This window comes from Erysipelatoclostridium sp. MSK.7.34, from assembly GCF_019041935.1.
GTDB classification, from domain to species: Bacteria; Bacillota_I; Bacilli_A; order Erysipelotrichales; family Coprobacillaceae; genus Thomasclavelia; species Thomasclavelia ramosa.
In genome coordinates this window covers 57672-173014 of the sequence record NZ_JAHPYJ010000003.1, presented here as the reverse complement: position 1 = coordinate 173014, position 115343 = coordinate 57672, and the positions used below count along the sequence as shown (strand labels likewise).

104 protein-coding genes, 2 pseudogenes and 2 riboswitches (1 of these 108 only partly in view) are annotated in these 115343 nt (G+C 30.2%); of the genes and pseudogenes, 67 read left to right on the top strand and 39 right to left on the bottom strand.

Features of this window, described 5'->3' with window-relative positions; all coding sequences use genetic code 11:
- Positions 1 to 361: 361 nt before the first annotated feature.
- The 7 genes and pseudogenes from KTF99_RS03660 to KTF99_RS03630 form a co-directional block, all read right to left on the bottom strand.
- Positions 362 to 865, bottom strand: a complete 504-nt coding sequence (locus KTF99_RS03660; RefSeq protein ID WP_003535476.1) for a GNAT family N-acetyltransferase — start codon at positions 863 to 865, stop codon at positions 362 to 364.
- A 34-nt stretch (positions 866 to 899) separates the two neighbouring features.
- The gene (locus tag KTF99_RS03655) at positions 900 to 2048 is read right to left on the bottom strand and encodes an ABC transporter permease (protein ID WP_003535477.1); all 1149 of its coding nucleotides are present in this window, start codon (positions 2046 to 2048) and stop codon (positions 900 to 902) included.
- Positions 2035 to 3165 carry an ABC transporter permease gene (locus KTF99_RS03650; RefSeq protein ID WP_009009599.1) on the bottom strand — a complete coding sequence of 377 codons (1131 nt, stop codon included), beginning with the start codon at positions 3163 to 3165 and terminating at the stop codon, positions 2035 to 2037. The genes KTF99_RS03655 and KTF99_RS03650 overlap by 14 nt, the downstream gene beginning before the upstream one ends.
- Positions 3165 to 4103, bottom strand: a complete 939-nt coding sequence (locus tag KTF99_RS03645; RefSeq protein WP_008792533.1) for an ABC transporter ATP-binding protein — start codon at positions 4101 to 4103, stop codon at positions 3165 to 3167. The genes KTF99_RS03650 and KTF99_RS03645 overlap by 1 nt, the downstream gene beginning before the upstream one ends.
- Before the next feature lie 90 nt (positions 4104 to 4193).
- Entirely contained in the window at positions 4194 to 4613 is a 420-nt protein-coding gene (locus tag KTF99_RS03640; protein ID WP_003535482.1) for a DUF3021 family protein, read from the bottom strand.
- A gap of 8 nt (positions 4614 to 4621) precedes the next feature.
- Positions 4622 to 5053, bottom strand: coding sequence for a LytTR family DNA-binding domain-containing protein (locus KTF99_RS03635; protein WP_003535483.1), 432 nt, complete (start codon positions 5051 to 5053; stop codon positions 4622 to 4624).
- 50 nt (positions 5054 to 5103) lie between these two features.
- A pseudogene (locus KTF99_RS03630) lies at positions 5104 to 5685 on the bottom strand (DUF6198 family protein); the annotation flags it as partial.
- 209 nt (positions 5686 to 5894) lie between these two features.
- Here KTF99_RS03630 and KTF99_RS17000 point away from each other — a divergent pair.
- From KTF99_RS17000 to KTF99_RS03620, 3 genes are read left to right on the top strand one after another with little or no spacing between them, the layout of a single operon-like run.
- Complete coding sequence (locus KTF99_RS17000; RefSeq protein WP_003535485.1) at positions 5895 to 6017, top strand: LysR family transcriptional regulator; 123 nt, start codon at positions 5895 to 5897, stop codon at positions 6015 to 6017.
- Positions 5962 to 6105 (top strand): LysR family transcriptional regulator, encoded by a 144-nt coding sequence (locus KTF99_RS17610; protein WP_366269097.1) that lies wholly within the window; start codon positions 5962 to 5964, stop codon positions 6103 to 6105. Before KTF99_RS17000 ends, KTF99_RS17610 begins: the two co-directional genes overlap by 56 nt.
- The gene (locus tag KTF99_RS03620) at positions 6102 to 6740 is read left to right on the top strand and encodes a substrate-binding domain-containing protein (RefSeq protein WP_336244686.1); all 639 of its coding nucleotides are present in this window, start codon (positions 6102 to 6104) and stop codon (positions 6738 to 6740) included. The genes KTF99_RS17610 and KTF99_RS03620 overlap by 4 nt, the downstream gene beginning before the upstream one ends.
- Position 6741: 1 nt before the next feature.
- Here the strand turns inward: KTF99_RS03620 and KTF99_RS03615 are convergent, their stop codons facing one another.
- From KTF99_RS03615 to KTF99_RS03585, 7 genes are all read right to left on the bottom strand, one after another.
- Positions 6742 to 7569 (bottom strand): Cof-type HAD-IIB family hydrolase, encoded by an 828-nt coding sequence (locus KTF99_RS03615; RefSeq protein ID WP_008792536.1) that lies wholly within the window; start codon positions 7567 to 7569, stop codon positions 6742 to 6744.
- 16 nt (positions 7570 to 7585) lie between these two features.
- Positions 7586 to 8866 (bottom strand): serine--tRNA ligase, encoded by a 1281-nt coding sequence (gene serS / locus KTF99_RS03610; protein ID WP_003535496.1) that lies wholly within the window; start codon positions 8864 to 8866, stop codon positions 7586 to 7588.
- An 85-nt stretch (positions 8867 to 8951) separates the two neighbouring features.
- Positions 8952 to 11195, bottom strand: a complete 2244-nt coding sequence (locus tag KTF99_RS03605) for an ABC transporter permease (protein ID WP_217215455.1) — start codon at positions 11193 to 11195, stop codon at positions 8952 to 8954.
- Complete coding sequence (locus KTF99_RS03600) at positions 11196 to 11891, bottom strand: ABC transporter ATP-binding protein (RefSeq protein WP_009009591.1); 696 nt, start codon at positions 11889 to 11891, stop codon at positions 11196 to 11198.
- A gap of 65 nt (positions 11892 to 11956) precedes the next feature.
- On the bottom strand, positions 11957 to 12544 hold the full coding sequence (locus tag KTF99_RS03595) for a TetR/AcrR family transcriptional regulator (RefSeq protein WP_008792539.1): 588 nt from the start codon (positions 12542 to 12544) through the stop codon (positions 11957 to 11959).
- A 131-nt stretch (positions 12545 to 12675) separates the two neighbouring features.
- Positions 12676 to 15582 carry an EAL domain-containing protein gene (locus KTF99_RS03590; RefSeq protein ID WP_008792540.1) on the bottom strand — a complete coding sequence of 969 codons (2907 nt, stop codon included), beginning with the start codon at positions 15580 to 15582 and terminating at the stop codon, positions 12676 to 12678.
- Between the two features lie 97 nt (positions 15583 to 15679).
- On the bottom strand, positions 15680 to 17185 hold the full coding sequence (locus tag KTF99_RS03585) for a Na+/H+ antiporter NhaC family protein (RefSeq protein ID WP_008792541.1): 1506 nt from the start codon (positions 17183 to 17185) through the stop codon (positions 15680 to 15682).
- A 51-nt stretch (positions 17186 to 17236) separates the two neighbouring features.
- Positions 17237 to 17404: riboswitch (Lysine riboswitch) on the bottom strand.
- A gap of 136 nt (positions 17405 to 17540) precedes the next feature.
- Between KTF99_RS03585 and KTF99_RS03580 the strand changes: the two genes are divergently transcribed.
- The 3 genes and pseudogenes from KTF99_RS03580 (at position 17541) to KTF99_RS16995 (ending at position 18891) form a co-directional block, all read left to right on the top strand.
- Complete coding sequence (locus KTF99_RS03580; protein WP_217215453.1) at positions 17541 to 17885, top strand: class I SAM-dependent methyltransferase; 345 nt, start codon at positions 17541 to 17543, stop codon at positions 17883 to 17885.
- 24 nt (positions 17886 to 17909) lie between these two features.
- Positions 17910 to 18251, top strand: coding sequence for a hypothetical protein (locus KTF99_RS03575; RefSeq protein WP_195643677.1), 342 nt, complete (start codon positions 17910 to 17912; stop codon positions 18249 to 18251).
- A pseudogene (locus tag KTF99_RS16995) lies at positions 18248 to 18891 on the top strand (HAD family hydrolase). Before KTF99_RS03575 ends, KTF99_RS16995 begins: the two are co-directional and overlap by 4 nt.
- Before the next feature lie 25 nt (positions 18892 to 18916).
- Here the strand turns inward: KTF99_RS16995 and KTF99_RS03560 are convergent.
- The 7 genes from KTF99_RS03560 to dnaA all read right to left on the bottom strand — a co-directional run bounded on the left by KTF99_RS03560 (position 18917) and on the right by dnaA (position 28006).
- On the bottom strand, positions 18917 to 19426 hold the full coding sequence (locus tag KTF99_RS03560; protein ID WP_029482070.1) for a GNAT family N-acetyltransferase: 510 nt from the start codon (positions 19424 to 19426) through the stop codon (positions 18917 to 18919).
- Between the two features lie 53 nt (positions 19427 to 19479).
- On the bottom strand, positions 19480 to 21939 hold the full coding sequence (gene gyrA / locus KTF99_RS03555) for a DNA gyrase subunit A (RefSeq protein WP_003535517.1): 2460 nt from the start codon (positions 21937 to 21939) through the stop codon (positions 19480 to 19482).
- Between the two features lie 17 nt (positions 21940 to 21956).
- On the bottom strand, positions 21957 to 23882 hold the full coding sequence (gyrB, locus tag KTF99_RS03550) for a DNA topoisomerase (ATP-hydrolyzing) subunit B (protein WP_003535518.1): 1926 nt from the start codon (positions 23880 to 23882) through the stop codon (positions 21957 to 21959).
- On the bottom strand, positions 23882 to 24979 hold the full coding sequence (gene recF, locus KTF99_RS03545; RefSeq protein ID WP_003535519.1) for a DNA replication/repair protein RecF: 1098 nt from the start codon (positions 24977 to 24979) through the stop codon (positions 23882 to 23884). The genes gyrB and recF overlap by 1 nt, the downstream gene beginning before the upstream one ends.
- A complete protein-coding gene (yaaA, locus tag KTF99_RS03540) occupies positions 24979 to 25185 on the bottom strand; it encodes a S4 domain-containing protein YaaA (RefSeq protein WP_003535520.1) in 207 nt (68 codons plus the stop codon). Before yaaA ends, recF begins: the two co-directional genes overlap by 1 nt.
- 209 nt (positions 25186 to 25394) lie before the next feature.
- Complete coding sequence (dnaN, locus tag KTF99_RS03535) at positions 25395 to 26504, bottom strand: DNA polymerase III subunit beta (protein ID WP_003535521.1); 1110 nt, start codon at positions 26502 to 26504, stop codon at positions 25395 to 25397.
- Between the two features lie 155 nt (positions 26505 to 26659).
- Positions 26660 to 28006, bottom strand: a complete 1347-nt coding sequence (gene dnaA, locus KTF99_RS03530) for a chromosomal replication initiator protein DnaA (RefSeq protein WP_217215451.1) — start codon at positions 28004 to 28006, stop codon at positions 26660 to 26662.
- Between the two features lie 689 nt (positions 28007 to 28695).
- Here dnaA and rpmH point away from each other — a divergent pair.
- From rpmH to KTF99_RS03490, 8 genes are all read left to right on the top strand, one after another.
- On the top strand, positions 28696 to 28830 hold the full coding sequence (rpmH, locus tag KTF99_RS03525; protein ID WP_003535525.1) for a 50S ribosomal protein L34: 135 nt from the start codon (positions 28696 to 28698) through the stop codon (positions 28828 to 28830).
- A gap of 40 nt (positions 28831 to 28870) precedes the next feature.
- Positions 28871 to 29209, top strand: coding sequence for a ribonuclease P protein component (rnpA, locus tag KTF99_RS03520; protein WP_003535526.1), 339 nt, complete (start codon positions 28871 to 28873; stop codon positions 29207 to 29209).
- Positions 29210 to 30106: a YidC/Oxa1 family membrane protein insertase gene (locus KTF99_RS03515; RefSeq protein ID WP_003535528.1), complete on the top strand. Its 897-nt coding sequence runs from the start codon at positions 29210 to 29212 to the stop codon at positions 30104 to 30106.
- 8 nt (positions 30107 to 30114) lie between these two features.
- Positions 30115 to 30714 carry an RNA-binding cell elongation regulator Jag/EloR gene (jag, locus tag KTF99_RS03510; RefSeq protein ID WP_003535530.1) on the top strand — a complete coding sequence of 200 codons (600 nt, stop codon included), beginning with the start codon at positions 30115 to 30117 and terminating at the stop codon, positions 30712 to 30714.
- Positions 30715 to 30757: 43 nt separating this feature from the next.
- Positions 30758 to 31279, top strand: coding sequence for a GNAT family N-acetyltransferase (locus KTF99_RS03505; RefSeq protein ID WP_003535532.1), 522 nt, complete (start codon positions 30758 to 30760; stop codon positions 31277 to 31279).
- Between the two features lie 58 nt (positions 31280 to 31337).
- Entirely contained in the window at positions 31338 to 31643 is a 306-nt protein-coding gene (locus KTF99_RS03500; RefSeq protein ID WP_003535534.1) for a hypothetical protein, read from the top strand.
- Positions 31627 to 31989 carry a MerR family transcriptional regulator gene (locus KTF99_RS03495; protein WP_003535536.1) on the top strand — a complete coding sequence of 121 codons (363 nt, stop codon included), beginning with the start codon at positions 31627 to 31629 and terminating at the stop codon, positions 31987 to 31989. Before KTF99_RS03500 ends, KTF99_RS03495 begins: the two co-directional genes overlap by 17 nt.
- A 65-nt stretch (positions 31990 to 32054) precedes the next feature.
- Positions 32055 to 33245: an MFS transporter gene (locus KTF99_RS03490; protein ID WP_003535538.1), complete on the top strand. Its 1191-nt coding sequence runs from the start codon at positions 32055 to 32057 to the stop codon at positions 33243 to 33245.
- Between the two features lie 245 nt (positions 33246 to 33490).
- On the opposite strand, the gene rho is transcribed toward KTF99_RS03490, so the two are convergent.
- Positions 33491 to 34675 (bottom strand): transcription termination factor Rho, encoded by a 1185-nt coding sequence (rho, locus tag KTF99_RS03485; protein ID WP_003535540.1) that lies wholly within the window; start codon positions 34673 to 34675, stop codon positions 33491 to 33493.
- A 175-nt stretch (positions 34676 to 34850) separates the two neighbouring features.
- On the opposite strand from rho, the gene KTF99_RS03480 reads away from it, so the two are divergent.
- The 3 genes from KTF99_RS03480 to KTF99_RS03470 all read left to right on the top strand — a co-directional run bounded on the left by KTF99_RS03480 (position 34851) and on the right by KTF99_RS03470 (position 39037).
- Positions 34851 to 35774 (top strand): AEC family transporter, encoded by a 924-nt coding sequence (locus tag KTF99_RS03480; protein ID WP_029482081.1) that lies wholly within the window; start codon positions 34851 to 34853, stop codon positions 35772 to 35774.
- 390 nt (positions 35775 to 36164) lie between these two features.
- Entirely contained in the window at positions 36165 to 37490 is a 1326-nt protein-coding gene (locus tag KTF99_RS03475; RefSeq protein WP_003535543.1) for a 6-phospho-alpha-glucosidase, read from the top strand.
- A gap of 20 nt (positions 37491 to 37510) precedes the next feature.
- Positions 37511 to 39037, top strand: a complete 1527-nt coding sequence (locus KTF99_RS03470) for a PTS transporter subunit EIIC (protein ID WP_029482084.1) — start codon at positions 37511 to 37513, stop codon at positions 39035 to 39037.
- A gap of 17 nt (positions 39038 to 39054) precedes the next feature.
- Here the strand turns inward: KTF99_RS03470 and KTF99_RS03465 are convergent, their stop codons facing one another.
- Both KTF99_RS03465 and KTF99_RS03460 read right to left on the bottom strand, forming a co-directional pair.
- On the bottom strand, positions 39055 to 39807 hold the full coding sequence (locus KTF99_RS03465; RefSeq protein ID WP_003535547.1) for a MurR/RpiR family transcriptional regulator: 753 nt from the start codon (positions 39805 to 39807) through the stop codon (positions 39055 to 39057).
- Positions 39807 to 40571: a MurR/RpiR family transcriptional regulator gene (locus KTF99_RS03460; protein WP_008792552.1), complete on the bottom strand. Its 765-nt coding sequence runs from the start codon at positions 40569 to 40571 to the stop codon at positions 39807 to 39809. Before KTF99_RS03460 ends, KTF99_RS03465 begins: the two co-directional genes overlap by 1 nt.
- 56 nt (positions 40572 to 40627) lie before the next feature.
- Between KTF99_RS03460 and KTF99_RS03455 the strand changes: the two genes are divergently transcribed.
- The 4 genes from KTF99_RS03455 (at position 40628) to tnpA (ending at position 44381) form a co-directional block, all read left to right on the top strand.
- Positions 40628 to 41107 carry a PTS sugar transporter subunit IIA gene (locus KTF99_RS03455; protein WP_003535551.1) on the top strand — a complete coding sequence of 160 codons (480 nt, stop codon included), beginning with the start codon at positions 40628 to 40630 and terminating at the stop codon, positions 41105 to 41107.
- 354 nt (positions 41108 to 41461) lie between these two features.
- Positions 41462 to 42160: a LytR/AlgR family response regulator transcription factor gene (locus KTF99_RS03450; protein ID WP_003535552.1), complete on the top strand. Its 699-nt coding sequence runs from the start codon at positions 41462 to 41464 to the stop codon at positions 42158 to 42160.
- Positions 42153 to 43451 (top strand): sensor histidine kinase, encoded by a 1299-nt coding sequence (locus KTF99_RS03445; RefSeq protein ID WP_029482117.1) that lies wholly within the window; start codon positions 42153 to 42155, stop codon positions 43449 to 43451. Before KTF99_RS03450 ends, KTF99_RS03445 begins: the two co-directional genes overlap by 8 nt.
- Before the next feature lie 417 nt (positions 43452 to 43868).
- Entirely contained in the window at positions 43869 to 44381 is a 513-nt protein-coding gene (tnpA, locus tag KTF99_RS03440; protein WP_029482119.1) for an IS200/IS605 family transposase, read from the top strand.
- 116 nt (positions 44382 to 44497) lie between these two features.
- Here the strand turns inward: tnpA and KTF99_RS03435 are convergent, their stop codons facing one another.
- Positions 44498 to 46414, bottom strand: coding sequence for a GGDEF domain-containing protein (locus KTF99_RS03435; RefSeq protein WP_029482121.1), 1917 nt, complete (start codon positions 46412 to 46414; stop codon positions 44498 to 44500).
- A gap of 82 nt (positions 46415 to 46496) precedes the next feature.
- Positions 46497 to 47489, bottom strand: a complete 993-nt coding sequence (locus KTF99_RS03430; RefSeq protein ID WP_009300415.1) for a Gfo/Idh/MocA family protein — start codon at positions 47487 to 47489, stop codon at positions 46497 to 46499.
- A gap of 99 nt (positions 47490 to 47588) precedes the next feature.
- On the opposite strand from KTF99_RS03430, the gene mnmE reads away from it, so the two are divergent.
- From mnmE to KTF99_RS03405, 5 genes are all read left to right on the top strand, one after another.
- On the top strand, positions 47589 to 48923 hold the full coding sequence (gene mnmE / locus KTF99_RS03425) for a tRNA uridine-5-carboxymethylaminomethyl(34) synthesis GTPase MnmE (RefSeq protein WP_003535561.1): 1335 nt from the start codon (positions 47589 to 47591) through the stop codon (positions 48921 to 48923).
- A gap of 1 nt (position 48924) precedes the next feature.
- Positions 48925 to 49152: a hypothetical protein gene (locus KTF99_RS03420; protein WP_003535562.1), complete on the top strand. Its 228-nt coding sequence runs from the start codon at positions 48925 to 48927 to the stop codon at positions 49150 to 49152.
- 8 nt (positions 49153 to 49160) lie between these two features.
- Positions 49161 to 50033 (top strand): mechanosensitive ion channel family protein, encoded by an 873-nt coding sequence (locus KTF99_RS03415; RefSeq protein ID WP_008792556.1) that lies wholly within the window; start codon positions 49161 to 49163, stop codon positions 50031 to 50033.
- Positions 49996 to 50637, top strand: coding sequence for an NUDIX hydrolase N-terminal domain-containing protein (locus KTF99_RS03410; protein ID WP_003535564.1), 642 nt, complete (start codon positions 49996 to 49998; stop codon positions 50635 to 50637). Before KTF99_RS03415 ends, KTF99_RS03410 begins: the two co-directional genes overlap by 38 nt.
- Positions 50638 to 50734: 97 nt before the next feature.
- On the top strand, positions 50735 to 51547 hold the full coding sequence (locus tag KTF99_RS03405; RefSeq protein WP_008792558.1) for a MurR/RpiR family transcriptional regulator: 813 nt from the start codon (positions 50735 to 50737) through the stop codon (positions 51545 to 51547).
- A gap of 11 nt (positions 51548 to 51558) precedes the next feature.
- On the opposite strand, the gene KTF99_RS03400 is transcribed toward KTF99_RS03405, so the two are convergent.
- The gene (locus KTF99_RS03400) at positions 51559 to 51870 is read right to left on the bottom strand and encodes a PTS sugar transporter subunit IIB (protein WP_003535566.1); all 312 of its coding nucleotides are present in this window, start codon (positions 51868 to 51870) and stop codon (positions 51559 to 51561) included.
- 26 nt (positions 51871 to 51896) lie between these two features.
- Positions 51897 to 53291 carry an ROK family protein gene (locus tag KTF99_RS03395; RefSeq protein WP_003535567.1) on the bottom strand — a complete coding sequence of 465 codons (1395 nt, stop codon included), beginning with the start codon at positions 53289 to 53291 and terminating at the stop codon, positions 51897 to 51899.
- Positions 53292 to 53514: 223 nt separating this feature from the next.
- On the opposite strand from KTF99_RS03395, the gene KTF99_RS03390 reads away from it, so the two are divergent.
- Complete coding sequence (locus KTF99_RS03390) at positions 53515 to 54822, top strand: MATE family efflux transporter (protein WP_003535568.1); 1308 nt, start codon at positions 53515 to 53517, stop codon at positions 54820 to 54822.
- Here KTF99_RS03390 and KTF99_RS03385 read toward each other — a convergent pair.
- Entirely contained in the window at positions 54809 to 56155 is a 1347-nt protein-coding gene (locus KTF99_RS03385) for a hemolysin family protein (protein WP_003535569.1), read from the bottom strand. The genes KTF99_RS03390 and KTF99_RS03385 overlap by 14 nt on opposite strands.
- A gap of 178 nt (positions 56156 to 56333) precedes the next feature.
- On the opposite strand from KTF99_RS03385, the gene KTF99_RS03380 reads away from it, so the two are divergent.
- The 16 genes from KTF99_RS03380 to KTF99_RS03305 all read left to right on the top strand — a co-directional run bounded on the left by KTF99_RS03380 (position 56334) and on the right by KTF99_RS03305 (position 75883).
- Complete coding sequence (locus KTF99_RS03380; RefSeq protein WP_029482123.1) at positions 56334 to 57140, top strand: helix-turn-helix domain-containing protein; 807 nt, start codon at positions 56334 to 56336, stop codon at positions 57138 to 57140.
- A 29-nt stretch (positions 57141 to 57169) separates the two neighbouring features.
- Entirely contained in the window at positions 57170 to 57433 is a 264-nt protein-coding gene (locus KTF99_RS03375) for a DUF3795 domain-containing protein (RefSeq protein WP_009008832.1), read from the top strand.
- Positions 57430 to 57897, top strand: coding sequence for a glyoxalase/bleomycin resistance/dioxygenase family protein (locus tag KTF99_RS03370; protein ID WP_217215449.1), 468 nt, complete (start codon positions 57430 to 57432; stop codon positions 57895 to 57897). The genes KTF99_RS03375 and KTF99_RS03370 overlap by 4 nt, the downstream gene beginning before the upstream one ends.
- Positions 57898 to 58008: 111 nt before the next feature.
- The gene (locus tag KTF99_RS03365) at positions 58009 to 58803 is read left to right on the top strand and encodes a helix-turn-helix domain-containing protein (protein WP_217215448.1); all 795 of its coding nucleotides are present in this window, start codon (positions 58009 to 58011) and stop codon (positions 58801 to 58803) included.
- 377 nt (positions 58804 to 59180) lie between these two features.
- Entirely contained in the window at positions 59181 to 62630 is a 3450-nt protein-coding gene (locus KTF99_RS03360; protein ID WP_009300411.1) for a choice-of-anchor I family protein, read from the top strand.
- Between the two features lie 338 nt (positions 62631 to 62968).
- A complete protein-coding gene (locus tag KTF99_RS03355) occupies positions 62969 to 63790 on the top strand; it encodes a transporter substrate-binding domain-containing protein (protein WP_009008834.1) in 822 nt (273 codons plus the stop codon).
- Between the two features lie 2 nt (positions 63791 to 63792).
- Positions 63793 to 64497 (top strand): amino acid ABC transporter permease, encoded by a 705-nt coding sequence (locus tag KTF99_RS03350; protein WP_029482125.1) that lies wholly within the window; start codon positions 63793 to 63795, stop codon positions 64495 to 64497.
- Positions 64498 to 64513: 16 nt separating this feature from the next.
- Positions 64514 to 65248 carry an amino acid ABC transporter ATP-binding protein gene (locus KTF99_RS03345; protein ID WP_003535586.1) on the top strand — a complete coding sequence of 245 codons (735 nt, stop codon included), beginning with the start codon at positions 64514 to 64516 and terminating at the stop codon, positions 65246 to 65248.
- Between the two features lie 208 nt (positions 65249 to 65456).
- Positions 65457 to 67190, top strand: a complete 1734-nt coding sequence (gene kdpA / locus KTF99_RS03340) for a potassium-transporting ATPase subunit KdpA (RefSeq protein ID WP_217215447.1) — start codon at positions 65457 to 65459, stop codon at positions 67188 to 67190.
- Positions 67191 to 67205: 15 nt separating this feature from the next.
- Entirely contained in the window at positions 67206 to 69278 is a 2073-nt protein-coding gene (kdpB, locus tag KTF99_RS03335) for a potassium-transporting ATPase subunit KdpB (protein ID WP_003535596.1), read from the top strand.
- A 13-nt stretch (positions 69279 to 69291) separates the two neighbouring features.
- Positions 69292 to 69897 (top strand): potassium-transporting ATPase subunit KdpC, encoded by a 606-nt coding sequence (gene kdpC / locus KTF99_RS03330; RefSeq protein ID WP_003535598.1) that lies wholly within the window; start codon positions 69292 to 69294, stop codon positions 69895 to 69897.
- A 108-nt stretch (positions 69898 to 70005) separates the two neighbouring features.
- Complete coding sequence (locus KTF99_RS03325; protein WP_003535600.1) at positions 70006 to 72696, top strand: sensor histidine kinase; 2691 nt, start codon at positions 70006 to 70008, stop codon at positions 72694 to 72696.
- Entirely contained in the window at positions 72689 to 73399 is a 711-nt protein-coding gene (locus KTF99_RS03320; RefSeq protein WP_003535601.1) for a response regulator, read from the top strand. The genes KTF99_RS03325 and KTF99_RS03320 overlap by 8 nt, the downstream gene beginning before the upstream one ends.
- Positions 73400 to 73443: 44 nt before the next feature.
- Positions 73444 to 74904 (top strand): ATP-binding protein, encoded by a 1461-nt coding sequence (locus tag KTF99_RS03315; RefSeq protein WP_008792566.1) that lies wholly within the window; start codon positions 73444 to 73446, stop codon positions 74902 to 74904.
- Positions 74897 to 75580 (top strand): response regulator, encoded by a 684-nt coding sequence (locus tag KTF99_RS03310; protein WP_003535603.1) that lies wholly within the window; start codon positions 74897 to 74899, stop codon positions 75578 to 75580. Before KTF99_RS03315 ends, KTF99_RS03310 begins: the two co-directional genes overlap by 8 nt.
- Before the next feature lie 96 nt (positions 75581 to 75676).
- Positions 75677 to 75883 (top strand): hypothetical protein, encoded by a 207-nt coding sequence (locus tag KTF99_RS03305; RefSeq protein WP_003535604.1) that lies wholly within the window; start codon positions 75677 to 75679, stop codon positions 75881 to 75883.
- 667 nt (positions 75884 to 76550) lie between these two features.
- Here KTF99_RS03305 and KTF99_RS03300 read toward each other — a convergent pair.
- The 6 genes from KTF99_RS03300 to KTF99_RS03275 form a co-directional block, all read right to left on the bottom strand.
- Entirely contained in the window at positions 76551 to 77936 is a 1386-nt protein-coding gene (locus tag KTF99_RS03300; RefSeq protein WP_029482130.1) for a hypothetical protein, read from the bottom strand.
- Positions 77917 to 79344 (bottom strand): hypothetical protein, encoded by a 1428-nt coding sequence (locus KTF99_RS03295; protein WP_217215446.1) that lies wholly within the window; start codon positions 79342 to 79344, stop codon positions 77917 to 77919. Before KTF99_RS03295 ends, KTF99_RS03300 begins: the two co-directional genes overlap by 20 nt.
- A 121-nt stretch (positions 79345 to 79465) precedes the next feature.
- Positions 79466 to 80689, bottom strand: a complete 1224-nt coding sequence (locus tag KTF99_RS03290; protein ID WP_008792571.1) for an MFS transporter — start codon at positions 80687 to 80689, stop codon at positions 79466 to 79468.
- Positions 80682 to 81464, bottom strand: a complete 783-nt coding sequence (locus tag KTF99_RS03285) for a zinc dependent phospholipase C family protein (protein WP_029482132.1) — start codon at positions 81462 to 81464, stop codon at positions 80682 to 80684. The genes KTF99_RS03290 and KTF99_RS03285 overlap by 8 nt, the downstream gene beginning before the upstream one ends.
- Positions 81465 to 81666: 202 nt before the next feature.
- Positions 81667 to 82452, bottom strand: a complete 786-nt coding sequence (locus KTF99_RS03280; RefSeq protein WP_217215445.1) for a zinc dependent phospholipase C family protein — start codon at positions 82450 to 82452, stop codon at positions 81667 to 81669.
- Positions 82452 to 82802: an arsenate reductase family protein gene (locus KTF99_RS03275; protein WP_003535627.1), complete on the bottom strand. Its 351-nt coding sequence runs from the start codon at positions 82800 to 82802 to the stop codon at positions 82452 to 82454. The genes KTF99_RS03280 and KTF99_RS03275 overlap by 1 nt, the downstream gene beginning before the upstream one ends.
- 167 nt (positions 82803 to 82969) lie before the next feature.
- Here KTF99_RS03275 and KTF99_RS03270 point away from each other — a divergent pair, with 167 nt between their 5' ends.
- From KTF99_RS03270 to KTF99_RS03225, 10 genes are all read left to right on the top strand, one after another.
- Positions 82970 to 84877: a BglG family transcription antiterminator gene (locus KTF99_RS03270; RefSeq protein WP_009300405.1), complete on the top strand. Its 1908-nt coding sequence runs from the start codon at positions 82970 to 82972 to the stop codon at positions 84875 to 84877.
- A gap of 10 nt (positions 84878 to 84887) precedes the next feature.
- Entirely contained in the window at positions 84888 to 85466 is a 579-nt protein-coding gene (locus KTF99_RS03265) for an RDD family protein (RefSeq protein WP_008792574.1), read from the top strand.
- 86 nt (positions 85467 to 85552) lie between these two features.
- On the top strand, positions 85553 to 85876 hold the full coding sequence (locus KTF99_RS03260; protein WP_008792575.1) for a PTS lactose/cellobiose transporter subunit IIA: 324 nt from the start codon (positions 85553 to 85555) through the stop codon (positions 85874 to 85876).
- A 24-nt stretch (positions 85877 to 85900) separates the two neighbouring features.
- A complete protein-coding gene (locus KTF99_RS03255) occupies positions 85901 to 86221 on the top strand; it encodes a PTS sugar transporter subunit IIB (RefSeq protein ID WP_003535631.1) in 321 nt (106 codons plus the stop codon).
- A gap of 16 nt (positions 86222 to 86237) precedes the next feature.
- Positions 86238 to 87605 carry a PTS sugar transporter subunit IIC gene (locus KTF99_RS03250; protein ID WP_009008841.1) on the top strand — a complete coding sequence of 456 codons (1368 nt, stop codon included), beginning with the start codon at positions 86238 to 86240 and terminating at the stop codon, positions 87603 to 87605.
- A gap of 11 nt (positions 87606 to 87616) precedes the next feature.
- Positions 87617 to 88138: a GrdB-related putative oxidoreductase gene (locus KTF99_RS03245; RefSeq protein ID WP_008792577.1), complete on the top strand. Its 522-nt coding sequence runs from the start codon at positions 87617 to 87619 to the stop codon at positions 88136 to 88138.
- Positions 88139 to 88196: 58 nt separating this feature from the next.
- Positions 88197 to 89153 (top strand): N(4)-(beta-N-acetylglucosaminyl)-L-asparaginase, encoded by a 957-nt coding sequence (locus KTF99_RS03240; protein ID WP_003535635.1) that lies wholly within the window; start codon positions 88197 to 88199, stop codon positions 89151 to 89153.
- A 1-nt stretch (position 89154) separates the two neighbouring features.
- Positions 89155 to 90255 (top strand): Sapep family Mn(2+)-dependent dipeptidase, encoded by a 1101-nt coding sequence (locus KTF99_RS03235; protein ID WP_008792578.1) that lies wholly within the window; start codon positions 89155 to 89157, stop codon positions 90253 to 90255.
- A 15-nt stretch (positions 90256 to 90270) separates the two neighbouring features.
- On the top strand, positions 90271 to 91005 hold the full coding sequence (locus KTF99_RS03230) for a copper homeostasis protein CutC (protein ID WP_029482135.1): 735 nt from the start codon (positions 90271 to 90273) through the stop codon (positions 91003 to 91005).
- Positions 91002 to 91862 (top strand): YitT family protein, encoded by an 861-nt coding sequence (locus tag KTF99_RS03225; protein ID WP_003535645.1) that lies wholly within the window; start codon positions 91002 to 91004, stop codon positions 91860 to 91862. The genes KTF99_RS03230 and KTF99_RS03225 overlap by 4 nt, the downstream gene beginning before the upstream one ends.
- 48 nt (positions 91863 to 91910) lie before the next feature.
- Here the strand turns inward: KTF99_RS03225 and KTF99_RS03220 are convergent, their stop codons facing one another.
- Together KTF99_RS03220 and KTF99_RS03215 are read right to left on the bottom strand one after the other, a co-directional pair.
- Complete coding sequence (locus KTF99_RS03220) at positions 91911 to 92879, bottom strand: HD domain-containing protein (protein WP_003535646.1); 969 nt, start codon at positions 92877 to 92879, stop codon at positions 91911 to 91913.
- A gap of 21 nt (positions 92880 to 92900) precedes the next feature.
- Positions 92901 to 93272: a hypothetical protein gene (locus tag KTF99_RS03215; RefSeq protein ID WP_003535647.1), complete on the bottom strand. Its 372-nt coding sequence runs from the start codon at positions 93270 to 93272 to the stop codon at positions 92901 to 92903.
- Between the two features lie 231 nt (positions 93273 to 93503).
- Between KTF99_RS03215 and KTF99_RS03210 the strand changes: the two genes are divergently transcribed.
- Entirely contained in the window at positions 93504 to 96038 is a 2535-nt protein-coding gene (locus KTF99_RS03210) for a bifunctional diguanylate cyclase/phosphodiesterase (RefSeq protein ID WP_029482141.1), read from the top strand.
- A gap of 29 nt (positions 96039 to 96067) precedes the next feature.
- On the opposite strand, the gene KTF99_RS03205 is transcribed toward KTF99_RS03210, so the two are convergent.
- Positions 96068 to 96841: a MurR/RpiR family transcriptional regulator gene (locus tag KTF99_RS03205; RefSeq protein ID WP_029482143.1), complete on the bottom strand. Its 774-nt coding sequence runs from the start codon at positions 96839 to 96841 to the stop codon at positions 96068 to 96070.
- A gap of 189 nt (positions 96842 to 97030) precedes the next feature.
- Between KTF99_RS03205 and KTF99_RS03200 the strand changes: the two genes are divergently transcribed.
- From KTF99_RS03200 to KTF99_RS03180, 5 genes are all read left to right on the top strand, one after another.
- Positions 97031 to 98440 carry a PTS sugar transporter subunit IIC gene (locus KTF99_RS03200; protein ID WP_008792586.1) on the top strand — a complete coding sequence of 470 codons (1410 nt, stop codon included), beginning with the start codon at positions 97031 to 97033 and terminating at the stop codon, positions 98438 to 98440.
- Positions 98421 to 99896, top strand: coding sequence for a sialate O-acetylesterase (locus KTF99_RS03195; protein ID WP_003535652.1), 1476 nt, complete (start codon positions 98421 to 98423; stop codon positions 99894 to 99896). The genes KTF99_RS03200 and KTF99_RS03195 overlap by 20 nt, the downstream gene beginning before the upstream one ends.
- A 306-nt stretch (positions 99897 to 100202) precedes the next feature.
- Positions 100203 to 101546 carry a magnesium transporter gene (mgtE, locus tag KTF99_RS03190; protein ID WP_009008846.1) on the top strand — a complete coding sequence of 448 codons (1344 nt, stop codon included), beginning with the start codon at positions 100203 to 100205 and terminating at the stop codon, positions 101544 to 101546.
- 11 nt (positions 101547 to 101557) lie between these two features.
- Positions 101558 to 103312 carry a hypothetical protein gene (locus tag KTF99_RS03185; protein ID WP_029482145.1) on the top strand — a complete coding sequence of 585 codons (1755 nt, stop codon included), beginning with the start codon at positions 101558 to 101560 and terminating at the stop codon, positions 103310 to 103312.
- Positions 103313 to 103314: 2 nt separating this feature from the next.
- On the top strand, positions 103315 to 103491 hold the full coding sequence (locus KTF99_RS03180; RefSeq protein ID WP_003535655.1) for a hypothetical protein: 177 nt from the start codon (positions 103315 to 103317) through the stop codon (positions 103489 to 103491).
- Positions 103492 to 103651: 160 nt separating this feature from the next.
- On the opposite strand, the gene KTF99_RS03175 is transcribed toward KTF99_RS03180, so the two are convergent.
- On the bottom strand, positions 103652 to 106522 hold the full coding sequence (locus KTF99_RS03175) for an MBL fold metallo-hydrolase (protein ID WP_003535656.1): 2871 nt from the start codon (positions 106520 to 106522) through the stop codon (positions 103652 to 103654).
- 374 nt (positions 106523 to 106896) lie between these two features.
- Here KTF99_RS03175 and KTF99_RS03170 point away from each other — a divergent pair, with 374 nt between their 5' ends.
- The 8 genes from KTF99_RS03170 to dapA form a co-directional block, all read left to right on the top strand.
- Complete coding sequence (locus KTF99_RS03170; RefSeq protein ID WP_008792589.1) at positions 106897 to 107556, top strand: response regulator transcription factor; 660 nt, start codon at positions 106897 to 106899, stop codon at positions 107554 to 107556.
- Complete coding sequence (locus tag KTF99_RS03165; RefSeq protein ID WP_009008850.1) at positions 107553 to 108563, top strand: sensor histidine kinase; 1011 nt, start codon at positions 107553 to 107555, stop codon at positions 108561 to 108563. Before KTF99_RS03170 ends, KTF99_RS03165 begins: the two co-directional genes overlap by 4 nt.
- A 67-nt stretch (positions 108564 to 108630) precedes the next feature.
- On the top strand, positions 108631 to 109398 hold the full coding sequence (locus KTF99_RS03160; protein ID WP_003535661.1) for an ABC transporter ATP-binding protein: 768 nt from the start codon (positions 108631 to 108633) through the stop codon (positions 109396 to 109398).
- On the top strand, positions 109388 to 111361 hold the full coding sequence (locus KTF99_RS03155; RefSeq protein ID WP_029482148.1) for an ABC transporter permease: 1974 nt from the start codon (positions 109388 to 109390) through the stop codon (positions 111359 to 111361). The genes KTF99_RS03160 and KTF99_RS03155 overlap by 11 nt, the downstream gene beginning before the upstream one ends.
- A 93-nt stretch (positions 111362 to 111454) precedes the next feature.
- On the top strand, positions 111455 to 112003 hold the full coding sequence (locus KTF99_RS03150) for a sugar O-acetyltransferase (protein WP_003535665.1): 549 nt from the start codon (positions 111455 to 111457) through the stop codon (positions 112001 to 112003).
- A gap of 226 nt (positions 112004 to 112229) precedes the next feature.
- Entirely contained in the window at positions 112230 to 113564 is a 1335-nt protein-coding gene (locus tag KTF99_RS03145) for a dicarboxylate/amino acid:cation symporter (protein ID WP_003535667.1), read from the top strand.
- Positions 113565 to 113810: 246 nt separating this feature from the next.
- Positions 113811 to 113984, top strand: a riboswitch (Lysine riboswitch).
- 60 nt (positions 113985 to 114044) lie between these two features.
- Complete coding sequence (locus KTF99_RS03140) at positions 114045 to 114515, top strand: ACT domain-containing protein (RefSeq protein ID WP_008792590.1); 471 nt, start codon at positions 114045 to 114047, stop codon at positions 114513 to 114515.
- Positions 114516 to 114524: 9 nt separating this feature from the next.
- Positions 114525 to 115343: the 5' portion of a 4-hydroxy-tetrahydrodipicolinate synthase gene (gene dapA / locus KTF99_RS03135; protein WP_022007927.1), read on the top strand. Its footprint extends 75 nt past the window's final position; only the first 819 of its 894 coding nucleotides appear in the window; it begins with the start codon at positions 114525 to 114527; its stop codon lies beyond the right edge, outside the window.

The window sequence follows — 115343 nt, the reverse complement described above, 5'->3', positions numbered from 1 at the left end:
TTTTATTTTAAATATAAATTCATTAAATAAGTATCATAATATTTTAAATACACATATATTTGTCATATGTTCTGATGATTTCAAAGTCTAATTTATTAGATAATCGTACCGCTTTATCATTGTTAATTACTTAATACCAATAATCCTTTAACACTGATAATACTTTCATTCCTTCAAGTGAATGATCACCAATTATTTTACTATCGTCTTCAACAAGTAATATTAATGAATTCAAATAATTTTTTCAATTTTATCTGTTTCATTAAAATCAAACTCAACAATTACAAAATTTACATGTTTACTCTCGCTATGACAATTAGAGTAAATAAAAAACAAATAGAGTTATTGCCCTATTTGTTTCTTATAAATATAAATTCATAAGATAAGCATCCACATAATGATCATCGATTTTCATAAAATTTTCATATGTTCCGATTACCTCAAAACCATACTTTTGATATAAAGCAATAGCATTTTCATTACTCGTAACAACTTCTAATTCGATAATTTCAATACTTGCTTCAGCAGCATATCCAATTATAATAGCGACTAACTTACTACCTATTCCTTGATGCCAATAACTTTTTAAAACACTTACACCCATTTGCGCTCGATGGCTTAATCGTGTCTTTTGATTACCACTTAGTGTGGCAATTCCAACAATTTCATCGCCATCTTTGGCAACTATCATTACGGAATTAGGATCTTCGTGAATTTCCTTGATTAACTGCATCTCCTGTACTTCATTCAAAATACATTCATTCAAACCAAAAGTTAAGTTATCACTTTGGCCAGCTACCACATTCAAATAATTAATTATTTTCAATGCATCACTAGGTACTGCCTCTAAATATTCAATTTCCATTCAATCACCTTCTTGTAAGATGATTATAGCATATTTACTTCTTTAAACGTATCTTTGTGACAATTTGTGTAGCAAGATATACCAATAAAGTAAAGCCGAAGATAATTAGCATATCAATTAAAATAGGTTTAATTGATCCAAAACTAAAATCAGTTAATTTAATAATTTCATTATTTGCTTTAATAAACCAATATGATGGTAAAAATTTTGCTAAACTTAAAACAAAAGGACTTAACATACTTTGTGGTACAAATGCTCCACAAATAAAACTCGAACCCATACCAAAGAGATTTCCTACACCACTTAAAATTTCTCGATTACTTGTAAATTTAGCAATCATAAAACTAAACGCTTGAATAAATATCATTAGAACTAGTGAATTAAGTACTAAAAATAATCCATTCATTGTCAACATCGCATCTTTATAAAGAATAAAACTGAATCCCACATATAATAGCCAGATAGCTAATCCAACTGTATAATTACCTAACATTAGCTGACGATTCATACTTTTATAACTAACTGGTGAAACTAAATTACGCCGTTTGATCTTTTCTTCATTGAAAGAAACCATGATCATTGTCACAATTACCATTGTTATTGTTATTAACATATAATTAGAGAAATTATAATAAGTTGCCGGCATTGTAAAATCAACCTCATTTTGTTTATCTAACATCCCCACTTCAACTTTTTTATTTAAATCTTCTTTAATTAACTTACTTAACTCAGTATCACTAATTCCTGCTTTTAAATATAAATTAGCTGTATTTAAATATTTATTCAAAAGATTCTTACTATAAATACTACTATATGCATCTGGCAATTCCATTGTTTCAATAGTTACATCTTTACCATTAATAAAATCAGTAGTGTAATTATCTGGAATGATCATAATATAATCAACTGTACGATAAAATAACGCATCACGTAAAGATTCATTATCATCTTCTAAACTAATTAATTCGCCATGATCTTTAATATAATCTTTAAAACCATTAATTAATTCCGTATTTTTATCCCGATTTATAATAGCGACTTTAACATCCATACTTTTATAGTCAGTAGAAGTAGAATTATAAGTTCCCGTAAAAATTGCTAACCCAAGGAAGATAGCAGTATATGCCAAAATCATAAGTGTATAAGTATTAGCAATTTTTAGATATTTTTTAAATACTGTCATATTGCTTCCTCCTTGTAAAGAATAGTGATCCTAAGATTAGAAGAACTCCGATTACAAATAAGCAGATCATATTAGTAGTATAACGACTTAAATTATCATAATAGTATAAAGCATATAACCCATCAGTAATTAAACTTACTGGATTAATATAAGTTAAAATAGGAAGATTTGTTTGCATCCAGTATTTAATATCAATGATCATCATTCCTGAAAAGAATGATAAAACTAGTGAAAAACTTGATAAAAATGATATTTTAGTATCTTCTTTTTTAAACTTAAGAACATTTCCAGCAAAATTTCCTAATCCTACTCCAGTAAAACATCCGATTGCAATCAAAAGAATAATATAACCCGTCTGTTCACCAAAACCAACACCTAATCCAAAGATCAGGTAAGCCATTAATACCATCATTATTGCAAATTGAATAATAAAGGCAGATAAGATTCCCGATAAAACCGTAACGAGTTTTGAAATCGGTGATATAGTAATTCGAGTTCCTTGTCTAGATAGATTTGCTTCAATTTGACTAGTTGTTCTAAGTCCACAGAAACTAGCATTTAAACAGTTCATCCCAATTAAAGTATAAAAATATACTACTGTTAAATCCGTGTTTCCACCAATATTCTGATTTTCAAAATTATTTTTAGATAAATTGACTGTATTTAAAATATTAGATTGTAATGCACTTGGATTTAATGTTGCTATATTTTCAACAGTGCTCATTGTACTGTTATACTCATTAACAATACTTTCCAAAATTGTTTCATCAATTCCTGTATTATTTACCACTAACTTTATTTCATTACTAACAACATAATAACCCGTAATTTTTTCATCTTTTAATAACTGCTGGGCTTTATCTAAACTTGTGATTTGTAAATCAATTAACTTATCATCACCTTTTTCCAATTCCTGCAATGTTTCTTTAAATTGTGAATTAGCCTGCTCTTCAACAAGTGCAACTTTAACTGTTTCAAATTCTTCACTTGCTGTTAAATTAGCAAATGCTAGGTTAAAGAAAGTCGCTAGAGCAAGTGGAAATACTAACGTCCAAAATATTACCATCTTGTTCCTAAGCAATGTTTTAAATTGATATTTAAAGAAATGATAGAACATTAATCTCTCAACTCTTTTCCTGTTAATTCTAAGAATACATCATTTAATGTCGGACGTTCACTAAATAAACTAGTATAATTAACATTGTTTTCTCGAACATAATCAATTAACTTACTTAAATTATCTTCTTTCGTATTATAAGATATATGAACAGTATTATTTTCAATCTCAATATTCATTACACGATCACTATTTTTAAGCTGCTCAATAAATGTTTGATTCATTGATTTTAATTCAATCGTAATTCTCTCCCCAAGAGTAATCATATTTTTTAATTCATCTTTAGTTCCAGATGCAATTACTCTCCCCTTATCAATAATAATAATTTGATTACATAGCTGCTCAACTTCTTCCATGTAATGGGTTGTATAAACTATTGTTGCTCCTAATTCATTTAATCGTTTAATTCCCTCTAAAATATTATTTCTACTTTGTGGATCAACTGCAACTGTTGGCTCATCTAAAAAAATTAATTTTGGCTTATGCGCTATTCCACATGCAATATTTAATCTTCGTAATAATCCCCCACTTAATTGCTTTGGTTTAAATTTAGTAAATTCGTTTAGACTAACAAGATTAATTGCATCTTGAACATAGTTGGCACGAATTTTTTTATCTTTAATATATAAACCACAAAAATAATCAATATTTTCAATAACGCTTAATTCATCAAATACAGCTACATCTTGAAAAACAACACCAATTTTACTTTTTATATCATAAGCAGTAGGACTCATCTCTTTATTAAAAATCTTGATTGAACCAGAATCATACTTTAATAATGATAAGATCGTATTGATAGTTGTCGATTTACCACTGCCATTAGGTCCTAATAACCCTAATATTTCCCCTTCATAAACATCTAAACTAAAGTCATCTAAAGCAATTAAATCACCATAACATTTAGTCAAATTCTTTATCTCAATAACTTTATTCATCTTTACTCCTCCTTACATCATCACTATACGTAAAACTTTTATTTCAAACCACCAATTTTAGATTGCAGCATGGTTTCTTTTAAGCAACTATTAGTTGCGATGGCGGTTTCTTTTTAATTTTTCATTTATTTTTTTAGCATCTTCATTATTTTTCATAAAAACGACTGCTTTTACAAAAAAATAAACAGTTACTGACATAAATGTAACACCTATAAAATTATCTAATTCAATAATACTGTTTGTATATCCACATAAATAATTAGCAGTACAGACTACAAAAGCTATTTCGATAATTGAAAGTAAATTGGTTAACCACTCCTGTAATTCTAAATAATGAGTTACATTTATCAATAAGTTTACGATTACACAAACGATAAAAATCATCACAACTAATTCATTAGACATATTTTGATGATTGAAATGAAATAATAATGTTTGCAATAAAATTACAAACGTATATGATACACAAGTCGTCAACATATAAAATTTAAACATTTTTAATTTATTCATCTTATCACCTACATTCCAAATTTTTCCTTAAAACTGCTTACATAATGACGTGTAATAATTAACCTTTCACGATTAATTAATAGCGCTTCATAACGCCCATTTAATAGAGCTCTTACATTATCTAATTTGTTTAAATTTAGCAATATTGATTTACTGATTCTTACAAACAATCGGGGATCTAATTGATCTTCTAATTCATATAATCTTAGGCTTGTTTCATAGACTTTATCTTCACAATAAATAAAAGCACGATCTTCATTTGCTTCTAAATAATAAATATCATCTATTTTAATTTGATAACTACGATTGTCTAATTTTCCAATAATAAAATGTTTATCTTCAAATAAAGAAATAATTCGCCTCACTTCATCATCAATTTTATTACAACGAATTACTACTTCTAATTCATTATCTTCCTCACATTCAATGAGCACCTTCATCGAATCCCTCCTTTATTAACACCTTATCATATAATATCTTTTTTACCTATCTAATTTTGGTAAGATGCACATAGATTAGCTAAGATGCAAAAAAAGAATGCTAAAACATTCTTTTGATATATCTGAATTTTTTCATCAAAAAGATATTGATAGCCCGAAATAAATCTACCAACCAGCAGAGCAGATAACACTGTTCCCATACCAATTCCATAAACTGGTATCTGTAAGACTAAACAAAGCAAGAGCATCATAATAATCATAGTAATATCAAATACATTTTTTACTAACGAAAATTTAAGATTATATACTTGCGATATAGTCTTAACCGTTGATTCAACGGGTGTTGCAATAAGATTACAGCTAACTGAAAAGTATACTCCAAGTGAAACAAAAATAATTGCAATCAGTAATAGTAGATAAGCAGATAATAAATTTGAACACCTAATTTTAATTAAAGAATCATAAAAATCGGTAATATATCCAAAGATTAATGAAAATGGAATTTCTAAAAAAATTGTAATAGTTAATTTTCTAACTAAACAAATCTGAACAATAATTAAAATCAAATATAAAATAATTGAAGCAGTTCCTAATGAAATATTGTTGACCTTACTAAAAGCATAAAAAAGACTAGTGAACGCAGCACCCCCAAATCAGTGCGGGTATTCAAAATTATTCCCAAAGCCAAAATATTGATTGATAGTATGTAGATGATTCAACGATTAACATTTTTATTCATTTATATTCCTCAATCACCAAGATAGTAATATATTAATCAATAACTTTCTAATATTAAAAAGATATTATATAATAATTAAAAGTTATTAAAGGGGAATATGAAATGAATCTTAATCAAATAAATTATTTTTTAGCAATTTGTAAGACAATGAATTTTACTAAAGCAGCACATAATCTATATATCGCAAACTGCAGTTACAAAACAGATACAATTATTAGAAACTGAATTAGGAACTAAATTATTTAATCGCGATAATAAACAAATAGAACTGACCGAAGCTGGTAGATTTTTTTTAATTGAAGCTAAAAAATAATTAATCAATTTAATCATTCAAAATTAAATATTGATTCTTTCTTAAAAGGACAACAAGGTACAATTAAAATTGGTTTTCTTAAAAATTTAGATCCTCAATTATTGGTTACTATATTTTCTGATTTTATAAACGAATTTCCTAATATAAAAATAGAATTAACAAGCTATGCAAATTATCAATTATATCATGCGCTTGAACAAAGGATGATAGATATAGTCCTAGGATTATCATTTCCTAAATATCCTGACTATCAAAAAATATTAATAAAAAAATATCCTTTAATAGTATTAATAAATAAAAATAACCCCTTAGCTAATCAAAAAACTGTTAGCCAAGAGGAGCTTCCAAATATTTTATTTGATGTTAGAAAATTATACTATCAAGATAATTATCCTGAATTTGAAGGGAATTTATTAAAGATTGCCTGTAATCAAGGTTGCGCAATTTTGCATGCCTTTACAAAAGATAATTGCTATAACGATTATCTTAAAGCTATTCCCTTAACACCATTAAGTGAAAAAAGTGTTTATCTAATCTATGATCAAGATAATTATAATCCACTGATCAGTAATTTTATTAATTATTTAAAAACTACTTCGATATTAAATCATAAAAACTATTTTTTATCTTACTGATTTATTTAGTGTTTATAACATGCTCCTTAAGCCAGTGAGCAACACCATCTTCATCATTACTTTTGATAACTGCTGTAGCTTGTTGTTTTAAAGAGGTTACTGCATTAGCCATTGCATAACATTGATCAGATATTGCAAACATTGGCAAATCGTTGATTGCATCACCAAAACTAACTATCCTGTCACAGTTTAAAAGTTCTTTCAACTTTAAAATAGCACTTGCTTTAGAGGCACTTTTAGGCATAATTTCTAGCCAGTATTCTTTACGATATATTTCTTGTTGAAAAGTAATATTATAATCTAAATCATCCTTTAAACTTTCATAAGCTGGTCGAAGATTATCATAATCTCCAATTATGGTAAAATAGAAAACTTCACCCTCATACAAAGATAAGTAATCTAATGTTAAATTAATTCGATAATCGGTTTTACGCTTACTAAGATAATATTTTACCCCTTCATGAAGGCTTTCATTTATTATCGTTACTCGTTCTTTTTCATTTACTAGTGCATATACCATAGGTTTTAATTGGTTTTTTTCCATTATTGCTTTTATATGCGCTACTTGTTTTGAATTAAAAATATTCTTATGAAGCAGTTTTCCAGTTTCGCCATTGACAATAAATGTACCATTATAGATTATCAAAGGAAGATTTTTGATTAATCCTCTTGTTACTGGTGAAGCGGAAACTAGAGAACGAGCAGTAGCATATGTAAAAATCATTCCCTCATTAATTAAGTTATTAATTGTTTTAATACTGTAATCACTAATTTTTCCTTGGCTATTCAATAGCGTTCCATCTAAATCACTTATATAAAGAGTTTTCATATAGATAAAAAGATAACTATTTAGTTATCTTTTCCTTACCTCCCATATATGGTTGTAGTGCTTTAGGAATATTTACACTGCCATCTTCATTTAAGTTATTTTCAAGGAAAGCAATCAACATTCTTGGTGGTGCAACTACTGTATTATTTAAAGTATGAGCAAAATATTTTCCATTTTCACCATTAATTCTAATATTTAATCTTCTTGCTTGAGCGTCAGTTAGATTTGAACATGAACCAACTTCAAAATATTTCTTTTGTCTTGGTGACCAAGCTTCAACATCAATACTTTTAGATTTCAAATCAGCTAGATCTCCAGAACAACATTCTAAAGTTCTTACTGGTATATCTAATGATCTAAATAAATCAACAGTATTATTCCATAGTTTTTCAAACCACATCTTACTGTCTTCAGGTTTACATACAACAATCATTTCTTGTTTTTCAAATTGGTGAATTCGATATACTCCACGCTCCTCTATTCCATGAGCCCCTTTTTCTTTTCTAAAACATGGTGAATATGAAGTATACGTATATGGTAATTTATCTTCTTCTAAAATGTTATCAATAAATTTACCAATCATTGAGTGTTCAGAAGTACCAATCAAATATAAATCTTCCCCTTCAATTTTATACATCATGCTATCCATTTCTTCAAAACTCATAACACCAGTAACTACATTACTACGAATCATATATGGCGGAATAACATATGTAAAGCCACGATCAATCATAAAATCACGAGCATATGATAAAATTGCAGAATGTAAACGAGCAATATCACCCATTAAATAATAAAAACCTTGTCCAGCAACTCTCCCAGCTGCATCCATATCAATACCATCAAAATTTTCCATTATTTCAGTATGATAAGGTATTTCAAAATCTGGTACGACTGGTTCCCCATATTTAGTAATTTCAACATTCTCACTATCATCTTTTCCTAATGGAACGGATTCATCGATAAAATTAGGAATTTTCATCATAATTGCTTTTAACTCACTACCATATTGAGTTTCTAAGTCTTCTAATTTAGCTAATTCATCTGCCATTGCACTTACTTGTTTCTTATTATTTTCAGCCGCATCTTTATTTCCTTCACGCATAAATTGACCAATTTCTTTAGATAATTTATTACGTTTACTTCTCAATTCACTAGCTTTAGTTAAAACTTCTCGATAATCTTTATCTAATTTGTAAGCCTCATCTACTAATCCAATCTTGTCATCTTGAAATTTCTTTTTCATGTTTTCTTTAACTAAGGTTGGATTTTCTCTTAATATCGCAATATCAATCATTTTAATTCTCCCTTGCTTATATATATTCTTTAAAATTATACAATAATTATGCACCTTATTCAATTATTATCAAGATGTTTCTCTTTTAATCATTTGCTTTTAGACTAGAAACCATGTCGATATGTTTTATCCTTAATGAAATAATTTTACTTATTACCCAGGAAATAACTAAAGTGCCTAAAATTGCATATAAGTAAGAAGGTAAAGCAATGAAATTAATTACATCCATTGTATCTTGAATCGTTGATATCATGTATTCAATCAATAAATATCCTACAGGCAAACCTAATAAAATTCCTATCATTGATAACCATATGTTTTGTTGAACCAAGATTTTTTGAATCTGAGTATCTTTAAATCCTAATACTTTTGATGTAGAAAATTCATAATAACGTTCTAAGTAAGACAGTACTCCTAAATTATATAAAATAACTCCACCTAAAATAATTGCACCTAAAACTAGAATAATAATAATTAGGATCATTGCCTCTAATAAAACATCAAAACTTTCTAATAAGTCCTGCTGATACTGAATCAAAAAAATATTTGTTAGATTGGTCAAGCAATCTTGATTTTTACTCCCAATGATTGCAGTGGGATAGTATTGATGACCAGTTTGCAAATATTCTTCTTTCATAATCGTAATTCCTTGGATATTCGGGGTTCTAATAATTAAAGATATTTTAGATTGATATTCTTGATGATCTAAATTTCCTTTCCACTTAATTATATCTCCTACCTTTAAATCAAGCTTATCGGCTGTTTTTTTTGATAATGCAATTCCTTCTTTTAAAGATTTAAAATTACTTAAATCTTGAGCAAGTTTGATATAATCATTATTTTCCAAGACTGTTAACGAAACATCTAAATTTTGTTCATCAATTACTATTTTAGCTGTACTCTCTAATAATGTCTGTCCTTTAGTCTGGTTTAAAAGATAATCAATTTGCTCTTCATTAAGATTATCATTTAAATTAAGTTTATATTTATAATTTTGTAATTTAGTATAATTCCAATCGGTCAAATTAGTCATTGTATCATATAGGCCACAAGCACTAAATAATAATGCAGTGCAGCCCAAAACTCCAAAAATAGTCATAAGACTCCGTAATTTATTTCGAATAATATCACGAATATTCCATTGAAATCGAAATGGTAGATTACTGCTCCATGCTAGTGAATAACTTGAATTACTAATTAAATTATTGCTATAAAGAATTGTTGCACCATTCATTTTTAAATATTTGAAACAGACAGAAAAACTAATTAACATGCATAATATAGTACAGCCAATTGGTAATAAATATCCTAAAACTATTGGTTGGCTAGTTAAAACCGGTAAAACATACATTTCTTCAAACATTGGATAAATCAAAGCTGGCATTATTATTAAACCAAGCCAGTAACCTAATATTGAACCAACTAAACAAATAAATGTTGAATGTGATAAATAATGGATCAGTAGTTTTCTTTTCTTAAAACCTAATGCTTTTAAAATTCCTAACTGCATTCGTTGACTTTGCAAAACCCGATGCATTGTTGTAATCGTAATTAAAACAGCAATAAATAAAAAAGCTAATGAAAAAACCAAACCTATCGAGCGATGCTGGGCAATCTCTCCAGTCAACATATTTACACTAGGATGATCTTTTTGGAGAATTAGCTTGTATTCATTACCAGCTAATAATTGATCAACTATTTTACTAATGTCTTTTTTTGAGGAAAGGACTAGTTGATTCGGATGGTATAAAGTGTTAGGAAAACTATTATTATTTACATATGCAAAACCATATTTTTGACGATTTGGTGTCAGTTGATCTCCTTTAGCCAAATAGATATTTTCAGGGGAATAAACTAAACCAATAATTTTCTTACTTAATTCAAAATTCTGATATTTTAAAGTTATTTGATCATTTAACCGATAACCATTTTTCTTAGCATACATTGCATCAAGCCAGATACCATCATCTTGATTATTAAATGATTTACCATTAACGACTTTAAGAGTTGAAATTTTATTACTATCAGTAATATAGAGATCAATATTACTATTATCAACCGCTTTATTGCTTGTAGAGACATACATTCTTTGTTCATAATCAGTCTGTTTTTTTAGTTCATTAAGAGTCGAATCACTAAATTCCTTTTGGTAAAGCCAAGCATCAGCTAAATTATTCTCTTTAATATAGTTATTTAAAGCTACTTCAAGTCCATGATATTCACTAGATATACCTGAAAAGATAAAAACACCTAAAAACATCATAATAAATATAGCTCCAAACTGAACCTTATTTTTCCATAAATCTCGAATCATTTTTTTAAACAACATTTACCATTCCACCTCCATCACATCAAGAGGATGAGAATTTGTTGTAATTGTATTGATTTGACCATTTTTTACTCGAATTACTTTGTCAGCGATAGCTTGCAAATTAGTATTGTGGGTAACAATGATAGTTGTTTTATGATATTCTTTACACATATCATGTAATAACTTCAATACTTTTGCTCCCGTATCACTATCTAAAGCTCCCGTCGGCTCATCACATAAAAGAATCTCTGGATTTTTGACCACTGCTCGAGCAATTGAAACTCGCTGTTGTTCTCCCCCAGATAACTGATGAGGAAATTTTTTCTTATGCACTAATAGTCCTACTTGATCTAAAACGTTATCAACTGGCATAATATCTTTTTTTAGTTCCTTCATCAAGGCTACATTTTCATAAACCGTCAGTGTTGGAATTAAATTATAAAATTGAAATATAAATCCTACTTGATGAGCTCGATAATCTGATAATTCATTTTCATTTTTATTCGAAATTACTTCATTATCAATAATTATTTTTCCTTCATCAAGACGATCAATTCCCCCTAAAATATTTAATAAAGTACTTTTCCCTGCCCCACTCGGTCCTAAGATAATGACAAATTCACCTTTATTAATAGTAAAAGAAACCTTATTTAAAGCATAAATTTTTTTATTTCCATTTTGATAAATCTTTGATACTTCTTCAAATTTAATCATATTTTCTCCTTTTTTGCATAATAAAAACATGTATTCAAAAGACAATGAATCATCACTGCAAGTTTTTATTTCTCTTCGTTAACAACAATGCCTGTACACAACATTTTGAAAACTTTTAAAAATTCTTGTTTTTGCATTTCAAGATTATCATGACTTACTAATACATGCTTAATACAATCAATAAACATATTTGTAATAATATCAATATACGGCGAATTGATATCTTCAATATTAAGATGCCATGCCATATGTTGCTTAAATTTTAAAAGAAACCAATCCCTTTTTTCTTTATATTCCGTCGTTTTTAATTCAAAAAGGATAATTAATCGTTCATCCATTATATATCGAAAATCACTTTCTTCAAAAAAATCTCCAAATTGATCAAGTGCTTCATCAACCTCTTCTAGTGAATGAACTTGAATTTCTTCATTTAGATGAACCTCAACTAACTTATTTAATGACTTAATTGATGGCTCTAATACAGCTCCTAATAATTCTTCTTTATTAGTAAAATAATTATATAAATTTCCCAAGGTGGTATGTGATTTACTAGCAATTATTCTCATTGAAGCCCCTTCGTAGCCATGATGCAAAAATTCCACTTTAGCAGCTTCAATAATATCATTCTTTAAATCTTCTTTTTTTATCTGCATCTTCTCACCCCACAACAACATCATACGTGATATTAATAGCTAAAACAATCATCAAAGCTCATTAAAAATCATTAGTTAACAACCGTTCATTATTAAAATAAGGGCCTAAATAATTTAGCCCTTATTTTTTCCTATTCTTTTTTATTAAAAAATTGATCAAAATTTTTAGCCATAATTATAGCCATATCTGAATTAGTATCCTTTACTCTTATCATAAGATCAAATAAATTATATTCACCCGTTTTAATTCGACAATGTAATTTATCATGGGCTGTTTTCTGTCCCGCTCTTATTGAAGTGAGCATATTTAAATATTTATTCTGATCTTCAGGTAAAATAAGCGCATCTTCTAATAATTTTTCAGGAACTATTTTTGCTCCTTTAGGTAAATCAATACTAAATTTATCATCCATATATAAACTATCCATCCGATTATTTCTAACATCAAAATTCCAAACATCAACAGCCAACACTGATAAAATAAAATTATAACGATCTTTTAATTTTTCCGCACGTTCTTGTTGTTCTTTAAGAGTATTAATATTAGTGATAATTCCATGATAAATGATTGTTCCATCTTCTTCTTGACGATAAAAGTTTGCATTGATATTATGCCAACTGACTTTACCATTTTTATAATATGAGCGATAATCAAAATTTACACAACTTTTTTGTTTAGATAATTCTATAAATTGTTTAGCTAAAACTTCTCGATCATCTTCATAAACTAAATCAAATCCTTTATTATGTTTCAGTATATCTGTTAACTCAGATTGTTCAAAATCAAATATTTTAGATAATCCATGACTAAGGAATTTAGTGGTAATATGATCATCTTTTATTTTAATAACGACAATATCCCCTGGGGTATTTTCAATAACAATATTTAAATTATCTTCCATCTCATTACAGTGTTGTTCTAGCATCATTTGTTGATGATCAACAGTGCTATCGATACAAAAAACATCAGCTACTAATTTTCCATTTTCTCTGTGAATATTAGAAAAATAGATCGTTAGCCAAATCTTTTGTGCAGTTTTGGAATTTACTTCAACTTCAAAATAATCGATTTTACCAGCTTTAATCTGTTCAATTACATGATTACATAAAAAATAAGCTTCTTTACTAACTATCTGACTTAAATCATTATTGATTGGCGGTTGATTAAAATCAGTACGAGTATACCCAATCGTTTTATAAAAACCATCTGATGCAAATAAAATTGTTCCTTTGCCATCAAGTGTCATTTTACCAATTCCACCGTTAATATTTTTTAATAAACTATTTATATTTTCTTGTAATTCATGTGATTTTAATTCATTCACTTTTTCATTTGTAACATCATAAAAACAACATAAATAATATGAACCCCACTCTGGACTATCAACTAATCCCCCATACATATTAATATACACGGTTTTACCATTTTTAGCTTTAATTTTAAACTCAACTAAATTTTTAGAAGAACGATCAGCTAATCCATTATGATAGAAAACATGTTTAAATTCTTCTTCGCTATAAAACAACTTTTTAGGCCATTCAATTCCTCCACTTAGCAATTCTTCTCGACTATAACCACTTAATTCAACCAAACTATCACTTACAAATAGTAGTTCTAATTCATAACTGAATCCAGCCACCCCACCAGGAATAAAATTAAAGATAGAATTAGTAATAGCTTTGATTTCACTTTGAGAAATATTGTCAACAGAAGTATATTTAAAATCATCTTTATTCCATGGTAAATTAAATTTACCGTCCGTTTCATCAATCATTTTTTCAAATTCTACTGTGCTGACTGGCTTTGAAAAATAATAACCTTGAACTACATTACATCCAAAACGTTTCATATATAAACATTGATCCAATGTTTCAACTCCTTCACAAATAATTGTTGTCTGTAACTTATTACAAATATCAACGATTGCAGGAATAATAATATTATTGCGATTATTATTTGACTCTCTTTTAGTTATATATGAACGATCCAATTTAACAATATCAAAATTTAGATCTTGCCAAATATTCATCCCTGAGTAACCTGTTCCATAATCATCAATCGAAACACGATAACCAAAACTTCGTAATTCATCAGCTACTTCTCTCACCTTGGTTAAATTCTTCAAAATAACCGTTTCTGTTAATTCAAATTCCAATAAATATGGAGGAATATTATATTTATTAACAATTTTATTAACCCTAGCAACAAAACCAGTTTCATAAACATGCATTCTTGACATATTCATTGATACAGGAATTAGTTTTTTGCCTTGATCAATTCTTTCTCGAAGATACCTGCATACTTGCTGACAAATAAGAAAATCTAAGTCAATTATTGTTTCGTTTTTCTCCATTATTTCAATAAATTGATCAGGATAAATAACTTTATTATCTTTAATAAGGCGGGCTAATGCTTCACTTCCAACAATTTTTCCCGTATTAATATTAACTTTAGGTTGAAGATAGAATGTAAATAATTTATTACGTAAAGCATTTTGAATCTCAATTTCTAATATTTTACGTTTATTAATAAATTTCTGCATATCTTCATTAAACCAAACTAGTTTACAATGATTATCTTTTTTAGCTTCTTTTCGTGCTATATTAGCTTGATCAATTGCTTTAATGATAGCTTTTTCTTCTAATTTAACTGGACACAATCCTGCTGCTACAGCAATCTTTGAATCCGGGTGATGTTCTTCTTGCGATGAAATAAAAGTTTCTAATTTTTGTTCATAATTCCTTGTTACAGATTCAATATCACAATTATCTTCAAATAAAGATAGTCTTAAAAAATGATCTGAAAAAACACGTCCACATAAAATTGTCCGTGGAGACATACTTAAAAATTTAGCAAATTCTAAAAGAAAACGATCCCCTTCAATAAAACCATAAAAGTCATTAACTAATTGAAAATTAGTTAAATCAGCGTACATAATTACATAATTTTTACTATTCTTATTACTTTCGATAATATCAGTCGCCTGTTTAACAAATTCAGTATAATCGTTTAAATAAAAATTATGACTTTCTTCCATTTTAACACCACCTTTCTGGTCACACTCTATTTTCATTATATCAAATATAACCGTTATTTAATATAATTATAAAATAAAGTATAAAGAAAAAGGACATTTAGTCCTTCTTTGCTTTAAAATTATAAAAATATTTGGTTATAAAAATAAATATGAATAAGGCAATTATTGCAATCACAAATGTCAATACAACATTTGTAGTAAAACCAGCAACTAAATATCCAACAACACAAGCTCCAGCAACTAGCATTGCGTAAGGTATCTGAGAAGTGACGTGATTAACATGATTACATTGAGCTCCGGCCGAAGCCATGATCGTCGTATCAGAAATTGGTGAAATATGATCGCCACAGACTGCCCCTGCTAAAATAGATGCAATCGCAATTACAAGCATTTGTGAACCTTCGGGGAAAATCGAAGTCGCGATAGGAATTAAAATTCCAAAAGTTCCCCATGAAGTCCCCGTTGCAAATGCTAGACCTGTTCCAACTAAAAATAAACAAACCGGTAAAATTGCTGTAGAGATACTAGCTCCCTGCATTAAATTATAAACAAAGACCCCAGCTTGTAATTTATCTGACACTAAATCCCCTAAAGTCCATGCTAAAGTAAGTATAATCATCGCTGGAACCATCGTTTTGAATCCCATTGGTATACATTTAGCAAAATCTTCATAACTAATAATCTTTCTAGGAAGATACAAAATAAAGATAAATACTAGTGTAAAAAATGATCCCAAGACCAGTCCTCTTGAAGCATCGCAGTTAGTAAAAGCCGTAATGAATGATACTCCTTCAAAGAAACCACCTGTGTATAACATTCCCACAATACAACTAATGATTAAGAAAAAAACTGGCAATAATAGATCATAAACCCGCCCTTGATCAGAAACTTCCATTTCTTCTCCTTCTTCATAATCATTTACACCATTATGCACATCACCATTTTGAGCAGCTATTTCATGATGTTTCATTGTTCCAATATGAAAATCTTTCTTAATAACATAAGTCACCATTACGATTGTTAATAAAGCATACAAGTTAAAGGGAATTGTTTGTAAGAATAAACTAAAACCATCACCACTTGTATAACCACTTACAGCAGCCGCCCAACTAGAAATTGGAGCAATAATACAGATTGGAGCCGCAGTACTATCAATAATATAAGCTAATTTTGCTCTTGAAACACTAAATTCATCTGTTACTTCACGCATTACACTTCCAACTGTTAAACAATTAAAATAATCATCTACAAAGATTAAAATTCCTAACAAGAAGGTTGAAAATAGTGAGCCTTGTCTTGATTTTATTTTTTCTTTTGCCCAAAGTCCATATGCTCTACTTCCACCCGCTTTAGTCATCAATGTAACTATAATTCCTAAAAATATTAAGAATATTAAAATACCGATATTCCATGTATCACTTAAACTTCCAATCATTGTATCAAACATAACATTAACAGTATCAATAATATGAAAGTTACTTAACAGTAAAGCCCCCGAAACAATTCCAAAAAATAATGATAAATAAACTTCTTTAGTTTTTAATGCAATTAAAATTGCAATGACCGGTGGCAATAACGCCCACCCTGTTTGTACAAAATCCATCTTTTCCTCCATAAAAAAATACTTTAATTGGCAACAATCAAAGTACTTATATACTAAGATAGCGCTCCACATGAATGTGACAGGAAATTATATCTTCTATAATCCCCCAGGTAAATAGTAATTGGTGTTACTATTTCCTTCGGCAAATCACCCTTTCGCAAATGCTGTCACCAAACATTACATTTTGCTACTATTGATCATTGCACCTCTACCAATTATTTAATTTTATCCTCCATGAGTTTATCAAAGCAATTCGTTCTTGTCAATAAAATTGTTCTAAAGTGAGAACATTTTATATTTATTTAACTATTGACAGGAACGTAACGTCACTTGCTAGAATGAAAAAGCAAGGGAGGTGTTATTTATCGAATACACATATAATCAATTTTGTCCCAATGCCAAGATACTAGATATTTGGTGTGGTGATGGAACTATTTGGTTAAATAAGCAAAATAAAATTTCTAATAATATTTCGATTACTTTAGCTGATATTTCTCTGAAAATGCTTGAAGAATGTCAAAACAATACTCAACATTTACCCCAAATTAAAACAATTGAAGAAGCTGATTGTTATTATTTACCATATCTTGATAAAAGTTTTGATGTCGTTATAGCAAATCATGTTTTCATGTATTCTGACGACTTACCAAAAACATTACAAGAAATCAATCGTATTTTAAAAGATGATGGAATTCTCTAATGTTCAACTATTGCTAAAGATATGATGAAAGAAAGAGATGTTATGTTAAAAGATTTTGATTCAAAAATCTCATTTAATCAAGAAATTTTATATCAACGCTTTGGTTATGAAAATGGTAAAACAAAATTAGAAAAATATTTTCAAGATATAAAATTATATGATCGAAAAGAGGTTTATGAAATAACTGACTTGGATCTTTATTATCAATTTATTTTAAGTGGTAAAGGTCTAAGTCTTAATCTTGAGCCACTATATAAAAAGAAAAAACAACTATATGAATATATGCAAAAATATTTAAATAAAAATAATCTTTTTTATTTGACTACCCATGCCGGAATGTTTGTTGCAAGAAAGAGGAAAAAATGAAGATAATTGGTAGTGATTTTGACGGTACAATTACTACAAATAAAGTAATTCTACCTGAAACTAGAAAACAAATTAAACAATTTAGAGATGCTGGTAACATCTTTATTATCGTAACCGAAAGAAGTCCTCAGAAATTCAAAGATGGTATTAAGAAATATGATATTGATTTCTTTGATTATGTCATTTGTGCTAATGGAGCTGTTACATTAGATCAACAACTAAAAGTAATAATAAAATAATAACGGCAAATACGATGTCCCAGAGTATTGTAATCAATAACCTAGAAGATTTAGAAAATATAAGAAATGAAATTATTTCGTTTGCCTTAGAATTTGATTCTATTGCCCAAAGAAAGCAGTATACATTTGACCAAATTGAAAATATTAATGTCTTTCATAATTCCCGCTATACTGATATTTTAGCTAAAGATATTTCTAAAGCATCTGAATTATTAAAACTTTTCTATCAATTAAAAGCTGAGCAACTTTATACAATTGGAGATGGTGAAAATGATATTTGTATGCTGCAATGTACTGATAACAGTTTTACTTTTAATCATGTTGAAACAGTTATTAAAAATAGTGCACAGTATCATTTTGATATAATAGAACAAATATTAGCTTTTATTAATCAAAAATAACTCTCACAATTAAGTGAGAGTTATTTTATATTCCAAATTCTTTTGCATATTTAACTTCGCCACTAATTTTACCAGCTCTAAATATCAGTTTTTTTGCCATAAAATTAATTGAAGGAATTCCCTTAGGCACTTTGATTCCAAACTGTTCAGCTGGTAAATATCCAAATCGTGAATAATAGTGCTCACTACCTAAAACTAAACAATATTCATATCCTAATTCTTTAGCAATTTGATGACCTTTGTTAATTAAAGCACTACCAATCCCTTGTTTTTGAAATGCTGGTAAAATAGCTAATGGTGCTAAAACTAATACTGTATCATTTCCAACTTTTGCTGTTGTAAACATAATATAACCAACGAGCTGATTATCAATTTTAGCAACTAATGATAATTTTTGAATATAATTATTACCAGTCCTTAAAGCTATAACTAAATCTTGTTCATTTCCATCACTATGTTCAGCTGTTGCAAAAGCGGCTTTTACTACAGTATATATTTCATTAAAATCTTGTTTTTCTTCTGGTCTTATAATCATTTTATTTTCCTTTTTCAAAGAATTAAAAGTATCGCTAAGCGATACTTTTAATTCTATTCTTCTTCAGATTTATCTTCTTCTGTTTCAGCAGCTTTTTCAACTACCTCTACTGAAGATACCTTGTTTTCTGCATTTACTTTAATTAAACGTACTCCTTGTGTAGCTCGACCGGCTGTTTTAACTTGTTCCATTGGTAAACGAATCATGATTCCATCGTCAGTAATGATTAATAAATCTTCATCGCCATTAACAGCACGCAATGCAACGATTTGACCATTTCGCTCTGTTGCATTAATAGTTTTAACCCCTTTACCGCCACGATTTGACAAACGATACTCTTCTAATGGCGACATCTTACCATAACCACGTTCTGTCACAACCATGATATATTTACCTTCTTTATCAGTTGTCATTCCGATAACTTCGCTACCATCAACATTGATTCCTTTAACCCCACTAGCACTTCGTCCCATTGGCCGAACATTAGTTTCTTCAAAACGAACTAATTTACCGTTAGAGGCGGCGATTAAGATTTGATCATTACCACCTGTTAATTTAACCGAAACTAATTGATCATCATCTCTTAAGCTTATCGCAATCTTTCCAGATTGACGAATTCGTTCAAATTCATTGATGTGAACTCGTTTTACTAAACCGCTAGCAGTTACAAAGAATAAATAATAATCATTATTTTCTTCAATTTGCTTACGATTAATACTAATCATCGATTTAACTTGTTCTTCTTTATCAAGATTTAATAAATTTACAACAGGTAAACCTTTAGCCGAACGTCCAAACTCTGGAATATTATATCCTTTTAAACGATATACTTTACCAAAATTTGTAAAGAATAATAGATCATCATGAGTCGACATATTAATTAACGAACTTACAATATCATCGCTATTAGTTGCCATTCCCTTGATTCCTCGTCCACCACGGTTTTGTGTTTTGTATGTATCTACTGGCATTCTCTTAACATATCCATTATTAGTTAAAGAAATAATAACGTCTTCTACTGGAATTAAATCTTCGTCTTCTAAATCAAATGTTCCTTGAATAATTTCCGTACGGCGTTTATCACCATATTTATCTTTAATTTCTTCTAATTCATCATGAATGATCGATAATAAACGTTCTCTATTTTCTAGGATATCTTTTAAATCAGCAATAATTTCTAATAATTTATTTAAATCATCTTCAATTTTTTGTCTTTCCAAACCAGCTAGACGTTGTAATTGCATTTCTCGAATTGCTTTAGCTTGTTTATCAGACATATTAAATTCTTCCATCAATCTAGTTTGAATGATTTCAGTAGTACGACTTGATCTAATTAAATCAATAATAGCATCAATTTGATCAAGAGCTCTTTTTAATCCTTCTAAAATATGAGCTCGGTCTTCAGCTTTAGTTAATCTGAATTTAGTACGTCGTTTAATTACTTCTTCTTGATGATCAAGGTATAAAGTAATCATTTCCTTTAGATTTAATGTTTTTGGTTCATTATTGACCAAGGCAATGCAGTTAGCCCCGAAGGTTGTCTGCAATGATGTTAATTTATATAATTGATTCAAAATTACTTCTGGTTGAATATCTCGACGTAATTCAATTACAACTCGGATACCATCGCGATTTGATTCATCACGTATTTCTGTAATTCCTTCAATTTTCTTTTCCCGAACTAACTGTGACATTTTTTCAATCATCCGAGCTTTATTGACCATATAAGGAATTTCAGTAACAACAATAACTTTTTTACTTCCTTTTTCTTCAATTTCCGTCTTTGCTCGCATGACAATTAGACCATTTCCTGTCTCATAGGCTTTTTTAATTGCTGTTTTACCTAAAATATAACCACCAGTTGGAAAATCAGGACCTTGAATATAATTTTCCATTAATTCCATGATTGTGATATCCGGATCTTTTGCAACTGCTAAAATTGCTTCAATCACTTCTACTAAGTTATGAGGTGGAATATTAGTAGCCATCCCAACTGCAATCCCCGTTGAACCATTAATTAGTAAGTTGGGAATACGAGCCGGTAAAACCGCCGGTTCCTGTTCTTCACCATCATAGTTTGGAATAAAATCAATTGTATCTTCCTTTAAATCACGAACCAGCTCACTAGATATTTTTGACATTCTTGCCTCAGTATAACGTTGTGCTGCTGCTCCATCACCATCGATTGAGCCAAAATTCCCATGACCATCAACTAACATATAACGATATGAGAAATCTTGAGCCATTCTAACTAAAGCTTCATATATTGAAGAGTCACCATGAGGATGATATTTCCCCATAACTTCTCCGACAATACGGGCAGATTTCTTATATGGTGTACCTGGAGTACATCCCAAATCACTCATCCCGTAAATAATTCTTCTTTGAACTGGTTTTAACCCATCTCGAACATCAGGTAAAGCTCTTGATACGATAACTGACATCGCATACTGCATAAAAGAGTTTTTCATTTCAGATGTTAGTTTTACTTTTCTAATTCCCCGTTCTTCCATTATTTATCTCCTTTATCTTAAATATCTAAATCAGTAACGTATTTAGCGTTTTCTTGAATAAATTCACGTCTTGGTTCAACTTTTTCACCCATTAACATATCAAAAATCATATCCGCTTCCATTGCTTCGTCTAAATCAATTTGATTTAAAATTCGTTTTTCAGGATCCATCGTTGTTTCCCAAAGTTGTTCTGCATTCATTTCTCCAAGACCTTTATAACGTTGAATACTATATTTAGCACCTTCACCAATCTTAGTTTTCAAATCATCTAGTTCTTCATCACTATAACAATAATATTCATCTTTACCATGTTTCAATAAATAAAGTGGTGGTTGAGCCGCATAAACAAACCCACCTTCAACTAACGGTCTTAAATAACGATACAAGAATGTTAACATTAAGATTCTGATGTGCCCACCATCAACATCGGCATCGGTCATAATTACAATTTTATGATATCTTAATTTATCTAGATTAAACTCTTCTCCGATTCCTGTACCAAACGCTGTAATCATAGAACGAATTTCAGCATTTCCAAGGATTTTTTCTAATCTCGATTTTTCAACATTTAAAATTTTTCCACGTAATGGTAGAATTGCCTGAATTCGACGATCACGTCCCATTTTGGCACTCCCCCCAGCGGAATCCCCTTCGACAATAAAGATTTCACATTCACTAGCATCTTTACTTGAACAGTCAGCTAATTTACCTGGCAAGTTTGAAACTTCAAGAACATTTTTTCTTCTTGTCATTTCTCGAGCTTTTTTAGCTGCCATTCTTGCTCTTGCTGCAACAATAGCTTTATCAACAATAATCTTAGCTGTATCAGGATTTTCTAATAAAAATTTATCTAATGATGCGCTAATAATATTGCTGGCAATTTTTCGAACTTCAGCGTTACCTAATTTTGTTTTAGTTTGTCCTTCATATTGGGGATCAGGATGTTTAACCGAAATAATCGCTGTTAAACCTTCACGAACATCGTCACCAGATAAAGCTTCTTCATCTTTCTTTAGCAGTCCTTTACTTTTAGCATAATTATTAATAACTCGTGTTAAAGCTAAACGGAAACCTTCTTCATGAGTTCCCCCTTCATGAGTATTGATATTATTACAGAAGGAATAAATATTTGATTGATAACCATCATTATATTGCATTCCTACTTCAATTGTAATTTCTTGCTGCATATCTTCAACATAGATTATTTCTTCATGAATCGGTGTTTTATTTTTATTAATATAGGCAACATATTCTTTAATTCCGCCCTCATAATAATATTCATGTTTTCGATCCACACCGTTACGTTGATCTTCTAACGATAAACGTAATCCCTTATTTAAAAATGCTAACTCTCTAATTCTTTGTCTGAGTGTATCATAATCATAAACAGTACCCTCTTTAAAAATTATTTTATCAGCCTTAAAAGTAACAATTGTTCCTGTTATATCAGAGTCACCAATAATCTTTAATTCACCTGCTGGTTTCCCACCATTTTCAAAACGCTGATAATATTCATGTCCATCACGATGAACATTTACTTCTAACCATTCTGAAAGCGCATTTACAACTGAGGCTCCAACCCCATGAAGTCCACCAGATACTTTGTATCCGCCACCACCAAATTTTCCACCAGCATGTAATACTGTAAAAATTGTTTCAACTGTTGAGATTCCAGTCTTAGCATGAGTACCGGTTGGCATTCCTCGACCGTCATCAATTACTTGAACAACATCATCATCCTTTAAAATTACGCGAATATGACTAGCATATCCAGCTAATGCCTCGTCAATCGAGTTATCAACAATTTCCCAAACTAAATGATGTAATCCCCTAATTGAAGTTGTCCCAATATACATTCCTGGTCTTTTACGAACCGCTTCAAGTCCTTCTAAGACTTGAATATCGGATTCATCATAACTATGTTCTACTTTTTCTTCTGACATTATGTAGCCTCCTTGCCACCCTTAATATAGATTTTTTTTGCCTTTTCAACAATTTGATGATTAATTCCATCAATTGAAGTTGTTGTAATAAAAGTTTGAATTTTCTGATTCAAAATATCTAATAACATATTTTTACGCGCTTCATCTAACTCAGATAAAACATCGTCTAATAGTAAAACAGGATATTCTCCTATTTCATCTTTAATCAATTCAATCAACGCAATCTTTAGACTTAATACAATCGTTCTTTGTTGCCCCTGTGAAGCAAATAAATCTGCAGCATTGCCATTCATAAAGATTTTCAAATCATCTTTATGAATTCCTAAATGACTTTGCATATATCGAATATCTCGCTGATGATTTTTTTTATATAATGCTAAAATATTTTCATACGTTAACTCTTGTTTAAGGAAACAACTGTATCGTAAGCTAATTTTCTCATTATCATTTTTAGCAATTAAATTATAAATAGAAGTTACTTTTTGATTTAAATTCTTAATAAAATCAATTCTTTTTTTAATCAACTCTACTTGCAATCGTGCCATCTGTTCGTCAAGTACTTCTAAATATTCATCACCATCACGATTCTTTTGATTTAAAATTTTTAAATACTTATTTCTCTCCTTAAGTAAATTATTGTATTTACTTAAATTAAAAACATAGATAGGTGAGATTTTTGATAATTCTAAATCAATAAAACGTCGGCGATTATTTGGACTGCCCTTAATTAAATAAAGATCATCAGGAACAAAAACTACGACATTTAAAAGACCAACATATTCACTAATTTTATAAATATCCTGGTCATCTATTTTCGCACGTTTAAAATCACTCCCAAGAATCATTTCTAAACTACGGAGCTTATTATTGGAAGTGACTTCACCTTTTACTTTCGCAAATTCGCAATCAAACATAATCATCTGCTTATTTATATGAGTTTTAAAAGATTTTCCTACTGACAATAAATAAATCGCTTCGATCAGATTAGTTTTACCTTGTCCATTACTGCCAATTAAAATATTGATATCACGATCAAACTCAATAAAAAAATGATTATAATTACGAAAATTGTCTAGACATAATGAATTAACTTTCATTAATCAATAACAAAAGACTCTCCATTAAATTCTATCTGGTCACCAGTTCGAAGTTTCTTGCCTCTTCTTGTTTCCACTTCACCATTAACCATCACTAATTCATCTTTAATAACCATCTTAGCTTCGATTCCACTAGAAACACATCCTGCATACTTTAAAAACTGTCCTAGGGTAATATATTCATCTCTTATTTGAATTTTTTTCATGACTATCCTCTTTTTTTATAAAATCTAGAGTTATTATAACATAAATTGTTGTTAAAATCAAAAAAATAAGCATTTTAACGCATTTTTTATAAAAATGAATAAAATCTTATTTTTTATTAAAATTCGCTCATATTTAAAATTTATCCACATATAAATAAAACAACTAGTAAAAAAATACTTTCACGAAAAAAAAAGCTACATAATGTAGCTTAGAAAGTTCTTACTGGTAAAACTAATTGAATTACATCATCTTTTTCAAAATCTTTAATAATAAAAGGTTTCATTTCTCCAGTAAATAAAATTTTAATTTTTGGTTCATTAAAAGCTCTAATTGCATCAGTTGCATATTTTGAACTAAATGAGATACTTATTGGTGTTCCTTTATAAAAAGATTTATCTAAAATTTCTTCTACAGAACCGATTTCTTGCATATATGATGATAGGACGACTTTTTCATCAGACATATCTAATTTAATAATATTATTTTGTTCATTTGTTAGTAATGAAACACGATCAATAGCATTTAATAGATAATGAGCATCTAAATCTAGTTCATAATCAAAAGCATCAGGAATTAAACGATTAGTATCTGGGAAAGTTCCATCAATTAATCGTGTTTGAATAATATTATTATCAAACACATAAAGGACTTTACGATCAGAAACATACATTTCAATCATTTCATCACGTTCAATAATTTTTGAAATTTCATCTAAAGATTTTTGAGGAATTGTAATATTGAAAGTAACGTCTTCATCTAAAGATACAATTTTCTTAGCTAGACGATAGCTATCCGTTGCTGTACATTCTAATTGACGATTTCCTGCTTTAAAGTTGATTCCTGTTAAAATTGGTTTGTGCTCTTTATCACTAGCAGCAAATTTGGTCTGTGAAATAATATCTTTTAAAGATAGTGCATTTAATAATACTTTTGTTCCAGTTTTTGATAAATCAATTCGTGGATAATCTAAAACATCAGTACCATTTAAGTCAAATTTAGAAGTTGCTCCCGAAATTCTAGTTAAAGCACCATCTAAAATCTCAATTTTAATTTCATCACTATCAATCTTACGAACAATATCTAAGATATAACGAGAATTTAAAACTACCCCACCAGTTTGATAAATCGTTAAATCTTCATCTTTTTCAATTTTAGTTTGAATTGTAATGTCAGAATCACTACCAGTTAGAATTAAACAATCGTCTTGTAAATCAAACTTAATTCCAGTCAATACTGGTAAGGGACTTCGAATTGAAACTGCTTTAGTTGCTTTAGCAAGAGCATTTAATAATTTAAGTCGTTTTATTTTAAAATTCATAAATTTCCTCCTTGTGACTAATTATATATAATTATTTAAAATAATGCTATTAATATTATTATAGTGTGAATATTGTGCATAAGCATTAAATAAGCTGATATAATCAGTGTTTTTTATGTGTATAACTATGTGTGCAATTTGTGGTAGTTTTGTGTCTAAACGATACCTAATTTGTCTTTTAACTTATTTATTGCTAATTTGTAGTCAGAATCTTTCTTGATTTTAGTTTCTACGCGAGCACATGCTTTCATTACTGTTGAATGATCTCGATTGCTAAAAGTAGCCCCAATTTCAGCAAAAGTAATATCTAATAATTCCCGCATTAAATACATACACATTTCTCTTGGGGTTGTTAATTTACGTGTCTTGTTTTTTGAAATTAGCTGACTGATTGTCAGATAATAGAATTCTGCAGTTGTTTTTAAAATACTTTCTTTAGTTAGGGAACTCTTTGGATTTTGAACAATTTTATCATCTTTAAAAGATTCTAATGCAAAAGCCATATCAATATTATTAGTATGATTCATAATGCTACAGAAGAAAAGACGTTTTAAAGCCCCTTCAAGACTACGAATATCTTTACAATAATGATTAGCCATAAAATCAACAACATCATCTTGAATAATTAAAGAAGGATTATCAAGATTTTCTATCTTTTTTTCTAAGATAGCGCGAGCTGTTTCAAATTCTGGCGGATCAATTCCGAAACTTAATCCTGAATTGAAACGGCTGATTAAACGTGATTCAATTCCTTGTAATTCTTCAGGCATCTTATCACTTGTAATAACAATTTGTTTATTATTATTAATTAATTCATTAAAAATGTGGAAAAATATCTCGCTGCTTTTTTCTTTATTGAATAAAAATTGAATATCATCAATTAATAAAATATCGAGATTTTTATACTTATCATAGATTTCATCACCATCACGGCCTTTCATTGCCCCAATAACTTCATCAACAAAATCTTTACTTGTAATATAACGAATTCTAAGCGCTGGATTTACTTCTTTTGCATAATTTCCAATTGCATTTAATAGATGGGTCTTACCTAATCCAGGATTACTATAAATAAACAGTGGATTAAAATTAGAACCCGGATTAGTAGATACTAATAGAGCTGCATTTTGTGCCATGCGATTAGAACTTCCTACAACAAAGTTATCAAATGTCAAGGTACGATTCAGATTATCTCTAAATGGCGTTTCTTGTTTAACGGCAACAGATTTTTTAAAGTCTTCTTCACCAACGATTTCAAGATTAATTGATGAAGCTAACATCCCAGAAAGAATATCTTCAATGTCTTTTTGGTTATTTTTAATTGTTTCAACATTAAATGAAAATGGGGTTGTAATAATAACTTTGTTATTGTTAATGGATGCTATTTTTGCACTTCGAAAAACAGATTCCATGATTACTTTATCGATTTTACGTTCTTCTGGCAAATTTTGTTTTTCTAAAGTGTCGAGGCATAATTGCCAAATCTTACTATTATCGCTCATTTTTTAACCTCCGCAAACCTCATTATAAGTTAATAAAATGTAAATTTAAAGGATAAAAACAGTTAAAAAAGAGTGTTCACAAAGTTATTCACAATAATTGTTACATTTCCGTAGGTTTTTATTAGAAATTCACAATATTCACAACTTTACTTGTGCATAAAGATTTATGTGAATGTGAAAAATGTGGCTATCTAGTTATCTAGAAACTACTGTTCATAATAAACTCACAATAGCATATTTGTTATTCCAAGCACTTTGAGAGTTTTTCACATTTATTCACATAGTAAAAAATAAGGGTATGACTTTGTGCATAAGTTGTGTGAAGTTTAGGTTAATTTATGATTAATTAGCAAGATTCGTCGAGAAAGAAGTCACAAAATAATGTTACTTTTTATCGAAAATCAAGAAAATCCTTATAAATTAAGGTTTTTTTATTCTTAATAGCAAAAAGAAAAGCACAATTTAATGTGACTTTTGTACAATATAAACTATTTTAATAAATCTGAATTAATAAATTTGTCTAAAAAGATTTTTTAAAATTCACATTATTTTGTGAGATTTGTAAAATGTTAGATTTTCCTAATTATACTTTTTCCCGTAATTTCATTGACTTAACGAGCTTTTTCATATAAAATGGTGAGGCATATGTTATTTGTATAAAAGTATAAAAAATTTTGGAGGTGTAATTAATGAAAAGAACATATCAACCAAATAAGAGAAAAAGATCAAAAACTCATGGTTTTAGAGCTAGAATGGCTACTGTAGGAGGAAGAAAAGTACTTGCACGTCGCCGTAAAAGAGGAAGAAAAGTCTTATCTGCTTAAGAAAAATCCACTTTACGGTGGGTTTTTTTTCTAAAAATTTATGAAAAAAGAATTTAGAGTACGAAAAAATGAAGATTTTAGCCGTATTATTAAGAAAAAACAAAGTATGGCTAATCGTTCTTTCATTATATATTACCTAAAAAATGATTTAGATCATGCTCGAATTGGGATATCAGTAAGCAAAAAACTTGGAAAAGCAGTAATTCGTAACAAAATTAAACGTCAAGTCAGAATGATGCTTCAACAAACAATTAATTTCGATGATAATTATGATTATATAGTTATTATTAGAAATAAATATTTAGATTTAGATTTCAATTCTAATCTAAATGAGCTAAAATATTTATATAAAAAAATATTAAAAAGGATGGAAAAATAAATGGTGTTAGATAACAAGACTAAAAAAATCTTAAAAGTATTTTGTTTAGTTTTCCTAGTTGCTATCTTGACAGGATGTGCACAAAATCTTGATGCAAACGGTAAATTAATTGCTTCTAGGGCAATTACAAGTTCAACTCCTTGGTCATTTGATGCAGGGTGGTTTGATTTTATCTTTGTAATTCCTTTAGCTAAAGGAATCTTATTCATTAATGATTATGTAGGAAATGTAGCTTTTGGGGTAATTGGGGTTACAATTATCGTTAATATTATCACTTTACCTATTATGATCAAATCAACCGTCTCAACGCAAAAAATGCAATTATTACAACCAGAGATGGAAAAGATTCAACGTAAGTATAAAGGGCGTAAAGATCAAGCTTCACAAATGCGTCAAAATGCAGAGATTCAAAATTTATATAAAAAGAATAATGTAAGTATGTTTGGATCATTTGCAACATTCCTTACATTACCAATCATGTTTGCAATGTGGCAAGCAGTACAAAGAATTGATATATTATATTCTACATATATTTTTGGAATTAATTTAGGGGCTAAGCCAATCAGCCATATTATGGATTTGGATATTGCGTATATTGTTTTATTGGTTTTAGTTGCAGGAACACAATTCTTTGCAATGCAAATTACTCAAATAATGGCAAAACGCTCACCAAAATATCGTCCTAGTCAACAAATGAAGTCGATGAATACAATGAACAATGTAATGACGATCTTCATTGTTTACTTAGCTGCTACAATGCCTGCAGCAATGTCGTTGTACTGGATTACAACAAATGTTATTAATATCATAAGAACAGTATATATTCAATTATTCCATATTGAGAAAGCAAAAAAGGAAGTTGAATCAACAACTACTAATTTTCTAAATAAAAAGTAGGTGAAAATATGAAAAGATATACGGCAAGAACAGTTCAAGATGCTGTAAATACAGCATGTCAAGAACTAGGTGTAACAATTGATGAATTAAATTATGAAGTAATTAGTGAGACAAAAACTTTATTTACTAAAAAAGCTGAAATTGAGTGTTATACAATTCCAATGATCCAAGAATATATTGAAAGTTATATTCGTCGTTTTATTGGAGATATGGGATTTGAAGTGGAAACAGTTTCTTATCTACAAGATGGTCGTATTTACTGTAATATTAATACTAGTAATAATTCTATCTTAATTGGAAAAGCTGGAGTTATTCTACGTGCAATTAACTTTATTGTTAAAAATGCCGTAAGCAATACCTTTAAGAAAAGATTTGAAATTAGCGTTGATATTAACGGATATAAAGAAGACCGTTATAAAAAAGTAGCATCAATGGCTAAACGTTTTGGAAAACAAGTATTGCGCACGAAAGCTGAAATCAAGCTTGATCCAATGCCTGCTGATGAACGTAAAGTAATGCATCAAGAACTTTCTAGATTTGAACATATTAAGACAGAAAGTCATGGTGAAGGAAAAAATAGACATATGGTTATTTCATATGTAGATTAGACACATGTTATCATGTGTTTTTTCTTTAAGGAGTGATATGAAGATGAATATAGAATTAGCAAGGGCAACTGATGTAAATGAGATCGAAGCGTTATATGGAGCAGTTGTAGACGATTTACTAGCCAATGTAAATTATCCTGGCTGGAAAAAAGGAATTTATCCAACTCGTGATGAAGCAATTTTTGGAATAGAAAAAAAAGAATTATATGTAATGCGGCAAAATGATCAAATAGTGGGGAGTATTGTTATTAATCATGTCCAAGAAGAAAATTATCAATTAGCAGCTTGGAAGATAGATGCACAAGATCATGAAGTTTATGTAATTCATACTTTAGCTGTTCATCCACAATTTAAAGGATTAAAAATAGCTCAAAAATTATTAGAATATGCTGATGAATTAGCTAAAAATAATGGGGTAAAAACAATTCGTTTAGATGTTCGTAAAGGCAATGTGCCGGCAATCAAGCTATATGAGCGTTGTGGTTATACATATGTGGGAGCAATAAATCTTGATTTTAGGGGTTCTGATCTTGGCTTATTTGAATTGTATGAAAAAATAATTTAAATAATGCTTGCCCTATAGTTAGGTTTAAGTAGTATGCTTAACTTAGGAGGACGACTTCATGGATAAAATAGTTATTAATCAAGAACTTTTATTGCTACTTCAAAAAAATAAAATAATCGCCACAACGTCAAACTTTAATTACCGGGATCAAGCAGTCATATCACTAATCAAAACATTGATTACTATGGGATATAATAGTAGTGATATCTTAGAATTGATTGATGAAGAAATGACTTTGCTGGATATTCTAGAATTTCATCAAGATTTGGTAATTAATAAACAATATGAATGCTGCTGTTTAATTAATAAATTAAAGAAAATGATTGAAGAAGTTAAGGAAGAGACCAATGGAATATACAATTAAAGAAGTAACTAAAAAGTACAATCTAAGTGCTTCAACACTTAGATATTATGAAAAAGAAGGATTACTACCTAAAATAAAAAAGAATCAAAGCAATCAAAGAGTTTATGATGATGATGATCTATCGTGGTTAGACATAATTATGTGTATGCGTAAAACGGGAATGACGATAGCATATATAAAAAATTATATTGAGTTGTGTCAAGAAGGTGACAATACGATTAATCAACGATATGAAATTTTTTTGAAACAGAAAGAAATATTATTATTGCAGCAACAAGAGTTGGAAAAGAATATTGAGACAGTGAATTATAAAATTAATCTATATAAAGAAAAGTTATTAAAATAGATAGCAAGAATTATTGCTATCTATTTTTCTTTCAATTATAATCAATATAATAAGTAGGTGATAAGATGAATAAAAATAAATTATTAATGTTCTTTATTATTAATGGACTTTTTAATTTAGCCGCTAATTATGCTCATCCAATTACTCCAACAGTAATAAAAAATCTTCAACTGGGAGATTATATGTTTGGTGTTGCATTTGGGGCAATGATGGGATTAAATTTTTTATTTTCACCATTTTGGGGAAAATTAAATGAACAAATTAACAGTAAAACAACGATGTTGATCTGTAGTATTGGTTACGCAGTTGGTCAAGTTTTGTTTTGGCAAGCAAATTCACAAAATAGTGTGATATTTGCAAGAATGTTTTCAGGCGTTTTTACAGGAGGTTCTTATGTAAGTTTTTTAACCTATGTCGTTAATGTTACACCACCTGAAAAAAGGGGTCAAAATCTAACTGTTTTAGCAACAGTTGCAAGTGTTTGTGCTGCTTTTGGTTATTTTATAGGGGGGATGCTTGGGGAAATCTCAATTGATTTAACTTTTGCAGTTCAAGCAGCTACTTTAGCTAGCTGTGGTATTTTCTTTTATCTTTTTTGTGAAAATGATGTTGTTTCACCAGTCAAACAAAAAGTTGCTCTGCTCATAAAACAAGCAAACCCTTTTAATTCATTTAAACAAGCAAAAGTATTTATAGATAAAAAATATTTAATTATGTTTACGATCTGCTGCCTTGCATTTCTTGGTTTTACTGCTTTTGAACAAAGTTTTAATTATTATATCAAAGATATTTATAATTTAACATCAGGTTATAATGGAATTATCAAGGCTGCAATTGGAATTATTTCTTTAGTTGCTAATGGTACGATTTGTTTATGGATCATTAAGAATACTAATGTTTCTAGATCGTCAATGCTGATTTTATTGTTGAGTAGTGTTACGATGTTAGGGGTTTTAGCAACAAATAATATAATTATATTTATTGTGATGAATATAATTTTCTTTGCATTGAACGCAATCATTATACCAGTGACTCAAGATTTAGTAGCTAGCCGTTCTAATGATACTAATAGTAGTATTGTAATGGGATTTTACAACGCGATAAAATCATTGGGTGGAATTATAGGTGCCTTGATGGCTGGTTTCTTTTATACATTTAATCCTCGCTTACCATTTATTTTTGGTTTTGTTGCTTTCCTTTTAGCAACTGTTTTATCATACTACTATTATCAGCAAAATAAATTGCACAAAAGTTAAAACATTGTTATAAATGTTTTGATTTTTTTTATTTAACAAGAGTAGAATAAAATTATAGGAAATAGTAAAGCTAATGAATCATGATGAGGCTACGTTTTTTAGTATAATTAGTATTATGGTAATAAATAAGATTAAAAATAAATAAATCTGGTTAGCTTAATGCTTGCACAACCAGATTTAGCAGAAATTCATTATTTCAAAGAAGTGTGTTAGTATGTAGAAGTAAATAACTAAAACTAACTATATTATTTTTGATGTTTTGTTGAAACTAAAATATTTTTTATTAATACTTCATTATCTTTAGTTTTTTCAAACATATTTAATAATGAATCAGTTGCTTGTTCGATCGTAGTTTGATCTAAAGATTTTCGAATTATTTGCATTGCTTCATATTCATCTTTGCTTAATAATAAATCTTCTCGACGAGTACCGGATTTTTGTACGTCAATCGCGGGAAAAATTCTCTTTTCTTGTAATTTACGGCTTAGTACTAGTTCCATATTTCCAGTACCTTTAAATTCTTCATAAACCATATCATCCATCCGACTTCCTGTTTCTATTAAAGCAGTAGCTAAGATAGTTAGACTACCACCTTCACGTGTATTTCTTGCAGCTCCAAATAAGCGTTTAGGAAAATAAAATGATGCAGGATCTAGACCACCTGATAAGGTCCTTCCTGAAGGGGTAACAGTTAAATTATTTGCTCTAGTTAATCGTGTTAAGCTGTCTAACAAGATCATTGTATCATATCCTTGTTCTGTTAAGCGTTTAGCTCGTTCAAGGGTAGTTTGTGCAACTTTGATATGACTTTCTGATTTTTCATCAAAAGTAGAGTAGATAACTTCAACATTATCAGCATCCAATGCTTCTTTAATATCGGTTACTTCTTCAGGTCGTTCATCAATAAGTAAGATAAATATCTTGATGTTTGGATAATTTTTTGATACAGATAAAGCAATATCTTTTAGTAATGTCGTTTTTCCAGCTTTTGGTGGTGCAACAATAATTCCTCGTTGACCTTTTCCAATTGGAGAAATTAAGTCAATTAGACGCATTGATAATTGTTCATTATCTTTACCTAAATATACTCTTTCATTAGGATAAATCGGTGTTAAAAATTCAAAAGCAATTCTTTTTTTTGCTTGATCTGGATTTTGTCCGTTAACTAAATCAACTCGCATAAGTGCATTATATCGTTCACCATTTTTAGAATTACGTGCATGACCAACTATTTCATCGCCATTTTTTAAATTAAAGCGTCTTATCTGTGATTGGGAAATGTAAATATCACGACTTTCTTGAGTATAATTTTTAGGTCTTAAAAATCCATAGCCATCAACCATTATTTCAAGAATTCCAGATGCTAATTCACCCAATTCGTCTTCTTCTTTGGTATTTACCTTATTTTTATCATTTTTTATACTTTCCATAGTATCTCCTTCTTATTGTTTTATTACAATTAATATTCATTATAATTTAGCTTGCTAGTATTATACAATAAAATTTATTAATATTCGTGATTGTCTTTTTCATTATTTGCAAATATCATTCTAAACTAATTAATATCGTGGTATGATTCTATCAATGAAAGATTGGGGGATTATCATGGATATTATGGTAGTTATTAACCAAATGATTCAATTATTTTTAATTATTGGACTTGGTTATTTTATGCAAAAAAAGAAAATATTAAATGATGAATTAAATACGAAACTAAATTTTATTGTTATTTCAATTACTACACCAGCACTTATTTTTTCATCTGTTTGTACAACATCGATTAGTGAAAAGAGTATGGTCATTTATACTTTAGTAATTGCTACAGCAGTGTATGTGGCCTTACCGGTCATCAGTTTTGTTTTAGTTAAATTAATGCGAATTCCAATGCACCAAAAAGGATTATACATGTTTATGACAATTTTTTCTAATACTGGATTTATGGGGTATCCAATTATGAAAGCCTTGTTTGGTAATGACGCAGTTTTTTATACTGCTTTATTTAATATCCTTTTTAATTTAGAAGTATTTACTTTAGGCGTTATTTTAATTAATTATGGGAATGATGTAAAAATGAAATTAAATCCTAAAAATTTACTTTCACCCGGAGTAGTTGCTTCAATTATTGCAATATTTATTTATTTTTTAGAAATTCCAATTCCTGATGTAATTGCTAATTCATGTGGTATGGTTGGGGACATGACAACACCATTAGCAATGATGATCATTGGGGCAACCTTAGCTAATATTAAAGTTAAAGAGTTGTTCACAGAATTAAGATTATACTACTTTACGATTGTTAAACAAGTTATTTTACCAATTGCTGTTTTTCCAATCATTGCATATTTTATCAAAGATCCATTGATTCAAGGAATTACTTTGGTTAATTTGGCAATGCCGGTCGCTAATAGTGCAGTTCTTTTTGCTAAAGAATATGGTGGAGATGTTGAATTAGCAGCAAAAAGTATCTTTATTACTACTCTGGTCAGTGTCTTTACAATTCCGTTAATAGTTTCATTATTGCTTGTTTAGTATACTTTTATATTATTAAGTAAAGAACCTCGTGAATATAACGAGGTTCTTTACTATTTTGATTACAGAAAATATGTGATTAGGGGATATTAATTTTGGGAGAGGTCAATATCCCCACTTAGATTATATCAAACCAAAATAGTGTTATCAAATAAAAAAAGACCAAAATGGTCTAAAAATTAAATTTTTACTTATGAATAAAGTTATTTTTTGAAATATATTATAATTATTTGAAAAAAATAACATTTAATGTCACAAATAACAAGTTAGGGCTTTCATTCCCAAACAAGGCCAAAGTATTGTTTAAATAAATGTGTTATGAGATAGTAAATATGTACTTGATAGGCCGTCAAAGTAAAGCAGAAAAAGTAGAAAGAGAGATAAACAAAAATGAAAAAATATAGTGTTTGTATTGTTGGAGGAGGAAGTACCTTTACATTAGGTTTTTTAAAATCATTCTGTCGTATGAAAGAACAGTTCCCATTAAAAAAATTAGTTTTATTTGATATTGATGCAGAGCGCCAAGAACCAATTGGTGAATTTGGAAAAATTTTATTTAAAGAACAATTTCCTGAATTAGATTTCTCATATACAACTGATATTAAAGAAGCATATGAAGGAATGGATTTTGTGTTTATGCAAATGCGTGCAGGGGGATTACCAATGCGTGCTAAAGATGAACATATTCCTTTAAGCATGGGATTAATTGGACAAGAAACATGTGGAGCAGGAGGAATGGCTTATGGACTTAGATCATGTGTTGATATGATCAAAGCAGTTCATGATATTCGTAATTATGCACCTGAAGCTTGGATCTTAAATTATTCAAATCCAGCTGCTATTGTAGCTGAAGCATTAAGAAGAGAATTTCCTGATGATAAGAAAATTTTAAATATTTGTGATCAACCAGAAAATGTTGTTCGTTCATGCAGTCGTTTATTAGGTTGTGATTGGGAAAATTTAGATCCTGTATATTTTGGTTTAAATCATTATGGCTGGTTTACTAATATATACGATATTAAAACAGGGGAAGATTTATTACCAAAATTGAGAGAATTAATTAAGAAAAATGGCTTCTTACCACAAGATGCGGAACAAAGAGATCAATCTTGGTTGGATACTTATGGTATGGTTGAAACTTTAATGAATGATTTTCCAGATTTTTTACCAAACACATATGATCAATATTATTTATATCCAGATTATAAAGCAGCACATTTAGATCCTAATTTTACTAGAGCTGACGAAGTAATGGCAGGACGTGAAAAACGAGTTTTTGATGAATGTCGTGAAGTTATAGCTGCGGGTGTTTTAGGTGATAAATTCGATGATATTAGTGATGCCCATGCAGAAATGATGATCAATGTAGCTGAAGCAATCGCATATAATAAAAATACTCGTCATATTTTAATTGTTGAAAACAATGGAGCAATCGCTAATATGCAGGATGATGCTATGGTTGAAGTCGTTTGTGAATTAGGAATTAATGGACCAAGACCAATGCGTGTAGGTAATATTCCACAATTTTATTTAGGATTGTTAGTAAACCAAGTTTCTTGTGAAAAATTAATTGTTGATGCTTATTTTGAAAATTCATATCAAAAAGCATTAATGGCATTTACTTTAAATCGTTTAATCAATGATGGTAAAAAAGCTCGTAAAGTATTAGATGCTTTAATTGAGGCTAATAAAGGAATGTGGCCAGAATTAAAATAAAATAATAAAAGGGGATTAGTATGAAAAAAAATAAAGTAATGGATTTCTTCTCGGCTTTAGGAAGAAGTTTAATGATGCCAATTGCGGCTTTAGCAGCATGTGGAATTATTCTGGGAGTTACTGCAGCTTTACTTAAAACACAAGTAGTAGAGGCAGTGCCATTTCTACAACAGCCAGTTGTATTTTATATCTTAAATACACTAAAAACAGTATCAAATGTTGTTTTTACCTTAATACCAGTATTATTTGCTATTTCTATTTCATTTGGGATGGCTAAAGAAGATAAAGAAGTTGCAGCATTTGCTGGATTTATTGGCTATTATACTTTCTTAGTAAGTGCAAGTTGTATGATCAATTCTGGTTTTATGAATTTTGATTCATTACAAATTTCAACTATTTTAGGCGTAGAAACTTTAGATATGGGAGCAGTAGCTGGTATTTTAACAGGGGTGACCGTAGCGGCTTTGCATAATAAATATCATAAAGTAGTATTCCCAGTAGCAATTGCTTTTTATGGTGGTAAACGTTTTGTTGCAATTGTCGTTATCTTAGCAATGGCGTTATTAGGACAAGTAGCACCATTTATTTGGGCACCTGTATCAGCTGGAATTAATGGTTTGGGTACATTGATTTCTGAATCAGGTTTATTAGGGGTATTCTCATTTGGATTTTTAGAAAGATTATTAATTCCAACAGGATTACATCATGTTTTAAATGGTATTTTTAGAACTACTGCAATCGGTGGGGTATATCAAGGGGTAGAAGGATGTTTAAATATTTTCTTGCAATTCTTTGATAGTGTTGATATTAGTGTAATGCGTGAATATACACAGTTTTTGGGACAAGGAAAAATGTTGTTTATGATCTTTGGATTACCTGCAGCAGCCTATGCTATTTATAAGACAAGTCCAGATGAAAAAAAGAATAAAGTTAAAGCATTAATGATTGCAGGAGTTGCAGCAAGTATTGTTTCTGGAATTACTGAACCATTAGAATTTGCATTTATGTTTATTGCACCGCCATTATTCTTATTCCATGCGGTTATGGGTGGTATCTCCTTTATGTTAATGTCATTATTACAAGTAGCAGTTGGAAATACTGGTGGCGGTATTATTGATATGTTTATCTGGGGTGTCTTCCAACCAGGATCTAATTGGTATTGGATAATTATTATTGGTCCAATCTATGCAATTATCTATTATAATGTATTTAAATGGTATTTTAACCGCAAACATTTATCAATTGAAGTTGCGGAAGATGATGGAGACAAGGATACTAATGATACTGCGAGTATTAGTGATAAACAACAAGCGCTAGCAACAAAAATAATTGAAGGCTTAGGAGGATTTGATAATATTATTACTGTTAACAATTGTATTTCTCGTTTAAGAGTTGATGTAAAAGATATGTCATTAGTAAATGAAGAAGAACTTAAGAAGACAGGAAGTATGGGAATTGTTAAACCATCAGAAACTCATATTCAAGTAATTTATGGTCCTAAAGTAGAACAAGTAGCTTATTCAGTTAGAGAAGTTTTAAAATACTAATTAAAAAGGCAACGAATTTAATCAGTTGCCTTTTCTAAAGCTAATTTTTGAGCAGTTAGTTCAATAATTATTTGCATAATTGTAAAGATACCTAGCCTTGAATTTATGTCTACGCCATGATAAGTTAGATTTTCATCATTACTACTTAAAACATAATCACAAGAATCTACTAATGAACCTTTAGCGTTAGATGTAAGTAAAATAATTTTACAGTCATGGGTCTTAGCAATCGTAACTACTTCATCATATATCTTTCCAGCATTGTTTGCTGATACAATAAAAATTGTAGCAGGAGCCTTTAAATTATTAAAGACACTTTTTGATAGATGAAGATCATTGATTAAAATACAATTAATATCAATAGATGATAAAATAGTTTGAAAATAATCAGCAGCCACTAAGCTTAAACTCCTACCTACGACATAGATCGGTTGAGGACTACACAATAAATCAACAACTTCTTCAATAATTTCATAATTTAAGTTTTTAAGATTATCAAGAAAACGGGATAAGGGCTTTTCAATTATCATTTGATAATCAATTTCTTGATGCATACTTTGCTTTAATTCATATTTTAGTTCATTAAAACCAGATAAGCCTAGCTTATTACAAAAGCGCATGATTGAAGCATTAGACATATACGTTGCTTTTGCTAACTGTGATAATGTCATTGATACAACTTCCTTACAACTATTTTCAAGATAATATAGTAACTCTTTTTCATTTTCAGACAAATCTAAAGATTTAGCATTTTCAAGTAAAGCAATCATTATTCCTTTTCCTTTCTAACTAAATAAGTTTTAAATATTACATCAATAATATAGAAAATTGCTAATCTTGAAGTATATTCAGTATCAATATTTTCACGATGATTAACAAAAAAACGAAAATTAATATTTGCTAAATCAGCAATAGCATTCTTAGTATATGGACTAATTGCTATAATTGTTGCATGATTTAAATTAAATAATTTAACAATCTTAACCGTAGTGGGATAATTACCACTAGTACTTATAGCGATTAATATATCATCTTCATTGGCATTACTAGCAATATGTGCTGCTAAACGAGATGATTTATACTTGTAGACATTTTGACGACCAATTGAAAATAACAATTTTTCAAGATAGTCGACAGGGATTCGGGAAATACCTTCACCATATAGATGGATTCTTTTATTACTATCAATCAAATCGATGATTTCTTTTAAATAACGCTCTTTGATTAATAATGAAGTGCTCTCAATATCATCATATAGACTAGTAATAGAATCCATTGAAGAAATTGGTTTCTTTAAATTCGCAATTTCTTTATTTTGCTGTTTTAATGCAAACTTAAATTCAGCAAAACCACTAAAATTAAGTTTCTTACAAAAACGAAGAATCGTAGCAGAAGAAAAGGCAACAGCTTTAGCTAATTCTTGAATACTCATGTCAATAACCTCATCAGGATGATCATAAACATAATGAAGAATATATAATTCACTTTGACTTAGATTTTTAATTATTTCATCATCTAGTTGATTTATTAACATAAGTTTCCTCTTTTCTTTCATATAGTAAAATAATTATACAATAAAGGAGTAAAAAAATGGGATTATTTAAAAAAAAAGATAAATATTTAAAAGCCTTCACCAGTGGTAAGATCATTCCAATTACAGAAGTACCAGATGAAGTATTTGCACAAAAAATGATGGGCGATGGAATTGCAATCTACCCTGATAATAATATAATCGTTGCACCATGTGATGGTAAAATCACAGCTATTATGGAAAATACAGAACATGCAGTTGGAATCACATTAGCAAACGGTGTAGAATTATTAATTCATGTTGGTCTAGATACTGTTAATCTAACAGAAAAGATTTTTTCAGTAAAAGTAGCTAAAGAAAGCTATGTACATACAGGTGAAGAATTAATTACTTTTGATAAAGTAAGACTAAAAGAATTAGGGTATCAAGATATTACAATGTTAGTAATTTTAGATACGGGTAATACTAAGAAACTAGAAATACTATCAGAAACGGAGGCAATTATAAATCAAACAAATATCATTAAATATATAGATTAAATATTTTATTGAAAACAATAAAAAATAATAATAAATATAGATAATATCCAAGGGTAATGATATACTATGTACTAGCGAATCCTGTTGGATTTTATCGAAAATAAAATGAAACAACTGAAATGAAAAAATAATATTTGAAGAGGGAGATCATGCTAACTGCATTAATTTATAGCATAGCTCTCTTTTTTATGTTATCAAGATATAAAATTAGGTTGTGATAAAAAAAGTTAGACCAATCTTTAGATAAATTTAATTTTGTAGATAAAATCAGTGTATATTGAAGTTGATAAGTAAAGAAAGATATACAAGTTTGCAGGATTTTGTTATAGTTAGCCAGTGATAGGAGTAGTTTAAATGGAGATAAATATTGCAATTTGTGATGATGACAAAAATTACATAAACGAAATAATTCAGTATTTAAATAATTGTAGTTGGAAAAGAAATAATAGTTTTGTATATCATACTTTTTATTGTGGAGAGGCATTATTAGAAAGTAAGCAATATTTTGATTTTATAATTTTAGATATTGAAATGGATAAAGTTTCAGGTATAGAGGTAAAAGAAATATTTTATAATCGAAATAATCAATCAAGAATTATTTTTCTAACCAACTATGAGGAATATATGAGTGATTCATTTGGGAAGAATGTCTATGGATATATCAGTAAAGATGTTCTTCATAAGATGGATATCCCGCTTAATAAAATATTTAAAGAACTTTTAGAACATCGCTTAATTAAAATAAGCGAAGATATAATTGATTTATATGAAGTATATTATGTAAAAGCCGATGGACCATATATTAATATTCATACAAATGGCAGTTATGAAGTTTATCGCATGACACTTAAAGATTTTGCTAATAAAATACATAATTCAAATTTTATTAGAATTCATAAATCTTATTTAATAAATATGAGGTATATTAACGAAATAAATAATAAGTTTTTAATTTTGGATAATGATGAAAGATTACCGATATCAAAGAGTAACCGTAAAACAGTATTAATTACTTATAGAAAATATTTATTGGAGAATATAATTTATGACTAGCTGGATAATTTTATTAATTAAACAGTATATTGATATAGCTAAATATTTATTAATTGGTGATGCTATATTTGATTTAAATAATGATAAGAAAAAGAGAACTAAAGAAAATATCATATTATCTAGTATAATTTTAGTAATCTATATAATATTTTATAGTAAAATAGAGGATATATGGATAGATTTAAATGCACTGATATGTTTAATCTATCTAATTATTATTTATAGAGATAAATTATTTAAAACATTTAAAGTAGTTATAATTACTATTTTAATTACAACAGTAATAGAACAATTTATAGATTTATTTATTAAGTGTGATATATTTGATATACATAATATTCAATTTATCATATCAAATATATTAAGATTAATTGCTATTGTTTTAACTACTAAACCAATAAAATTTGCTAGAAATGTTTACAATAAGAAATATAGTTTATCTGAAATGCCCTGGTATATTTATATGAATATAATTTTTTGTTTCAGTGCAACTTTATTTCCACAATTTATAGTTGTAATGTACTATAAGTATATAAGTTCTAGAGTGTCAGTCTTGATAGTTATAGTTGCTTATTTAAATATAGTTATTTCATTTATATCAATTATTTTGTTTATTAAGAATAAGAAAGAAAAAGAACAATATTATTTAGATAGTATAATGAAAGATAAAACATTGAAATTACAAGAAGATTATTATAAAAAAATTATTGATAATTATTCTAATATTCGTAAGTTTAAACATGATATTAAAGGACATTTGGCAGTTGTAAATGAATTAATAAATTCTAAAAATTATGATGAAGCAAATGTTTATATAGGAAATATGTCGGAAGCAATAACTGGTAAAGATATTTATAACACTAATAATATCTATATCTCTAGTATTTTAAATTCTTTTGATCAATCATTTATTGATAATAAGATTGAGTTTGATCTGTCTTATTATATTATTAGTGATTTAAAGATGAATAGTATGGACATTTGCTCATTATTTTATAATTTAATTTTAAATGCAGTAGAAGCAAATTTAAAAATAGAAGATAAGCGTTTTATTAAATTGTATATTGCAAATATAAAAAATAATGTACTAATTAAGATTGTAAATCCGATTGATGAAAATTTTAATTTAGATATTATTAAAGAAAATAAAACTACAAAAGAAGATAAAGAAAATCATGGCTTTGGATTAATTACCATTAATAATATTATTTCTAAATATAATGGAAATATTGATTATAGTATACATGACCAATATTTAATTGCAGATATTACAATATTGAATGTACTTTAAAAAAGTTTTGTTCATTAAATACAAAAATCATTATTAAAATACAGTAAACGCTAAAAAACATATTTTATCGTTATTATTTCCTCAAAAGGAGGAAGTAGTTGTGGTAGTATATGGTTTTTACGATTGGTTAAAAGATTGGCTATACGGGAAAAAATAATTAAATAATATTTATTTTTCCTAAAGATAACGTCTCTTGTGGGGAGGGAAGTTTATCAAATATTGTCAGGGCACTTTGACAGACACATAATATAATAAAAACTACGGGTTATATTTCCGTAGTTTTTTCTTATTGTGAAACAAAAACCACGTGCTATGCGCGTGGTAACAATAAAGCTTTAGCGTCTGGGTAAAAAACCTCCTCGTGATATAATAATTGTAGCCTGGCAGCTGCAAATAAAATAACGAGGAGGTTAGTCTATGAAAGACACAAAAAGTTTATCACATACATCATATAGATGTAAATCTCATATTGTAATAGTACCAAAATTTAGAAGGATGGTAATATACAATAAATTAAGACATGATATAAGATTAATTATAAAGACCTTAATTGAAAGAAAACCGGGAGTAGAGCTGATAGAAGGAGAGTTATGTCCTGATCATATTCACCTTCTATTAGAAATACCACCAAAGTATTCTGTGGCGGAGTTCATGGGATACCTGAAAAGCAAGTCAACGCTTATGATATTTGATCGTCATGCAAGTATGAAATATAAATATGGAAATCAAAAATTTTGGGCAAGAGGCTATTTTGTAGATACAGTAGGAAAGAACGAGAAGACAGTGAGAGAATATATTCAAAATCAGTTGGCGGAAGATAAGTTGAGTGATCAAATGAGTATGGAAGAATTTATTGACCCGTTCACAGGAGAACCAGTGGAAGGGGACAAGAAAAAGAAAAAAAGTAAAAGACCCTTTGAGGGTCAGTGAGCAAATGACGTTGCGGTTGTCAAGGCGTTCAGTGGTCGAATGACTAGCGCAACAACATGCCCTTACAGGGCGGGTGCATACCACGTCTTTTAGGCGTGGTTATGATTTACTATCAACTATTTTCCTTTATATTCAATAAAATGACCTTTATAGTGGTTTTTTGCTTCATACAGAGCTTTATCAGATTTCTTCATTAATTCTTCGATAGTATTATTTGGACCACTGCTACATACAAAGCCTCCAGATACTTTTATTGATTGATATGAATGATCAGGAAGTTCAATTAATTCTTCTTTAAAATAAGACCATAATTTATTTAATTGATTTATTATAGTATTTTTATCTTGATAATTATAAATAAAGAGACAAAATTCATCACCAGATCGTCGTGCGATTAAACAATTTGATTTAGAAAGCTTATTTAATGCGTAGGTCAAACGTTTCAAATAATGATCACCAAAATCATGACCATAAGTATCATTTATATGTTTAAATGAATCTAAATCAACCATTACAGCTGCATATAAATGATTATAATTATTGTTATTAATGACTAAAGTTACTTCTCTTTTGAATGATGGGTATAGTAATAGTCCAGTTAAATGATCATGATCTTTTTCGTACTGAATTTGTTTTTTCTTTAAAATATCAGAAGAAACATCATTAACAGTTCCATAGAAACCATTTTCATCTTTCACAAGTCGGATTTTTATAAAAGTATCTTTTTCAAGACAATAAACATCACTCTCACCTTCAATTGGATTGCTAATAATTATTTGTAGTTTTTTTAATAGTTGTTTTGGATCAAGATACATTTGATTTGCTTCTTCATCACTTAAATGGAGCAGTTCTTTCAATCTTGCAGTGGCAAAAAGTTGTTTTGTATCATTTTGATATTCAAATGCTGCTAGTGGGATATCGATAATGGAGATAATTTTTGATATTCGATCAGCGGAGTTGACAACACTATTAACCATACTGTTGATTCCAGAGCTTAAATCTATCAATTCTTGATTATCATCAGCTTTTACGACAGTATTTAAATCGCCATTTTTTATTCTATTTAAATCATTGAGGACACTATGAATTCCTTTTAATACTTTTTTGTTTAATATAACATTGATTGACACAACGATAACGATTTCGATTGCAATTAAATAAGCACCAATTAATAATAAATCACTTGAACGATTTTTATATAAAATATCTTTTGGAACAGTTGCTCCAATTAAAATATTATCATATTCTCTAGTTACAAAAAAATTTTCAGTTTTGTTTCCAATATCTTTAAAAGTACCAGATTGACAATCTTTTAAATTATCATAAGTATAGTAACTTGCTTCTTTGTCGTCTAAATCATTAGTGCTGGCAATCAATTCGTTGGTTGTTTTATTGATTGCAAAAAGCTGCTCACCTTCATTTGTGGGAAATCTAGAAAATATATAGGAATATGTATTCCTTTGTTGTGCTTCTAAAAGTCGTGTTGGTTCAAGACCGACTTGTACTAATCCTTTTTTGTCTTTACGAGCCACTCCAACATATTTCATAATTTTACCTTCAGCAGTATTAGGCTGAGCATCTTGAATAACATATTCATCAGGGTCATCGCTTTCTAAAATTGGTAAAAAACCACGCATTTGTTCACCATTATGAAAATCCAAACCAACATATTTAGGAACTGATGAGTAAGCAATTAAACCCTCACTATCACTTACATGTAATTCATCTACATCAAGTAGTGTAGCTAAATTTTGAAGTTCAGTGACACTTTCAATGATATTAGGATTTTTTTCAATAACATAAGCAAATGCTTTTGCTCTAGTTAAATAATCTTCATCAAGACTAGATTTCAAAGATACTAATTCGGTACGATTATTTTCAATTGTTTGAATTACTTGATTAATTTTTAAATTAAATGTTTCTAAAGTTCGGGCTTGTAAAGAATCAGTTGATAAGAAAAAATTTATTAAAAGAACAGAGGCTAATGAAATAGACATGATTATGATAATGTATTTCCTAAATATCTTCTGCATTTAGCCACCCTCTTCCAATTTGTAATGTATATATATTATTATAGCATTGTTACTATGTCTTGATAATAAAAAAGGATACAGATTATTTTGTATCCCGTTCGCAACCAAAAATAATATTTGCACTTTGGCGTGCTTTAGTTAAAACATCCATGACGATTCGTGAATGTTCAAGCATTTTATTACATGTAGTAAAGTCATTATTATCAATACATTCCGCAAAAACTTTAAATTCGCTATACATTCGATGATAGTTACCAGTTGGTAGAATCTCACTATCTCGGCCATTTCTTAAAATTTGCACATCAGTTAGAACACTGGTAGGACCATCAATTTTTACACAACCTTGGTCACCTTGAATTGTAGAAATGATTGGAGCACCACAATCTTTAGCACCAATACAGATTGCTTTAAATGTTGGATATTCCAAGATAGCAACTCCTGAAGTATCAATTCCTTTTTCAATATTAGCAAAATATTCTACTTTATTAGGGGCACCAAATAAACCAACAACAAAATGAATATTATATACATTTAAGTCCATTAAAGCCCCACCAGATTTATTGACATCAAATGCTGGTAATATTTCACCACGTTTAAAAGCGTTATAACGTGAAGAATATTGGGAATAATTAGATGAAATAATACTGATTTTCCCAATCTCAGATATTTTTTCTTTTATTTCTTTAAAAGTTGGAAGATACTGGTTTGTAATTGCTTCAAATAAAAGACAATTTTGTTGTTTAGCTAAAGCAATTAATTCATCTAATTCATTGACATTTGAAGTAAATGGTTTTTCACAAATAACATGTTTATTATGCAATAAGGCTTTTTTTGTATATTCGTAATGGAGATGATTTGGTAAAGCTACATAAATAGTATCTATTTCATCATCATTTAACAATTCATCATAATCATAGTATGCTTTTTTTATATGATGTTTATTTATAAGTGTTTCAATTTTTTCTTGAGATTCTTTTCTCCCTAATATTGCCGTTAGTTCTATTTCATCAATAATATCAATGAATGTTAATAAATCGTAGACGATCATTCCGCTACCGATAATTCCAAGTTTCATGTTGAATTCCTCCCTGCTTACCACCATTATAGCATTGATTAGGTATATTAATTAATAATAATTTATGATAAAATACAAAAGATAAAGGAAGGTGATATTTTGAACGAAGATATTATTGTTGCAATTGCAACAAGTCGCTTAGAAGCTGCAATTTCAATGATTAGAGTAAGTGGTCCAGATTGTATTGCCTTTGTTCAAAAATTCTTTACAGGCAAAATAATAGAAAAACCTAGTCATACGATCAATTATGGATATATCATTGACGATGGAAAAAGAATTGATGAAGTGTTAGTTAATATTTATCGAGGTACAAGAACATTTACAGGTGAAGAAATGGTGGAAATAAATTGTCATGGTGGTGTTTATATTACTTCACGAGTATTAGAAGTGTGTATCAAAAATGGTGCTAGAATGGCTGAGCGTGGTGAGTTTAGTAAAAGAGCATTTCTTAATGGTCGAATTGATTTATCACAGGCTGAGGCAATTAGTGATATTATTACTGCTAAAAATAGTTATGCAACAGATTTAGCGTTAAAAGGAATTAGTGGTAGTATTAGCGGTTTTATTGAAGATTTGAAAGAAGATTTAATTCAAATAATCACTCAGATCGAAGTTAATATTGATTATCCTGAATATGATGATGTTGAGGAATTGACTGCTTCTTCGTTATTACCACGAAGTGCCAATCTATTGACTAAAATGAATAAGATTCTTGATGATTCTAAAAATATTAAATTAGTTAAAGAGGGAATTAAAACAGTTATTATTGGACGTCCTAATGTTGGTAAGAGTAGTTTATTGAATGCTCTGCTTCGAGAGGATAAAGCAATTGTAACAAATATTGCAGGAACAACCCGGGATATTGTTGAAGGAAGTATTAGCATTGATGGAGTAGTTCTCAATATGATTGATACTGCAGGAATCCGAGAAACTGATGATATCATTGAAAGTATGGGGGTTGAAAAGTCTAAAGAACTGATTCACCAAGCGGACCTTGTTTTATTGGTAATTGATGGTTCGCAGTCATTAAGTAGTGAAGATATGCAGTTATTAGAACTAACAGAAGATGCTACTAGAATTATCGTGCTTAATAAAGCCGATCAAGGAACAAAAGTAGATTTAGATGGTATTGTTATTAGTGCTAAAGATAATCAAATTAGCACTTTGACAGAAGAAATCAAAAAAATGTTTGAGTTAGGTAAGATTATTGATAATAATGATCATATTCTGACAAATGCACGTCAAACAATGTTATTACAACGTGCTAGTCAGGCTTTAAAGCAAGCTGTTGAAGCTATGGAAATGATGATACCAACGGATTTGATTGTTACTGATTTATATGAATGTTGGAATAATTTAAAAGAAATATTAGGAGAGAAAGCGAAAGAAGATTTATTAGATGAATTATTTAAACGCTTTTGTATAGGTAAATAAAATGGACAAAAATAGAATTTTATCGGCTAGATTTCTAGGCTTTTCAAAGTATTTAGGGATTGTGGCAGCTATATCGTTTGTAGTATTTCTAATAATTAATGCTTTTAATACAGGTAATGATATATTATTTTGGATTAGCTATGTTTTATTGATGTTATCAATAATTGGAGCTATTCAATGTATCTGTCTATATTTTATTGGTAAATATTATGGTTCAAAATCTAAGTAGGTGGTTAAATGGATAAAACTTATGAACGAATAAATAGTTTATTTGAACATGGATTAATTGATAGCGGAATAAGTATTTTGATATCAGTTGTTATAGTTTTGGTTATTAATAAAATAATCAATAAAATTATAAAAAAGAAGATAAATGATCCGTTGAAATTAGTTTTTCCAATGCGTATTAAAAAAATCGTTTTAGTAACAATTGTTTTAGCAATTATTATGAGTGAAATTACGGCGATGCAGTCAATCATTAAGGCTCTGCTGGCCAGTGGGGGAATCTTAGCAGTTGTAGTTGGGTTAGCATCACAAGAAGCTGCAAGTAATATGATCAATGGTTTTATGATCATGACTTATAAGCCTTATAAAATTGGTGATTTTGTCAATGTTAGAGAATATAATGTTATTGGAACTGTAATTGATATTTCAATGCGCCACAGTGTCATTGAAACATTAGAAAGAACACAGGTAATTATACCTAATACGATAATGAATAAAGCAATTATTGAAAATGTATCTAATGTTAAGACTCAAAAAGCCAACTATTTATATCTTGAGGTTTCTTACGAAAGTGATATTCAAAAAGCAATTGAAATTATTCAAGAAGAAGGAAGTAAACATTCATTATGTTTAGATGGCAGAACTAAAGCACAAAAGAAAAAACATGAACCAATGGTTAAAGTTCATTGTGTCGAATTTAATGATAGTGGAATTCAATTACGAGCAACATTATTATCTAAGGATAGTGGTGCTGGTTTTCAATTATTATCAGATTTGCGTTTGATTATTAAGAAACGTTTTGATGAAAACGGGATTGATATTCCATATCCGCATCGAGTTGTAATTAATGAAACTAGAGAAAAAAATGATGAACAAACAAAATAGGTGGTTAGATTTAGCTCAAGAGTTACAATTTTTAGCTCAAGGTGGATTAGCATATACAAAAGATAAATTTGATCAAGAAAGATTTGAGCGAATTCGTCAAATATCTGCAGAAATGGTCGCTTTACAAAGTGATTTACCGATTGCAACAGTTACTTCATTATTTTGTAATGAAACAGGGTTTCAAACACCAAAATTAGATTCTCGTGGTGCTGTTTTTAAAGGTGATAAGATTTTGCTGGTGCAGGAATCTGATGGACGCTGGTCAATTCCCGGTGGTTGGGTAGATGCTTTAGCAAGTGTTAAAGAAAATACAATTAGGGAATTACAAGAAGAAGCCGGGATTGAGGCTCAGATAGTTAAAGTAATTGCAATTCTAGATCGTAATATTCATAATACGCCTCGCTATGCGTATGGAATTACTAAGATTTTCATAGAATGTTCTTATCTTGGTGGTGCATTTAAACCAAATATTGAAACACTTGATAGTGGTTATTTTAGCCTAGATGAACTTCCTGAATTAGCTGAGGAGAAAGTAACTTTAGAACAGATAAAAATGTGCTTCAAAGCACATTTTGATGATAATTGGCAATGTTTATGCGATTAATAGACAATTACTGGGTTGATTTATTCAACCCTTTTATTTTATTGATTATTTGATAAAATATAGATACGATCAAATAGTTAAAGGAGGTCTACGAAATATGATTATAGAACACTTATTAGATGATAATAACCTTACCAATACTGAAAAAAGTATTGCTCAATTTCTTTTAAACAAAGATCAAAAAATTAATAATCTTACAAGCAGTGAGTTGGGAAAACAGAGTTATACTTCACAAGCGGCAGTAACCCGTCTTTATAAGAAATTAGGGTTCAATAATTTTCGTGAATTTTTATCTACATTGATCTTAGAAAGAAATGATTATCTTAAATATAATGATCTCCCAACTGAGCATCCTGAACAGTATTTTACATCTTTAGAAGATACTGAAAAAGTAATTGCCTCTTTATATGAAAAAGCGATGATTCAGACAAATCGATTACTAGATAAAAATGTTGTTAATCGTGTTTGTAATCGGATATTGAGTGCTTCGTTTATCGATATTTATGGAATTGGTCTTTCAGATACGATTGCTAAAGAAATGTGTTTTAAATTACAATCATTAGGGCTTCCTTGTTCATATCAAAATGGTATTAATATTAAATATATTGATAATATGCAGCAGCATCAAAGTAACGTCTCGATCCTTATCACTACGACCGGCGATAATAACTTAATTAAAGAAATTGCTAAAATTTTAAAAAATAGGAATGTATATACGGTCGGGATATTAGGTAAAAAGGGTAAGGATCTAATTCAGCTGTGCCACGATTATCTATTATTTGATACTAGTTTATTTGAAGATATTGATAGCTTATGTGCTACTTTTAGTGCTGAATACGTAATCAATATTTTATATGCAACATTGCTCTATCGTCTTGAATTATCTAATTATATGCACTATTTAAAATAGCTGTCAGTTGATTATTTTTCTAATGCGTTTAAAGCTTGATTAAGAACCTTTTCACCATCCATCATACCGTAAATACGCATATCAATAAGCTCAACTGGAACAGTATTGTTTACTTCTTTTTTAATATTATTAAGTAAATATCTGATTTGTGGACCAACAAGAATTACATCAGCAGGTTCTTGGGCAAATTCATTTGGTAATTCTTTTTCACTTGTTGACCAGATTTTGCAATCAATTTCTTTTGTTTTAGCAACTTCTCGCATCCGGTTTACTAATAAACTTGTAGACATTCCTGCACAACATACTAATAAAATCTTTTTCATAATTTTCTCCTTAATTTTTATTTAATTTAGGTACAAATAATTGTTTGACCTAGGAAAATATATTCTTGAATATCGTCAATTTTAATTAACCGAGGAATATATTCTTGTGGTAATACTGTTTTTAACTCATTTTCTAAATCTTCAATATTAGGTAAAAGACTACAAAAGATAACGATTGCCTCAGGCCCAATTACACTAATAATCGATAAAGAAATATATTTAACAATTTTAATAATATCTTCTGGTGTTTTATATACATTAGCACCTTTCTCTAATAGATTTACGGGGAGGTATTTCATTTCACCTGCCACGTTATGCTTGCCATTGATTAATTTATTATCAATGATGATACCAGCACCAGCTTTAGTACTCATTGGCTGAAAAAGTAACACAATTGATGAGTATTGATTTTGAGTAGCATGATAGCCAATTGCTGCGGTATTAACATCGTTTGTAATAATAAATTTTTGTGAATATTTGCTTGTAAACAATTTTTTATAATTCATATCATCAAAACCATTAATACTGGCAGTTGTAGCAAATCCATTATTAACAATTCCTGGTGTTGAAAAACCAATAACTTCAATACCTGGATAATTTAATAAAACAGTATCGATAACATCATAGATGTCTTGAATTGTAATTCGTTGTTTAATTGTTTCATTGTTTACAATAATATCACTTTGACTTTGATAAAGTCGATATGCAATATGAATCCGATTACGATTTCTAAAAAGAGAAATACATAGAATTTTACGATGAAAGGTGATGGTTTTATTTCTAATCGAAAGCAATTGAACTTGACCATTTTTGTTACGTTTTTTAATTAGTTCTTGGTCAACTAGATTAAGAATTTCTTTTACATCATATTTAGCAAATACTTGTGCAGGAATATTAAGTAAATATTTATCTTTAAAAATCTTTTTAACTTTTGCATACATAAAAGAAACTTGAGGTGCTAGTAGGATTACATCATATTGTTCACCTTTTTTGAATAATTCGTTGTAGCCAGTTGCTGCAATTTCATAATCAAGAGCAAATAACTGAATTGCTTCATCAATCTTATAAGCAAAATAAGTTGTTGTAAGACCACCACTGCAGCATAATAAGATTTTTATTTTTGGTTTCTTGATCAATGTTTTTAAACATTCAACCATTTCATAAAATAGATTAATTGCATGATTTATGTTATTCATTTGAAAGTGTAAAAAGAAACAAGATTCTTGATCTATTTTACTAATAACATTTAATTCAATAATATTGAATTTATAAAAAATAACATTAGCTACACCATACTTTGTCTCCAAGATAATTTTATTTTGATCTTTTGATGAAAGCATAATTTGACAATTATCGATCTGTTGAAATAAAATCCACTTTTTATATATCGATGTATATACATCTTTTAGGAAATCTTCCATTTTCACCTCCCCTTTCAGTAATAACTGATAACTAATTAAATAATAATCAAAATTATTGGCTAATAAAATGAAGATTAGTGTTTTAGGCTAGTTTATTTAAAAGTTACAACTTGATAAATAAAAAAGTGATTAATCTAGTCGCTTTAGTTGAAATATTTTTAAAATTTGATTGACTATAAGGTAATCTTATAGTTTAAGATGGAGAAAGACTGGAGGAATGAGGATGAAAAATTATATTTTTAAAGATTTCTTAAAATATACATCGTTAAATGTTTTAGGAATGATTGGTTTATCATGCTATATTCTGGCAGATACTTTTTTTATTGCAAATGGTGTTGGTGAAATTGGATTATCAGCTCTAAATTTAGCTTTACCAATGTACTGTTTAATAAATGGCTTAGGACTAATGATTGGAATCGGTGGGGGAACACGGTATTCTTTGTTAAAGGTAAATAGTAATAGAACCTCACAAAATATAATTTTCAGTAATGCTCTTTATTTTATGCTTATTCTAGCCATTATTTTTGTTGTTTTGGGACTAAGTGCGTCGACATCATTAGCAAATCTTTTAGGGGCTAATCAAGATACAACTATCTATACTGCAACTTATTTAAAAACAATTATGTTTTTTGCACCAATGTTTATGTTGAATAATTTATTGATTGGCTTTGTTCGTAATGATGATAATCCGAGATTAGCAATGATGGGAATGTTAATTGGTAGTTTAACTAATGTTGTTTTGGATTATATATTTATTTTCCCTTTTGGTTTAGGAATGTTTGGGGCTGCTTTAGCAACAGGGGTAGCACCGGTTATTTCAATTTCAATTATGTCTCCATATGTAATCAAGAAAGCTAATTTTAAATTTCTTAAAACAAAATTATGTCTTAACCATTGTAAAGATATTTTTTTATTAGGATTATCAGCTTTAATAGGAGAATTAGCTACTGGAATAGTAATGTTGTTATTTAATTTTACTTTGTTGAAGTATAGCGGGAATATAGGTGTTGCAGCCTACGGAATTATTGCTAATATCGCTTTTGTTATTGTATCGATGTTTACAGGGGTTGCTCAGGGAATTCAACCAATTATTAGTAAAAATCTTAGTTTTAAAGAATATCGAAATGTAAATTTAGCTTATCATTATGGTCTTTGGACAGTTATTATATTTGCAGTTATTGTTTATCTTAGCAGTTATTTTGCTGCTGCTCAGATCGTAGCTTTGTTTAATTCAAGTAGCAATCCGGAATTGCTGGATTTGGCAGTTAGAGGAATTCATATTTATTTTGGGGGCTTTATTTTTGCAGGAGTAAATATGATTAGTGCCACTTTCTTTAGTGCAAGCGATAAACCACGTCAAGCTTTTATAATTTCATCATTACGAGGTTTTATTTTAATTGCACCAGTAATATTTATTTTATCAACTATTTTTAAAGTAGATGGAGTTTGGCTAACTTATGTGGTAACAGAATTGATTACTTCTATAATTACTATTATTTTAAAAAGAAAATCCGATTTTAGTCTTCACTAGAATCGGATTCTTTTTCTTCTGATTTTTTAATTGTTAATTTGATTTTTGTTACACGATTACCTTTTACACCAGTAATTTTAAATGTAAGATTTTCATAAGTTACACTACGTTCTTGATTATCATCAGGAATTTCTCCTAATAAATGAAGAACAAAACCACTGATTGTATCATGATTAACATTATCTAATTTTAAATCTAATTCATCATCAAGATCGTCAATTAGATAATTTCCATCAACGATAAAATTATAGTCATCTATTTTTTGTAGTTTAGGTTCATCGTCATGATCATACTCATCTTCGATATCTCCCATGATTTCTTCGATTAGATCTTCAACTGTGACGATCCCTGAAAACCCACCATATTCATCTACAAGAATTGCAATATGTTGGCGATCTTCTTGTAGTTCTTTAAATAAATCATCAATATTTTTAGTCTCTAAGACAAAGTATGGTTTTCGTAATAGCTTACGAATATCAACATTGTCAAAACCAACTTGTCTAGCTTCAATAGCAAAATCCTTCATATTTAAAATCCCAATGATATTATCAATTGAATCATCATAAACAGGAATTCGAGTATACTGCATTGACATCATTTGATCAATGTTCTCACTTAATGGGTCATTAATATCAATACAATAAACATCAGTTCTTGGGGTCATGACGTTTAAAGCTAAACTATCATCAAATTCAAAAATATTGGTAATCATGTCAGTTTCAATTTCATTGAAAACTCCTGTCTCTTGTCCACTTTCAACCATTGAACGAATTTCTTCCCGTGACAAAGATTCTTCAACATTTTCATCATCCATTCCAAATAATCTTAAGACAAACTTAGTTGACCAAGATAAAATTTTAATAAATGGTCCAGCAATTTTACTGATGATCAAAATAGGCTTAGCACAGAACATTGAATACCATTCCGCTTTTTGTAAAGCGATTCTTTTTGGAACTAATTCCCCAAAGATTAAAGTAATAAAAGAAATTAAAATAGTAATCAAGACAACTGCGATTGTATCAGCGTAAGGAATTGACCAAACTTTTAAAAGATTAGCTAAACTAACAGAAATACCCGTAGCAGCACTAGCTGAGTTAAAGAAACCTGCTAAAGTAATCGCTACTTGGATCGTTGATAAGAAGTTAGTTGGCTGATCTAATAGTTTTTCTACTAACTTAGCTTTCTTATTTCCTTCCTCGCTTAAACGACGAATCTTGTTTTTGTTTACCGAAACAATTGCCATTTCGCTAGCCGCAAAATATGCATTGATTAAGGTAAGAACAACGATTAAAATTAATTGCAATGTGATTGAAGACTCGGGGCCTGCATCCATAAATTAAAACACTCCTTTTTTATGTAATTAAATTTTATGAGAATTATTCTATCAAATTCATGATTGAATGTAAATATTTATAGCCAATGAAGATTGTTAAGATTTGATTAAATGTCCTGCCAATATTATACTGAGTATATAAAATAATGCAGGTAATTTAATATAAAGAGGTAATTTAATGAAGAATTTCGATTATAAGGGAAGTTATATTAATAAAACAGATCATCATATTTATATTGCTCCTAGTGAAGAATTAAAAGATATTATTGCTCATTATACAATTACTTTTCCTAGTGAAGTTCCCGCCTCATCAAAATTATTTCATATTATTCCTGATGCTAGTGGCTGTTTTATTTTTCAGGGACGCTCTCGAAGAGATTTTTGGGGTCCAATGAGTGAAATCGTGGTTTTAGAAAATGATTTGCAAAAAGCCCCAGCTCGTTTCTTTGTAGAATTTAGACCAGGAGGATTGTATCAAATTAGTGGTTTACATCAAAAAAAACTTGTAAATCAGCGTCAGCAATTGAGATATTTAGATGTGCAGCTTGATGAAGAGTTAGCATTACTTTATCAATCATGTAAAGATTATGAACAGTTGATCAAAGCTTTTAATAAATATTTTACGGGAAAAAGAAAAGTTAATTTATTACCAGCTCGTTTGATTAGAGCTAAAGAAATTATTGATCAGGATCACGGAAATGTTAGTTTAGAAAAGGTAGCTAGTGATTGTCACCTTTCTTCACGACAATTATTACGTGATTTTCATAATTACATAGGCTTGAGTGGTAAGGAATATGCTAAGGTAGTAAGATTTAATTATTTATTAAAGCAAATAGAAGAAGATGATTTTTTATCTTTAGCATTGCAAGGGGGCTATTTTGATCAGGCTCATTTTAACAAAGTGTTTAAGCAGATTACAAAAACAACTCCTAAGAAATATTTATCGAACTTGGCGGATTTTTACAATGAAATATATAAGTTCTAAGTTATAATTTGCTTAGGATGGTGATGAAAATGATTGAATCGAGATGTGGAATTATATGTAGTGAATGTGAGTTTAAAAGCAAGATTGGGTGTGCTGGATGTATTAATATCGAACATCCTTTTTGGGGTGAAATTTGTCCGGTTAAATCGTGCGTAGAAACAAAAGAATTAAATCATTGTGGTGAATGTGAAGATTTTCCATGCAAATTGGCTAAATCGTATGCTTATGACGAAAAACAAGGGGATCAGGGAAAACGTTTAGAACAATGCAGATGTTGGGGTAAAATCAAATGAAATTAGAAGCAACTGTCTTAGCAGTCAAAAATCTCGAAGTTTCTAAACAGTTCTATATGCAATTGTTCGATCAAAAAATAATTTTAGATCATGGTTTAAATATTACTTTTGATGGTGGTTTTGCTTTACAAAAAGATTTTGCCTGGCTCGTTGATGTCCCTAGTGATTGGGTTTGTGATAAAGCTTGTAATATGGAATTATATTTTGAAGTTGATGATTTTGATAAATTTATAAAAAAGTTGGAGACATATCCAAATATTAAATATGTTCACCCAATCAAAAAATATAATTGGCAACAGCGGGTAATACGAATCTTTGATCCCGATAATCATATGATTGAAATTGGTGAAGCAATGGATGTAGTAATTACAAATCTATTATTGGCTAAAAAAGATATAGATGAAGTAAGTAGAATTACACAATATCCTATTGACTATGTAAGGAATATTTTCAATAAGTTGTAGGTTGACTACAACTTTTTTTATAGATCAAGGATTCTAGTGAGGTAAACAGTCCGTCGATAGTAAAATTATAACTTTTATGTTAGGATTAGGACGTAGAAGGGAAGTAATTTTATGGATAATAAAGAAATTGGGATACGAATTTTATCAGCTCGTAAAAATCTTGGGTATACTCAAAAACAATTAGGAAATTTAATCAATGTAAGTGATAAAGCTGTATCAAAATGGGAACGTGGAATCGGGTGTCCCGATATCTCATTATTATTACCGTTAAGTGAGGCTTTAAAGATGAGTATTGATGAATTGATTGGTGGTACTGTAGTTGATAAAAGTGAGAAAAAGACAGTTCAAAATCTAATCAATTATACAAAGATAAAAGCAATTGAAAACAAGGAGAGAATCATTAAGATCAGTTATCTTTTTATCACAATCGTAATGATGATTGGAATCTTTGTACCATGTTTATGTAATTATTACCTAAATCATAGTTTCACGTGGTCAATAATAAGTAGTGCAGCAATTATTTATGCTTGGATAATTTTAACGGTTTTAGTTCAAGCTAAAGAAAATGTTGTTATTAAAGCTATTATTGTAGCTAGTATAGGGGTAATTCCACTGCTTTATGTAGTTTCAGTTCAGGTGTATTCATTAGACTGGTTTTTACATGAAGCTTTGGTTATTGCTTTGTTTACTAATTTGTATGTATATATAGTCATATGGATATGGGTAAAAACAACGCTGAATATTTGGTATAAGATTGGTTTATGTATCTATTTATCAAATATTACTAATATTCCTGTCAACTACATATCTGGTGTCAATTTATTTTCGATGATTATGAATTTAGCTTTAAATATGATTGTCGGAACAATTATTATTATGGTTGGCTATACGAGAAAGCATAATTAAGATGTTTATAAATCAAAAATTGAAAAAAATTATCAAAAACAATAAAAAACTTGATTCAATTAATTTATTTGAATAAAGAAGGACCCCTGTAAAAGACCAAAGTATCAATAATTATTAGGAAAATATTGATCATGATTAGTACTCTAATAATGATACTTAATAGAACAATTGGTTTTAGTCTTGCTATTATGGGAATAATTCAAATTTTTGTAGCAATGATGCTATGAAAACAAAGGTAGACTATTTCTAACTGGAAATAGTTTTTTATTTACAAAATCTTATTTTAAAATTTACAAAATAGAAATAGTTAGAAATTGACGGCTATGATAAATTTACTTAGTACACTACGTACAAATATGTAATTAGGGGAAAAGTATATGAAAAAAGTAAATAATCGAATTATTAAAGGGGTCCTGTGTTTAGTAACATTATCGACAATGTTGATTGGTCAAAATAACATTTTGACTAAAGGTTATGCCCAAGATACTTATAGTGAGGTTGCAGGTGAAAGCCATACTGGTTCATTTAGTGTGGATAGTTTAACACTTCAGCCAGGGGCAACAACGACATCAATCAATCTAAATTGGTATGCACCAGCAGGAACGACGGTAGCAAAAATTCAGTTTGGTGATCAAACTTATGATGTAACAGCCAAACCATTGACTTCGCCAACCGAAATAAAAAGTGATAAATATACTGATACTGGAAAATTAGTATGTAAAACGACAATCAGTAATTTAAAACCAGATACTAAGTATACTTATTATATTTCAAATGATGGGGGAACAACTTGGTCAAAGGAATATAATTATACAACTCCATCAAGCAATGAATTTACTTTTGGTTTTACAAGCGATCCACAAATAAAGGAAAACAAGGAAATTAATTCTGAAGGTTGGAACCCAAGTGATGAAACAAATCAAACCGGTTGGGCAACTATGATGGAAACTTTAGAAAAACAAGGTGTTGACTTAGTAGTGTCAGCAGGGGATCAAGTTGAAGATCAAAACTGGGGAAAATCAAGCGAGTATGAGGCTTTTTTTGCACCAGAAGAAATGACATCAATTCCATATGCTCCAGCTGTTGGAAATCATGATAGACACTATATGTTCGCAGATCATTTTAATTTACCAAATCAAATGGAATCATTAACTGAAGTTAAAACAACATTTAGAGGACAAAATAGTGGAACTAGTCAAAGTCACGGAAATTATATTCAGGCAACTGAAAATGAAATTAAAAATAATGCAGCTTCTAATGGGGTGACACCAAATAGTGATGGTCAATATGATTTTAGTGAACGCCGTGATATGGAAACTCAAGGAAACTATTACTATTTATATAATAATGTTTTATTTGTCACTTTAAATACTAGTGCTTATCCTGGGGGAAATGACGAAGAAAATGCAAACAATCCTAATGTTTCAAGTGCCTCTAGAGATAATTCAGAGGCAGAAGCAATCGTCAATAATTTTGCTCAAACATTAAAGAGTGCAACTAGTGAATACCAAAATCAATATCAATGGATTATAGTCACTCATCATAAATCTACTCAAACAGTTGCTAAACATGCAGCAGATAGTGATATTGAAAACTATGTTGATGCGGGATTTGAAAAACTTATGGATGAGTATAATGTGGATTTTGTCTTAGGCGGACATGATCATGTTTATTCACGTAGCTATGTTTTAAAAGATGGGCAAAGAAATAGTGAAAGATTAGATACACTTAATAATCCTCAAGGAACAATTTATATTACGGGGAACTGTTGTTCAGATATGCAATATTATACACCGTTTGAAACATTAGATAAAAATAATAATGCTGATTATCCAATCTTAGCTAATGGTAAAAGCGGCTCTGCGGCTTACCTAGAAGGAGATTCATTACCAGTTGGAAATCAAGAATGGAATCAAGAGTATAGTCCTAGTTATGCAGTATTTAATGTTGAAAATAATCGAATATCGGTAAAGGTTTATAATCTTGCTGGTGATCAAACTAATCCTGATAGTAAAGAAATCGATGCGTTTACTGTTACTAAAAATAGTGACGGTGGTGAAAAAACAACTGGTTATGAAAACAATTCAGCATTATTAGCGCTAGAACAGTCAGCTCGTTATGATTCAGGAACAACTAACAGTGATGGGGGAGTAACTGAAATAGTTGATTATAACACAGTGACAGGATGGGCTTATGCTGTTAATGGACAATCTGGAAATTTAACAGCAATTGCCCTAAAAAATATCGAAAATAAGGATAAAATAGACTTATTGGACGGTAATGACATTGATATTAGTTCGTTAGTACAAAGTGCTGATTTTACATATGGTGATATGACATCAGTAGCAGTTAGTCATGATGGAACCTCATTGGCTGTTGCGATTCAAGGTAAGGAGACTAATGCTAATGGTAGAGTAGCTTTATTTGATTGTAATCAAGATGGAACAATAACTTTAAAGCAATTGTTCGAAGTAGGTGTTCAACCAGATATGGTTGTCTTTACTAATGATGATGGACAAATTTTAACAGCTAACGAAGGAGAACCTCGGGACGGGTATACTGGAGCGGTTGATCCAAAAGGTAGTATAAGCGTTATTAATACCAAAACAAACAAAGCAAAAACTGTTGACTTCACAGCTTTTGATAGTCAACGAGATGCATTAATAGAAAAAGGAATTGTTTTGAAAAAAGGTGTTTTGCCATCAACAGATTTAGAACCAGAATATATTGCAGTTAGTGATTCTAAAGCATATATTACATTACAAGAAGCTAATGCGATTGCTAAATTAGATTTAAATAGTCTTGAAATAGAAGATATTTATTCAGTAGGATTTGAAGATTATAGTAAAATTGCAATTGATATTGATAAAAAAGATGAAAAATATAATGCACAAACATATGATTCTTTAAAAGGAATTCGGATGCCTGATGCTATTTCTGTTTACACGGTTGATGGAATCGATTATTTAATAACTGCTAATGAAGGAGATAGTCGTGACTGGAATGGTTATTCAAATGAAATAGAGGTAAATTTTGGTAAAGGAAAAACTTCACCAACTGGTAAAATAACGGCTGATAACAGTGGTTTAACTGGTAAGGTCACGTTCTTCGATACTAGTGATTATGATGGTCTTAATAATGAAAATGATTATTTATTTGGGGGAAGATCATCAACAATTTTTAAAGCTGATGAGCAGTCATTACAAGAAATTTATACAACAGGAAATGATTTTGAAGTCAAAACTGCAGCATATTTGCCAAATAATTTTAACTGTTCTAATGATGATGCTACAATAGATGATCGTTCTGGTAAAAAAGGTCCTGAAGCAGAAGCTGTGACAATTGGTCAAATCGAAGATAAAACATTTGCTTTTATTGGATTAGAGAGAATTGGCGGTATAATGGTTTATGACATTACGAATCCAGAAAAAACAGAATTTGTTAATTATATTAATTCTCGTGATTTTAGCACAGATATTGGTGGTGATGATTCACCTGAAGGAATTCATTTTATTGCAGGTAATGATAGTATTACAGGGAAACCACAATTAGTTGTTGCTTATGAAGTATCTGGGACAGTGGGAGTTTACGATCTGACTTTGCAAAAAAATAGTGATCAATCAGGCGATGATAAAACTGATAATCCATCACAAGAACCAACGGTTGAAGAAACAAATAATAGTTCTAACACAAATACAAATAACAAAAATCATTCTGTAAATACGGGTGATGCCAGCAACATTGCGATTACAATAATTTCTTTAATTAGTACAATTGTTCTAATAACGATTTTAATGAAAAAGGATAAAGTTTTAGCAGAGGATTAATCTATAATAAAATTAATATTATAAAAAAGAATTGGTTTTGAAATCCAATTCTTTTTTGTCGTTGTAAAAAGCCACTGAGAAAATAAAGGAGTTGGCTACATATTTAAATAAATCATCAATAATACATTATTCTACTAAAAAAGCATATGTTCATTAATAAATGTTAATTAGAAAGAATTTAATTTGTTCTTTATTTATGTCTTTTTAATATTTTAAAACAACTCTTTAATCCTATATTAATTATTAGCATGCTAGACTTTTAATAGCTAGAGGAGGATAAAATAATGGTTTAACTTATTTCAATATTTAATATTAAAAAGAAAGGAATAAACGATAAAATGAAGAAAATATTAGCTTTTTTATTAATAGCTTTATTAATTAGTGGCTGTGAGAGTAATAGTGGGAATAAGAGTATTGATGAAGGTGATGTATTTGTAGTTGGAATGGAATGTAATTATCCACCGTTTAACTGGCAGACAAATACACAAAGTGATACCGCAGTTGAATTAGAAGGCAGTGGTTACGCTGATGGCTATGATGTTTATATCGCAAAGGAAATAGCAGAAAGTCTTGATAAAAAACTGGTTATAAAAAAATTAGCATGGAATGGTTTGCAACCTGCACTTGAATCAGGCGAAATAGATGCCATTATTGCAGGAATGACAGCTGATGAAGAGCGTGAAAAAGGAATAGATTTTACAACACCATATTATCAATCTGAAATGGTTATGATCGTACGGGGTGATGATGCTAGTAAAAATTATACCGATATTCAACAATTTTCTGGTAAAACGATCGTAGGACAGATGTCAACAAGTTATGATACAGTAATTGATCAAATTAATGGAGTTGATCATGCTACACCTAAACAATCTTATCCTGAAATGCTGGTTGCTTTACAAAGTGGTGAAGTCGATGGAATTACTGCGGAATTACCTGTGGCCCAAGGAATTTTAGAAACAAATCAAGATCTAGCGATTGTTAGATTTGAACAAAATAAAGGGTTTAAAGTAGATACCGCAGTTTCAATAGGTTTAAAAGAGGGTAGTCGAAACAGTACTTTATTTAAAAAAGTACAAAAATGCATTGATAATATTTCATCAGAAAAAAGAAATGAAATGATGGGTAAATATAGTAGTAGTCAGCCTAAAGGAGAATAATCATGTTTGATTTTGATAAATCATTTACGATTTTTTTAGATAACTTTGATTTATTTTGGTATGGAACGAAAATAACAATTATTTTGGCATTAGTTGGAACAATAGCGGGTTTAATAATTGGACTGCTATTTGGAGCGATTCGTGCAACAACGATAGATATTAAAGATAAAAAGATTATTGTACTAATAAAAAAAGCATTAAAAATAATTTCAGAAATTTATATTTGGTTTTTTAGAGGAACTCCAATGCTGGTTCAAGCTATGTTTTTTTATCATGGATTGCGACCTTTTTTTCAATGGAATGCACTTACTGCCGGAATTATGATCATTTCTATTAATACTGGAGCATACATGGCAGAAATAGTTCGTTCAGGAATTCAATCTGTTGATCGTGGGCAAAGTGAAGGAGCGTTATCATTAGGAATGACAAGGGTTCAAACTATGAAGCATATTATATTACCGCAAGCAATTAGAAATTCATTTCCCGCAATTGGGAATCAATTCATTATTAATATTAAAGATAGTTCAATGCTAAATGTGATTGGGGTTGTAGAATTATTTTTCCAATCTAGCAGTATTGCTGGATCAACAATGTCATATTCAGCGACCTTCTTAATAACATGCCTGGTTTATTTGTGCTTAACCTCAATTGCGACAATTTTATTAAATATAATTGAAAAAAGAATAAATAATCCAATATTAAGATAAAGTGAGGAAATTATTTATGAGTGATAATATTATTACTATTAAACATTTAAAAAAACATTATCAAGCCCTGCCGGTACTTCTAGATATTAATTTAGAGGTTAATCGAGGCGATGTAATTAGTATCATTGGAGCAAGTGGTAGTGGTAAATCAACTTTTTTAAGATGTCTTAATTTATTAGAGATTCCTGATCATGGTGAGATATTGTATTGTAATAAAAATATTTTAAAAGAAGAACTTAATCTTAATAAATATCGTAGTGATGTTGGAATGATTTTTCAAAGCTTTAATTTATTTAATAATCTTACAGTTTTAGAAAATTGTGTTATAGGGCAAATGAAAGTACTAAATCGCAATCGTGAAGAAGCTGAAGAAAAAGCTTTATTATATCTACAAAAAGTTGGTATGGCTGAGTTTGCGAAAAAGAGCAGTACACAACTTTCTGGGGGCCAAAAACAGCGGGTTGCAATTGCAAGAGCTTTATGTATGGAACCACAGGTACTTTTATTTGATGAACCAACAAGTGCACTAGATCCTCAGATGGTAGGAGATATCTTAAAAATCATTAAACATTTAGCGTTAAAAGGTATGACTATGATTATTGTGACTCATGAAATGCAGTTTGCGCGTGATGTTTCGAATAAAGTTATATTTATGCATAATGGAATTATTGAAGAAGCAGGAACACCAGAGCAAATATTTGAGCATCCTCGAAGTATGGGAATGATTCAATTTTTATCACGGCAATATTAGAGAACTTAATTAGTTCTCTTTTTAATAGATATTAATACTATCTTAATATCTTTAATATTTAACTTAACGCTACATTAATTTTATTCATGCTAAACTCATCGTGTAAAAGGAGGACACTTATGAATGTAATCGTAGGAGTGATTGGGGTAATCGGTGTTGCAATATTAGGTTACCTTACAGTGATATTAATTAAGGGGGATAAACAGTAATGGATATTTTTGTCAAATATCTAGGATATCTAATCGTTCTTGTTGTTTTAGCAGTACCGTTAGGTTTTTACATTAATAAAGTCATGAACGGTAAAAAAGTTTTTTTATCAAGAATTTTAGAACCATGTGAAAATTTCATTTATCGAGTTTTACATGTAAAAAAAGATGAAGAGATGTCTTGGAAGAAGTATTTAGTAAGTGTATTAATATTTAGTGGATTTGGATTAGTATTTGTCTTTTTATTACAAATGCTGCAAGGAGTTTTGCCGGGTAATCCTGCAAAGGTTGAAGGAACAACATGGGACCTTGCGTTAAATACAGCAATAAGTTTTGTTACTAACACTAACTGGCAAGCTTATAGTGGTGAAAGTGGATTAAGTTATTTAACACAATCGTTAGGTTTAACGGTTCAAAACTTTGTTTCTGCAGGAACAGGACTAGCAGTTTTATATGCATTGATTAGAGGCTTTACAAGAATTAAGGCTAAAGGCTTAGGAAATTTTTGGGTTGATTTAACAAGATCTGTAATCTATGTCTTAATGCCGCTATCAGTTGTCTTATCAATTATTTTAGTGAGTCAAGGTGTAACTCAAAGTATTGATGAGTATCAAACTGTTAAATTGGCCGAACCAGTTGTTTTAGAAGATGGTACTGAAATTACAGAACAGACAGTACCTTTAGGACCTGCGGCCAGTCAGATTGCAATCAAGCAATTAGGTACTAATGGTGGTGGTTTCTATGGCGTTAACTCAGCCCATCCATTGGAAAATCCAACTGGATTAAGTAATTTAGTAGAAGTTGTATCAATATTATTGATTCCTGCGGCTCTTTGTTTTTCATTTGGCAAGGGAATTAAAGATAGTCGTCAAGGTATTGCTATCTTTGTCGCAATGGGAATTATGCTGGTAGCAGCACTTGGAAGTATTGCTGTTAGTGAGCAGATGGCAACTCCACAATTAGAACAAAATGGAATTGTCGATATTAGTAACCATGACCAAGCTGGCGGAAATATGGAAGGTAAAGAATCGCGTTTTGGAATTGTTGGATCATCAACTTGGGCCGCTTTTACAACAGCAGCATCAAATGGTTCAGTCAATTCAATGCATGATAGTTATACACCATTAGGCGGAATGGTAACAATGTTATTAATGCAGTTAGGTGAAGTAATTTTTGGTGGTGTTGGCTGTGGTTTATATGGAATGTTAGGATTTGTTATTTTAGCTGTATTTATGGCTGGATTAATGGTTGGACGAACCCCAGAATATTTAGGTAAGAAGATTGAGCCTTATGAGATGAAATGGGCCGTAGTTGTTTGTTTAGCAACACCTGTAGCTATTCTTGTAGGTAGTGGGATTGCTTCCCTAGTTCCTCAAGTTGCGGATAGTTTAAATAACAGCGGTGCACACGGTTTTTCAGAATTGTTATATGCTTATTCTTCAGCAGGTGGTAATAATGGTTCAGCTTTTGCTGGTTTTGCAGCAAATACACCATTTATTAACGTAACACTTGGATTGGTTATGTTATTTGTTAGATTTATTCCAATTTTAGGTATTTTGGCTATTGCTGGCAGCATGGTACAAAAGAAAAAAGTGGCTGTTACTGCGGGTACATTATCAACTTGTTCACCACTATTTGTCTTTTTATTAGTATTCGTAGTGTTATTAGTTGGAGCACTAAGTTTCTTTCCGGCTTTAGCTCTAGGACCAATTGCAGAATTTTTTGGAATGTTTTAATCGGGGGATAAATATATGAAAACAGAAACAAAGAGTGCTTTAATGGATAAACAAATGGTCATTCGTGCTATTAAAGATTCTTTTTATAAATTAGCGCCTAAGACGCAAGCAAAGAATCCCGTAATGTTATTAGTATATATTTCAGCTATTTTAACGACGGCTTTGTTTGTTATTTCGTTATTTGGGATTAAAGATGCAAATTCTGGATTTACTCTAGGAATAGCAGTAATTTTATGGTTTACAGTGCTGTTTGCTAATTTTGCAGAAGCGATTGCTGAAGGACGCGGAAAAGCGCAGGCAGATTCATTGCGAGCAGCTAAGAAAGATGTTGAAGCTTATAAGATTCCAAGCATTGATCAAAAAGATATAGTTGAAATTGTATCATCAGCAACGCTAACAAAAGGTGATATCGTACTTGTTAAAGCAGGACAACAAATTCCTGGTGATGGTGAAGTTATTGATGGTGTAGCTTCAGTTGATGAAAGTGCAATAACTGGAGAGTCAGCACCGGTTATCCGTGAAAGCGGTGGTGATCGAAGTGCAGTAACCGGTGGGACTACAGTTTTATCAGATTGGATCGTTGTTCAAATTTCAAGTGAACCTGGAGAAAGTTTCTTAGATAAGATGATTTCCATGGTTGAAGGTGCCAACCGAAAAAAAACACCAAACGAAATGGCCTTACAAATTTTCCTTGTAGCCCTTTCAATTATCTTTGTTTTAGTAACTATGGCACTTTACGCGTATTCAGCTTTTGGAGCTAAACAAGCAGGGATGGATAATCCTTCTTCGGTGACAGTATTAGTAGCTTTACTAGTATGTTTAGCACCAACAACAATCGGAGCACTGTTATCAGCAATTGGGATAGCTGGAATGTCTCGATTAAATCAAGCTAATGTACTCGCCATGAGTGGTCGGGCAATTGAAGCAGCCGGTGATGTTGATACCTTATTACTTGATAAAACAGGAACAATCACACTGGGTAATCGTCAAGCTAGTGCATTTATTCCCGTAGATGGGGTAACGAGCGAAGAGTTGGCTGATGCTGCTCAATTGGCTTCATTAGCTGACGAAACTCCTGAAGGACGTAGTATTGTTGTTCTTGCAAAAGAACAATTTAATCTTCGGGGACGAAGTATTAATCAAATGCATATGGAATTTGTACCATTCAGTGCAAAAACGAGAATGAGTGGTGTTAATTATCAAGGTAATGAAATTCGTAAAGGTGCAGCTGATACAATTAAAAAATATGTAACAGAAAACGGACATATATATAGTGATGAGTGTGAAAAGGTAGTTACTGAGATTGCTAATCTTGGAGGAACACCATTAGTTGTAACTAAAAATAAAAAGGTTTTAGGAGTAATTCATCTTAAAGATATTATTAAACAAGGGGTTAAAGAAAAGTTTGCTGATCTTCGTAAAATGGGAATTAAAACGGTTATGATAACCGGTGATAATCCTTTAACAGCAGCTGCAATTGCAGCTGAAGCTGGAGTTGATGATTTTTTAGCTGAAGCTACGCCAGAAGGCAAATTAGAAATGATTCGAGAACTTCAAGCTAAAGGTCACCTCGTTGCAATGACTGGTGATGGAACTAATGATGCTCCAGCTTTGGCTCAAGCAGATGTTGCAGTAGCAATGAATACAGGTACTCAGGCAGCTAAAGAAGCTGGAAATATGGTTGACTTAGATTCTTCACCAACTAAATTGATTGATATTGTTCGTATTGGGAAACAATTATTAATGACAAGAGGAAGTTTAACAACTTTTTCAATTGCTAACGACGTAGCTAAATACTTTGCAATTATTCCTGTACTATTCATTACTTTATATCCGGGATTAGATGCTTTGAATATTATGGGATTACACAGTAAGGATAGTGCGATTTTCTCAGCAATCATCTATAATGCATTAATTATTATTGCGTTGATTCCATTAGCTTTAAAAGGAGTAAAATATCGTGAAGTGTCAGCTGGTAAGTTATTATCAAGAAATTTATTAGTATATGGATTAGGTGGAATTATTGCTCCCTTTATTTGTATTAAAATTATTGATGTAATTATTGTTGCTTTGCATATTGTATCGTAGGAGGAGAAGTTTAATGAAACATCTTAAAACAAGCGTTCTACCCGCTTTAAAAATATTTCTGATCTTTACAGTTGTTTGTGGAGTTATTTATACTGCTGCTATTACTGGTTTTGCTCAAATTGTTTTTCCTGACAAAGCAAATGGAAGCATTATTGAAGTAGATGGAAAAAAATATGGTAGTGAATTATTAGGTCAACAATTTATCGATGATACTCATATGTGGGGTAGAATCATGATAATTGATGGTGAAACTTTCACAAATAAAGATGGTGAAAAGACAATGTATGGTTTAGCATCTAACAGTTCTCCTGCTAGTGAAGATTATGAAAAGGTTATTGCTGAAAGGGTTGCAATGATTGAGGCTGCAAATCCGGAGCAGAAAGGTAAACAAATACCTGTTGATCTAGTAACTGTATCTGGTTCTGGACTTGATCCACATATTTCTCTAGCAGCTGCGGAATATCAGATTCCACGTTTAGTAAGAACAACAGGAAAGAGTGAAGCTGAAATTAGAAAGATTATTGATAAATATACTGATCATGGATTTCTTGGTTATTTTGGAGAAACAACAGTAAATGTCCTTAAAGTCAATTTGGCTCTTGATGGCATTTTGAAATAAAAATAAGTGTCTGTCATTATGATAGGCACTTATTTTAACAAAGCAATCTTAATACTTTTTTAATATCCTAGGCGCTATAATAAAAATAACAGTAAAGGAGGAAGTGTAATGGATGAACGAAGACCAGATCCCGAAGAATTGTTAAAACAGATTAAACAAGAAGAGATTGCTAAACAGCGCGGTAAATTAAAAATATTTTTTGGCTACGCAGCGGGTGTTGGAAAGACTTATGCCATGTTGGAAGCAGCTCATGTTGCTTATCATGCCGGTGTCGATGTAGTAGCAGGCTATGTTGAGCCGCATCAGCGTCCGGAAACATCAAAATTATTGGACGGATTAGAGGTCTTACCTCCTTTAAAAGTTACTCATAACGGAATCATGCTCAATGAGTTTGATTTGGATGGTGCATTAAAACGAAATCCCGATTTAATATTGGTTGATGAACTGGCTCATACAAATGATGAGCAGTGTCGGCATTTAAAACGATATCAGGATATTAATGAATTACTAGATCATGGCATCGACGTTTATACAACGATAAATGTTCAACATATTGAGAGTTTAAACGATATTATTGCTTCAATTACTGCAGTTGTGGTCAAAGAGCGAATCCCCGATTATATTTTTGATAATGCCGATCAGGTAGAACTAGTTGATATAGAGCCTGAAGATTTAATTAAGCGTTTAGAGGCTGGGAAAATATATCAGAAAAATCAGGTTCAACGAGCATTAGGAAACTTTTTTATGCTTGATAACTTGATTGCTTTAAGAGAGATTGCACTCCGTCGTACAGCTGATCGTGTTAATAAAAAATTTGAGCAAATTAAACCTAAAAACGGCGAACATCATTATACCAATGAACATATTCTAATTTGTTTATCACCAGCTCCTTCAAATCAAAAAGTTATTAGAACAGCCGCTCGAATGGCTAATGCTTTCTTTGGTGAATTTACAGCAGTTTTTGTAGAGACGCCTAATTTTGAAAAAATGCCGACTAAAGTTAAACAGGCATTAAGAGCCAATACTAAATTGGCTTCTCAATTAGGGGCTAATATAGTAAATTTGTATGGTGATAATGTTCCTGAACAAATTAGTGAATATGCAAGGTTTGCTGGAGTATCAAAAATCGTATTAGGAAGAACTAATACTAAACGACGTTTTTCGCACAATAGTTTTGCAGATCAATTAATCGCTTTAACACCAACGATCGATATTTATATCATCCCAGATAAAATTAGAAACAATTATAAGCATACGTCTTTAAAACCGCGACAATTTTTTTCTTTATCAATTAAAGATACCATCCTTTCAATTGTAATTATTCTTATTGTTACATTATTAGGAATTTGGTTTAGAGATTTAGGATTTGGTGAAGCTAATATTATTATGGTGCATATTCTAGGTGTTTTAGCAACTTCATTATTAACGGAAAATCTAATTTATACTCTTTTGTCGTCTTTAGTAAGTGTGCTATCTTTTAATTTCTTTTTTACTATTCCGATGCACTCATTTACAGCATATGATAAAGGTTATCCAATAACTTTTGTAATCATGTTTTTAACAGCTTTTATCACAGGTACTCTAACTAAACGAGTAAAAGAACAAGCTCGTCTATCAGCAATAAAAGCTTTTCGAACAGAAGTTCTATTAAAATCGAGTCAAAAATTGCAACGGGCTAAAACAAAAAAAGAAATAATTGATGAGATTTCTAAACAATTATTTAAACTTCTAGATAAGACAATTATTTTTTATCCTGTTGAAAATCATGAACTAAGTGAACCACTCGTATTTAAAAGTAATGAACAGGAAGATGAAAAAATTTATTTGAATAAAGATGAGGAAGCGGTAGCTTCTTGGGTTTTTAATAATAATAAACATGCTGGTGCTTCAACAACGACGTTACCCGGAGCAAAATGTCTATACTTAGCTGTTCGTTGTGAAGATAGTGTTTTGGGAGTAATTGGAATCTATTTAGATAAGACAGCGATCGATGATTTTGAAAACAATTTATTAATGGCTATTTTAAATGAAGGAGCGATGGCTTTAGAAAAAGAAGCTTCAAATAGTAAAAAACGTGAAGTTGAAATTAAAGCGAATCAAGAAGAACTACGTGCAAATTTACTACGCTCTATTTCTCATGATTTGCGTACACCATTGACTAGCATTTCTGGCAATGCGGGAGTTTTATTAGATAGTGCAGATAAACTATCTAATGAACGTAAAATAGAAATATATAGTGATATTTACGAAGACTCAATGTGGTTGATTGATTTAGTAGAGAATTTACTTTCAATAACAAGGATTGAAAATGGGAATATTCAAATAAATAAGGAAGCACAATTAATTAATGAAATTGTTTTAGAAGCGATGCATCATATTAGTAAAGATAGTGCAGATCACATTATTCAATTGGACTTATCAGATGAGTTCATTTTTGTAAAAATAGATGCCCGACTGATTATGCAGGTTATTATTAATATTGTAAATAATGCAATAAAATATACACCGTTAGGTTCAACTATAAAAATTACAACTAAGAAGCTTAATCAGGTATTATCACTAGAAATCAGTGATGATGGAGAAGGCGTTCCTGATGATCAAAAAGAAAAACTTTTTGAAATGTTTTATACTCGTAATAACTTAAACGGAGATAGTCGTCGTGGGTTAGGATTGGGTCTGGCTTTATGTAAATCAATCGTTGAAGCTCATGACGGAAAAATTAAAGTAATTGATAATTATCCCCGAGGATCAATTTTTGTAATTAATTTGCCATTAGAGGAGGTAGATATACATGGATAAACCATTAATTTTAGTCGTAGAAGATGATCGTGCTGTACGAAGTTTGGTAACAACAACATTAGATACACATGATTATAAATATATTACAGCCCAAAATGGCCAACAGGCACTGTTGGAAATTGTTTCTCGTCGTCCTAATATTATTTTACTAGATCTTGGTTTACCCGATATGGATGGAATTGAGATTATTAAAAAAGTGCGGAGCTGGTCAATTGTGCCAATCATTGTTATTAGTGCTCGGAGCGAAGATAAGAGTAAAATAGAAGCTTTGGATACTGGAGCTGATGATTATTTGACAAAACCTTTTAGTATAGATGAGTTATTAGCACGGCTTCGGGCAACGATGCGAAGATTAAAATATCTTGAACATCAAGAAATTGAAGATGTTGTTTTTACTAATGGGGATTTAAAAGTTAATTTTGATTCTGGCTGTGCCTATTTAAATGATCAAGAATTACACTTAACCCCTATCGAGTATAAGTTGTTGTGTTTATTAGCAAAAAATATTGATAAAGTTTTGACTCATAATTATATTTTAAAAGAAGTATGGGGTGATGTAATTCAAAGTGATGTCCCATCTTTACGAGTTTTTATGGCAACTCTACGAAAGAAAATAGAATCAGATACAACTAATCCTAAATATATTCAAACTCATGTAGGGGTTGGTTATCGAATGTTGAGAGTAGAAAGAGAGAAAGAGTAAATCACTTTCTCTTGAATCATTGAGTAGCAGGCTAGGAGGTTAATATGAAGAATAAGGATAATTATGTTAACTTAACTAAAATCATTGTTATATGGATATTAGCAACAATTTCATCATTAATATTAGATTATTTTAAAATAAGGGTTGAAAACATTCTTTTAATTTATGTTGTTGGAGTACTGATAAGTATTATTGAAACAAGTAATATTGCCTGGGGAATAATTTCAGCAATAATTTATATTATGACTTTCAATTATCTTTATACCGATCCTCGATATACTTTTTTGATTAATGATCCTAATTATTTAATATCTGTTTTTATTTTTATTATTGTTGCAATAATTGTTTCTACATTAACAAATCGACTAAAAAAACAGCGTGAGATTGCTTTGTATCAAGAAGAAGTGACATCTAAAATAAATCAAATTAGTAGTGGCTTTTTAAATCTATCGGGTTATGAGGAAATAAGGACTTATTGCCAGGACAGTTTATATAATTTAACGAAAATAAAAAATGAAGTATTTCTATATCAAAATAAAGAGTTTCAAGATTTAATGGCATGGTGGTGTTATTGTCATGGTGAACCATGTGGAAAGGATCAAAAGAAATTCACATATTTAAAGGAAGTATATTTACCAATCAAAAAGGATAATTATACGTATGGTACGATCAAATTTGATTGTAATCAAAGAACTATTACTGATGAAGATCTTATTTATATAAAAACAATAATTGCGGAGTTGATTTTAGTATTACAAAGAGATCTTTTAAGCCATGAAAAAGAAGAAGCTAGATTACAAGTGGAGCGAGAAAAATTAAAAAGTACTTTATTAAGAAGTATTTCTCATGATCTTAGAACACCATTAACTAGTATTGCTGGTGGGGCTAATTTTTTAGTAAATAATTTGGATACAGTTGAGTCTGATACTAGTCTAAATATTATTCAAGATATTAGTAAAGAAGCAATGCGTTTAAATGGGATGGTTGAAAACCTATTAAACATGACAAGGATTCAAGAAGGAAATTTTAAAATAAATAAAAAACTAGAAGTAGTTGACGATATTATATCTACAGCAGTTTCAGCAATTACTAATCGTAAAGAAAATCATGAATTAGTTGTTAAAGAAACCAAAGATATTATTTTGTTTCCCTGTGATGCTCAATTAATTGTTCAAGTACTCGTTAATTTATTAGATAATGCTTTTAAACATACTCCTGACGCTAGTAAAGTGATGTTAAAAGCATTTGTTCGAAATAATAATATTATTTTTCAAGTAATTGATAATGGTAAAGGAATTGAAATAAAGCAGCTCAATCATATCTTTGACGATTTCTTTACAACCAGTCTAGATAATGGTGATCATAAACGTGGAATTGGGCTAGGTCTAGCAATATGCAAAGCAATTGTTGAAGCGCATAAGGGTGAAATCAAGGCCTTTAATAACGATTTAGGTGGGGCAACATTTGAATTAAGCCTACCGTTGGAGGAAGAGAACAATGAATAATACAACAATTCTAATTGTTGAAGATGACAAAACAATTCAAAACTTTCTAAAAGTAACTTTAAAAACTCAAAATTATAACTATATTATTGCCGAAACTGGACTAAGCGGTTTATCACTTTTCTATGCCAATCGACCAGATTTAGTTTTACTTGATTTAGGTTTGCCGGATATTGAAGGAATTGAGGTGCTTAAACAAATACGTCAAAATTCAAGTATACCAATTATCGTCGTTTCAGCTCGTTCATCAGAAACTGAAAAAGTTATGGCACTTGATTATGGTAGTGATGACTACGTGACTAAACCTTTTAATGCCGCAGAACTATTAGCACGAATTAGAGCAGCACTACGGCATTGCTTAAAAGAAAAAGTTAGCGAACCAATATTTGAATTAGATTATTTGAAAGTTGATTTTGAACGACGACACGTATGGGTCAAAGATCAAGAAATTCATTTAACACCAATTGAATATAAGATGTTAGTCTTATTGATTACTAATCGTGGAAAAGTATTAACCCACCATTTTATTCAAGAAAATGTCTGGGGATATGAAACTACAGATGATTATCAATCATTACGAGTATTTATGGCTAATATTCGTCGTAAAATTGAAATTGATAGTTCCTCACCACATTTCATTATTACTGAAGTTGGGGTAGGATATCGGTTTGTTGAATAATATTAATGTAATCTTTATATTTAGGGCTAAGATTATAAATAGAAAATTTATTCCTTTCCATGCTACGATATCAGTGTAGAAAGGGAGTGATTATATATGTTGAAAACAGCATATATTTATCCTCATAATACCCCAAGTATTGTAAATAGAGGAAAGATTATAAACTATACAAAATATTTTATTACTGATGTATTTTGTGTTTTCAAATTGGCTTTATTAATGCTATTGACTGGTGCATTAATGGTTGGCGGATTATTCCTTGTTGTAGGAATGCCATACTTTGTTGTATCATTATTTATTTAATCAATTTAGATAAAAAGACATAGGGTAAAAACTCTATGTTTTTTAATAAGTATTTGGTAACTATCAGTGTTATTAACAAATTTAGATTTATATTTTAATGTTTTTAGGAATAGTTTTAATTTGTTTAAAATAACTAAATTATTTTTATTAAATGGAATCGTACTAGTAATAGGCAATCCAAAAGATAATGTTTGTCTTGCAATGGTGTTATCTGCTAAACTATGATCAATTATGAAATTAAATAGCTGTTCAACAATAATAATTATCATAGTTTTTTTCAGTAATTATGATAGAAGCTAGATATAAAAGAAGATTAATATTTTTATCAATTAATTTATTAATATATTGATCTAAGTAAAAATTTTTTATTTTGTTAGACAAGCCTTGTTTTGAAGAAATGAAGACTACTTTATTTGTATTATCTTTGATTATTAAAATGATGATTGCCATTAAAAATATTCCCGCAAGCAAATGGTTTTCTTGATACAAATACTGGTTCTAATTATCGCTTGGATTTATTAACAGCATTAGCTAATTTTTTACTGGGTTCTCACTTTGGTGATTTATTGAAAAATTAATATAATTTTAATAACTAAATAGACTAATAATTATTGTAAAAGCAAGAGTGATAAGTTTAGCTCTATAGCTAATATCGATTCTTTTCATTTCATGATCCGATCTTTATTGATAAGCTCCGATTAGTAAAAGAATAGTGATATTGGTGTCTTTTAATAATCTCAATACAGTCATTAAAGGTTTTTAGATCATCATCAAGATAATTAAAATTATTATTTGAAAAAGTTATTTTATGATGATTTAATTCAATAATTAGTTCGTCGTTTTGATTACTATGGCGCAGAGAAAAATTATATAACCTTGTAACCAAATCAATTATCTGTTCACGATTACCTTTGATAATCATCATTTGTGGTTTATAGGATAACTTTATCTTTTTAAAATTCAACACATTAGCACTGTTGTGTACTAATTGGGTGATTAGTTGTGAAATATCTATTTCTTCTATATTTTCTGGAATCGAATCAAAACTCGAAGCTTTAGAATCAGGAGAAACTGGAATTTGTTTTTTTTCAGCAAAGATTATTCCTACTCCAAGATAGATCATCCCTAAAAGGATGAGCGCTAATAAATAGTTATAATAGTGTGTTGCTAAATAATCAAAAAAGGTATACTCTTCAAATAAACCATCAAATTGATACCAGACTAAATAGCCTTTTTCATTAAAATCATTAATTCCATATAGCTCATTAAAGTCAGTATGCTGGCTATATTTTCCTGATAATTCTTGAATACAAATACTTGATGTAATTGTACTTGTTGTTTCTAGAATCTGCTTTTGATTAGAATCAATATTTTGATAATAACCGTTTTGATCAAGATTTTGATAATTTTTTTTAAAACATTTTTCTAAATTTTCATAAGATTGCAGGGTATAATTGTAAGCATAGTCGCTATCATATTCATAAATAGTAATTAAAGGGCAGTCTAGACTGACAAGCTGGCAAGTAATTGTTGAAGAATTTGCTTGCCCTAAAATAACTTGTTCATCAAAGGCTAAATATGATAGTTTTGAGACTTCAATAAAATCATTGTTGTTTTGATCATAATTTAATGTAACATTAATTGTTTCAATATTATTTTCTGATACTTGAGAAAGTAGATATTGGCTTAAAATTTTTAATTGATCATAATTTAGCTGCTTTAATGAGATAACTGATTCTTTATTATTACTATTTATAGTCATTGACCAAGTTTCACTGGCTGGTAAATAGGGATTAAGCTCTTCATCATAAACAATATAGGTATTTGTAAGAATACGCTCAAATTGTGCATTAACGGCATCTTCAACATGATATGAAGAAATTTTTAAATCATCATTAATACTATCAGCAACAATTTTAACAGGTGAATCGTCTTTATAGATCTGTTTAGCCTTTTGATAATCTTGGTATGTAAAAAAGCTTATTATGATAGCGATACTAAAAGTTATAAGAATCATTATTTTAGCAAGTTTATTAAAGTGGATTCGTTTCATCGGTTGCTCCTTTAATTATTTGTTTAAATAATAAATTATTGTGGTCAAAAGTATACTCATAATTATGAATTTTAATAATTTCTAAACAGTCATTTAATGCAGTTAAGTTTTCAGTAGTATAAGTAAAATTATCATTAGTGAAGGATAGTCCGTTTTCGATAAAAATAATCGATAAATTATCATTACTAGCACTATATCTAATCGCAAAATTATATAAAGTAGTTATAAGTTTTGTTATTTGGTTACGATTCCCTTTAATAATAGTTGTCTGAGGCTGATATGATAAAATCAATTTTTTAAATTGTAATAAGTTTGAGCTATTATCAATAAGTTCAGTAATAATCGGTTCAATGTCAACATCTTCAACATTCTTTGGTGTAACTGCGGGAACTGGATTAAGAACAATTGTTTCATATTGTGGTAAAGTGATGATATTTCGTTTTAAGATTAAAATAAAGAGAATACTAGTTATGCCAATAAGAAGATATATATAGTAATAGTCAGTAAAATAATTAAAAATAGTATATTTTTGATAATAATCGTCTACTTGATTCCAGACTAGATAGCCAAGACGATCATCAGGATAATCAAATTCTTTAGCTGAAAATGAGTCATGATGACTATATTCGCGTGACAGTTTTTGGATACAGTAACTAAAATTATATGCATTTTCTTCTGCTTCGTTATTTATTTTAAACGGATCATCATCAGGGGTCGATAGTTTATAGTAACCGTCATCTTGAGTTTTTGTATAATTTTGCTTAAAGAAATTTTCTAAATAGTTATATATTTTAATGTTTGAATTATAATAATAACCATTCCAGTCTTCATCTGATGGAATCTGAATATCTAGAAATGGTGTATATAGATTTGTGAGTTCGCAAGTAATGGTAGCAGTAGAGTCATTAGAGATATATACTTCGTCATTGATTGCAAAGTAAACTAAATTACTTACGATAATATGGTTATCGGTAATTGCAGAATAATTAAAAGTTACATTGATTGTTTTAGTCTTATCTTCATCCATCAAGGCAATAAGTTTTTCACATATTGATTTTAATTTTTGATAGCTGATTTCACTGAGTGAAACCTCAGCAATATTATCACCATTTTTAGCAGCAAAGTGCCATCTTTCATGAGGGGCTAAGAATGGTTGAAAATCTTCATCAAAGGCTAGATAAACTGATGTGACGTTTCGATCAATATTAGCTATAACAACATCTGTAAACTGTGAATAGTTATATTTTAAATCATCATTAATATCATCAGCAACATATTTAGTTGGCCAGTCATCTTTTATTGTTGCTTTATGTGCATAATAGCCAAAGTAAGTGAAGATTGTAGTAATCATCATCATGGTGATAATATAGATACTTGTTATTTTGGTAAATTTGTTTAGTCGTAACATGATTGATTTCCCCTTTCATCATATAGTAATCAAATTTATCAAGTAAATTAATAATTTCCCCTTTTTTTAATTTTATCATTATTTTGCTTTAAAGACTTGTAAGATAATAAAAAAGCAGACTTTAGTCTGCTTGATTATGGCATTTAGACTTGAAAATAATGCCACCAATAACGAACATACATGCAATCACCACAACTCCGTATTTTGAATTATCTGTAATTTGAGTAGTAATCCCCATTAATAAAGTTCCCATAAATGAGGCTCCCTTACCAAATATATCAAAAATTCCAAAATATTCACTCGCCTGACTTTCTGGAATGATTTGAGCATAATATGATCGCGATAATGCTTGAATTGCGCCTTGAAAAACAGCAACAAAAACAGCTAATACCCAGAATTTCCAAGCTGTATCAAGCCATAAAGCAAAGACAGCGATGAAAAAGTATCCAATAATGCAAGAAAGGATCAATGATTTAACAGGGAATTTTTTAGCAAGTTTTCCAAAAATCAAAGAAAATGGAAAAGCTACTACTTGAGTAAGTAATAAAGCTAGTAGTAAACTATTATCATCAATTCCAACATCTTTTCCATATGAAGTTGCCATCTCAATAATAGTATAAACACCATCAATATAGAAAAAGAATGCGATAAGGAAGAAGAGTACCTTTTTATTATTTTTAATACTAGTTAGAACACGTTTTAAATTATTAATAATTGGTTCTTTAGCGGTTGTATAATTAATTTGCTGATAGTTTTTCAATAATGGGATAGTAATAAAAAACCACCACAAAGCATTCATGATAAAGGCAATTGCTGTTGCCATAACAGTTGAAAGGCCAATTGTATCACAACCTAAAATCAATAGTAGACTGATTGTAAAAGGAATACAACTACCGATATAGCCCCAAGCATATCCGTGTGAAGAAACTTGATCAACCCGCTCATATGTCGTAATATCAACCAGCATAGAATCGTAAAAGATCAAACTGGTCGCAAACCCCGTTTTAGCAACGATAAAAATAGCTAAAAATACAATCCAGCCAACTGGAATAGAAAGGGCAGCTAAGCTTAATACTCCCATCATCATAAAGAATGTAAAGATTGGTTTGCGCACACCTTTACGATCACCAATACTTCCCAGCATAGGTCCTGCTAATGCAACAATCAATGTTGAAATTGAAATAGCATAGCTGTAGTAAGCAGTAGAATCACTTAAAGATATTCCGGCTTCAGTAGCTAAGTTTTTAAAATAGATTGGAATAATAGTTGATACTAATAATACAAATGCTGAATTTCCGACATCATATAAAACCCAATACTTTTCTAATTTTGTTAGTTTATTCATAGTTGTAATTGAATCGTTTTGATATTGCAGTATTGTTCTGGTAACTGTAATAATATTCGATTATCTCCTTTGTGGCAATATTTATCGACTGGTTAAAAAGATTAACTAATATATCAATGTTTTCTTCAATTCTTTTTTCTGGTTTTGCAGTCATGACCATTCCACAGTATAACTTAGCATTAACAATTTTCATTCCTGTTAGAATCAAAGATCTTTTTAAAACACTCCGGCAAGCAAAAAGATGATTAAAGCGTTTAAATGATTTTAAAGAAGCTAAGATCGTGGCTGGAGCTAAATTAAAAAACGGAGCAATAATTTTAGCATTTTCAAGATTGATCTGGTAATGTTTTGGGGTTGAATAGTTAAATGATTCATGGTTTAGTATCATAAATCGCTGATCTAAATCTCGCTCGATTTCAAAGTGACCAATTTCACGATTAATCATTGTTTTATCGATGTAACCATGACATTCACTATCTAAAATAAAGTGATTAATAAAACCCAAAATATAGGCTAATGATTTTTCGTTTGGTTGTTCTTTTAGAAGTTTCATTGCATTTTCAAAGAAAGCTCGTGCAATATCTTGGTGTAGCTGATTACCTAAAGTATTGACAGGATTTTTTTTAAGCGGTTGATAGAAAAATAAAATATCAGGGCCTTGAAGACCAATATTGTAGAGATTTAAATTATCATTAATAATTTTTTTAATTGTAGTATTTTCAAGCTTATTTAAAACTTGATTCCCAAATTGCTGATGTGTATAACTTGACGGCATAGTTAACCTCCCATTCTTGGATATTATATAAAGATATTATTTGTTGAACGAGCATGATTAGTTTAAGATTAGGTAAATATTTATCTAAGAAATCTTTTGATTAAATTATACTGTAATTCGAAGAATAATTACAATTTATTAATAATAAAACTGTTCATTTATAATGAACAGTTCGATAGATTATATTTAAAAAGCAATAATTTTATTTGAAATTATGTTCAAATCGACATGATAGAGAACGATCATACTTAATTACATCAATAAAATTGTAGATTGCTTCATATGATTCACTAATACTTTGATTAAATAAACTTTCTAACTTTTCTAAGTATGGGTCGACTAATTTATTTGGTCTGTAATTTACAACAAACCCCTGGAATCGTTTATATGTAAATGTGATTTTTAAAACTAGGTAAATCAAGCCCCGTTTATAAAACTGTGGTGCTAATAATAAACGATCATAGAACTTCATCCCTTTAAGACTCTTATAGAGTTCTTTTTTTGTTGCTTTAAAATATGGCTCAATGTTGTTGAGCGTATGATCATTAACCTTAATGTGATCAGTTAATTTAGTTCTTAGAGGATCTAAACGATCTTTGACCATAAAATAACGATCGAGCTCAGTTTCTATTTCAAAATGAGTTACACCAGTTTCTTTGATAATCGTATTAATATACGGGTGGCAGTTACTATCAAGAATGTAGTGACAGATGAAACCACAAAGATAAGCAAATTGTGGGGCACTTTTGGTTTCTTTTAAGATTTCTAAAGCTTGGTAAAAAAAGATGTCAGCTCTTTCTTTATGCATAGCACTACCTAAACGATTGATTTTACTATGGATATACGGGCGGTTATAAAAAAGAATATCAGGACCATGTAATCCAATATCAAATAGATCTTGATTAGTTTCCAAGACATGTTTAAGGGGCTGATTTAATTCATCAAGCACTAATTGTCCAAGACGATAATGACTATAAGCTGCCGGCATTATTTTAGATTATCGTATTCATTGGCTTTAAAACCAACTAATACACTATCCTTAGTTTCAACAATTGGTCTTTTTACTAACATCCCATCAGTAGCTAACAATTCTAATTGCTCATCTTCAGTCATTGTGGGAAGTTTATCTTTTAATTGGAGTTCTTTGTATTTTAAGCCAGAAGTATTAAAGAAGCGTTTGAGCGGTAAGCCGCTTTTTTGATACAAAGCAGTTAATTCTTCTTTGCTTAAACGTTCTTCAACGATATGTCGATCATGGTGATCAATCCCAAGTTCATCAAGATATTTCTTGGCCTTCTTACAAGTACTGCATTTTGGATATTCAATAAAATTTATCATATTCTCACCTCGTCTATAGTTTAACTCATTTTATCCTATTTTAACAATGTTATGCATAGAAAAATAAGTTATAATTTAACCCGGATATTTTTCCTAACAGTTAGGAAAAAAGATTGTAACTTAGGAAAATGAATGCGTGATATATTATAAAAGGAGCTGATAAAGAAATGCTAAACAAACGCCAAACAAATATTATTGATCTTTTAAATGATTATGGAAAATGGATTACTGGTAAAGAAATCGCAAAAGTTCTAAATGTATCTGACCGAACAATTCGTTCAGATATAGAGAATATTAATAATTATTATGATTGTATACTGATTCAGGCTAATAAACGTCTAGGATATCGTTTAGATGAGACATTATTGCATAAGCAGGATATTGAAACTAAAGATATAATCCCACAAACTTCCCAAGAACGTTGTATATATATTATTCAAGAACTTTTGTTTAAAAGTCATGAAATTAATTTGATTGCCTTGCAGGATCAGGTTTTTGTAAGTGGTTATTCAATTGATAATGATATAAAAAAGATCCGTAAAATGATTAATGATTACCCTAGTTTAAAACTAGTTAGATCTAAAAATTATATTAGTTTAGAAGGAAATGAAACAGATAAGCGAAAGTTATACAAACAGTTATTGACGGCAGAGACACAAGGGAATTTTATGAATTTAAATTCAATTGCAGGATTATGGAATAGTTTTGATCTATTAGAAGTGAAAGATGTACTAGAAGAAATTTGTGAAAAATATGATTATCAGATTCATGAGATGACTTTTCCAATGATCATGATTCATGCCGGAGTGGCGATTGAGCGGATCATTAATCATAACTATATTAAGAATCAAACAATTAGTGAAAAATTAGAAAGCAGTCGAGAATATCAGATTTCATATGACTTCTTTACACAGGTTAGTACGATGATCAATATTGAACTTGTTACTGATGAAGTAATTTTATTTGCTTTATTATTAATGGGAAAAAGGGCAAATGATTATCGTAAGGATATTATCAAAGAAAAGCTGGCAGTCGATGTTGAACATTTAGTTGAAGCAGTAATTGTTGAAGTTAAGGAATATTTTGATATTGATTTTTCAAAAGATAAGGATTTAAAAGTGGGTTTAGCAATGCACTTACAATCATTGTTAGAGCGTCAAAAAAATAATGTTCAAGTAACTAATGTCTATCTTCAAGAAATTAAACGTAAGTATCCTTTAGTATTTGAAATGGCAGTGCGTGCAGGCGAGGTATTAGCTGAAACTTGTGAGGTTAATATTAATGAAAATGAATTAGCGTTTTTAGCTTTGCATTTAGGAGCAGCGTACGATCGGGTCAATTCTTTAAAACGCTATCGTGCGATTATGATCATTCCTAATAATCAGATGCTATCAAAGATGTGTCGGGACAAGTTAAAAATTCGTTTTGAAGAACGAATGATGATTGTTCAAAGCTATGGCTTTTTTGAAGAATCGATGGTTAAGGAAGAAGAACCGGATTTGATTATTACAACAGTACCACTAAAACATAATTTAAATATCCCAACAGTCCAAGTAACTTTATTTATTAATTATGAAGATGAAAGTAAAGTATTTCAGACACTAAATATTTTAGATAAGCATCGCTATCATGATGATTTTGTTTCATTGATCAAAGAATTGATGCGTGAAGATTTATTTCATGTAAAAAATACTATGAATAATCCTAAGGAAATCATTGATTATTTATGTGATGAACTGATTGAAAAAGGGTTAGCAACACAAAGCTATAAAGAAGATGTTTTTAGGCGTGAAGCAGTTTCTGCAACTTCTTTTGTAAATGGATTTGCGGTACCACATTCAATTGAAGTATCAGCAAATGAATCATGTATATCAACTTTAATTTTAGATAAACCGGTGATTTGGGGTGGTTTTGAAGTGAAATTGATTATTCTTCTTGCAATCAGAGAAACAGATAATCATTTATTGAAAATCTTTTTTGACTGGTTGAGTAGTATTGTCAGTGATTCAAATAAATTCACCCAACTGTTAGAAGTTCGGGAACATCAAGAATTTATGGAACAAGTAATAATGTAAGGAGAGAAAGATGGCAACTAAAGTAGTAAAAGCGAAAAAAGAAAGAAAAATAAGGTATGAAGATGCTCCATTAGTAAAACGATTTATAAGCTATTTAATTGACTGGTATGTCGGGGCTTTATGTACTGCGATTCCGATTGCGATTATTTCACAAAAGTTAACGAATACAATGTTAAATCAAAACATTGTTGAATTTAAACAGCCATATGGGATCATTGCAGGAATTTTAGCTGTTTTATTTGCAATTTTTTACTTTGTAATTGTTCCAGCTTATATTTATCCGGGGCAAACGCTCGGCAAGAAAATTTGTAAAATCAAAATTGTTAAAGTGAATAATGAGCAAGTAACAATAAAAAATATGCTATTAAGACAATTATTGGGAGTTATTGTAATTGAGGGTGTTTTATATACTGCAAGTGCAATCTGGCATGAACTGGTTACGATTATTACCCAAACAAATTTTGTTACACCTTTGATGTATGCAGGATTTATAATTAGTGGAATCAGTATTTTACTTTATTTATTTAAAGGAGAACATCGTACTTTGCATGATTATTTAGGAAATACTAAAGTAGTGCTATGTAAATAATTTCCTAAGTCTAGGAAAGATGACTAGCAACAATAAAAAAATTAATTACTTATAATGTTGATTGTAAGGGTATTGGAGGATAAAAAATGGATGGTTTAGAGTTAGTGAGTTTTAAAATTATATCAGCTGTAGGAATGGCTAAATCAAGTTTTATTGAAGCAATGAAGGTTGCTGCTAATGGTGAATTTGATGCAGCTAGAGCAAAAATCAAGGAAGGTGAAGAATCTTTTAACGGTGGACACTTAGCCCATAGTGAATTGATTCAACAAGAAGCTAGTGGAAATCATGTTGTACCAAGTATTCTGTTAATGCATGCCGAAGATCAATTAATGTCAGCTGAAACAATTAAGGTCATGGCTTTAGAAATTATTCGTTTAAATGAACGGGTCAAAGCATTAGAAAAATATTAACAATAACAAAGGGAGGACAAAGAAATGAAAAAAGTTTATCTATTTTGTAGTGCGGGAATGTCAACAAGTATGTTGGCAAGTAATATGCAGGATGTTGCTAATCAACATAATTTACCTATTAAAGTTGCTGCCTTTCCCCACAATAAATTAGAGGAGATTATCTCAGAGGATCGTCCGGACTGTATTTTATTAGGACCACAAGTGAAATACATGTATGAGGAAACGGTAGAACAATTTGGTAGCCAAGGAATTCCTATAGCTGTAATCGATCAAGGTGATTATGGCATGATGAATGGTGAAAAAGTTCTTAAATCAGCGATTAGACTGATAAAAGCAAATAAATAAAAAGGAGGGTAAAAGAATGATTAAACAACTTGAAAAAATATTAATGCCTTTAGCTGAAGCTATTGGCCGTAATAAATATTTAGTATCAATTCGTGATGGGTTCTTAGTATCAACACCATTATTGATTGCCGGTTCAATTTTCTTACTGATTGCAAATTTTCCAATTCCTGCATGGACAGAATGGTTAAGTTCAGTAGTCATTAATTCAAATACAGGGGAGACATTAGCTGCTTTTATTGAAAAGCCATCAGGAGCAACCTTTACTATTATGGCAGTCTTTGCTGTAGTAGGGATTGCTTATTCATTTGCTCGTCAGATGAAGACTGATAAAATATTTGGAGCAGCGGTAGCTATCATGGGATGGTTCTTGATCATGCCTTATACGGTAGAAGGAACTGTAGAAATGGCAGGTAAAGAAATACCAGTATCTTTAACAGGTATCCCAACTGGATGGGTTGGGGCAAAAGGTATTTTTGTTGGAATTATCTGTGCATTTGTAGCTGTGCATATTTATTCATGGGTTGAGAAAAAAGGCTGGGTAATTAAAATGCCGGCAGGAGTACCGCCTACTGTCGTACAATCGTTTGCGGCTTTAATTCCAGCAACTGTTGTAATGACTTTCTTCTTTGCAATTAACTTATTATTTGGTTTTTTAGGAACAAATGTGTTTCAAATTATATTTGAATTCTTACAAACACCATTACTTAATTTAGGAGATACTTTAGGAGCGATGATTATTGCTTATATCTTCTTGCATTTATTCTGGTTCTTCGGAGTAAATGGGGGTTCAGTAGTTGGTGCTGTATTTAATCCAATCTTACAAACATTGTCAGTAGAAAATATTGAATTCTTTAAAACGGGTGTTGGTGAAGGACATATTATTTGTCAACAATTCCAAGATTTATTTGCAACTTTCGGGGGTTGTGGTTCAACATTATCATTGATTATTGCAATGTTATTATTCTGTAAATCTAAACGAATTACAGAATTAGGAAAATTATCATTAGTACCAGGGATTTTTGGAATCAATGAACCAATCGTATTTGGGTTACCAATCGTGTTAAATCCAACAATGATTATTCCGTTTATTTTGGTGCCAACAATCAATATTATTATTTCTTATCTTGCGATGTCTGCGGGGTTAGTACCGATTTGCTCAGGGATTAATATTCCATGGACAACCCCAGTAATTATTTCTGGATTTTTAGCAACTAACTGGGTTGGTGCTATTTTGCAAGCAGTCTTACTAGTATTAGGAATCTTTATTTACATGCCGTTTATTAAAATTATGGATAAGCAATATATTAACGACGAAGCTAATGCAGTTCATGAAGCAGAAGAAGACGATTTTTCATTAGATGACTTATCATTTGATGATTTATAGGAGGCAATTTTATGAAAGTAATTATGATTTATGATCAAATTCAATCTGGTGCAGGAATCAAAGATGACCATATGATTCCTTTAGGAGCTAAAAAAGAACCGGTTGGACCAGCAATTATGATGGAACAATATTTAAAAACAGTTGACGGACGCGTGATGGCATGTTTATATTGTGGTGATGGGTATTATGAAGCAAATCCTGAAGAAGTTAGTCGTAAACTATGCGCGATGATTAATAAGTTAAAACCTGATGTAGTAATGTGTGGACCAGCATTTAACTATTTAGGTTATGGCAAGATGGCAGCTAATATTGCCTATGATATTAATCAGACAACAGATATTCCTGCATTTGCAGCAATGTCAAAAGAAAATGAAGAAACGATTAATGAATTTAAAGATAAAATTCATATTATTGAAACACCAAAAAAAGGTGGGATTGGCTTAAATGAATCATTAGATGGAATGTGCAAATTAGCGAAAGCATTAGTTGATCATGAAGATCTAAATCCGATTACTTCAAAGTATTGTTTCTAAACTAAAAAGGATGCGGATAACGCATCCTTTTATCAAAAAATAAAGGAGGAACTCTTAGATGTGGGGTATTATTGCAACATGGCGAATGGCCGTAGAAGGAATCAGTAAAGCAAGTCAAGTTTTAGCAGAAGGTGGTGACGCTGGTGACGCAATCGAAATAGCGGTTAGAGAGGTAGAGGACTTTCCGTACTATAAGTCAGTTGGATATGGCGGGTTGCCAAACGAAGAAATGGAAGTTGAATTAGATGCGGCTTTTATGGATGGTGATACATTAGATATTGGTGCGGTAGCGGCAATCAAAGATTATGCAAATCCAGTAAGTATTGCAAGACGATTATCAAAAGAAAAAGTGAACAATTTGTTAGTTGGTGAAGGCGCTGAAAAATTTGCTCATAAAGAAGGTTTTGAAAGAAAGAATATGTTGACTGATCGTGCTAAAATTCACTATCGTAATCGTGTAAAAGAAGTTCAAGCATTGGAAATTAAACCCTATTCAGGACATGATACGGTTGGAATGGTATGTTTAGATACTCATGGTAAAATGACTTCGGCTACTTCTACAAGTGGCTTATTTATGAAAAAAGCTGGTCGGGTCGGAGATTCACCGATTTCTGGATCGGGCTTCTATGTTGATAGTAAAGTCGGTGGTGCAAGTGCTACTGGCTTAGGAGAGGATGTTATGAAAGGGTGCGTAGCTTATGAAATTGTTCGTTTAATGAAAGATGGAATGCATCCTCAGGCTGCTTGTGAAAAAGCGGTTAATATGTTTGATTTAGAATTAAAAGAACGCCGTGGTCAAGCAGGTGATATGTCTTTGGTAGCAATGAATAATAAAGGAGAATGGGGTGTTGCTACAAATATTGAAGGATTTTCATTTGCTGTTGCTACTGCTGACCAAGAACCAATTGTTTATTTGACAGAAAATAAAGATGGAAAATGTATACATACGGTAGCTAGTCAAGAATGGTTAGATAATTATATGGCTACAAGAACAGCCCCTTTAGAAGAAAAATAAGATGGAAGATATAATTTTAAAAAAAGTTGATGATATTGCTGAACAAATGATTAAAAGTATTATTGAAATTGTAAAAATCGATAGTGTTGAAACAGCTCCTTTAGAAAATGCTCCATTTGGCTCAGGGGTCAAAGCAGCTTTAGATGCTACTTTGGATTTAGCTGCTTCGTTGGGATTTGTAACAACAAATATTGATAATTATATCGGATATGCAAGTTATGGTGAAAGTAAAGATTATATTTGTGCTATTGGTCATTTAGATGTTGTTCCAGTTGGGACAGGCTGGAAACAGCCTCCGTTTAGTGGGTATGTAGAAGATGGGGTGATTTATAGTCGGGGAATTTTAGATAATAAAGGACCAATCTTATCATGTCTATTTGCTCTTTATGCACTTAAAGAATTAAAACTTGAATTAGCTCATGAGATTAGAATTATCTTTGGTTGTGATGAAGAATCTGGTTTTGAAGATTTAAAATATTATTTAAGTAAAGAAAGACCGCCGTTAATGGGATTTACACCAGATTGTAAATATCCTGTTGTTTATGGTGAGCGTGGACGGGCTATAATTAAAATATGCGGGAAAAAGGATAGATTAAAAGAATTCTTTGATTTGGTCAATAATTATATTTTAAATGCTAAAAATAATGGCGAAAGGTTTAATATTGATTTTCAAGATCAAGAATTTGGATTATTAGAAGTTCGAAATTATCAATTAGAATTAGACGGAGATCCAAGTATTCAATTTAGTGTTAGTTATCCAGCGAGTGTCACAGTGGAAACAATAGTCAATAATATAAAGATGGTAGTTAGCAATTTTGAAGTTAATTTAGTGGGAAATTATGATCCTGTAAAATTCCCGCTAAAATGTAAATTAGTAAAGACATTAGTCCATACTTATGAAAAGGTAACTGGAGATGATGGAACACCAGTTACTACAACCGGTGGGACATATGCTAAGTTGATGCCTAATATTGTTCCTTTTGGACCATCATTTCCTGGTCAAAAAGGAATTGGTCACCAACCTAATGAATGGATGACAATTGAAGATATTATTACAAATGCTAAGATTTACGCCTTAAGTTTATATAATCTAGCGAAATGAAAGTAGGGATGCAGAGTGATTGAAATATGTTGTGGAAGTTATGAAGATGCTCTAAATGCATATTATGGTGGAGCAAAAAGAATTGAGTTGAATAGTGCCTTACATTTAGGTGGTCTAACACCTAGCATTGGTTCATTAAAATTGACAAAAAATACTACAAACTTAAAGGTAATCTGCATGGTTCGACCACGTGGAGCGGGATTTTGTTATACAGATATTGAATTTAAACAGATGATGATAGAAGCTAAGGATCTATTAGAAAATGGAGCCGATGGTATAGCCTTTGGATTTTTATTAAAAAATCATGAAATTGATATTGAAAGAACCAAGGAAATGGTTTCACTAATAAAGTCTTATCAAAAAGAAGCGGTTTTCCACCGTGCTTATGATTGTGTAAAAGACCCATATGCCAGTATTGAGATATTAATTAATTTAGGCATTGATCGCTTGCTTACGAGCGGACTACGAGCTAAAGCCGCTGATGGTAAAGATTTAATCAAAAAATTACAAACAAGGTATGGCGATAAAATAGAAATATTAGCTGGAAGTGGAATTAACAGTACAAACGGACAAGCAATCATGGAATATACAGGAATCGCTCAAATTCATTCTTCATGTAAAGATTGGCAAAATGATCCAACTACAAGTGGAGAATTTGTAAACTATTGCTATGGACCGGCAGAGCATAAAGATGATTTTGACATGGTTAGTAAGGAATTAGTTGAAAAATTAGTGAAATTAGGATTATGAAAAACAAACTCTGGTTTCGATATCTAATAACGATTGTAGCAGTAATTGCATCTTCTTTTTTGCAAACATACGCTATCAAAGTTTTTGTAGAACCAGCTAATCTGTTATCTAGTGGTTTTACTGGTGTAGCAATTTTAATTGATCGAATTACTTCATTATATGGCTTTAATTTTTCTACTTCTTTAGGACTGATTGTTTTAAATGTACCAGTAGCAATCTTATGTTTTAAAAGTATTGGAAAGAAATTTGTTATTTCTTCTTTGTGCCAAGTTTTTTTAACAAGCTTTTTATTAAGGATTTGTACATTCCCACCGTTATTTAATGATGTTATTTTAAATGTTTTTTTTGGTGGATTTGTTTATGGAATGTCGACAGTAATTGCATTAAGAGGGAATACTTCATCAGCTGGTACCGATTTTATTGCTTTATATGTTTCTAATAAAATGGGTAAATCCATCTGGGAGTATGTTTTTATTTTCAATGCCTTGATTCTTTGTATCTTTGGTTATATGTTTGGCTGGATATATGCAGGCTATTCAATTGTCTTCCAGTTTATTTCAACCAAAACAATCTCATCATTTTACCAAAGGTATAAGCGGGTAACATTACAGATTACAACAACCCACCCGGAACAGATAATTGAAAGATATGTTAAAGATTATCGTCATGGTGTTTCAGTTGTTAATGGTTATGGTGGTTATAGTAAAAATCCAATGAGTTTACTTCATACGGTTGTATCTGCTTATGAGGTTCAAGATATTGTTCAATTAATGCATGAATCTGATGAAAAGGCGATAATTAATGTTATTCCTACGGAAAATTTCTTTGGCGGTTTTTATCAACGCCCAATTGAATAAAAAACAACTGCTTTATTTAGCAGTTGTTTTTTTTGAGAATAACTTATTTTAAGTAACTTTAACATAACGATCAAAATGATCTCCTAAAAAACTGTTTAGTTCACTTTTAAATTTGGGAGACTGGTTGATGATTCGCTGATTTCCAATCATAGGATTAAAGTAGCGATGTTTAGCATTTATTTTATAATAACCTGCTTTTTTATTATGACTAATATCAACTTGATGAAAATGACAAAAAGCTTCCCATTTATCGCTTAATTCTTTGTCTTTGCAGATGTTTTTAATGACAGAACTTTCATTAGTATATAAATCATCTTGTGTGATAAGCTTTTTTGTCAACGCAGTTTTTAATAGATTAGCTAAATATTCCATACAATATCGATTTTCATCAGAGGTGTAAACACGACTGCATTGAAACATTACTTTTGTCAACATTATTGCTTTATCTTTACTTTTAAAGATAATTTCATCTTTTTTATCATTAATTATTAAATCGTAATAAATTGACTTAATTTGTTCGACTGATAAAAAATTATAATAATATGCGTTTGCAAGAGTATATTCTAATCGATCAGCTGATAATTTAGGACTTTCATTATCGGCAATTGGATATTTATGATAATCATAGATTAGATTAATATCTATCTCGTATTTAAGAAAAATTTTTTGTAATTCACGACTATTAAAAATCATCTTTTTTGTTTCAGCTTCAGTAGACTCTTGTTTTTCATAATCATTATTCAAGAAGTCAATAACATGAGCGAATACAGGGGTGGCTATATCATGTAATAGAGCTGCAACAGTAGCATGCTTATCATGAGTAAAATGATAAGTTATTAAAGAAACGCCAATACTATGATCATATCTTGAAACTCCAAAACTATTTTTAAATGTTTGAAACTGTGTATATTCCATTCCACAATTCATTCCAATATCTTTGAGGCGAGTAAAGATATTTGTGTTCATGATTTCTAAAAGATACGGTGGAATCGTATCATGATATATTTTATAAAACATTATTATCTCTCCCTGTGTTAATTATAGTTGCTCAAAGGGATCATATTTAGGAAGTGATGATCCAAATTCTTTTAATGATTTTATAAGACTATTAGGACTCCATTCAATCAAAGATATACCATCAAATTCATGAACGCCATCTAAGTCAATACAACTAAAGTGCCATTCAACAATAGAATGTTTATTAGTGTGAATAAATTGTTTAATTTCCCACTTATCTAATTTAAAGTGTTCGTGCCAGTCATTGAACCATTTTTTTATTTCAATGATTCCTTTGTATTCAGGACCCCAAGATTCACTATAATAAGCATCGGATTCAAAAATCACTTCAAAATTATTCCAATGGGAATCAAACCATGATTGAAACCATTCAATTATTAGATCTTCTTTCATAAAAATTATCCTTTCTAAATTATTAATAGTACTTAAAGTATAGCATTATTTGTGATACTCGTCATTTTCTTATCTAAGTCCAAAGCAAATATCTTCAAAGTTTTTGGGGATAAAGTTTTATATTTAATGATAACTAATGTTTTTTATAATTTAAAAATAGTTTTTACCTTTAGTAATTGTTAGTATGGTATAATAAAGATAGTTGAAATTTGGAGTAAAGGAGTGTTAACAATGGGTTTTGATGATTTTAAGCAGCTGGTAGATAATATGCAAATTAATTTATATCTTACAGATATTCAAACAAATGAAATCATTTTTATGAATAATAAGATGAAAGAAACTTATAATTTGAAAGATCCAGAAGGTAAAATATGTTGGAAAACACTTCAAAATAATCAAAGCGGACCATGTCCATTTTGTCCACTTATCAAATTAAAACAAATTAATAATTTATATCAGTCGATTAGCTGGCGTGAAAATAGTGATCTTACTAATCGTATTTTTGAAAACTATGATAGTTTAATTAAATGGGAAAATGGTAAAATTGTTCACATGCAACAGTCAATCGATATTACTGATTCTGAAATCCTAAGTCACCAGGCTAGTATTGATGACTTATGTGGATTATTAAATCGTCGTGCTGGAAAAGAAAAACTGCTCGAGTTTATGGTGAAAAAGAAAAAAGCTAAAGAAAGCTTTACAATTGCTTTATTAGATATAAATAATTTAAAAAGAGTAAATGATTCTTTTGGTCATCAAGAAGGAGATTTTTTATTAAAACAAATTGCTTATGCAGTAAAGCAGGATCTTGATAAGGAAGATCTTATCTTTAGATTAGGTGGAGATGAATTTGTTCTAGTTTTTGGGCATAAAAATACTAAGGATAGTGCTAAATTTTTAATTGAGAATCAAAAAAATATACAAAAGCTGCAAGCTTTATACAATAAGCCTTACGGATTTTCATATGCTTTTGGAATGTATACAGTTTTACCAACTAATAAATTGACTGTTAATGATGTGATAACTAGAGCAGATGAACAAATGTATCAGGAAAAGTTGCGATATCGTCGAACTCAGTTAGCAGAATTGGAAGATGTTTCAGTAGGATCTACTAATGTAGCTTGTTTTCAATATGATCCAACACAACTTTATGAAGCTTTGATCAAAAGTACCGATGATTTTATTTACATATGTAATATGAAGACAGGTATTTTTAGATATTCACCAGCCCAAGTAAAAGTTTTTAATTTACCAGGAGAAATTATTGACCATCCTTTACCATTTTGGAAGGCAATCGTACATCCCCAAGATTGGGAACGTTTTTATAAATCAAATATGGCAATTGGCGAAAATAAGATGGATTATCATTCTGTTGAATTTCGAGCGATGAATAGTGATGGTGAGTATATTTGGTTAAAATGTCGTGGACAGTTAATGCGCGATGAATTTGGTGAGCCTAATTTATTTGCTGGAATAATGACACAGTTAGACCGTCAAAATAAAATTGATCCCCTAACTCATTTATATAATCGTCAAGAATTTGCGAAAGCTTTTGAGCTTAAGACTAAAGATAAAGCAATCGATAATCTTGGAATTATGGTTATTGATATTGATGACTTTAAAAACATTAACGAAATATATGACCGTTCATTTGGGGATTTTATTATTAAAACAGTAGCCCAATTGACTCAGGCAGTTTTGCCAGGTAATACTAGTATTTATAAATTGGATAGCGATCAAATGGGGCTGTTGATTGAAAATAGTACCGAATTGGAAATTACTAAATTATATAATGAGATACAGAAACAATTATTGCATGAACAACTATTAAAACGTTATAAATGTCCGATTCAAATTTCAGCTGGATGTGCAATTTATCCTAAAGATGGATTAACATATAATGAACTAAATAAATATGCTGATTATTCATTACAATATGCCAAGGATAATGGAAAAAATAAATTAACTTTCTTTTCAAACTACATCCTTGAGCATAAGATGCGTTCATTAGAAATTTTAAAATATATTCGTGAAAGTGTAAGTGATGATTATCGTGGCTTCGAGTTAAATTATCAGCCCCAAGTTGAGGTGAGTAGTAAACAAATCAAAGGAGTTGAGGCACTGTTAAGATGGCAGTGTCAAGAATTAGGAAAAGTATCACCAGTTGAATTTATTCCCATTCTTGAAGAGAGCGGGCTAATTATCCCAGTTGGTCTATGGGTTATAAAGAAAGCAATTCAGGCTTGTTCGAAGTGGGTCGTATATGATCCTGAATTTTCTGTTAGTATTAATGTATCTGCGCTTCAGATGTTAAATAGTGATTTTGTGGAAGATGTAAAAAAGGTTCTGAAAAAAGAAAAGCTGGCACCTAAAAATATTGTCTTAGAATTAACAGAGAGCTATATGGTTAGGAACATGGATTTACTAAGAACAATTTTTGAGCAGCTTCGCGAATTGGGATTTAAAATTGCAATGGATGATTTTGGAACGGGGTATGCCTCATTGGAAATTTTAAAGACTGTTCCTGCTGATATTGTCAAGATTGACCAAACGTTTGTACGTGATATTAAGATTAGTAAATTTGATAAAACTTTTATTCGTTTTATTGCTCAAATTTGCCACGATGTTGATATTGAGGTATTGTTGGAAGGAATTGAAACAGAAGAGGAATTTAATGTTGTTGAACCGATGGAATTAGATTATATTCAAGGATTCTTGTTTGGGCGTCCTCAAAGTGAAGAAGAAATTACGAATAAGTTGATATAAATTAAAAATGCTATGTTATCATAGCATTTTTAATTTTGCGTATTTAATCCATAGTAATAGGAGATAATTTCAGAAAAATAATATAACATAATACGATTATCAATTTGAATAATAGAATCGATACTGCTAATTGGTAAGGAAATCGAAGGTAAAACAAATGCTAAATCAACTAGAGGTAATAATTCAGAATCACCATCAATCGTGATTAAAACTATTTTTGCACCTTTAGCAGAAGCTTCTTTAATAAAGTTTTCATAAGTATAAGTAGAACCAGAAACACTATAGATAATACAAAGATAATCTTGATTAATAGAGTTAATTAGATAGGTAAGCTGAATATCCTCGCGTACACTTTGAATAAAGCGATTATGAGAGTATAAAGAATATTCTAACTGACTAGCAGCAAAATAGGTATTGTTGATCCCAATTGATAAGACATGTGGATATTTGTCAATCAATGATGCTAGTTCTTTTAGTTGATGATCATAATCTAGAGCACCAAGTTCTAAAATCGTATTACTGTATTCTTGAGAAATCTGACTCAGTAATGATTCGTTGCTGAGTTTTTTTTCATCGTTATTTTTAAAACTTTCTTCAACAGAATATTTGAATTCTGAGTATCCACGGTATCCAAGCTTTTGATAGAAACGTAGGATTGCAGACTTAGAAGTTTCACAAAGGTCGCCTAAAACAACAATGGAGTTATTAACGATTTGAGGATCTTCTAAGATACGAGCACAAATTTTACGTTCACTAGGTGTAAACTCAGTATAATGAATGGCAACTGTTTTTTTAAAGTCCATATTAATACCTCTTTTTCTTATTTATAATTATATCGATAAACCAAATTAATTACAATAGAGAAAATTCTCATAACAAAAAATAATATTGATAAATTTCTCAACAGTGATATAATTGCAATGTAAACGCTTTTACACAAGAGGGCTTTTGGACATTATCCGGAGATGTCTAAAACAAAAAAGGAGAGAAAAATGAAAGATAAATTTACTGCACTGATCTGTAAAGTATCAGGAAATCGCTTTTTAAATGTATTGAGGGATTCTTTTGTATTGGTTGCTTCACTGACATTAATTGCTGGATTTGCAATTATGATCAGTTCTGTATTTATTGATCCCAATGGGATTATTTTTGGTTCATCTGGACTTGGTCTAGGGGAGATGATCTTTGGAAGTGAGAAAGAGTTCTTAGCGTCAGGATTTGCTCAAATGCTAGTACAAGGACAAAATATTTTTAATTTTTTTAGTAAAGGGGCTATGTCGATCAACGCTCTGTTGATTGTGGTGATTTTTTCATATAATGTCTCAAGAAAATATTTTAGTGATAATCGTGAGCATATGGTTTCAGTGATGTATGCTTTAGCAGCATTTTTTATTTGTTTGCCTTGGGATTTTAATTATACAAGTGCTAAGGGAATTGAGGTCGATATTAATGGAATTATTAATTCGAATTTTTTAGGTCAACAAGGAATCTTTTTTGGACTGATTGTTGCAGGTAGTGCTACATTTATATTTAATAAATTATCTAAGTTAAATATTTCAATAAAGATGCCGGATTCGGTACCTCCAGCTGTAGCTCAGAGTTTTGAATCTTTAGTGCCGGGGATGTTGACATTATTTGTCTTTATTATTGCAACCGTTATTAGTAATACTTTTGCTGGTGAATCATTACCGGAGTTTATTTTAACAACGCTTCAAGCACCAGCTTTAGCAATATCTAAAACCGCAGCGTTTGCTCTAGTTTCCCAAATTACATGGCCATTATTCCAGTGGCTGGGAATTCATCCAACTGCTATTTGGGGAGCAATTTTTGGAATGACCTGGGATATTGCTGGAAACGAAAATGTTTTAGGTGTTGCTAAACATTTATATACAACGATGTTTATGAATTATTCAACTATTGCAGCGGGAACATTTGCTTTAGCACCAGTATTATCGATATTATTTTTCTCAAAACTAAAACAAAATAAAAAGATTACCAAAGTGGCTTTAGCTCCAGCAATTTTTAATATTAGTGAACCGATTACATTTGGATTACCAATCATTTTAAATCCAATCTATTTTATTCCCTTTATTATTGTGCAACCATTGTGTTTCTATATTGCGGTATTTTTTACTAAGATTGGTTTTATCCCAGTAGTATGTAATAATGTTCCTTGGACAGTACCACCGATTATTTCGGGAATTTTGTTTACTGGAACAATTGCAGGCGGGTTAGTGCAACTAATAAATCTAGTTATATCAATGGCAATATATTACCCATTTGTTAAAATAGCTGATAAAATGGAATTAGATAAAATGACTGAAACCGAGAAATTAGAAGCGGTGGAGACAAAAAGAGTAAGTTTATTAAGAGGCAGAAAAAATGAAACTAAGATTAGCTGAAATCTTTACATCGAGAATGGTTTTGCAACATGGCAAAGAAATAAATATTTTTGGAACCGGTGAAACAAATCAACAAGTAACTATTACTATTCAAGGACAAACCGCAACAACAACAATAATAAATAATAATTGGTTGATTACGCTGCCGGCGCTAGAAATAAGTACGGATGAAACATTAATAGTTTCAACTGGATTAGAAACTATTACGTTATCAAATATTTTAATTGGAGATGTTTATTTTTTAGCAGGTCAATCTAATATTGAATTTAAATTTAAAGATTGTGATTCAGTAAAAGTTGATCAGGAAGTATGCTATGATCGATATTTAAGGTATTATGAAGTTCCACAAATTGAATATGAGGATGAAAATATCAAAATACCGCCCATTAGAAATCAAGGCTGGCAAATATGTGATAATCAAACGATTAATGATTTTTCAGCAATCGGTTATTATCTTGCTTATTATTTGCGTCATGATATAGACATCCCAATCGGATTAATTGCAGTTAATAAAGGTGGTACATCAGGTTCTTGCTGGATAAATGAAACATATCTTCAAAAAAATCAAGAAATCAAAAAAGTATACTATGATGAATATTATCAAGCAATCATGAATCAAACAGAAGCACAAGAAGATTTAGAAATAGCTAAATATAAAGAGCGTGTTAAGCAGTACCAGCAAAAAGTGGCATTATATCAGCAAACTTATCCAGAACGTAATATGAGCCAGTTAAAAAAAGATGTTGGACATACACCATGGCCGGGACCGCGGGGGAAAAAAGATTTTTGTCGTCCAGCAGGACTATATTACACGATGTTTAAAAAAATCTGTCAATATAGTGGTAAGGCAGTTATTTGGTATCAAGGGGAAGAGGATACTAAAAATGCTTATTTATATCATCAATTGCTACAACTGGTGATTGAAAATTGGCGTGAAGATATGAAAGCTCAAATTCCCTTTATTATTGTGCAATTACCTGAATATGATGATGATAAGAATGATAACTGGCCTATTTTAAGAGATGCCCAGCAGCAGGTTTGTAGAGAAGTACCTGCTTGCTATTTAGTTGTAACAATGAATTGCGGGGAAGAATTTAATATCCATCCCCAAAATAAAAAAACAGTCGGTCATCGTATTTTTTGGCGAATCAAAGAACTTTTTTATGATAATCAATTTAATGGGCATTCTCCGAAGATAATAAATATTGAAAATAATTCTAAAATTATAATTGAGTTTGATCAAAAATTACACAGTAGAGGTATTAATAATTTTATTTTAGAATTACCAGATCATCAAGTTGAGACAGTTGGGATAATTAAAGAAAATAAACTGCTGGTTGAGCGACCTGCCCAAGTTAGAACAATTAGTTATGGATATCAAAATTATTGTAAGATAAGCATTTTTGGAGAAAATAATTTACCTATTGCACCTTTTAAAATACAATTAACTAAATAATCTGTCATTTTTATTTAAGAGCAATGATATTTGTAGTGTCCTAAAAAGTTAGGGTAACTTTAGGCGGTCACTACAATCGGCTCTTTTTCTTTTTAGTTCAGCAAAAAGAAAAAGAATTTCAGAATCTTAAATTACTATTTAATTTTATTCAAAAAGTCCCCTATAATCGCATAATTGTGTTAAAATGACTTGGAGAAAGAAGGTGGTAAAAAATGAAAGTCGAGCCTGTACCCCAGTGTTGCGATAGTCTAGAGGATCATTTACCACTAAGATCAGGTATCTAATCCCCAATAAAGGAGGAAACTTATGATCGATACAATTACCAGCGATGAGCTGAAGGATATTCTTTTAAATGGAACGCCAGAAACAATAAAAAAAGTAATAACTAATATTCATCCGGCTGATATTTTAGATATTCTTCATGAAGACGAGGATAGTATTAAAGCATTAATGGACAATCTTCCTAATGATGTTGTTGCCAGCATTATTGAAGAGGAAGATGATGAAGATGACCAGTATGATTTACTGAAATTATTTTCAGATGCTAAACAAAAAGAAATCTTAGATGAAATGTCTAATGATGAAATCACTGATTTGATCGGTGAACTTGAAGAAGATGAAAAACAGGCTATCTTAGATAAGATGGACAAAGAAGATAAAGAAGATGTTGAGCGACTGTTAACGTTTGAGCCTGATACGGCCGGTGGGATTATGACGACGGAATATATTAGTATTCGTGCGCGCAATACCGTTGAAAAAACTTTAAAATTTCTTCAAGAAAATACCGAAGAAGATACAACTTATTATCTTTATGTAGTTGATCCACAAAATATTTTAAAGGGTGTTGTATCTTTACGAGATATTGTTACTAGCTCGTTTGATACAGCTATGCTGGATATTACTAATACAAATGTAAAAACTGTATTATATAATGAAGATCAGGAAGAAGTAGCAAAAAAATTTCAAAAATATGGATTTATCATGATGCCGGTAGTTGATGAAATGGACCATTTATTAGGAGTTATCGAGTTTGACGATATTATTGATATTATTCAAGAAGAAAGTACAGAAGATATTAATTTATTAGGGGGAGTAAATTCTGAAGAAAGACTAGATTCATCTGTTGGAGAATCGGTCAAGAGTCGGATTCCCTGGTTGATTGTTAATTTATTTACGGCAGTAATGGCGGCTTCCGTGGTTAGCTTTTTTGAAGGAACGATTGCTCAAGTAGTTACACTTGCAACTGTTATGCCAATAGTTACAGGAATGGGCGGTAATGCAGGAACTCAGTCTTTAACAATCGTTGTACGAGGGCTTTCATTAGGTGAAATGAGTAAAGAGAATGCAACCTGGATCATGTTAAAAGAAGTAGCTGTTGGTTTTTGCAGTGGTGTGATAATAGGAATTATAGTTGCGTTAGGCTCAATGTTATTTGAAGGAAATCCAGTTTTTGGTTTAGTAACGGGATTAGCCATGTTTTTAAATATGATTTTAGCAAATATTGCGGGTTATTTTATTCCGGTTATTTTGGAAAAATTTCATATTGATCCAGCTCTAGCAAGCGGAGTTTTCGTCACAACTGTAACTGATGTATTGGGATTTTTCTTTTTCTTAGGATTGGCAACAGTATTTTTGCCATATTTAATTTGAGGTAATTAAGTATGGAAGTAAAATATGTGAAAAAGAATATTGCTAAAATCATAATTAGTCTATTTTTCATTATTATGATGCTGTTTGGAGCAGCTTTTGCATTGATTTGGTTTAAACATATTTTTAATTATATGACATGTTTGATTGTTGCGATCGTGGTTTTTATTGTAATTATTATTCTTAATAAAAAAGGACAAATTTGTCGCAATGTTGAAATTGGTGAACAAGGGTTAGTTGATCATTTGGGAACCTTGGAGTATCGCGAGATAAAAAAAGTTATTTATGATAATAATAGAATTGAAATGAATTATGGTTTTGCTAATATTGTAACAAAATACCATGAAGTTTTGCTCGATAAACTTCAAGAACAAGGCGTTACAATGATTGAATATAATGGTCGTCTTATTAATTTTGAAAGAGTTTCACTTTTAATTATTTATGGTTTAGGGATATATTTCTTTTATAATTTATTTGTTTTAATTTTTGGAATAATTTCTTGCTTAAACTATAACTATGAGATTATTAATAGTCTTGGCATAGTTGTTCGAGTTTTGAAATTAATAAGTATTTTGCTAGCACTATTTGTATATAACCGGTTAAAAAATAAAAAAGCAACAGTGATCATTATAATTGTAATTATTGTAGGATTTATTGTATGGGGACAGTCTGTTAAAATAAAAACATACCATGATTATTATGGGAAGTTTGCTTGTATCATGAAAGAACGTGAGTTAAATATTTATAAAGATATTATCGCAGAATATGGAATTTTAGATAAAACGATTAATAATTTAGATAGTTATAAAGTTGCAGATTTAACCAATTATGAAAAAGTAATTGTGTATCAAGGAACGAATATATCAGGACAGTATATTGTCCATCGAGATGTAAAAAATAATAATTCAAAAGAGCAGATCTTTGCTTATTATAATGGGAAAACTTTTACTCACGGAGCTTTGCATATAACTTTTAATGATGGTAAACTAGCTATTATAGATTACAATGGAGCGGTTTATGATTATGATAAACTAAAGCTGGTTAATGGTTATATTCTCGAAATATATAAAGATAATGAAGTGAAAAAGTGTTTAATTTTTAATTATTTTAAAGGTTATGATGATGACGAATATCGTCGTTCTTGGGAATTGGTTATTTCTAATCTTAATGATGGTAAACAAAACTTGTATATTTTAAAAGATTCAGATGATGAAAAGGTAAGACCACAACCAAATAATAAGTCTGAAAATAAAATAGATGCACAAACTGAAACAGACAATGTAGTTAGTGATGAGATTAAAGTAAGTAATGGTGAAAAGTTGATAAAAAAGATGGATAGTATTAATATTACAGCCTTTGAATCAAATGAAGATTTTGTTAAAATAAAAGCTGACAGTAGTGATTATAATGAAATTGTTTTAGAGGTGGCAAAACAATTCACAATTATAAATAATACTGATAAGAAAATAGATACACAAATTCTAGGGATTACTATAATGTCTGGCAGTCTTGAGGAATTTGGTGTTGCAACAAATGATCGCCAAGATGTTGAAGATATTGGTAAAGTTAAAAATACTTATTACTATCGAATTAGAAAAGTTGGTAATTATTATTTGGCAGCCCGAGTTGGTGATGATTGTAGTGTCAATGTTGGATTAACCATGCTAGAGCCAGTGATTGCGACAGATACTTCACAAACAACAGATTTTCTTTATCGAATTGATGGTAAAAAATATTTAGGAAATCGATGGGGAGATATAGGAGGATAGAGATGGAAGAAAAGTTAGATGAGATGATTGTGTTATTAAAAAATATTGATAAGAATTTACAAATTTTAGTTGATGAAAAAAATGCAGTAAAAGTAAAGAAACCAAGTAATGATGCAATCTTAAAACAATTTGAAGAAACTGAAAAATTATTTAATAAAGTAATGAATAAAGGTAAGTAAATTATAAGCAATTGCTGTAATTAGTGCAGTTGCTTTTTATTATTAAAGAAGATAGCTGTCTGTTTAATATGTTTTTGTAGTCAATTAGGGATAAAAAAACAAAGGTTTTTAATAAACCTTTGCTTTTTATATTTCTATAATTATTTAAAACTGTATGTGATTATCTTATTGCTTTGCTTTTTTTAATAACAGTTACTAATGCAAATAATGATAAACTTGCAACAATAACAAATGGTGCAATCATTGTTGAATCACCAGTTTTAACACTTGTAGATGTTGATGGTTGAGTTGCTGGTTTTTCAGTATCGTTAGGAGTATCACTAGGATTATCAGTAGGAGTATCTGGCTCTTGTAGATCCAAACGAATTGTTTCACCAGTTTCTAAATCACGAGCATATTTACTCATAAATTCCCACATTAATTTAGCATCTGGAGTATAGTTCCAATGTCCCCAACCATAAATACGAGCCATGCTGATTTCTACACCTTTGGCATTTTCAATTGCACCAACATCGATTTTAGCAATATTTTCAGCGGTTGGCTCAATTGTATAGCGTTTTGTCCAAGGAACACCATATAGATATGCATCTTCATCTTTGATGTCTTCAACTTGAGTAACTTCCATATCATTTAATTCTTGATAAAGTTGAGCTACTTGTAATCCTGCATTTAATTCTGTTGTATCAAATGCATCTTTACAATATTCATCACCATCACCAGTGAAGAAAATAATTGGCATATCATATTTATCTTTATTAGCAGCAACAGCTTCTTTATTTAAGTCACTTGCACCGAATGGCCCGGAATGACCAGCTCCAGCAGCAAAGTATTTAGCATCTGATAGACCGGCATTTGTTGTATTTCTACTTCCGGCAGATAATCCAGAAATATAAATTCTTGATTGATCGATCTGTGGATATTTCTCTTCAATGATCTTTAACATTGTAATAACATCTGAATCAGGAGTTTCATTAGAATCATCAGTCATTGGATCGTATGTATATCCTTGATATGTATGACCTTGCCACTCAGGACAAATTAAGATTACACCTTCTTCACTTGCTATTTGTGCCCATCCTGAAGTATCATATTGAGTTCTAGGATCATTTGTATTACCGTGGAATAGAATAACTACTGGGACACTTCCTGGTTGAGCATCTTTAGATTGTTCAGGAATATATTCATACCATAATGAATCAGTACCATCTTTATCTAAATCTTGAGTAACTACATGACGCTCAATATTATCGATTGCATCAACAGAATCAAAATATTGGTATTTTCTTGCTTGATCAGCTTCTTTATCACCAGAAAGTAATGGTCTAGAGTACCAAGTTGCTGTTTGTTTATAGACTTCACTATAGTTACCAATTCTTCCAAATTTTTCTAAAACAGTATTCCATGCATCTTTTGTTGCATCAGCAGCACTTGTTTTTGTATCGCTATTAACAACAACGATTTCATAATGACTTTCTGGGTTTTCATAATATCCATCTTTTACCTTACCAGCATTATTTGCTTTTACATAACTATTGATAACAGCTTGATCATCAGTTACTAAGTAAGTAGGAACAGATACTTTAACTTCTTGCCCTTGAGCTGGATTAATTAAAGCAAGCCCAGATACAAAGTTCATATAAGATGTTAAGTTTTGATTAATGAAAGTTGCTCCATCACCAATCCCAATTAATTTAAAGTTATTTGAAACACCAATTTTACCTACGATTGTTTCAAAACCTATAACATCATCATCAGTAAAAGAAATGCCATTAGCAGGTCTAGCAACATAAACTTTGCTTGCTGCCCGATCAACAATATCTTTTATTCCTGATTCATTAATATATTTTTGTGCTTCTTCATCTGTTAAATTTCCATCAGGATAAACAACGAAAGTTGCAGCAGCGGCAGCATTGACTGATTCAATACTTAATTTATCGCTACCACTGTAAACATAGGCTTCGCTCATTTCATTAACTGAGGCCTTGTAAGCTTCAACATACTTTGGTAATGTATCTATTTTAGCCTTTGCACCATTGCTTGAAAGCTCAATTGCATCAGGCGCCCAGGCAACTTCTGGATAAGGTTGTGAAATAGTTGTACCATCTAATAGACCGCTAATAACTTGTGCCATATCGTTGAAATATTGAATTGACATTTCGTTAGGTCTTTGGGCATTGTCTTCCCAAAATTGTTGCCAGCGATGACCAGCTAAAATAGATAGAGAAGGATTTTCATTTAAAATAGTTCTAGCTAAAGCACATCCTTCGTTTAAAGCAGCAATTGGGTTTCCACCATTTGTTTCAAAAAGTGCCCAAATAAATCCACTGCCAAATGTATCACCAGTAAATAATGCTCCATGAGTGGTATCTGTAATCATAAGAGAGCCTTCGGTATGAGCACTGACAACATTGAATACATATGGGGCACCATAAATGTTAACAGTATCACCATGATTAACTTTTGTGATTTTACTATCAAATTGAGTGATTGCTTCCGCGGCAGCAGCATAATCAGGTTCACTGATATATACTTTTTCAACGTCAACGTCTGCGAATACTGTTTCTGATCGTCCAAAGCCAGTATGATCACCATGACTATGAGTAATAATAATTGATAACGGCTTATTTCCTGTCATTGAATTTACGATTGTTTTTGCATTTTGAATATCTTCATCGTTTTCAGAGCCATTTCCTAAATCAACTAATAATACACCGTCTTCTTCTAGTACAAAATACATAGATGATGGGTTATTTGTTACGCCGCTCTCATCTGTTGCACCACCAGGAAGTTTTTTTGTTCCCTCATCCCAGTGATAAATATTATCCTTGATTTTCTCTACTTTGTACCTTCCTAATTCAGCATATCCATCATCAGTAAGATCTGTTAAAAATGCATTTCCATTTGGATCAAGTTCTACTACTTTAGATGCTGTTGATTTGGATCCTTGGTCTCCTTCGGCCTGTACCGCACCAATACCACTTAATGCGAACATCAGGCTTAGGGAACCAATAAAAAATTTTTTCTTAAACATTTCTTTTTTCCCTCCTTCATTATAAATATTTTATCACAGCGGCTTTATGAAAGCGATTACAAAAACTGATGGTAAGTATCATAATTTGATACCTAATATCATAATTTGATTGATATTTATACAATTAAATATGATATAATCATTAAATAACTTACTTATTTATAAATTAAAACTGTTAAATAGAAACTCTACACTAATAACGATATTTAGTAATTATATGATTGAGACATAGGATTTATCCTATGTCTTTTTTTGTTTTAAAATTATCGTAGCGAATCTTTCTAACTAAAAAATGAGATAATAATAACTTACATCTTTGTAAGATAACTATGTAATAAAAAATAATTGTGTATAATAAAAAAGAGGAGATCGTTATGAAAATATTAATTATTGAAGATGATTTAGAATTACGAGAAGAATTAAAAGTTTTATTAGATAATAATGGTTACCAAGGAATCATTCTAAAAGATTTTAAAAATGCGTTAGAAGAGATTTTAGTAATAGATCCAGATTTGATTCTATTAGATATTAAGATTCCATTTTTGAATGGACAGCAGCTATTAAAAAAATTAAGAGAAAAATCAACTATTCCAGTTATTATGGTTACAAGTAAAGATAGTGAGATCGATGAAATTCTTGCATTAAGCTATGGTGCTGATGATTATATTACTAAACCATATAATCCAACGATTTTATTACTGCATATTGAAGCTGTTTTTAAGCGACTCCATAAAGCTGAACCAAAACTGACTTATCAAAATATTAGGGTTAATTTGATGAAAAGTACGTTAGAAAAAGATGATCAGGAATTATTGTTATCTAAAAATGAGATGGGAATTTTTTATTATCTTCTTATGAATCAAGGGAAAATCGTAACTCGTGATGATATTATGAATTATCTATGGGGTACGGATAAATTTATTGATGATAATACTTTGACAGTTAATATGACTAGACTAAGAAAAAGACTTGAAAAGATTGGCCTTTTTGATGTGATTGAAACAAGGAGAGATCAGGGGTATATGTTAATATGAGAATAAAAGAATACTTACTAGATAGACTGGCCTATCTAGTTTTATTAATAATTATGATTGTGAGCGTGCTATTCTTCTTATTGATGTTTAAAGTTTCAAATGCATTAATTTATGCTATTGTTTTAGTTATGCTTTTATTTAGTGGTTTGCTTATTGGATATGATTATTATCAAAAACATGCTTTCTATAATAATTTTCGCATTAAATTAAATCAATTAGATAAAAAATGTTTAATTACAGAATTGATTGCTCAGCCTGATTTTCTAGAAGGAAAGATTTTATATGATGCATTGTATGAGATTGATAAGTCAATGTATGAGGAGATTGAGACTTATCAAGATAATCTTAAGAATTTTAAAGAATATATTGAATTATGGATTCATGAAGTTAAATTACCAATTTCTAGTGTAAAGTTGATGATTCATAATCATGAACATAATGAAAGAAAACTAAAGGATCAAGTTAGTCGAATTGAAAATTATGTAGAACAAGTTTTATATTATGCCCGACAAGATAGTAGTGAGAAAGATTATTTGATTAAACAATGTGAATTAGGAACAATTATTAGAAATGTTATTAAGAAGAACCAAGATAGTTTATTGTATCAAAATATTAAGATCGAAATCGGTCAAGTTAATTGTTCTGTTTTAAGCGATAGCAAGTGGCTAGAATTTATTATTAATCAAATTGTTAGTAATAGTATTAAATATCGGCGTACAGATAAGTGTAAAATAGCTTTTAATGTGATTAGAAGGAATAATATTGCTTTAGAAATAATTGATAATGGTCTGGGAATCAAGACTAGTGATCTAACGAGAGTATTTGAAAAATCATTTACTGGTGAAAACGGGCGTCTTGTTTCTAGTTCTACGGGGATGGGCTTATATATTGTTAAGCGATTATGTGATAAATTAGGTCATAAGATTATAATTGAATCTAAATATAGTGAGTATACGAAAGTAACAATTTCTTTTAATGATGAGCAATATTACAAGGTTGTAAGGTGATGTAAGTTATTTCGATGTTACCAAGACCGCCTTTTTTCTATAATTTAATTGTAAAGGAGAAAAGATTATGGAAAATATTCTAACGATTGAAAATATTAGTAAATATTATGGAAATAAGAGTAATCTTACTAAAGCTATCAGCAATATTTCAATGAATGTTGATAAAGGTGAATTTATTGCTATCATGGGGGCTAGTGGTTCAGGGAAAACTACACTACTGAATGTTATTTCAACTATTGATAAAGTTACAAGTGGTCATATTTATATTGAAGGTCAGGATATTACAAAACTTAAAGGTAACGATCTAAATAGGTTTAGACGTGAAGAACTAGGATTTATTTTTCAAGATTTTAATTTATTAGATACGCTAACAGCTTATGAAAATATTGCTTTGGCTTTACAAATTCAAAATTTTAAAGCTAAAGCAATTGAACAGCAAATAAAAGTTGTTGCAAGAAAATTAGATATTGAAGATATTTTAAATAAATATCCTTATGAAATGTCTGGAGGACAAAAACAGCGTGTAGCTAGTGCGCGGGCCATTGTTACAAATCCTAAACTTGTTTTAGCAGATGAGCCTACTGGAGCGTTAGATTCTAAAAGTTCTAAAATGTTATTAGAACGACTTCAAAGATTAAATCAAGACTATCAAACAACGATTCTAATGGTAACTCATGATGCTTTTAGTGCCAGCTATGCTTCTAAAGTGATTTTTATCAAAGATGGAAAGGTCTTTAATCAATTTAATCGAGGTGAAGCTACTCGTAAACAATTTTTTGATAAAATTATTGATGTTGTTTCTTTGCTTGGGGGCGATGTAAGTGATGTTATTTAATCTTTCATTAAAGAATATTAGAAAAAGTTTTAAAGATTATGCAATCTATTTTTTTACATTAATCCTTGGAGTGGCAATCTTTTATATCTTCAATTCTTTGGAAAGCCAAACAGTTATGCTGAAACTAAATAGTTCAACTAAAGATATTATTAAACTAATGAATAATGTGTTGTCAGGCGTAAGTGTATTTGTTTCATTTATATTAGGGTTTTTAATTGTCTATGCAAATCAATTTTTAATGAAGCGAAGAAAAAAAGAGTTTGGGATATATATGATATTAGGAATGTCAAAAAAACAGATTTCTAAAATACTATTAGTTGAAACTATAACAATTGGTTTGATTTCATTAGTAATTGGTTTAGTCTTAGGAGTCGCTCTATCTCAAATAATGTCGATTGTTGTAGCTAATATGTTTGAAGCAGACATGACTAAATTTACATTTGTTTTCTCTTTAAGTGCGTGGATAAAAACAATGATTTATTTTGGGATTATGTATCTTCTGGTTATGGTTTTTAATACGATTCAAGTGAATCGCCAACAATTAATTAAATTATTGACAGCAAATAGACAAAATGAAGAAGTTAAATTAAAGAATACCTATCTTTGTATAGGGATCTTTATTGGTGCTGTTGTATTATTAAGTTATGCTTATTATAACGTTACCGCAGGAGCTGGTAATTTAACGAACAGCAGCTCAGTGCTTTTCCAAATGATTTATGGTGCTGTCGCAACGTTTTTAATCTATTGGTCTATTTCAGGTTTGATTTTAAAATTTGTTATGGCATCTAAAAATTATTATTTCAAAAATTTAAATAGTTTTACGGTTAAACAAATTAGTAGTAAGATTAATACAACAGTACTTTCAACAACGGTAATTTGTTTAATGCTTTTTTTAACGATTTGTATTTTTTCAAGTGCTTTTGCGTTAAATAATTCTGCAACAGAAGAGATAAATGAGTTAGCTCCAGTTGATATTCAAATGCAAAAAGATGTAAGTGTTGATAATTTATCAATTACAAAATATTTGTCTCAAAAGCAAATAGGATTAGATGATTTAAAAAACATTTATACATTTATGACTTATCGTACTTCACAATTGACATATAGAGATACTTTTGGCAGTGCCTTTAAAGATGTAAGTGAAAGTTATTTGAATAATTGTGAAGATATTATTAAACTTAGTGATTATAATAAATTGGCTAAAATATATAATTTACCAACTTATGATTTAAAAGACGAATATGTTGTAATGGGGAATTATGAAAATTTAATGTTTAGTCGAAATCAATTTCTTAAAGAAAAACCAGCTATTGAGTTAAACGGAAAGATATATCAGAGTAAATTTGATAAATGTCAAAATGGTTTTTTATCAATGCAGTCTAGTCATATGTGTATGGGAGTGTATATTGTTCCAGATGAAGCGGTTAGTAATTTTATTCCTGCTGATAGTTATTTAGTGGGTAATTATGCTGCAAATGATCAGGATACAAGAAACGAAGTAGATGAAAAAATGCACAGTTATAGCTCTGATGTCTTATTGATTAATACAAGAATTCAAATTTCAAGTAGTAGTGTGTCTATGGGAGCTATGGTTATCTTTATTGGTTTATATATAGGAATTGTATTTTTGATTTCTTGTGCTGCTATCTTGGCACTCAAAGAGTTGTCACAAAGCATTGATAATAAAGGAAAATATCAGATTTTAAGGAACGTTGGTGTTGATGAAAAAATGATTAATCGTTCTTTATTTAAGCAAATAGCTGTTTATTTTGCTTTCCCGCTTATCTTAGCATTGATTCATTCAATTTTTGGTATCCAGGTTTGCAATATAATGCTGCAAACATTTAATCAGGCTAATGTATTTGATGCTATTATAACGACTGGAATCTTTTTAGTTATTATTTATGGTGGTTATTTTATCATCACATACCAGTGTAGTAAAAGTATTATTAAAGATAAGTAGAGGATTATACTGACGAGGGGATTCACTTCAATTTTATATACTAGTAATTGAGGTATAGATTATATGTTATGATGATAACAAGTAGGTGATAAAATGAGTGAGTTTGAAAAGATGAGAGCGGGAGAAATTTATAATCCCCGAGATTTAAAACTGATCTATATGTATGATAAGACAGCGCGGCGTTTGCATAGGTATAATAAAAGGTGTTTTCATGTATATAATATGCGAAGCCGCTTAATGAAAAAAATTATTAATACAAGCGGTAATTTTTGGATTCATCCGCCATTTCAATGTGATTATGGCTGTAATATCTATTTGGGAAAAGATGTTATGATTAATTACGGCTGTGTGTTTTTAGATGTTTGTGAAATTAAGATCGGTGATAATACTCTGATTGGTCCACATACCCAAATATATACTGCCTGTCATTCAATCGATCCACAAGAGCGTTTAAAAGAAATTGAATTTGGGAAAGCAGTTACCATTGGGAATAATGTTTGGATTGGTGGAAACTGTACTATTTTACCAGGAGTTACGATTGGCGATAATAGCGTTATTGGAGCAGGCAGTGTGGTAACTAAAGATGTTCCTGCTAACGTACTAGCTTATGGCAATCCATGTCAACTAAAAAAGAAGATATGATTTTATAAAGTTCTTAAGCTTTTGCTAAGAACTTTTCATTATTCTTGACATTTGTCCAGCAATAGTATAAATTTATATCATACTAATACAGTAGGAAAAGAGGGATAGGATGATTTCCGTAAAGATATTAAAAAATAAAAAGATTTTTGAATGGGAACGAATGTATGGCTGTTGTCATAATTAATAATGTTGTTAAATAAATTTATTAAGGAAAGAGGACAGTTAAATGAATATAAATATTTTTGAATTAGGAGCCGTGCTTCTTGCAGGTGTTTTCTTCGCAATTATCTATTTTCTAGGTAAAGTGAAGAAGTATGATTTTGGGCTTTTAACTATTTTAGGATTAGTTTTTGGGGTAGCCGTAGGATTGATTTTTAAAGGACATTATTTGTATTTAGAAGCAATCGGAACGATTTATTCGCATTTGATCTTAGCGATCGTTATCCCGCTATTATTATTCAGTATTATTTCAAGTATTACAAATTTAGGAACATCGATCAAATTAAAGAAAATAAGTGCCAAAGCGATAATATTTTTATTATTAAACACCCTACTAGCTAGTACTATAACACTGACCTTAGCAGTAGTAACTAAAGTTGGAAGTGGCATAAATTATCAATTGGCAAGTGATTATAAAGCGGTGGAAGTTCCGGCATTCATCGATACGATCATTAATTTATTTCCAAGCAATTTGGCTAACAGTTGGGTAAATGGCGAAGTAGTACCTATTGTAATTTTCGCTGTAATTGTTGCGATTGCCTACAATAAGATTGCCCGTAATCAGCAAAAAGCTGTTTTACCGTTTAAGCATTTTATAGATGCCGGAAATCGTGTGATGGGAGAGGTTGTTAACTTTGTTATTAGCTTTACACCGTATGCTGTATTAGCATTGATTGCACGTGCAGTAAGCAAGAGTGCTCTAAGTGATCTGATTCCGCTATTGAGCGTCTTAGGATTAGCATATTTATTGAGTATAATCCAAATTTTTGGGGTAACCAGTGTTTTATTAAAGGTGGTAGGAAAGTTAAATCCGCTTAATTTCTTTAAAGGAATTTGGCCGGCTGGGGTAGTAGCATTCACTTCTCAAAGTAGTATTGGGACAATTCCTGTCACTGTTAGACAACTTACAAAGAAACTAGGAGTTAATGAAGATGTTGCTTCATTTGTAGCTAGTTTAGGGGCTAATCTAGGTATGCCGGGATGTGCAGGAATTTGGCCAGTTTTATTAGCAGTCTTCGCAATAAATGTTTTGGGGATTGATTATTCAATCGGCCAGTATATATTTTTAATTGTTTTAGCTGTAGTAGTATCAATTGGAACTGTTGGGGTGCCTGGTACTGCAACCATTACTGCTACTGCATTATTTGCTTCAGCAGGCTTACCGATTGAAATTATTGTTTTATTAGCACCTATTTCAAGTATTGTAGATATGGCAAGAACAGCAACTAATGTTGTTGGTGCCGCTAGTGCTGCAATGTTAGTTGCCCGAAGTGAAAATGAATTAGACCTTGCTGTTTATAATAATGAAACAATTGGACAGCCGGATTTAGAAATAATTTAAAAATAGAAGCTATGAAGATAAATTCATAGCTTTTTTATGTTCATATTTTAGTGAAAACAATCTATCTGGAAAAATAATCAAGAATAGTTATTTTTCTTTATTTGTATAATTTTGACATTTTTATGATTTTGTTTCATATAAATTATTGATAAAGCCAAAAATGAGCATGTTTTTATATAAAAACACTGGTTAAAGCGGTATAATTGGTATTGTAATATGATATCTATTGTGATATATTGTAAACAGATATTAGATAGAGGCGCGAATTGTTAAGAAGTTTTTACCATAAGATGCAAACCAGGTAAAAAGGGAGGAGCGTTCGCCGAAGAGATAAATGATTGCATGCGTTTATCCTCTGGGCTTATAGTGAAGATCTATAAGACTGTCATTATCAATAGATAATGGTGAGCTATCATTGTTCATACGCTGTTTATGTTGCAATGATACTCATTGCAACTTTTTTTGTAAAGGAGAACAATGATGGAAAATATTATTGATGCAGTGAGCTACGAAGAAAATATTATTCAATTACAACTTAGAAATGTTCCTAAACACCCAATGATTATTGCCAAGATATTTACAATCTTGAGTGAGTGTGGGGTAAATGTAGATATGATTTCTCAAGTAATGATTGAAGATGCGATGCAAATTGAGATTACACTTGATGAAAAATATCAAAAGAATCTTAATGATGCAATTATGAGATTAAAAGATGAGGTTAAGCAATTAGAAATTGCGACTAATCGTAAATATTTTAAAATTGCAGTTGGGGGAAAATTACTAGAAACGACCCCTGGGGCAGCGGCTAAAGTATTTACTATTTTAGGGGATAACAACATTCATTTTTATCAAGTAACAACCTCTAAACGAACAATCTCGTTTATTGTTGATAAGAAACACAAAGAATTAGCAATGAAAAAATTAGATGAAGCTTTTGGCTTAAATATATAGGAGGAAATTATGGCTATTTTTGAAGGTAGTGCAGTAGCACTAGTATTACCAATGCATGAAGATGGAAGTATTGATTATGATGGATTTAGACGTCAGGTTCAAAGAATGCTTGATGGCGGTGTTCAAGCTTTATTAGTTAATGGAACTACTGGTGAAACTGCAACGATTCATATTGATGATGAATTTAAATTATTAGATATTACATTAGAGATGGCAGCGGGAACTGGTGTAAAGGTTATCGCTGGAGCAGGATCAAATGACACCGCAACAGCTTTAAAGAAAGCACATTATGCTAAAGAAAAAGGGGCTGATGCAATTTTAGTTGTAACTCCATATTACAATAAAACAAGTCAGCGTGGTTTGATCAAACATTATACGACAGTTGCTGATGCAGTAGATATTCCAATGATTTTATATAATGTTCCAGGAAGAACGGGAATAAATATTAATGTTGCAACAGTTGTTGAATTAGCTAAACATAAAAATATTGTTGCTATGAAAGATGCAACAGATAATATTGCATATGCAATGGAAGTTTTAGCTAAAACTCAAGGTATGGATTTTGATATGTATTCAGGATGTGATGATAATATCTTGCCATTTATTTGTGCCGGAGGAAAAGGAGTTATTTCAGTATTATCAAATATTTATCCACGCCAAACTGAATTGTTGGCTCAATTAGCATTAAAAGGTGATTTACCTAAAGCTCAAGAATTGGCCTATGCTCTTGAGCCGGTATGTCGCTATTTGTTCATTGATGTTAATCCAATTATGCCTAAAGCTGCATTAGCAAGAATGAATGTATGTAAACCGACATTGAGATTGCCT

Excerpts from the sequence above, each read along its gene's own strand:
- KTF99_RS03660 (WP_003535476.1), bottom strand. The coding sequence starts at position 865 with ATGGAAATTGAATATTTAGAGGCAGTACCTAGTGATGCATTGAAAATA.
- KTF99_RS03655 (WP_003535477.1), bottom strand. The coding sequence starts at position 2,048 with ATGACAGTATTTAAAAAATATCTAAAAATTGCTAATACTTATACACTT.
- KTF99_RS03650 (WP_009009599.1), bottom strand. The coding sequence starts at position 3,165 with ATGTTCTATCATTTCTTTAAATATCAATTTAAAACATTGCTTAGGAAC.
- KTF99_RS03645 (WP_008792533.1), bottom strand. The coding sequence starts at position 4,103 with ATGAATAAAGTTATTGAGATAAAGAATTTGACTAAATGTTATGGTGAT.
- KTF99_RS03640 (WP_003535482.1), bottom strand. The coding sequence starts at position 4,613 with ATGAATAAATTAAAAATGTTTAAATTTTATATGTTGACGACTTGTGTA.
- KTF99_RS03635 (WP_003535483.1), bottom strand. The coding sequence starts at position 5,053 with ATGAAGGTGCTCATTGAATGTGAGGAAGATAATGAATTAGAAGTAGTA.
- KTF99_RS17000 (WP_003535485.1), top strand. The coding sequence starts at position 5,895 with ATGAATCTTAATCAAATAAATTATTTTTTAGCAATTTGTAAGACAATG.
- KTF99_RS03615 (WP_008792536.1), bottom strand. The coding sequence starts at position 7,569 with ATGAAAACTCTTTATATAAGTGATTTAGATGGAACGCTATTGAATAGC.
- serS (WP_003535496.1), bottom strand. The coding sequence starts at position 8,866 with ATGATTGATATTGCGATATTAAGAGAAAATCCAACCTTAGTTAAAGAA.
- KTF99_RS03605 (WP_217215455.1), bottom strand. The coding sequence starts at position 11,195 with ATGTTGTTTAAAAAAATGATTCGAGATTTATGGAAAAATAAGGTTCAG.
- KTF99_RS03600 (WP_009009591.1), bottom strand. The coding sequence starts at position 11,891 with ATGATTAAATTTGAAGAAGTATCAAAGATTTATCAAAATGGAAATAAA.
- KTF99_RS03595 (WP_008792539.1), bottom strand. The coding sequence starts at position 12,544 with ATGCAGATAAAAAAAGAAGATTTAAAGAATGATATTATTGAAGCTGCT.
- KTF99_RS03590 (WP_008792540.1), bottom strand. The coding sequence starts at position 15,582 with ATGGAAGAAAGTCATAATTTTTATTTAAACGATTATACTGAATTTGTT.
- KTF99_RS03585 (WP_008792541.1), bottom strand. The coding sequence starts at position 17,185 with ATGGATTTTGTACAAACAGGGTGGGCGTTATTGCCACCGGTCATTGCA.
- KTF99_RS03575 (WP_195643677.1), top strand. The coding sequence starts at position 17,910 with ATGAAAGAAAGAGATGTTATGTTAAAAGATTTTGATTCAAAAATCTCA.
- KTF99_RS03560 (WP_029482070.1), bottom strand. The coding sequence starts at position 19,426 with ATGATTATAAGACCAGAAGAAAAACAAGATTTTAATGAAATATATACT.
- gyrA (WP_003535517.1), bottom strand. The coding sequence starts at position 21,939 with ATGGAAGAACGGGGAATTAGAAAAGTAAAACTAACATCTGAAATGAAA.
- gyrB (WP_003535518.1), bottom strand. The coding sequence starts at position 23,882 with ATGTCAGAAGAAAAAGTAGAACATAGTTATGATGAATCCGATATTCAA.
- recF (WP_003535519.1), bottom strand. The coding sequence starts at position 24,979 with ATGAAAGTTAATTCATTATGTCTAGACAATTTTCGTAATTATAATCAT.
- yaaA (WP_003535520.1), bottom strand. The coding sequence starts at position 25,185 with ATGAAAAAAATTCAAATAAGAGATGAATATATTACCCTAGGACAGTTT.
- dnaN (WP_003535521.1), bottom strand. The coding sequence starts at position 26,504 with ATGAATTTTAAAATAAAACGACTTAAATTATTAAATGCTCTTGCTAAA.
- dnaA (WP_217215451.1), bottom strand. The coding sequence starts at position 28,006 with ATGAGCGATAATAGTAAGATTTGGCAATTATGCCTCGACACTTTAGAA.
- rpmH (WP_003535525.1), top strand. The coding sequence starts at position 28,696 with ATGAAAAGAACATATCAACCAAATAAGAGAAAAAGATCAAAAACTCAT.
- rnpA (WP_003535526.1), top strand. The coding sequence starts at position 28,871 with ATGAAAAAAGAATTTAGAGTACGAAAAAATGAAGATTTTAGCCGTATT.
- KTF99_RS03515 (WP_003535528.1), top strand. The coding sequence starts at position 29,210 with ATGGTGTTAGATAACAAGACTAAAAAAATCTTAAAAGTATTTTGTTTA.
- jag (WP_003535530.1), top strand. The coding sequence starts at position 30,115 with ATGAAAAGATATACGGCAAGAACAGTTCAAGATGCTGTAAATACAGCA.
- KTF99_RS03505 (WP_003535532.1), top strand. The coding sequence starts at position 30,758 with ATGAATATAGAATTAGCAAGGGCAACTGATGTAAATGAGATCGAAGCG.
- KTF99_RS03500 (WP_003535534.1), top strand. The coding sequence starts at position 31,338 with ATGGATAAAATAGTTATTAATCAAGAACTTTTATTGCTACTTCAAAAA.
- KTF99_RS03495 (WP_003535536.1), top strand. The coding sequence starts at position 31,627 with ATGGAATATACAATTAAAGAAGTAACTAAAAAGTACAATCTAAGTGCT.
- KTF99_RS03490 (WP_003535538.1), top strand. The coding sequence starts at position 32,055 with ATGAATAAAAATAAATTATTAATGTTCTTTATTATTAATGGACTTTTT.
- rho (WP_003535540.1), bottom strand. The coding sequence starts at position 34,675 with ATGGAAAGTATAAAAAATGATAAAAATAAGGTAAATACCAAAGAAGAA.
- KTF99_RS03480 (WP_029482081.1), top strand. The coding sequence starts at position 34,851 with ATGGATATTATGGTAGTTATTAACCAAATGATTCAATTATTTTTAATT.
- KTF99_RS03475 (WP_003535543.1), top strand. The coding sequence starts at position 36,165 with ATGAAAAAATATAGTGTTTGTATTGTTGGAGGAGGAAGTACCTTTACA.
- KTF99_RS03470 (WP_029482084.1), top strand. The coding sequence starts at position 37,511 with ATGAAAAAAAATAAAGTAATGGATTTCTTCTCGGCTTTAGGAAGAAGT.
- KTF99_RS03465 (WP_003535547.1), bottom strand. The coding sequence starts at position 39,807 with ATGATTGCTTTACTTGAAAATGCTAAATCTTTAGATTTGTCTGAAAAT.
- KTF99_RS03460 (WP_008792552.1), bottom strand. The coding sequence starts at position 40,571 with ATGTTAATAAATCAACTAGATGATGAAATAATTAAAAATCTAAGTCAA.
- KTF99_RS03455 (WP_003535551.1), top strand. The coding sequence starts at position 40,628 with ATGGGATTATTTAAAAAAAAAGATAAATATTTAAAAGCCTTCACCAGT.
- KTF99_RS03450 (WP_003535552.1), top strand. The coding sequence starts at position 41,462 with ATGGAGATAAATATTGCAATTTGTGATGATGACAAAAATTACATAAAC.
- KTF99_RS03445 (WP_029482117.1), top strand. The coding sequence starts at position 42,153 with ATGACTAGCTGGATAATTTTATTAATTAAACAGTATATTGATATAGCT.
- tnpA (WP_029482119.1), top strand. The coding sequence starts at position 43,869 with ATGAAAGACACAAAAAGTTTATCACATACATCATATAGATGTAAATCT.
- KTF99_RS03435 (WP_029482121.1), bottom strand. The coding sequence starts at position 46,414 with ATGCAGAAGATATTTAGGAAATACATTATCATAATCATGTCTATTTCA.
- KTF99_RS03430 (WP_009300415.1), bottom strand. The coding sequence starts at position 47,489 with ATGAAACTTGGAATTATCGGTAGCGGAATGATCGTCTACGATTTATTA.
- KTF99_RS03420 (WP_003535562.1), top strand. The coding sequence starts at position 48,925 with ATGGACAAAAATAGAATTTTATCGGCTAGATTTCTAGGCTTTTCAAAG.
- KTF99_RS03415 (WP_008792556.1), top strand. The coding sequence starts at position 49,161 with ATGGATAAAACTTATGAACGAATAAATAGTTTATTTGAACATGGATTA.
- KTF99_RS03410 (WP_003535564.1), top strand. The coding sequence starts at position 49,996 with ATGAAACTAGAGAAAAAAATGATGAACAAACAAAATAGGTGGTTAGAT.
- KTF99_RS03405 (WP_008792558.1), top strand. The coding sequence starts at position 50,735 with ATGATTATAGAACACTTATTAGATGATAATAACCTTACCAATACTGAA.
- KTF99_RS03400 (WP_003535566.1), bottom strand. The coding sequence starts at position 51,870 with ATGAAAAAGATTTTATTAGTATGTTGTGCAGGAATGTCTACAAGTTTA.
- KTF99_RS03395 (WP_003535567.1), bottom strand. The coding sequence starts at position 53,291 with ATGGAAGATTTCCTAAAAGATGTATATACATCGATATATAAAAAGTGG.
- KTF99_RS03390 (WP_003535568.1), top strand. The coding sequence starts at position 53,515 with ATGAAAAATTATATTTTTAAAGATTTCTTAAAATATACATCGTTAAAT.
- KTF99_RS03385 (WP_003535569.1), bottom strand. The coding sequence starts at position 56,155 with ATGGATGCAGGCCCCGAGTCTTCAATCACATTGCAATTAATTTTAATC.
- KTF99_RS03380 (WP_029482123.1), top strand. The coding sequence starts at position 56,334 with ATGAAGAATTTCGATTATAAGGGAAGTTATATTAATAAAACAGATCAT.
- KTF99_RS03375 (WP_009008832.1), top strand. The coding sequence starts at position 57,170 with ATGATTGAATCGAGATGTGGAATTATATGTAGTGAATGTGAGTTTAAA.
- KTF99_RS03370 (WP_217215449.1), top strand. The coding sequence starts at position 57,430 with ATGAAATTAGAAGCAACTGTCTTAGCAGTCAAAAATCTCGAAGTTTCT.
- KTF99_RS03365 (WP_217215448.1), top strand. The coding sequence starts at position 58,009 with ATGGATAATAAAGAAATTGGGATACGAATTTTATCAGCTCGTAAAAAT.
- KTF99_RS03360 (WP_009300411.1), top strand. The coding sequence starts at position 59,181 with ATGAAAAAAGTAAATAATCGAATTATTAAAGGGGTCCTGTGTTTAGTA.
- KTF99_RS03355 (WP_009008834.1), top strand. The coding sequence starts at position 62,969 with ATGAAGAAAATATTAGCTTTTTTATTAATAGCTTTATTAATTAGTGGC.
- KTF99_RS03350 (WP_029482125.1), top strand. The coding sequence starts at position 63,793 with ATGTTTGATTTTGATAAATCATTTACGATTTTTTTAGATAACTTTGAT.
- KTF99_RS03345 (WP_003535586.1), top strand. The coding sequence starts at position 64,514 with ATGAGTGATAATATTATTACTATTAAACATTTAAAAAAACATTATCAA.
- kdpA (WP_217215447.1), top strand. The coding sequence starts at position 65,457 with ATGGATATTTTTGTCAAATATCTAGGATATCTAATCGTTCTTGTTGTT.
- kdpB (WP_003535596.1), top strand. The coding sequence starts at position 67,206 with ATGAAAACAGAAACAAAGAGTGCTTTAATGGATAAACAAATGGTCATT.
- kdpC (WP_003535598.1), top strand. The coding sequence starts at position 69,292 with ATGAAACATCTTAAAACAAGCGTTCTACCCGCTTTAAAAATATTTCTG.
- KTF99_RS03325 (WP_003535600.1), top strand. The coding sequence starts at position 70,006 with ATGGATGAACGAAGACCAGATCCCGAAGAATTGTTAAAACAGATTAAA.
- KTF99_RS03320 (WP_003535601.1), top strand. The coding sequence starts at position 72,689 with ATGGATAAACCATTAATTTTAGTCGTAGAAGATGATCGTGCTGTACGA.
- KTF99_RS03315 (WP_008792566.1), top strand. The coding sequence starts at position 73,444 with ATGAAGAATAAGGATAATTATGTTAACTTAACTAAAATCATTGTTATA.
- KTF99_RS03310 (WP_003535603.1), top strand. The coding sequence starts at position 74,897 with ATGAATAATACAACAATTCTAATTGTTGAAGATGACAAAACAATTCAA.
- KTF99_RS03305 (WP_003535604.1), top strand. The coding sequence starts at position 75,677 with ATGTTGAAAACAGCATATATTTATCCTCATAATACCCCAAGTATTGTA.
- KTF99_RS03300 (WP_029482130.1), bottom strand. The coding sequence starts at position 77,936 with ATGAAACGAATCCACTTTAATAAACTTGCTAAAATAATGATTCTTATA.
- KTF99_RS03295 (WP_217215446.1), bottom strand. The coding sequence starts at position 79,344 with ATGTTACGACTAAACAAATTTACCAAAATAACAAGTATCTATATTATC.
- KTF99_RS03290 (WP_008792571.1), bottom strand. The coding sequence starts at position 80,689 with ATGAATAAACTAACAAAATTAGAAAAGTATTGGGTTTTATATGATGTC.
- KTF99_RS03285 (WP_029482132.1), bottom strand. The coding sequence starts at position 81,464 with ATGCCGTCAAGTTATACACATCAGCAATTTGGGAATCAAGTTTTAAAT.
- KTF99_RS03280 (WP_217215445.1), bottom strand. The coding sequence starts at position 82,452 with ATGCCGGCAGCTTATAGTCATTATCGTCTTGGACAATTAGTGCTTGAT.
- KTF99_RS03275 (WP_003535627.1), bottom strand. The coding sequence starts at position 82,802 with ATGATAAATTTTATTGAATATCCAAAATGCAGTACTTGTAAGAAGGCC.
- KTF99_RS03270 (WP_009300405.1), top strand. The coding sequence starts at position 82,970 with ATGCTAAACAAACGCCAAACAAATATTATTGATCTTTTAAATGATTAT.
- KTF99_RS03265 (WP_008792574.1), top strand. The coding sequence starts at position 84,888 with ATGGCAACTAAAGTAGTAAAAGCGAAAAAAGAAAGAAAAATAAGGTAT.
- KTF99_RS03260 (WP_008792575.1), top strand. The coding sequence starts at position 85,553 with ATGGATGGTTTAGAGTTAGTGAGTTTTAAAATTATATCAGCTGTAGGA.
- KTF99_RS03255 (WP_003535631.1), top strand. The coding sequence starts at position 85,901 with ATGAAAAAAGTTTATCTATTTTGTAGTGCGGGAATGTCAACAAGTATG.
- KTF99_RS03250 (WP_009008841.1), top strand. The coding sequence starts at position 86,238 with ATGATTAAACAACTTGAAAAAATATTAATGCCTTTAGCTGAAGCTATT.
- KTF99_RS03245 (WP_008792577.1), top strand. The coding sequence starts at position 87,617 with ATGAAAGTAATTATGATTTATGATCAAATTCAATCTGGTGCAGGAATC.
- KTF99_RS03240 (WP_003535635.1), top strand. The coding sequence starts at position 88,197 with ATGTGGGGTATTATTGCAACATGGCGAATGGCCGTAGAAGGAATCAGT.
- KTF99_RS03235 (WP_008792578.1), top strand. The coding sequence starts at position 89,155 with ATGGAAGATATAATTTTAAAAAAAGTTGATGATATTGCTGAACAAATG.
- KTF99_RS03225 (WP_003535645.1), top strand. The coding sequence starts at position 91,002 with ATGAAAAACAAACTCTGGTTTCGATATCTAATAACGATTGTAGCAGTA.
- KTF99_RS03220 (WP_003535646.1), bottom strand. The coding sequence starts at position 92,879 with ATGTTTTATAAAATATATCATGATACGATTCCACCGTATCTTTTAGAA.
- KTF99_RS03215 (WP_003535647.1), bottom strand. The coding sequence starts at position 93,272 with ATGAAAGAAGATCTAATAATTGAATGGTTTCAATCATGGTTTGATTCC.
- KTF99_RS03210 (WP_029482141.1), top strand. The coding sequence starts at position 93,504 with ATGGGTTTTGATGATTTTAAGCAGCTGGTAGATAATATGCAAATTAAT.
- KTF99_RS03205 (WP_029482143.1), bottom strand. The coding sequence starts at position 96,841 with ATGGACTTTAAAAAAACAGTTGCCATTCATTATACTGAGTTTACACCT.
- KTF99_RS03200 (WP_008792586.1), top strand. The coding sequence starts at position 97,031 with ATGAAAGATAAATTTACTGCACTGATCTGTAAAGTATCAGGAAATCGC.
- KTF99_RS03195 (WP_003535652.1), top strand. The coding sequence starts at position 98,421 with ATGAAACTAAGATTAGCTGAAATCTTTACATCGAGAATGGTTTTGCAA.
- mgtE (WP_009008846.1), top strand. The coding sequence starts at position 100,203 with ATGATCGATACAATTACCAGCGATGAGCTGAAGGATATTCTTTTAAAT.
- KTF99_RS03185 (WP_029482145.1), top strand. The coding sequence starts at position 101,558 with ATGGAAGTAAAATATGTGAAAAAGAATATTGCTAAAATCATAATTAGT.
- KTF99_RS03180 (WP_003535655.1), top strand. The coding sequence starts at position 103,315 with ATGGAAGAAAAGTTAGATGAGATGATTGTGTTATTAAAAAATATTGAT.
- KTF99_RS03175 (WP_003535656.1), bottom strand. The coding sequence starts at position 106,522 with ATGTTTAAGAAAAAATTTTTTATTGGTTCCCTAAGCCTGATGTTCGCA.
- KTF99_RS03170 (WP_008792589.1), top strand. The coding sequence starts at position 106,897 with ATGAAAATATTAATTATTGAAGATGATTTAGAATTACGAGAAGAATTA.
- KTF99_RS03165 (WP_009008850.1), top strand. The coding sequence starts at position 107,553 with ATGAGAATAAAAGAATACTTACTAGATAGACTGGCCTATCTAGTTTTA.
- KTF99_RS03160 (WP_003535661.1), top strand. The coding sequence starts at position 108,631 with ATGGAAAATATTCTAACGATTGAAAATATTAGTAAATATTATGGAAAT.
- KTF99_RS03155 (WP_029482148.1), top strand. The coding sequence starts at position 109,388 with ATGTTATTTAATCTTTCATTAAAGAATATTAGAAAAAGTTTTAAAGAT.
- KTF99_RS03150 (WP_003535665.1), top strand. The coding sequence starts at position 111,455 with ATGAGTGAGTTTGAAAAGATGAGAGCGGGAGAAATTTATAATCCCCGA.
- KTF99_RS03145 (WP_003535667.1), top strand. The coding sequence starts at position 112,230 with ATGAATATAAATATTTTTGAATTAGGAGCCGTGCTTCTTGCAGGTGTT.
- KTF99_RS03140 (WP_008792590.1), top strand. The coding sequence starts at position 114,045 with ATGGAAAATATTATTGATGCAGTGAGCTACGAAGAAAATATTATTCAA.